General features: G+C 39.6%; 91 protein-coding genes and 1 tRNA gene (2 of these 92 running past the window's edge). 47 read left to right on the top strand and 45 right to left on the bottom strand.

Annotation, left to right across the window (positions count from 1 at the left end; all coding sequences use genetic code 11):
* Positions 1-859, bottom strand: the 5' portion of a protein-coding gene (locus tag LXL81_RS22130) for a LacI family DNA-binding transcriptional regulator (RefSeq protein ID WP_234648940.1). 164 nt of this gene lie to the left of the window's left edge; the window shows 859 of its 1023 coding nt (coding positions 1-859); its start codon is at positions 857-859; its stop codon lies off the left edge, out of view.
* A 114-nt stretch (positions 860-973) separates the two neighbouring features.
* A complete protein-coding gene (locus LXL81_RS22125) occupies positions 974-3301 on the bottom strand; it encodes a GH92 family glycosyl hydrolase (protein WP_234648939.1) in 2328 nt (775 codons plus the stop codon).
* 283 nt (positions 3302-3584) lie between these two features.
* Here LXL81_RS22125 and LXL81_RS22120 point away from each other — a divergent pair, with 283 nt between their 5' ends.
* Positions 3585-4349: a DUF1080 domain-containing protein gene (locus LXL81_RS22120; RefSeq protein ID WP_234648938.1), complete on the top strand. Its 765-nt coding sequence runs from the start codon at positions 3585-3587 to the stop codon at positions 4347-4349.
* A 75-nt stretch (positions 4350-4424) separates the two neighbouring features.
* Here the strand turns inward: LXL81_RS22120 and LXL81_RS22115 are convergent, their stop codons facing one another.
* Both LXL81_RS22115 and LXL81_RS22110 read right to left on the bottom strand, forming a co-directional pair.
* Complete coding sequence (locus LXL81_RS22115; RefSeq protein WP_234648937.1) at positions 4425-5126, bottom strand: hypothetical protein; 702 nt, start codon at positions 5124-5126, stop codon at positions 4425-4427.
* A gap of 146 nt (positions 5127-5272) precedes the next feature.
* Positions 5273-6175 (bottom strand): EamA family transporter, encoded by a 903-nt coding sequence (locus LXL81_RS22110; RefSeq protein WP_234648936.1) that lies wholly within the window; start codon positions 6173-6175, stop codon positions 5273-5275.
* A 268-nt stretch (positions 6176-6443) separates the two neighbouring features.
* On the opposite strand from LXL81_RS22110, the gene LXL81_RS22105 reads away from it, so the two are divergent.
* Positions 6444-7640, top strand: coding sequence for a L,D-transpeptidase family protein (locus LXL81_RS22105; protein WP_234648935.1), 1197 nt, complete (start codon positions 6444-6446; stop codon positions 7638-7640).
* Here the strand turns inward: LXL81_RS22105 and LXL81_RS22100 are convergent.
* A complete protein-coding gene (locus tag LXL81_RS22100; protein WP_234648934.1) occupies positions 7598-8386 on the bottom strand; it encodes a murein L,D-transpeptidase catalytic domain family protein in 789 nt (262 codons plus the stop codon). The genes LXL81_RS22105 and LXL81_RS22100 overlap by 43 nt on opposite strands.
* 430 nt (positions 8387-8816) lie before the next feature.
* Here LXL81_RS22100 and LXL81_RS22095 point away from each other — a divergent pair, with 430 nt between their 5' ends.
* From LXL81_RS22095 to LXL81_RS22080, 4 genes are all read left to right on the top strand, one after another.
* On the top strand, positions 8817-9500 hold the full coding sequence (locus LXL81_RS22095) for a response regulator transcription factor (protein ID WP_234648933.1): 684 nt from the start codon (positions 8817-8819) through the stop codon (positions 9498-9500).
* 74 nt (positions 9501-9574) lie between these two features.
* Entirely contained in the window at positions 9575-10090 is a 516-nt protein-coding gene (locus LXL81_RS22090) for a hypothetical protein (protein ID WP_234648932.1), read from the top strand.
* Positions 10091-10253: 163 nt separating this feature from the next.
* Positions 10254-11015 (top strand): 5'-nucleotidase C-terminal domain-containing protein, encoded by a 762-nt coding sequence (locus LXL81_RS22085; protein ID WP_234648931.1) that lies wholly within the window; start codon positions 10254-10256, stop codon positions 11013-11015.
* Positions 10990-11940: a bifunctional UDP-sugar hydrolase/5'-nucleotidase gene (locus LXL81_RS22080; RefSeq protein WP_234648930.1), complete on the top strand. Its 951-nt coding sequence runs from the start codon at positions 10990-10992 to the stop codon at positions 11938-11940. The genes LXL81_RS22085 and LXL81_RS22080 overlap by 26 nt, the downstream gene beginning before the upstream one ends.
* 77 nt (positions 11941-12017) lie before the next feature.
* Here LXL81_RS22080 and LXL81_RS22075 read toward each other — a convergent pair whose 3' ends face one another.
* A complete protein-coding gene (locus tag LXL81_RS22075) occupies positions 12018-12329 on the bottom strand; it encodes an EthD family reductase (RefSeq protein WP_234648929.1) in 312 nt (103 codons plus the stop codon).
* A gap of 157 nt (positions 12330-12486) precedes the next feature.
* Positions 12487-13716 carry a multidrug effflux MFS transporter gene (locus LXL81_RS22070; protein WP_234648928.1) on the bottom strand — a complete coding sequence of 410 codons (1230 nt, stop codon included), beginning with the start codon at positions 13714-13716 and terminating at the stop codon, positions 12487-12489.
* 199 nt (positions 13717-13915) lie between these two features.
* Between LXL81_RS22070 and LXL81_RS22065 the strand changes: the two genes are divergently transcribed.
* Entirely contained in the window at positions 13916-16060 is a 2145-nt protein-coding gene (locus LXL81_RS22065) for an ATP-binding protein (RefSeq protein WP_234648927.1), read from the top strand.
* Between the two features lie 81 nt (positions 16061-16141).
* On the top strand, positions 16142-18931 hold the full coding sequence (locus tag LXL81_RS22060; RefSeq protein WP_234648926.1) for a DUF5686 and carboxypeptidase regulatory-like domain-containing protein: 2790 nt from the start codon (positions 16142-16144) through the stop codon (positions 18929-18931).
* A gap of 89 nt (positions 18932-19020) precedes the next feature.
* Here the strand turns inward: LXL81_RS22060 and LXL81_RS22055 are convergent, their stop codons facing one another.
* The 3 genes from LXL81_RS22055 to hxlB all read right to left on the bottom strand — a co-directional run bounded on the left by LXL81_RS22055 (position 19021) and on the right by hxlB (position 20674).
* Positions 19021-19230, bottom strand: coding sequence for an alkylphosphonate utilization protein (locus LXL81_RS22055; RefSeq protein WP_234648925.1), 210 nt, complete (start codon positions 19228-19230; stop codon positions 19021-19023).
* Positions 19231-19404: 174 nt separating this feature from the next.
* Positions 19405-20034 carry a 3-hexulose-6-phosphate synthase gene (gene hxlA, locus LXL81_RS22050; RefSeq protein ID WP_234648924.1) on the bottom strand — a complete coding sequence of 210 codons (630 nt, stop codon included), beginning with the start codon at positions 20032-20034 and terminating at the stop codon, positions 19405-19407.
* 55 nt (positions 20035-20089) lie between these two features.
* Complete coding sequence (hxlB, locus tag LXL81_RS22045) at positions 20090-20674, bottom strand: 6-phospho-3-hexuloisomerase (protein WP_234648923.1); 585 nt, start codon at positions 20672-20674, stop codon at positions 20090-20092.
* Between the two features lie 226 nt (positions 20675-20900).
* Here hxlB and LXL81_RS22040 point away from each other — a divergent pair, with 226 nt between their 5' ends.
* Positions 20901-21761 (top strand): helix-turn-helix domain-containing protein, encoded by an 861-nt coding sequence (locus LXL81_RS22040; RefSeq protein WP_234648922.1) that lies wholly within the window; start codon positions 20901-20903, stop codon positions 21759-21761.
* A 4-nt stretch (positions 21762-21765) separates the two neighbouring features.
* On the opposite strand, the gene LXL81_RS22035 is transcribed toward LXL81_RS22040, so the two are convergent.
* From LXL81_RS22035 to LXL81_RS22025, 3 genes are all read right to left on the bottom strand, one after another.
* On the bottom strand, positions 21766-22104 hold the full coding sequence (locus LXL81_RS22035) for a DUF6984 family protein (RefSeq protein WP_234648921.1): 339 nt from the start codon (positions 22102-22104) through the stop codon (positions 21766-21768).
* Between the two features lie 14 nt (positions 22105-22118).
* A complete protein-coding gene (locus tag LXL81_RS22030) occupies positions 22119-23156 on the bottom strand; it encodes a hypothetical protein (protein ID WP_234648920.1) in 1038 nt (345 codons plus the stop codon).
* A gap of 205 nt (positions 23157-23361) precedes the next feature.
* Positions 23362-26778: a HEAT repeat domain-containing protein gene (locus tag LXL81_RS22025; protein WP_234648919.1), complete on the bottom strand. Its 3417-nt coding sequence runs from the start codon at positions 26776-26778 to the stop codon at positions 23362-23364.
* A gap of 382 nt (positions 26779-27160) precedes the next feature.
* Here LXL81_RS22025 and LXL81_RS22020 point away from each other — a divergent pair, with 382 nt between their 5' ends.
* Positions 27161-27928 (top strand): class I SAM-dependent methyltransferase, encoded by a 768-nt coding sequence (locus tag LXL81_RS22020; RefSeq protein WP_234648918.1) that lies wholly within the window; start codon positions 27161-27163, stop codon positions 27926-27928.
* Between the two features lie 3 nt (positions 27929-27931).
* On the opposite strand, the gene LXL81_RS22015 is transcribed toward LXL81_RS22020, so the two are convergent.
* The 6 genes from LXL81_RS22015 to LXL81_RS21990 form a co-directional block, all read right to left on the bottom strand.
* Positions 27932-28444, bottom strand: a complete 513-nt coding sequence (locus tag LXL81_RS22015) for a DUF6691 family protein (protein WP_234648917.1) — start codon at positions 28442-28444, stop codon at positions 27932-27934.
* 33 nt (positions 28445-28477) lie between these two features.
* Complete coding sequence (locus LXL81_RS22010) at positions 28478-29053, bottom strand: YeeE/YedE family protein (RefSeq protein WP_234648916.1); 576 nt, start codon at positions 29051-29053, stop codon at positions 28478-28480.
* Between the two features lie 33 nt (positions 29054-29086).
* Positions 29087-30469 carry a rhodanese-like domain-containing protein gene (locus LXL81_RS22005; RefSeq protein ID WP_234649002.1) on the bottom strand — a complete coding sequence of 461 codons (1383 nt, stop codon included), beginning with the start codon at positions 30467-30469 and terminating at the stop codon, positions 29087-29089.
* Between the two features lie 140 nt (positions 30470-30609).
* On the bottom strand, positions 30610-31404 hold the full coding sequence (locus LXL81_RS22000; protein ID WP_234648915.1) for a sulfite exporter TauE/SafE family protein: 795 nt from the start codon (positions 31402-31404) through the stop codon (positions 30610-30612).
* Positions 31405-31475: 71 nt separating this feature from the next.
* A complete protein-coding gene (locus LXL81_RS21995) occupies positions 31476-32126 on the bottom strand; it encodes a Crp/Fnr family transcriptional regulator (RefSeq protein ID WP_234648914.1) in 651 nt (216 codons plus the stop codon).
* 155 nt (positions 32127-32281) lie between these two features.
* Positions 32282-33667 carry an MATE family efflux transporter gene (locus tag LXL81_RS21990; RefSeq protein ID WP_234648913.1) on the bottom strand — a complete coding sequence of 462 codons (1386 nt, stop codon included), beginning with the start codon at positions 33665-33667 and terminating at the stop codon, positions 32282-32284.
* Between the two features lie 162 nt (positions 33668-33829).
* Between LXL81_RS21990 and LXL81_RS21985 the strand changes: the two genes are divergently transcribed.
* The 3 genes from LXL81_RS21985 to LXL81_RS21975 all read left to right on the top strand — a co-directional run bounded on the left by LXL81_RS21985 (position 33830) and on the right by LXL81_RS21975 (position 35413).
* Positions 33830-33985 (top strand): hypothetical protein, encoded by a 156-nt coding sequence (locus LXL81_RS21985; protein WP_234648912.1) that lies wholly within the window; start codon positions 33830-33832, stop codon positions 33983-33985.
* 26 nt (positions 33986-34011) lie between these two features.
* The gene (hflX, locus tag LXL81_RS21980) at positions 34012-35262 is read left to right on the top strand and encodes a GTPase HflX (protein WP_234648911.1); all 1251 of its coding nucleotides are present in this window, start codon (positions 34012-34014) and stop codon (positions 35260-35262) included.
* Between the two features lie 79 nt (positions 35263-35341).
* A tRNA-Arg gene (locus LXL81_RS21975) sits at positions 35342-35413 on the top strand.
* Between the two features lie 180 nt (positions 35414-35593).
* On the opposite strand, the gene LXL81_RS21970 is transcribed toward LXL81_RS21975, so the two are convergent.
* A complete protein-coding gene (locus LXL81_RS21970; RefSeq protein WP_234648910.1) occupies positions 35594-38125 on the bottom strand; it encodes a S8 family peptidase in 2532 nt (843 codons plus the stop codon).
* Complete coding sequence (locus tag LXL81_RS21965) at positions 38125-39123, bottom strand: AAA family ATPase (RefSeq protein WP_234648909.1); 999 nt, start codon at positions 39121-39123, stop codon at positions 38125-38127. The genes LXL81_RS21970 and LXL81_RS21965 overlap by 1 nt, the downstream gene beginning before the upstream one ends.
* Before the next feature lie 755 nt (positions 39124-39878).
* On the opposite strand from LXL81_RS21965, the gene LXL81_RS21960 reads away from it, so the two are divergent.
* Together LXL81_RS21960 and LXL81_RS21955 are read left to right on the top strand one after the other, a co-directional pair.
* On the top strand, positions 39879-41573 hold the full coding sequence (locus LXL81_RS21960) for a hypothetical protein (RefSeq protein ID WP_234648908.1): 1695 nt from the start codon (positions 39879-39881) through the stop codon (positions 41571-41573).
* Positions 41574-41645: 72 nt separating this feature from the next.
* Positions 41646-42359 carry a YqjF family protein gene (locus LXL81_RS21955; protein WP_234648907.1) on the top strand — a complete coding sequence of 238 codons (714 nt, stop codon included), beginning with the start codon at positions 41646-41648 and terminating at the stop codon, positions 42357-42359.
* 318 nt (positions 42360-42677) lie between these two features.
* Here the strand turns inward: LXL81_RS21955 and LXL81_RS21950 are convergent, their stop codons facing one another.
* Positions 42678-42899: a hypothetical protein gene (locus LXL81_RS21950; protein WP_234648906.1), complete on the bottom strand. Its 222-nt coding sequence runs from the start codon at positions 42897-42899 to the stop codon at positions 42678-42680.
* Positions 42900-43152: 253 nt separating this feature from the next.
* On the opposite strand from LXL81_RS21950, the gene LXL81_RS21945 reads away from it, so the two are divergent.
* The 9 genes from LXL81_RS21945 to LXL81_RS21905 all read left to right on the top strand — a co-directional run bounded on the left by LXL81_RS21945 (position 43153) and on the right by LXL81_RS21905 (position 51214).
* Complete coding sequence (locus LXL81_RS21945) at positions 43153-43356, top strand: type II toxin-antitoxin system HicB family antitoxin (protein ID WP_234648905.1); 204 nt, start codon at positions 43153-43155, stop codon at positions 43354-43356.
* On the top strand, positions 43356-43547 hold the full coding sequence (locus LXL81_RS21940; RefSeq protein ID WP_234648904.1) for a type II toxin-antitoxin system HicA family toxin: 192 nt from the start codon (positions 43356-43358) through the stop codon (positions 43545-43547). The genes LXL81_RS21945 and LXL81_RS21940 overlap by 1 nt, the downstream gene beginning before the upstream one ends.
* Before the next feature lie 120 nt (positions 43548-43667).
* Positions 43668-44234 (top strand): hypothetical protein, encoded by a 567-nt coding sequence (locus LXL81_RS21935; protein WP_234648903.1) that lies wholly within the window; start codon positions 43668-43670, stop codon positions 44232-44234.
* Positions 44235-44332: 98 nt separating this feature from the next.
* The gene (locus tag LXL81_RS21930; protein WP_234648902.1) at positions 44333-45466 is read left to right on the top strand and encodes a hypothetical protein; all 1134 of its coding nucleotides are present in this window, start codon (positions 44333-44335) and stop codon (positions 45464-45466) included.
* Positions 45467-45561: 95 nt separating this feature from the next.
* Positions 45562-46347: a 3'(2'),5'-bisphosphate nucleotidase CysQ gene (cysQ, locus tag LXL81_RS21925; RefSeq protein ID WP_234648901.1), complete on the top strand. Its 786-nt coding sequence runs from the start codon at positions 45562-45564 to the stop codon at positions 46345-46347.
* Between the two features lie 57 nt (positions 46348-46404).
* Positions 46405-47475, top strand: a complete 1071-nt coding sequence (locus tag LXL81_RS21920; protein ID WP_234648900.1) for a DUF3500 domain-containing protein — start codon at positions 46405-46407, stop codon at positions 47473-47475.
* A 29-nt stretch (positions 47476-47504) separates the two neighbouring features.
* Positions 47505-49148: an alpha-glucan family phosphorylase gene (glgP, locus tag LXL81_RS21915; protein ID WP_234648899.1), complete on the top strand. Its 1644-nt coding sequence runs from the start codon at positions 47505-47507 to the stop codon at positions 49146-49148.
* A gap of 176 nt (positions 49149-49324) precedes the next feature.
* Entirely contained in the window at positions 49325-49999 is a 675-nt protein-coding gene (locus LXL81_RS21910) for a hypothetical protein (RefSeq protein WP_234648898.1), read from the top strand.
* A 138-nt stretch (positions 50000-50137) separates the two neighbouring features.
* Positions 50138-51214 (top strand): isoaspartyl peptidase/L-asparaginase family protein, encoded by a 1077-nt coding sequence (locus LXL81_RS21905; RefSeq protein WP_234648897.1) that lies wholly within the window; start codon positions 50138-50140, stop codon positions 51212-51214.
* A 64-nt stretch (positions 51215-51278) separates the two neighbouring features.
* Here the strand turns inward: LXL81_RS21905 and LXL81_RS21900 are convergent, their stop codons facing one another.
* The 4 genes from LXL81_RS21900 to LXL81_RS21885 all read right to left on the bottom strand — a co-directional run bounded on the left by LXL81_RS21900 (position 51279) and on the right by LXL81_RS21885 (position 55268).
* Positions 51279-52220, bottom strand: coding sequence for an NAD(P)-dependent oxidoreductase (locus LXL81_RS21900; RefSeq protein WP_234648896.1), 942 nt, complete (start codon positions 52218-52220; stop codon positions 51279-51281).
* A gap of 133 nt (positions 52221-52353) precedes the next feature.
* Positions 52354-53064, bottom strand: a complete 711-nt coding sequence (locus LXL81_RS21895) for a peptidylprolyl isomerase (protein ID WP_409013940.1) — start codon at positions 53062-53064, stop codon at positions 52354-52356.
* A 2-nt stretch (positions 53065-53066) separates the two neighbouring features.
* On the bottom strand, positions 53067-53660 hold the full coding sequence (locus LXL81_RS21890; RefSeq protein ID WP_234648895.1) for a hypothetical protein: 594 nt from the start codon (positions 53658-53660) through the stop codon (positions 53067-53069).
* Positions 53661-53843: 183 nt separating this feature from the next.
* Entirely contained in the window at positions 53844-55268 is a 1425-nt protein-coding gene (locus LXL81_RS21885) for a BamA/TamA family outer membrane protein (protein WP_234648894.1), read from the bottom strand.
* 242 nt (positions 55269-55510) lie between these two features.
* Between LXL81_RS21885 and LXL81_RS21880 the strand changes: the two genes are divergently transcribed.
* The 7 genes from LXL81_RS21880 to LXL81_RS21850 all read left to right on the top strand — a co-directional run bounded on the left by LXL81_RS21880 (position 55511) and on the right by LXL81_RS21850 (position 69884).
* Positions 55511-55726 (top strand): hypothetical protein, encoded by a 216-nt coding sequence (locus tag LXL81_RS21880; protein ID WP_234648893.1) that lies wholly within the window; start codon positions 55511-55513, stop codon positions 55724-55726.
* A gap of 85 nt (positions 55727-55811) precedes the next feature.
* Positions 55812-59189, top strand: coding sequence for a SusC/RagA family TonB-linked outer membrane protein (locus LXL81_RS21875; protein WP_234648892.1), 3378 nt, complete (start codon positions 55812-55814; stop codon positions 59187-59189).
* A gap of 24 nt (positions 59190-59213) precedes the next feature.
* Positions 59214-60872: a SusD/RagB family nutrient-binding outer membrane lipoprotein gene (locus LXL81_RS21870; protein WP_234648891.1), complete on the top strand. Its 1659-nt coding sequence runs from the start codon at positions 59214-59216 to the stop codon at positions 60870-60872.
* A gap of 621 nt (positions 60873-61493) precedes the next feature.
* Entirely contained in the window at positions 61494-64862 is a 3369-nt protein-coding gene (locus LXL81_RS21865; protein ID WP_234648998.1) for a SusC/RagA family TonB-linked outer membrane protein, read from the top strand.
* A gap of 22 nt (positions 64863-64884) precedes the next feature.
* Positions 64885-66525, top strand: a complete 1641-nt coding sequence (locus tag LXL81_RS21860; protein ID WP_234648996.1) for a SusD/RagB family nutrient-binding outer membrane lipoprotein — start codon at positions 64885-64887, stop codon at positions 66523-66525.
* A 134-nt stretch (positions 66526-66659) separates the two neighbouring features.
* The gene (locus tag LXL81_RS21855; RefSeq protein WP_234648890.1) at positions 66660-68021 is read left to right on the top strand and encodes a PhoPQ-activated pathogenicity-related family protein; all 1362 of its coding nucleotides are present in this window, start codon (positions 66660-66662) and stop codon (positions 68019-68021) included.
* A gap of 84 nt (positions 68022-68105) precedes the next feature.
* Complete coding sequence (locus LXL81_RS21850; RefSeq protein WP_234648889.1) at positions 68106-69884, top strand: metallophosphoesterase family protein; 1779 nt, start codon at positions 68106-68108, stop codon at positions 69882-69884.
* 14 nt (positions 69885-69898) lie between these two features.
* Here the strand turns inward: LXL81_RS21850 and LXL81_RS21845 are convergent, their stop codons facing one another.
* From LXL81_RS21845 to LXL81_RS21815, 7 genes are all read right to left on the bottom strand, one after another.
* Positions 69899-70687 (bottom strand): hypothetical protein, encoded by a 789-nt coding sequence (locus LXL81_RS21845; protein ID WP_234648888.1) that lies wholly within the window; start codon positions 70685-70687, stop codon positions 69899-69901.
* 45 nt (positions 70688-70732) lie between these two features.
* On the bottom strand, positions 70733-71254 hold the full coding sequence (locus LXL81_RS21840) for an isoprenylcysteine carboxylmethyltransferase family protein (RefSeq protein ID WP_234648887.1): 522 nt from the start codon (positions 71252-71254) through the stop codon (positions 70733-70735).
* Between the two features lie 129 nt (positions 71255-71383).
* Complete coding sequence (locus LXL81_RS21835) at positions 71384-71773, bottom strand: type II toxin-antitoxin system VapC family toxin (protein WP_234648886.1); 390 nt, start codon at positions 71771-71773, stop codon at positions 71384-71386.
* Positions 71758-71985 carry a hypothetical protein gene (locus tag LXL81_RS21830; RefSeq protein WP_234648885.1) on the bottom strand — a complete coding sequence of 76 codons (228 nt, stop codon included), beginning with the start codon at positions 71983-71985 and terminating at the stop codon, positions 71758-71760. Before LXL81_RS21830 ends, LXL81_RS21835 begins: the two co-directional genes overlap by 16 nt.
* Positions 71986-72024: 39 nt before the next feature.
* Entirely contained in the window at positions 72025-72489 is a 465-nt protein-coding gene (locus tag LXL81_RS21825; protein ID WP_234648884.1) for a GNAT family N-acetyltransferase, read from the bottom strand.
* 10 nt (positions 72490-72499) lie between these two features.
* Positions 72500-73030 carry a GNAT family N-acetyltransferase gene (locus tag LXL81_RS21820; RefSeq protein WP_234648883.1) on the bottom strand — a complete coding sequence of 177 codons (531 nt, stop codon included), beginning with the start codon at positions 73028-73030 and terminating at the stop codon, positions 72500-72502.
* Between the two features lie 89 nt (positions 73031-73119).
* On the bottom strand, positions 73120-74406 hold the full coding sequence (locus LXL81_RS21815) for a hypothetical protein (RefSeq protein ID WP_234648882.1): 1287 nt from the start codon (positions 74404-74406) through the stop codon (positions 73120-73122).
* Positions 74407-74560: 154 nt separating this feature from the next.
* Between LXL81_RS21815 and LXL81_RS21810 the strand changes: the two genes are divergently transcribed.
* Complete coding sequence (locus tag LXL81_RS21810) at positions 74561-75778, top strand: DegT/DnrJ/EryC1/StrS aminotransferase family protein (protein ID WP_234648881.1); 1218 nt, start codon at positions 74561-74563, stop codon at positions 75776-75778.
* A gap of 3 nt (positions 75779-75781) precedes the next feature.
* Here the strand turns inward: LXL81_RS21810 and LXL81_RS21805 are convergent, their stop codons facing one another.
* From LXL81_RS21805 to LXL81_RS21795, 3 genes are read right to left on the bottom strand one after another with little or no spacing between them, the layout of a single operon-like run.
* Positions 75782-76264, bottom strand: coding sequence for a PIN domain-containing protein (locus tag LXL81_RS21805; protein WP_234648880.1), 483 nt, complete (start codon positions 76262-76264; stop codon positions 75782-75784).
* Positions 76254-77051, bottom strand: coding sequence for a hypothetical protein (locus LXL81_RS21800; protein WP_234648879.1), 798 nt, complete (start codon positions 77049-77051; stop codon positions 76254-76256). Before LXL81_RS21800 ends, LXL81_RS21805 begins: the two co-directional genes overlap by 11 nt.
* Positions 77052-77091: 40 nt before the next feature.
* Positions 77092-83058 carry an alpha-2-macroglobulin gene (locus LXL81_RS21795; RefSeq protein WP_234648878.1) on the bottom strand — a complete coding sequence of 1989 codons (5967 nt, stop codon included), beginning with the start codon at positions 83056-83058 and terminating at the stop codon, positions 77092-77094.
* A gap of 361 nt (positions 83059-83419) precedes the next feature.
* On the opposite strand from LXL81_RS21795, the gene LXL81_RS21790 reads away from it, so the two are divergent.
* The 4 genes from LXL81_RS21790 to LXL81_RS21775 all read left to right on the top strand — a co-directional run bounded on the left by LXL81_RS21790 (position 83420) and on the right by LXL81_RS21775 (position 88380).
* Entirely contained in the window at positions 83420-84487 is a 1068-nt protein-coding gene (locus LXL81_RS21790; RefSeq protein WP_234648877.1) for an efflux RND transporter periplasmic adaptor subunit, read from the top strand.
* A 52-nt stretch (positions 84488-84539) separates the two neighbouring features.
* Complete coding sequence (locus tag LXL81_RS21785; protein ID WP_234648876.1) at positions 84540-87653, top strand: efflux RND transporter permease subunit; 3114 nt, start codon at positions 84540-84542, stop codon at positions 87651-87653.
* 66 nt (positions 87654-87719) lie between these two features.
* Positions 87720-87956 carry a hypothetical protein gene (locus tag LXL81_RS21780; RefSeq protein ID WP_234648875.1) on the top strand — a complete coding sequence of 79 codons (237 nt, stop codon included), beginning with the start codon at positions 87720-87722 and terminating at the stop codon, positions 87954-87956.
* 7 nt (positions 87957-87963) lie between these two features.
* Positions 87964-88380 carry a putative toxin-antitoxin system toxin component, PIN family gene (locus LXL81_RS21775; protein ID WP_234648874.1) on the top strand — a complete coding sequence of 139 codons (417 nt, stop codon included), beginning with the start codon at positions 87964-87966 and terminating at the stop codon, positions 88378-88380.
* Here LXL81_RS21775 and LXL81_RS21770 read toward each other — a convergent pair.
* From LXL81_RS21770 to LXL81_RS21755, 4 genes are all read right to left on the bottom strand, one after another.
* Positions 88369-89487 carry an acyl-CoA desaturase gene (locus LXL81_RS21770; protein WP_234648873.1) on the bottom strand — a complete coding sequence of 373 codons (1119 nt, stop codon included), beginning with the start codon at positions 89485-89487 and terminating at the stop codon, positions 88369-88371. The genes LXL81_RS21775 and LXL81_RS21770 overlap by 12 nt on opposite strands.
* A 227-nt stretch (positions 89488-89714) precedes the next feature.
* On the bottom strand, positions 89715-90995 hold the full coding sequence (metK, locus tag LXL81_RS21765) for a methionine adenosyltransferase (RefSeq protein ID WP_234648872.1): 1281 nt from the start codon (positions 90993-90995) through the stop codon (positions 89715-89717).
* A 236-nt stretch (positions 90996-91231) separates the two neighbouring features.
* Positions 91232-92110, bottom strand: coding sequence for a lipoyl synthase (gene lipA, locus LXL81_RS21760; protein ID WP_234648871.1), 879 nt, complete (start codon positions 92108-92110; stop codon positions 91232-91234).
* 72 nt (positions 92111-92182) lie between these two features.
* Positions 92183-92947, bottom strand: a complete 765-nt coding sequence (locus LXL81_RS21755) for a hypothetical protein (RefSeq protein ID WP_234648870.1) — start codon at positions 92945-92947, stop codon at positions 92183-92185.
* A 283-nt stretch (positions 92948-93230) separates the two neighbouring features.
* On the opposite strand from LXL81_RS21755, the gene LXL81_RS21750 reads away from it, so the two are divergent.
* Positions 93231-94505 carry a 3-deoxy-D-manno-octulosonic acid transferase gene (locus tag LXL81_RS21750; protein ID WP_234648869.1) on the top strand — a complete coding sequence of 425 codons (1275 nt, stop codon included), beginning with the start codon at positions 93231-93233 and terminating at the stop codon, positions 94503-94505.
* Positions 94506-94563: 58 nt separating this feature from the next.
* Here LXL81_RS21750 and LXL81_RS21745 read toward each other — a convergent pair whose 3' ends face one another.
* Positions 94564-95787 carry an ROK family transcriptional regulator gene (locus LXL81_RS21745; RefSeq protein WP_234648868.1) on the bottom strand — a complete coding sequence of 408 codons (1224 nt, stop codon included), beginning with the start codon at positions 95785-95787 and terminating at the stop codon, positions 94564-94566.
* Between the two features lie 291 nt (positions 95788-96078).
* Here LXL81_RS21745 and rsgA point away from each other — a divergent pair, with 291 nt between their 5' ends.
* Positions 96079-97014, top strand: coding sequence for a ribosome small subunit-dependent GTPase A (gene rsgA / locus LXL81_RS21740; RefSeq protein ID WP_234648867.1), 936 nt, complete (start codon positions 96079-96081; stop codon positions 97012-97014).
* A gap of 18 nt (positions 97015-97032) precedes the next feature.
* On the top strand, positions 97033-97446 hold the full coding sequence (gene mce / locus LXL81_RS21735; protein ID WP_234648866.1) for a methylmalonyl-CoA epimerase: 414 nt from the start codon (positions 97033-97035) through the stop codon (positions 97444-97446).
* Positions 97447-97487: 41 nt separating this feature from the next.
* On the opposite strand, the gene LXL81_RS21730 is transcribed toward mce, so the two are convergent.
* From LXL81_RS21730 to LXL81_RS21715, 4 genes are all read right to left on the bottom strand, one after another.
* Positions 97488-99935: a BamA/TamA family outer membrane protein gene (locus LXL81_RS21730; RefSeq protein WP_234648865.1), complete on the bottom strand. Its 2448-nt coding sequence runs from the start codon at positions 99933-99935 to the stop codon at positions 97488-97490.
* Entirely contained in the window at positions 99925-104856 is a 4932-nt protein-coding gene (locus tag LXL81_RS21725; RefSeq protein ID WP_234648864.1) for a translocation/assembly module TamB, read from the bottom strand. Before LXL81_RS21725 ends, LXL81_RS21730 begins: the two co-directional genes overlap by 11 nt.
* A 147-nt stretch (positions 104857-105003) precedes the next feature.
* Positions 105004-105720, bottom strand: a complete 717-nt coding sequence (locus LXL81_RS21720) for a hypothetical protein (protein WP_234648863.1) — start codon at positions 105718-105720, stop codon at positions 105004-105006.
* A 337-nt stretch (positions 105721-106057) separates the two neighbouring features.
* Positions 106058-108487 (bottom strand): outer membrane beta-barrel family protein, encoded by a 2430-nt coding sequence (locus tag LXL81_RS21715; protein ID WP_234648862.1) that lies wholly within the window; start codon positions 108485-108487, stop codon positions 106058-106060.
* 240 nt (positions 108488-108727) lie between these two features.
* Here LXL81_RS21715 and LXL81_RS21710 point away from each other — a divergent pair, with 240 nt between their 5' ends.
* The 8 genes from LXL81_RS21710 to LXL81_RS21675 all read left to right on the top strand — a co-directional run.
* Positions 108728-110356, top strand: coding sequence for a beta-N-acetylhexosaminidase (locus LXL81_RS21710; RefSeq protein ID WP_234648861.1), 1629 nt, complete (start codon positions 108728-108730; stop codon positions 110354-110356).
* A gap of 87 nt (positions 110357-110443) precedes the next feature.
* Entirely contained in the window at positions 110444-110647 is a 204-nt protein-coding gene (locus tag LXL81_RS21705; protein WP_234648860.1) for a hypothetical protein, read from the top strand.
* Positions 110638-110991, top strand: coding sequence for a hypothetical protein (locus tag LXL81_RS21700; RefSeq protein ID WP_234648859.1), 354 nt, complete (start codon positions 110638-110640; stop codon positions 110989-110991). The genes LXL81_RS21705 and LXL81_RS21700 overlap by 10 nt, the downstream gene beginning before the upstream one ends.
* A gap of 134 nt (positions 110992-111125) precedes the next feature.
* Entirely contained in the window at positions 111126-111329 is a 204-nt protein-coding gene (locus LXL81_RS21695; protein WP_234648858.1) for a hypothetical protein, read from the top strand.
* Between the two features lie 30 nt (positions 111330-111359).
* Positions 111360-111560: a hypothetical protein gene (locus tag LXL81_RS21690; RefSeq protein WP_234648857.1), complete on the top strand. Its 201-nt coding sequence runs from the start codon at positions 111360-111362 to the stop codon at positions 111558-111560.
* Positions 111550-111873, top strand: a complete 324-nt coding sequence (locus LXL81_RS21685) for a type II toxin-antitoxin system RelE/ParE family toxin (RefSeq protein ID WP_234648856.1) — start codon at positions 111550-111552, stop codon at positions 111871-111873. Before LXL81_RS21690 ends, LXL81_RS21685 begins: the two co-directional genes overlap by 11 nt.
* 115 nt (positions 111874-111988) lie before the next feature.
* Positions 111989-113020, top strand: a complete 1032-nt coding sequence (locus tag LXL81_RS21680; RefSeq protein WP_234648855.1) for a quinone-dependent dihydroorotate dehydrogenase — start codon at positions 111989-111991, stop codon at positions 113018-113020.
* Between the two features lie 65 nt (positions 113021-113085).
* Positions 113086-115343, top strand: the 5' portion of a protein-coding gene (locus LXL81_RS21675) for a DNA translocase FtsK (RefSeq protein ID WP_234648854.1). 310 nt of this gene lie beyond the right edge of the window; the window shows 2258 of its 2568 coding nt (coding positions 1-2258); the start codon lies at positions 113086-113088; its stop codon lies off the right edge, out of view.

Raw genomic sequence — 115343 nt, 5'->3', positions numbered from 1 at the left:
AAAATTTAAAAAGATCCTGATCGTCAAATGAAACGACGGCAATATCATTGGGAATATTGAGTTTCAGACTTTTAATCGCCTGCAAACCCCAGACACCGATATAGTTGGTGGAGAAGAAAACTGCGTCAATTTCTTTGTTCGTACTTAAAAAAGAAGCGATCTCGTTAACATTTTGTTCTTCGCCGTTATAAAAATTTAGTTTTTTGACAAAGGTTTTAAGTCCGGCATCTTTCACAGCTTTTTCATAACCACCTTCACGGTCAGCCATTTGCATCTGATCAGATTCAATCGAAACAAAAGCAATATTTTTAAAACCATTTGTAATTAAATGGTTAATTGCCTGGCAGCTGCTATTAAGATTTTCAATCCCGACATAATTGCATTTTAATTTCGGAAGGTTTCTGTCAATCAAAACGACTGGTATATCCTCGTCAATCAATGATTGAATTTCATCTTCGATTCCCTCGGGAGGCGTGATAATAAATCCGTCAATCGACCGGTCGCGGAAAAGCCGGATCAGTTCTATGGCCTTTTCTGTTTTGTTATCTGTGCTGCAATAAATAATCCGGTAACCTTGATTATGCGCCTCTTCCTCGATCAGTCTGGCAACCTGGGCAAAAAGAAGGTTATTGGAAATATCTTCCACCATCAGGCAGATAATTTTCGATTTGCCGGTCCGTAATCCCTGTGCCATCATATTGGGTTTGAAATTCACCTCTTCGACGAACTTCAAAACCTTTTCAGTAAGTGCTTCACTGATTCTTTTTTCCTTGGCCTTACCGTTCAGAATGAAAGAAACCGTTGTAATTGATATCCCCAATTCTTTTCCTATATCCCGTATGGAAAGTTTTTTACTCATTTTTAAACGGCGGGCGTTAATTATGCAAAATAAAAATTCACCGGAAACCTCAGCTTCCAATGAATTTCTATTCCTATATTTTTATATAAAAAAACCAGAAAGCAATATACACAATCATTTCTTAACTGATTCCATCACCACTCTTTTCTTGTTTGGCCTGGCACCCATCACGAAGTTGATCTTGCCACCTTCCATAATTTCGGAATGGGTAATGTAGTTGCGGGTCAGGACTTTACCATTTAGCTCAATTTTTTGAATGTAGACATTTTTATCGCTCTGGTCTTTTACGTCAATTTCAAAAGTTTTACCGTTTTCAAGATTAAGCCTGGCATTTTGTACCGTCGGGCTGGTGAAAATATATTGATCTGAACCAGGTGCAACCGGATAAAAACCCAGTGAACTGAAAATAAACCAGGCACTCATTTGCCCGAAATCATCATTCCCACCCAAACCGTCTACCGAAGATTTGTACATCGCTTTCAAAATCATTCTGGTTTTTTCCTCTGTTTTCCAGGGTTGATCAAGCCAGTTGTACAAATACGCCACATGATGAGAAGGTTCGTTTCCGTGAACATAATTTCCAATAATGCCGTCACGGGAAATATCTTCTGTATTCTCAAAATATTTATCAGGCAAATTCATACTGAAAAGCGAATCCAGATGTGCCGTGAAACGTTTCTTTCCACCCATGAGCTCGATCATATCTGCTGGTGCCTGCGGCACATACAAGCTGTAATTCCAGGAATTTCCTTCAATAAAACCCTGGCCGTGCGTATCCAGCGGATCAAAGTTTTTTCTCCATGAGCCATCATTTAATTTAGGACGCATGAAACCAATTGAAGCATCGTAGACATTTTTGTAGTTACCAGCACGTTTGCTGAACTCTTCATAAATATCATTACGATTCAATTTTTTCGCCATTTGCGCGATACACCAGTCGTCATATGCATATTCCAAAGTTTTGGAAACCGAAGATGAATTTTTGTCATCCGGCACAAATCCTTTTTCCATATAGTAATTCAGTCCGTCGTAATAATTGTTTCTGGCAGTGGTCACGCAGGCGTCCAGTGCTTTGTTTACATCAAAATTTGCATTGCCTTTGATCACCGCATCCGCAATAACCGGCACCGAATGATAACCAATCATACACCAGTTTTCATTGGCATAGTGAGACCAGACCGGCAGCATTTTATGCACACTTTGGTTATAATGCGCCAGCATGGATTTGATCATATCCGCATTTCTGGCGGGCTGCAAAACATTGAAAAGCGGATGCAGCGTTCTGTAAGTATCCCAGAGCGAGAAACTGGTATAGTTTGTGAAACCATCGGTTTTATGAACGTTCTGGTCTATTCCTTTGTAGGAACCGTCAACATCCATGTAAGTTGTTGGCCCTAAAAATGAATGATACATGGCGGTGTAAAAATTGACCTTATCATCTTCATTGATCGCTTTGATCGCCACTTTATTGAATTCTTTGTTCCAAAGCGCTTGTCCTTCCTGTTTCACCCGGTCAAAATCCCAATGTGGAATTTCTGCTTTCATATTCGCTAACGCACCTTCGGTACTTACCGGCGAAATGGCAAATTTGATCTTGATCTTTTCGTTTTCGGCAGTCTGGAAATCAAAATACATTTTCAGGTTTTTTCCTGCTACTTCGGGGAAATTATGCGCCTGATCGAATTTGCCCCAGAAACCTTTATAGACATTTTTATCGTCAATTCTGGTGCCGTAATTTTTAAACGGCTTGCTGAAAGTCATCGCGAAATAAACGATCCTTGTTCTCGCCCAGCCATTGGTCTGACGAAATCCGGTGATCAAAGTATCATTTTCAACCCGCACAAAAGTCCAGACATTTTTATTGTCATATTGATAAAGTCCGGCCATCAGATCCAGGATCACGTGCGCCTCATCCGATTTTGGAAAGGTATACTGATGCATTCCTACACGGTTACTGGCTGTTAATTCGGCCGTGATATTATGGTCGTCAAGTTTTACTTTATAATAGGCAGGCTCTGCAATTTCGTTTTTGTGAGAAAAAGCCGAGCGGTAGCCGCTTTCCGGTTTATCTTCCGTTCCAGGATTTAATTGGAGTTTTCCCGTTGTTGGCATGATCAGGAAATCACCAAGATCCGAATGTCCGGTTCCACTGAAATGCGTATGGCTGAAACCTACAATTGTTTTGCTGTCATATTGATAACCTGCGCAAAATCTGTACACATCCGCATTATATTTTCCATTGACACCATAAGGCAAAGTATCAGTATCGGGACTGAGCTGAACCATCCCAAAAGGAACAGTGGCTCCCGGATAAGTATGGCCCATTTTGGCTGTTCCAACCAGCGGATGTGCATAAGGGACAAAGTTTTCCATTCCTTTTTGCGCAAAAGAACTTAGCGAGGTCAGAAAAAGAGCAGTTGAAAAAAGCTTTTTTAGGGTCATTTTACTATTGAAATTTATAGGAAATAAGGGCATGACCTTGAAGGTCAGCATTTAACTTACCTTAAAAGTAGATATAAATCGATTTAGCAAATACAAGAGCAATTTATATTTTTAAAATTTGTGCTAATTATACAATTTAAGACATGTAAATTTGAAATCTCTGACCGAAATTGACGTTTTAATCTGCGTAAAATCTTATTGAATAAGTTTGAAAGATAAATTTTATGAGTAAATCAGTTCTTTTTGAATCTTATAATCCCAAATAAAAATCGATTGATAATCTATGAAAAAAATTACAATGATTGTGGCTGGTATATTGACAACAGCTGCGTCGTATGCCCAATTACAGCCCTCGAAACAAACTCCTGAATCAAGCGAATTATGGACTCCTGTTCCCCGCATCGTAACACCTGGTAAAGCTCCTGCGACCGGTTATGGTTTTTCAGCGCCTTCTGATGCGATCGTTTTGTTTGATGGCAAAAATCTTGATCAATGGGTTTCAGGCAATGAAGGCGGCGGACCAGCTCCCTGGACAGTGGCCGACGGTGCTCTAACCTGCGCTCCTAAAAAAGGTGATATCGTTACCAAACAAAGTTTCTCCGATTACCAGCTTCATATCGAGTGGCGTGCTCCTGCAAAAGTGGAAGGAAACAGCCAGGGACGTGGAAACAGCGGTATTTTTATGCAGGGAATTTATGAGCTTCAGGTACTTGACAGCTACAATAACCCAACCTATGTAAACGGACAGGCGGGATCTATTTACAAACAAACAATGCCGTTGGTTAACCCGGTTGTAGGACCTGGCGAATGGCAGACTTATGATGTGGTTTACACTGCACCTCATTTCAATAAAGATGGCCAGATGGTTATTCCTCCATACATCACAGTACTTTTGAACGGTGTTTTGGTTCAAAATCATACAGCGATACAGGGAACAACGCCTTATATTGGACAACCGATGATCACGCCGCACGGACCAGGCCCGATCAAATTACAGGATCACAATAACACAACGAGCTTCCGTAATATCTGGATCAGAGAAATCTAGTATCAGAAAATACTCAATGAAAAAAGGGATGTCCGCAATGGCATCCCTTTTTCGTTTTATCAAAACTGAATTCAATCAAAGTTCACTGCAAAATTTCAGAAGCTGTTTCAACTGCTCTTCATTTTTATAATCAATATCATTTTTTTGGAGATATTGATTTAAAGCATCCTGCTGTTTTGCATAAATTTTTGCGAAAGCGGATCTTCTGGCCGGATGAAAATTGCGGTTTTTGTCAATCAGATAATAAGTGGTTTTATAAATATAGTCCGGATGCGACGCATTATTTTGCCACTGGAATTCGCCGTTCAGATTATTAATTAACAGGGAAGTAGGAATTACACCTTCGCTTGCTGTTAATTTTCTGTCAGACATATTAGAGGAAGTGCCTTTAATCGTTAGAAATCTCTTTTTGGCCAGTAAAATGTCGTCGAAGTTTCCTACAACTTCCATTTCTCCGTTTTTAAGCTGACTGTAAAAAACCTTTTCACCGATTAAGATACGATCAACAAATTCCTTATTTGTGATCAGCAGCGTATCGTGGTTTGTGGCGATATATTGCACCTCTCCGTGCAGATAGTTGTAATTGAGTTTTACGTTGGTATGCTTTCCGTTCTTGAAATAAACCTTGCCATCCTTAAATTCTTCATATTGATAAATTCCCCGGGAGGAAACGCGAATTGTTTCCTTTTTTTCCTTTGGGAAAGCCGCAGAAAGTGTTTGAGAAATCAGATCGCTGGCTGGCGCCGAAAGCAATAGCACAAAAAGCAAAGTTTTCATATATGAGGATTGTTTAGTTGCAATTCACAAATGCTGAATCAGGTACTGATCACTCGTACTTTAAGGAAAGAAAAAAATGCTGGTTTAACGTAAAGATGTGATTTGTAACTTTTTATACCCCTCTTTTGAAAAATAAATTTATTGTCTCAAAGGGCGGCATACTCCTTCTTTGGTTTGAAAATATGGTTCTTGTTGAACATCACAATGGCAACGAGAATTAATCCATAGGCTGCCAGTTGCAATGCTGTAATTTCTTCTTTGAAATAAAATACAGCAATCATAAAACCGATCAGTGGATTGATATAAAGCAAAATTCCCATTGTTGAAGAATTTACACCTTGCAGTGCATACAAATTCATGAACAGCGGAGCGATTGTAAAAACAATAGCGATGACAAGTATCAGCAAATAAAATGAAATCGCTGTTGGAATTTCTGCGCTGTATACCGGGTAAAAAGGAAGAAGGAGCAAGGACGAAAACAGGATTTGAAAAGTAAGGAGCAGGAATTTATCAAATCCGTTACTCTTCTTTTGGCTTACGAGATAGAGCGCGTAAGAAACGGCAATGATGAGACTGTATAAAAGGTCTGTAACATGGCCAATGGATAATAGCGAACAACTAAGCGCGCTTAACGCCACAGCCGCCCATTGCCAGCGATTCAGTTTTTCATGCAAAATAAAATAAGCCAGCACTGTTGTCAGAATCGGGCAGACCAGATAGGCAAGTGACCCTGCTTTGACGCTGATATGATTAATTGCATAAATAAAAAAGAACCAGTTTCCGGTTAATAATAGACCTCCCATTAAAGTGATGATCACAACTTCCCGTTTCTTTTTCTGGTTTAGTGATTTGAAAAAAGAATAATTTTCTCTTAAAACTTTCTGTCTGAAAACGAGACTGATGATCAGCATCAGAACAGCGCAAAAGAAAACTCTGTAAAAAAGAATATCCAGCGAAGCATATTCATGTAAGGCTTTTAAAGCAAAACTGAAAAATCCCCAGACCGTAAATGAAGAAAATGCAGCGATATAATATTTTGAAGATTTCATTTCAATCGATTCTTAAAGAATCACAAAATTAAAAGATGTGAGTGAGTTCCTGAATAAACCTGATTAAAGAAGTTTCGTTCCGTAATCGGGCTTGAATGAATAAATTCTTGTTTATTAATTTCCCCATATTGTCAGCGGAGAAAAGTTGAAGAAATCGTCAATTTAATTTAATGGATTATTTTTTAGTACTTTATAGATATAAGATTTCGTTCGGGATATCTAGCACGACAATTTTATTAAATAAACCAGTACTACTAACTTACCACTTATGCGAATATTTTCTGGTTTATCCCGGTCAAAATACATTTCATTTTCCATTCTGATTATTTTGGTCGCGCTGCAATCTTGTAAAAAGGATGCGGAAACAATGACACAACAAGAGCTTGTTAAAGAATTAAGCAAAGAAAAAAAGTATAATGAGCTTCTTGAATATGCAGCTGGTGCAGGTGTAAAAACCGAGAAATTTGCATTTAAAGAATCCGACGCGCCGGTTTTTGCTTTGCTTGAAGAAACTGGTTACGGTCATCAGCCATCTTTCAGGTATATCAATAAAAAAATTAAAGCCGACACAACGATCCTGAAAGAGGCTGCAATAGCTTTGATTAAAGGCGAATCGGTTAACAAGGTGATGGAGAAGATCGAACCTGAATATCCGGTTTATAAAAACCTGAAAAAACATTACACACGATTAATTGCTGAAAATAAAAAGGATAGTGCCGCAGTGGTTGCAGAATCTATCAATGCTTATCGCTGGATACACCGACAAGCCGGCGAAGCGCCTCGTCTGGTTATGGTCAATATTCGTGGTGCGTATCTTACCGGTATGGATGCTGATGGAAAGGGCGGTATTACCATGCGGACCATTGCCGGAAAGATTGACACACAAACGCCAACCATTGATACTTATGCAACAAGTATTGTGACACATCCATACTGGAATGTTCCTAAAAGTATTGCGATCAAAGAAATCTTTCCAAAAGCCGCAAAAGACGAGGAATATTTGTCGAGAAATAAAATTGAGGTTATTGACAAAAAGGGCGAAGTAATTGACCCGGCTGATATTGACTGGGAATCCATGACACCTGAGGAATTTCCATACCGCTTTCGCCAGGAAACCGGTGGCGATAATTCATTGGGATTGTTGAAAGTTGAAATAAAGAATCCGCTTGCCATTTATTTGCATGATACCAACGCCCGTTATCTGTTCAATACAGACCAGCGCTGGAGAAGTCATGGATGTGTAAGGGTTCAACGTCCTACCGAGCTTGCGAATTTTATGGCCGGAGAGCAATTGCTTGATAACGATACGCTGACGGAACAGGATACGATTTCTATTCCTCCAAAGTGGCATAAACTGAAAAAAAGAATTCCAGTTTTTCTTTTATATCTGGGTGCAGATTGTAACGAAAAAGGAGATTTGCTTTATTTTGCTGATGTATACAAAAGAGATTCTCCCAAAGTCTGACCTTTTTCTTTGATCATATTAATGCCGGATAATAAGGCAGAAGACTTGAAGTAACGTGGGTTTTGGGAGTAAATAAAAAGGCCTGCGCCGTCGTATAAAAGCTGTATAAGTTTTTTGCTGTCTGCAATAGAAACGGCAGGGCATCCCTGGCTTCTTCCCAAACGGCCTGTGTTTTTGATGAAATCCTCACTTACATAATCTGCTCCATGCATAACGATTGCGCGTTCGTAGGCGCGATCGTTAATGCCTTTTTCCATACCTTCCAAGCGAAGAGAAAGTCCGTGTTTACCCTGGTAAGTTCCCAATGTCCGGTAGAAACCAAGACTGGACTGAAAAGAGGAATTATCGTTGGAGAATTCTTTCGCATATTCCTGACCAGAATTCCGGCCATGCGCCACAAAAGTATTTAATATCAGTTTTTTCTTGATCAGGTCGATCACATAGAGTCTTTTCTTACATGACGACTGGCTGAAATCGGCAATGGCCATGATCTGTTTGCCAAGACGGATTTTATGAAATCCGTACCAGGCATATTCAAATGCAGTTTTGGAAAGACCTTGGTTTTTCAGGTCAAGGGAATCATATAAAGCAGCCCATTCCGGCTTTGTAACAGAATCAGAATTAACAGCTACGGTATCTTTCTGAATCTGGTAAGAAGAAACTAAAAGGGGATTAATTTTTTGAAAGCCAAAAGAAACGCTAAGCGCAACAAACATTACTATAACTACAACTTGTGCTTTTGTCATCTCGAATACTTAATGGTTTGATAAGATTCAATTAAGAGGACCGGGGAATACGGTATATCACAAAACGTTACAAAGAAAAAAAGCTTATCTCAAATTAAAAAATATCCTTTCAACGTGTGAGTTGGTTTAACAAAACATCTGACGGAAATGGTTCCGAAGCTGAATTTTAAGCTATTTATTTTCAATCAAAATTTGTTTGAAATTTATAAGTAACAGGATTTAAATTATATAAAAGAAGTGCCTTTAAAGGCAAGAAATTACTTTTTGCAACAATATTTCATTATTTCTCTGACTACCTAAATCTAAGTAGATAATTTAAACGTATGTACTAAATATTTCAATTGCCGCTGACCCAAATAAGAGATCAGGAATTTTATTTTCGTCATTTTAAGAGTATCCGGGCCCTGTTTTGCCCGTTGAGTGAATGTGTATGAAGAAATGGGAAGTATTGGTTGCAGACAGTCATACTATCGTAAGAGTTGGTCTGGTTCAGTTAATAAGTGAGAATTTTGATTGTGAAATGCCGCTCGCCGGAGTGAGCTCGGCCGACGAAGCTTTGTTTACAATCAGGCAGAACTTCGATATTGATCTGGTTATAATCGGAACAAGTCTGGGGCAGGTTGATGATCTTATTGTTGAAATAAGAGCTATCTCAACCAAAGTCAGGATTTTAGTTTTTGCCAAAACGCTGCATTATCCTCACGCCATGAGTTATCTGATAGCCGGAGCAAATGGTTTTCTTACTCAGAACGCATCTGTAAGAGAAATCAACGCCGCTCTTGCAAAAGTTCTTAACAACGAAAGATATTTATGTCTGGAGTTACTGGAAGCTATGGCACAGGAGACGTTCCTGAATAACGTGCACCGAAGAAAGATCTCTCCTCATAAACATAAAACAGATACGCCCAATTCATTAAATGACAAGCTTTCAAAAAGGCAAAAGGAAATCGTGGATTATCTGATCAAAGGCGAGTCAGTTTCTGCTATTGCCAGTCATTTAAAAATAAAAATTTCAACCGTTGGAACACACAAATCCATTGTTTTTGAAAAACTTGGGGTTAAAAATGTGCTTGAACTTATTGAGATGTATTATGGCGATCTGGTTGTTTCATAAGTGAAGAACTGAGTTGGTGGCATGATATTGCTATATCATTTTGTAGAATATCAAATCACTAAAAAAGAGAATACATGGAAAACGAAACTACTCCTTTCAAAAGAAAATGGGCAAAATGGAAATTTATTGCCATAGCCATTATTGCACTTGCCATTTTCGTTAAATTTTTTGTTTTAAAGGATGAGGAAGATGTAGCATTAGCGCCTATTGTAGAAATGGATCTCAGCAAAGTAGCTTTCAAAAGTGAAAAAGAAGTGGAAGCAGTTTTAGGAAAAGGTAAGCTCGACAGTTACTGGAGAGATGCGAACGCCGGTTGTGATAAATGTCCGAAGGTGATTTACAGGGATGGAAAAGTAGAAATTATTTATATCAACGAAATTGCAGATCGGATTACGATTAATAATCTTTCGGAGTATGATTTCAAAAATCACGTCATTCTTGGCCTGCTTGACTTGAATAGGGATATCAATCCAACTTTTGAAAACGACGAGGTGAAACGTTGGGATAATTATGAAAAGTACACTCAGATCGCTGCTTTCGCGAAAAAGGATAAGATCGAATATCTCTTGATAAAAAGTAAATCGAAGTAAGAGCTAGTTATTTCAGAGCGTAAAGAAGTCTTCTTTCAGCAGAGGACTTCTTTTTTATTTTGAGGAAAGGTTAACTTTATATTAATTTTTGATCAAATTTATTTGCATCGACAGAACCTGAATAATTGCTGTTACTTTTGTACTTCAATCCGATCGTTCCCTTATGCTTTCTTCAAATATTTACAGGCGAATTATGTTAGGCCTGATTTTCGGACCGGTGCTGCTTTCATCGTGTAACCGTCATTATACAGTTTCAGGGAATCAATATAAGGAATACGCCATTGATCAGTCAGCAGGCACTGATTCTTCCTTGGTCAAATATTATTTGCCATACAAAAAACAGATGGATGCGGAAATGAACCGCGTTATCGGCCGCTCGGATCAGGAATTAACAAAAACATCTGATCCTGAAACTTTGATGGGTGATTTTTTCTCTGATGCTATTTTGGCAGAAGGTTTGAAGAAAGATCCAACAATCCAGTTTACTTTATCAACCAAAGGAGGATTGAGGACCAGTTTTCCAAAAGGAAATATTTCGGTTTCAAATGTTTTTGAATTGATGCCGTTCGAAAATGAACTGGTGGTTTTGAAATTATCAGGAGCGTCCGTTCAAAAGGTTATTGATTTTATCGTAAAATCAAATGGACAACCCGTTGCCGGTATCCGGATGAATATCAGGGATAAAAAAGCAACGGATGTGATGATTGCCGGGAAACCTTTTGATATCAATCAAAGCTATAACCTGCTTACCTATGATTATCTGGCGAACGGTGCCGAAGGACTTGAATTTTTGAGCGAGGCCGCAGAAAGAAAAAATATTGACAAGAAAGTAAGAGATGCATTAATCGATCATATCAATGGTCTTACAAGTGCAGGAAAAACCATAAATACTCAATTAGATGGAAGAATTGTTGTCAACAACTAATCGCCGGGATTTTCTGAAAAGCGGTGGTGCGGCGGCTGCTCTACTGGCGTTAAGCGCTGCGCCTTTTTCAGCTTTTGCAAAAGATGAAACGGTGCAGCTTACCATTTTGCATACCAACGACGTGCACAGCCGTATCGAACCTTTTCCAATGGATGGATCCCGGAATCAGGGTATGGGAGGTGTGGCCAGACGTGGTGCTCTGATCAATAAAATACGTTCAGAGCAAAAAAATGTGCTTTTGCTTGATGCAGGCGATGTTTTTCAAGGAACTCCCTATTTCAATCTGTTTGGTGGAGAGCTTGAAATGAAGCTGATGAGCGATATGGGTTATGACGCGGCAACGATGGGAAACCATGATTTTGATAATGGTATTGATGGATTTGTAAAACAATTGCCACATGCCAACTTTCCATTTCTTGTCAGCAATTATGATTTTCAGAATACGGCATTAAAGGGCAAAACGCAGCCATATAAAATTTTCAAAAAACAAGGAATCAAAATCGGTGTTTTTGGTCTGGGAATTGAACTGGCAGGTTTGGTTGATAAAAAGAATTATGGTGATATCATTTATCAGGATCCTATTGCAAAAGCCAATGCAACAGCGGGTTTGCTAAAAAATGACCTGGATTGCGACTTGGTTATTTGTCTGTCTCATTTGGGCTATAAATACAAAGAGGAAAAAGTATCAGACCAGATTTTGGCTCAGTCAACAAGAAATATTGATCTTGTGATTGGTGGGCATACGCATACTTTCATGAAAGCTCCGGAAGATATCAAAAATCTGGATGGTAAGGTTACAACAATTAATCAGGTAGGTTTTGCCGGAATTAATCTGGGCCGTCTGGATTACTTTTTCAATAGAGGAACCGGTAAACGAATTATAACAGCCAGTGTTTGTCCTGTGCATGAAAATTCACTTGTGTAAATTGGGCGGATTGTAATAAAAAAAGAATAGCCTGGCTGTGTGAGCAACCGGGCTATTCTTTTATCTACAAAAAATTTCTATTCTACACGACTGAACTGCATGATCGGTGTTACACTTGTGAAATTAGGTATATCCGCAATAAGCGTTGGCCCTTCTGCATCCAGGCCAGACTGCAACGATTGCAGATCACTGAAATGAATTCCACAAATAAGCGCGTAGGCCGGTTCCGATCCGGGTGCGGGGCCTGAGATTCCAACTTCAACATCTACTTTCAACACACCCCACGGACCAAGTAATTCTTTGACCATTGGCGTATGAACGTCAAGGTAATAAGCCAGATTAAAATCGTCTTCGGCTGCGCGCGGGTATAAAACTGTTACTTTAAACATTGACTTGTAGTTTGAAGTGATTAAGGATTTTAAATGGGTTTTGGAAATTGATTAGTATCCGGATCAACTTCCACAAAACGTTATCAATTTAGTCCAAACTTTCGAAAGAACAGAAGATATATATGAGCTTTTTCCATTTATTATCGAAATCGGAATATCAATGCATTAATCCACTATCAGTTCCTGCTTCCACTTCAATTATTCGTGTAATCATCCGTCTTCCGATCAGAAAAACACAGAGTGCCAGGCTAGATGATATTGCCATGGCGAGCGTCATTGGAAACGTTGATGGCACTTCAAACAAACTCACAACAACCGAAATCGCCGCGCCCATCCCCATCTGGATTGCCCCCATCAGTGCAGATGCGCTCCCGGCATTTTGTGAAAAAGGAGCCAGTGAAAGAGCTGCCGCATTGGGATAAGTGAGACCGATACAACACAGGAAGAAAAACAGAAGTATAATGGTGAGCGTTAAGGTCAGGAAGCCGTTGTAGGATGCAAACAGCATGGCAAGACTTATGATGACCATACAAACCAGTGCAATATTGATCACTTGTTCACTTCTATATTTTCTTAGCAATAAGGTATTGATTTGACTTGATCCGATAAAACCTATTGATAAAAAGGCAAAAATCCAGCCATAAACTTTTTCATTGGTGTGAAATACCTCCATAAAAACCAGCGGAGATCCGGACACATATGCGAACAATCCTGCAAAAGCGATAGCACCAGTGAATGAATAAGTATAAAATTGCGGCTCACGAATTACAGAAAGAAAGTTTAGAATGATGGGTTTTGGCTTCAATGACAAACTGGTATCAGGTTTAAAACTATCAGGAAGCCATAAAACCGAAGCAATCAAAATGGCCACGCCCATGCCTGTCAAAATCAAAAATACAGCCTGCCAGCCAAAAGCTGCCGTGACATATCCGCCAACGGTTGGGGCGATCATAGGCGAAGCTCCCACGACCAAAAGTAGCAATGAAAAGACTTTCGCACTGTCCTTTACAGGGAAAAGGTCACGGACCATCGCGACTGAGGCAACTGCGGCGGCACAGCTTCCGATTGCCTGAACAAATCGCGACAAAATAAGCATATCAATCGTCGTAGACATCGCGCAGCCAATAGAAGCCAGAATGTAGACTGTCAGCCCGATGAACAATGGCTTTTTTCTTCCAAACCGATCAAGAAGCGGTCCGTAAAGTAGTTGTCCGGCAGAAATTCCTATGAAAAATCCTGATAAGGAAAGGGAAACTTTTGAGGCTGTTGTGTGCAGATCTTTTGCAATGGCAGGAAACCCGGGAAGATACATGTCAATTGAAAAAGGCCCTAATGCAGTTAAACTGCCTAAAATAAGAATAAGGTAAAAATAAGTTCTATTATTCATTTGGGGTACAAATTGGATACTGGACTGGTTTTTGATAACAGCGATAGATCAAAGTCGGTTCGTGGAATCACGAATTAGCGTTAGAAGTCCTGTTTTTCAGGCTTGTAGAATAAATTACTTAAATGAACGCTAAATGGATTTTTCTTGTAGAAGTAAAACTAACCCTTAACTTTACCCGAATTAATGATCTTGTTTGACGATGAAAAGTGACATAAGAACTGTTTCCCTCAAATCCTTTGCCTGGACAATAACCCTGATATTAATTTTAGCCTCTTTTGTATTTATCACGCTGATTACCAATTCGAAATCCGGTATCGTTCAAAATAATATCCGTGTGTTGAAAAACGGGAATGATAACTACCGTAGAATCGATACATGCATTTCTGTTTTATACGTGGCAGAAAATAACAGCCGGTTGTATGCTGTCACTTCCGACGAGAGATTTCTGGATCATTACACACTGCAAATGAAAACAGTTTCTTCAATTCTGGATGATTTTCAGGAAGAGAAAAAAAGACAATCGTTTTTTAATAATCTATATCTTCCACAACTTCTTGAAAATAAGCAGCTTAAAAATAGGGAGTTTATCCATTTGAAAAAAATGGTTGATGATCTCTTACGGTTTCGTGCCGAACAGAAACGACCTGATGTAACCGTCGCGATACCAATTACCAAGCCATACATTGTCAAAACAACCACGAAGGTTGCAAAATCTGATTCTGTTACGATTGTTCCAAGGAAGAAAAATAAGAAATTATGGAGAAGGCTGGTAGAAGCTGTTTCCAATAAAAACGGGGACAGCAGTGAAGTGAAGGTTGCTGCCTCAAAAACAACTACAACTTCCGCTGATTCCATTGCCCTGCATTCAAGAAAACCGGAAGTCATTAAATTATCGGTAAACGATAATTCCCTGGCCAAAGCGAGGCATGAGCTCAATCAGGCCGAGCTGGAATTGCTGGTGCTTAATAATAGAATTTTTTCTAATCTTCAATCCGCTTTAAAAGCATTGAAAATGGAAGAAATCAAAGATGTTGAAACTTTGAGAAATTCATTGCTGGTGCAGACATCTGATAACATGAATGAGCTCAATCAGTTGAGGTGGGGAAATGTAGCGATTGTGCTGATTTTGACACTGATGATTCTGTGGAATATTGTGAAACTATATAAAAGCGAAAAGAAAATTCTTGAATATAGTACGCTTGCTGTGGAGTCGGCCAAAAAAAAGGGAGAGTTTTTGTCACATGTGTCGCATGAAATACGTACTCCATTAAACTCAATCATTGGATTTGCGAGGCAAATTGATTTTGGAAAACCAAAAGAAGACTTGCAGATGAAAATCAATGCCATTAAAAATTCATCTGACGTATTACTTATGCTGGTGAATGAGATTCTGGATTTTTCAAAATTTGAAAGTGGAAAAATAAAACTTGTGGATCATAAGTTTTATCCGCTTGAAATGCTTGAAAACGTAACAGGCATGTTATCAGTTCTGGCTGGAAATAAGGAAATTTTATTGCATAAGCAATTTGAAATTGACTCGCGTTTAATGCTTAGCGGTGATGATTTTCGCCTCAAACAGGTTGTTATCAATCTTATTACCAACGCGATAAAATTTACACCGCAAAGTGGAGAGGTACATGTCCGTGCAAGTTTTGAAAAAACTAAGGAACAAAATGGAATGTTGAAGATCTCTGTAACCGATTCTGGCGTAGGTATTGAGGAGAAAAATTTGAAATTAATATTTGAAGACTTTACACAAATTGAATCAACTGACGAACGAAACAGACAACAGGGAACGGGTTTGGGATTGCCGATTTGTAAAAGAATTGTTGATCTGTTTGAAGGGACTATTGGTGTACAAAGCGAGCCTGGGAAAGGCTCTGTTTTTAAAATTGAAATTCCACTAGCTATGGCAGTTGAAAATATAAAGGCTGAGGAAGACAGCGGTATGACCGGTATAGGCAAACTTTTGAGAGACAAAAAGGTTTTGATGGTTGATGATATCAAAATAAATCTATTGCTGCTGGGTAGGATAATGGATAAAAATGCAATTCGTTACGACCTGGCTTCTGATGGTGAAGAGGCTTATCATCTATTCAATAATACAGATTATGATCTTATTATCACTGATGTGCAAATGCCCAAAATGGATGGATTACAATTGACCAAACTGGTCAGAAATGACCGTAATCTGTCAAAATCCGGCGTTCCTATTATAGGTTATACGGGTAATGTGGCTGACGAGGACCGTTCACATTATCTGCGGATGGGTATGAATGATCTGCTCGGAAAACCATTTACGGAAAGTGATCTTGTTGAAGTTCTTGAGAAAGTAATTTCATAATTATTTTTATATTCACGCAACTTGTTCTTTTAGTGGGGCATCTTCTCAAAAGCCGTGAAAAATTATAATTAAATTACTTCTATGCGTAATCTCTTTACTCAGGTCATTTTTTTATTCCTGTTACTATTAAATCAGGTTTATGCGCAGACCGGAAGTGGTGTAAAAGGCACTATCAAAACCCAAAAGGGCGAAGTCTTGCCTTTTGCAGCTATTGTCGTAAAAGGTACAGAGATCAGTACTATTTCAAATGAGGAAGGGAAATATCAGCTGGATTTAAAACCTGGCTATTATGAAGTGATTTTTCAATATCTGGGCTTTAAGACCGGGCAAAAATCGTTCACCATTGAAAATAAAATGGAAACATATGACCTGACCATGGAAGAACAGGCCTATAATCTGGGTGAGGTCAGGATTGGAAATAAAGGGGAAGATCCTGCGTATACGATCATGCGCAGAGCGATTGCGAAAAGCCGTTATCATTTTTTACAGGTTGAAAGTTATACGGCCAAAGCCTATTCAAAATCATCTTTTGTCATAACTGATCTGCCTTTGGAGTTTCTTTATAAGAAGGAATTGAAGGAAATTGAGAAAGAATCAAACTTCAAAAAGGGCGTTCCGATTTTAAATGAGAGTGTTTCTGAGGTTACTTTTCGCCAGCCGAATTCGTACAAGCAGCGTGTTATTGCGGCAAGAAATAGTCAGGATAATAACTTCGCCAGTGCCAATCAATATTTTCTTACAAGCTTCTATCAGCCCGAAGTTGTGAAAGCAGTTTCGCCTTTATCGCCGCGCGCTTTTGCTTATTACAAGTTTGAATACGAGGGCAGTTTTCAGGAGAATGGTGTGGAGATTAACAAAATAAAAGTTACTCCGCGGTCATACGGTGAAGGTGTTTATAGAGGAACAATTTATATTACTGAAAATCTGTGGAGTATTTACAGTCTTAATCTGCAAACGGTCAATACAGGTTTTAATATCGAAATAAAACAGGTTTATAGTCCCGTGCAAGGTGTTTGGATGCCAACCAACCAGCAGTTTCATGTGAATGGCGGGATTTATGGTATCAAAGGAAAAGGCGATCTGGTCATCTCACAAACATTTTCAAAGTTGAAAGTGAACCCTGCATTCCAGGCTGATATTGTGGTGGTGGATGGAAAAAAAGAAAAGGAGGAAGCAAAAAAAGTCGGACTTTCTAACCATGAAATAAAAACGCAAAAGCTTGAAGAAGTAGTCAGCAAACAGAAGGAATTCTCTGCGAAAAATCTGAGAAAGCTGATGAAAGAATATGAAAAACAGGATCTGAAAAAGAAAGAAGAAAAAGGTGAAGATATTGACATGAATTTTACCCGGAACGACTCAACCTCTGTGGATTCCATGGCAAACAGAAGGACTATGGCTTTCTGGGATTCTATCCGTTCAGTACCATTGACGGTTGCCGAAGTAAAAAGTTATACGCGACTTGATAGTTTGGTGATTATTAAAGAGGGAACGCAAGAGCAACGAGATAGCTTAAAAGTTTCGAAAGCAGACACCACAAAAAGGAAAGGCGGTGGAGGTTCTGGTGGTTCCATTGGGGATATTTTTACAGGTCATACATTTCGTTTTGGTAAGAAAAGTCCTTGGCGGCTTGAATACGTCAGTCCGCTTTATGGCTTGCAGGTCAATACTGTTGAAGGTTGGGTAATCAACGGCGGCGGCTTGAAATTGAGATACCATAAAGGTGCGCAGCCCAAAAAGAATTCGGATGAAATCAATATATCTACCAATGGTATTAAAAGAAATACAGTCCGTGACCAGGGCACATGGACGTTCAGCGGACTGACACGTTATTCGTTTTCCCGTCAAAAGCTGTTTGCTACGGGTGGTGTGGATTATGCCTGGAAACGTAATATGCTCAATTTTTCGGGAGGGAGAACTGTATCACAATTTAATCCCGAAAACCCGATGAGCCCTATTTTAAATAGCTTGACGACGCTTTTTCTGGAAAGGAATTTTATCAAAATTTATGAAAAGAATTTTGTTCGTCTTGACTTTTCAACAAATCAGAAAAACGAACATTTTGAGTTAAAAGCGAATGTGGAATATGCCGATCGTCAGCCACTTTCGAACCGGGAAAACACAAATCCATATTGTTTGATCGACTGGAAGAAACGTTCTTTTACGTCAAATGATCCTTTCAATTCTGAATTGGAAAATCAGTCTGAAACATCCAATGTTAACATGCAGCCACATCAGGCTCTGACTCTTGGTTTATCGGCGTATTACAAACCCTGGCAGAAATATAAAATCCGAAAAGGAAAGACAACTTTTTATAACGATGATTCTCCGAAACTTTCTGTCACATACCGCAAAGGAATTAAAAATGCATTTGGCAGCGACGTCGATTTTGATTTCATGCAGATTGGTATTTCACATGGATTTGACATCGGTATTCGGAGCAAACTCAGCTATAAAGTTGCCGCGGGTACGTTTATAAATAGAGATTCTGTACCGTTTCCTGACTTCCAGCACTTTGACGGAAACCAGTTTTTTTTCCAGTACGGCGATCCGATAGGTACTTTCCGGATGCTTGATTACTATCGGTATAGTACTTCAAAACAATTTGTGGAAGCCCACGCGTTGGCAGAATTACGCAAATTTTTACTTACTCAAATTACCTGGTTCCGGGTGTTGGGAATCAAAGAAAATTTCTTCGCACATTATCTGGCAACGCCGGATTCAAACAATTATGGAGAATTGGGTTATGCTTTGGACGTGGGCATACGTTTTCCTTTCCGTGTTGAAGTCGCCAATAGCTTCGAAGGATTTAAGTATAAACATACGGTTTTCAGGATTGGGACGACTATGAATTTTTCTTTGGGGAAGAAGTAGAAAAATGATGTAAATCTTACTTTTTGGGAATGAATTCCTGAAAAGAGTTAACTTTTTAGGAATTCATTCCCAAAAAGTTAACTTTCTTGTTACATTTTCTGCACAAACATAGTTTTCAAAACCATAACAGTTCTTTCCACTTTACCTTCAATTTCTTCTGCGTCGTCAGTCAGACGAATATTTTTTACAACAGTTCCTCTTTTTAAAGTCGTCGATGAACCTTTAACTTTTAAATCTTTAATCAGCTTTACCGAATCGCCTTCTGTCAGCAGCGTTCCGTTACCATCTTTAACTTCCATGAATAATTTTTTACTTTCTGATGATGTTCAATTTGGCGCAAAGGTAGATAAAAGGGTTTATATGGATGGATTTAGGATAATCCGGATAATGAAAACTGACGAAAATCATAAATCCTGAAATGCAAAAAAAGCTGCTTCCGCAATGGAAACAGCTTTTTGTAAGAACAGGAAATCCTAAGCGTCCAATGCTTCACGAAGTTCTTTTGCAGCAGCAGCCGGGTCAGCCGCGCCATAAATAGCAGCACCTGCAACAGCAACTTTTACACCAGAAGCTTTCACTGCGGTAATGTTGCTCAACTTAACACCGCCAGCAATCGAAACTGGTACACCAGCGCGGGAAGCCTCGTCAATCAAAACCTGGATTGAATATCCCGGCTGTGCCTGTTCGTCCAAACCAGCGTGTAATTCAACAAATTCAGCACCCAAAGCGATAACTTCCTGCGCACGTTTCACACGGTCCAAAACTCCGATTGTATCCACTACAACACCTTTTCCGTGTTTTTTTGCAGATTTTACCGCACCGATAATTGTTGCGTCGCCTGTTGCTCCAAGAATTGTAATCAAGTCTGCACCTGCACCAAAAGCCATATCTGCTTCGAGTTCACCTGCATCAGCTGTTTTGAAATCAGCAAAAACCAATTTGTCCGGAAATGCTTTTTTCATTGCTGTAATTACAGCCAAACCTTCACTTTTGATTAAAGGCGTACCCAATTCAATGATATCGATATAAGGAGCAACTTTTGTTGCCAGTGCAATTGCGTCTTCTGTTGTCAATAAGTCTATTGCGACTTGTAATTTTACCATGATTGTACTGTTTATTTAATTATAAATTATTGGTATTCAATTGTTAAATGAAATTCTATTCAAGATTGGCGTGACGTTTCCAAAGCTCTTCTGCCGGCGTCCCATCCAGTTTCCATAAAGTCTGGATTAAAGCATCGGTAAGAAGTAAAACAGATTGTTCAAATAAACTTCCGGCATATTGTTTAGAAATACTGCCGCCGTGATCTTGTTTTTGGGCAGCCGGAAGAATAGTGATATGGCTGGATAATTTAGCCAAAGGTGAATCCAAAGTGGTTGAAATTGTAACCACCTTTGCGTTAACAGAAACTGCTTTTTCAGCTGCTTTCACAATACTGCTGGTTGTTCCGGAACCCGAACCTGCAATAAGCAAATCGTTTTTTCTTATCGCTGGTGTTGTCGTTTCACCGACTACAAAAACCGTAAAACCCAAATGCATTAACCGCATCGCAGCTGCCTTCAAAGCCAACCCCGTCCTTCCAGCACCAACGATAAAAATCCGATCAGCATCTTGAATAAAAGGAACCATTTCTGCAACCTGATCAAAATCGATCTGACCTGCCAGCTTCTGATTTTCTTCGAGAATCATCGTCAGATTCGCCTGGATATCAGCCGCTAAATCAATATTTATTGTTGAACTCATTATCTCACTAAATATTTATTGAAATCTTGTTCATCAAGAAAATCCCGTAAATCAAGATCACAAAGGTACTTGGAGGTTACAGTGACGACGTTATACAATCAGCGCGATATGTTGGACTATTTGCTAACGAATAATTAATCGATTGCAGAATTTGCTAATTTTGGTGCCTAATTCGGAATATGGATTTAAAAGCTAAGAATTTACAAGATTGCAGTATTGATAAAAAATGGAAGAAACGAAGCTTAGTGTTGAGTTAAACAAAACGCTGATTTATATAAGAGATCTGGACAATTGTCCGCCGAGTTATCTTAATGATCCAAGCAGGAAGGAATTTTTTGAGATCGTCTGGCTAAAAAATGAAAATGCCCTGCACACCGTGAAAGGAGATGAGTTATTGAAGGGCGACTGGATATATCTGATACCGCCATACCGCGTCCATCAGCTAAATAAAGCAGGGAAGAAGGGCATTTTGTTATCCTTCAAAAGAGATATTCTGGATGATGATGTGAAGGAGTTTCTGCTGGATGTTTTTAAGATTTTCAATATTCAGGGAGAATTTTCATGTCTGCAAATCAGTGAAGAAACGGCTGGACAATTAGGGAAGGTATATCAGTTACTGGAAGAAGAATACCAGCGGGAAAACAACAGTCTGGTGATTATTAAAGCATTACTGAAAGTGTTTTTGCTGCAATTGGTTCGTATCAAAGAACATAATTTTACGGTGCAGGATATAAACGAAAAACGCGTTTACGAGTTTATGGTTTTGCTTGAAATGAATTATCAGCAGGTAAGGAACACAGATTTTTATGCAGGAAAATTAGGAATAAGTTCGAAACGATTGAATCAGATCTTGAAAGAAAAACTGGATAAAACGGGCATGCAATTAATCCACGACAGAATTATTCTGGAAGCAAAACGCCAGATTATCCATAGCGAGAATACGATTAAGGAAATCTCTTATGACCTGGGATTTACCGACCGACCGTATTTCAGTCGTTTTTTCAAACAACATACCGGATTATCGCCTGAGCAATTTCAGAATGAAGCAAAGGCACATATTGTAGCCAAGTTCAATACCTTATTCTGAGAGGCTAGACATTGCCTCTCAGAATAATTTTATCCGGTGTCGGATATTCTAAAAGCTTTGTGAAATCAACTTTCCAGAAATCAAGATCCAGTAAATGTCCTTTATCATCTTTGGTTAAAGTTATTACCACCGGCGTTTCATCCGAATCAACATATTCAACCTGGATCAGATCACCGGCATAAGCGGAAACATCACCACCCAGACTGATACTGCCCATTTTCCCGTCTTCATATTCGTCGACATACTCATCGACAGGAAATTCTTCAGGATTAAGATTTAATTGATTTAGCAAAAAATCGATCAGATCTTTCTCGTTCTGCCGGATTATTCTTTTTTCTCTCATTTGTAAATACAATATCAGGCTAATTTTTTATCCTTATTACGCCATTCTTCCGCCTTTTTCCCGACAAACCAGAATGAAACCGCAAGTATAGCAAAGAAAATTCCTTTGTTGGTCCTGTCCCAGAAATATTCAAAGTAACGGGTATAAATATTGAGGAGGAAAAATATCAGACAGGTATCACGCAAAACATCATTTTTTGTCTGAAATGCATAAGCGGTCAGCGCAGCTAAAACAATTGTATAACCAACCGCCCAGTACCAGAGTGTTCCCTGGCGAATGACTGTCCAGCGGCTCAGATCATCATAATTGCCAAAAATCGATAGTGTCCAGGCAGCCAATAAAAACAGAAAAAGACCAATGGAATAGGTAACGGGAGTAAAGGATTTAAGTAAACTTATTTTATCAACAATCCATGAAAGTGACCAAATGAAAAGTCCGAAAATGGTCATGTTTAAGGGGTAGTTCATCCCGGCAAAACGCCAGTTCCCACCTGTCCAAAAGTATGTTTGCGCGCCCCACCAGCCTGCCAATGTCAAAAGCATCACCGTCCACAAAAGCTGTGAGTTAAGATAAGCCGCAGAGATAAAATAAGCAACAGCTGCAATTAATAACGGCCTGGCATAATTGCCCTCGAAATAGGCGAAACTGCGCGTCCAGTATGCAATAGCAATAGCCACGCTGAGAATAATTGTGATGGTATAGGTTTCGTTACTCGCTTTTGCAGTTGGAAATTTCAGTTTCCTTCTTTTTGCCAAAATGACGAACATAATGGCAACAAGAGAAAATCCGATCCCTACAACGGTTTCTGAAAATCCCCATTTGTTACGCAACAATTCTATCCACTTCTCGTCAATCACCAAGGCACCGAAAGCCAGCAATCCACAAGAAACCGCTGAGATAAAGGCATACCAGGTAATTGTATCCACGTTGGAATTTCGAAGCTCATAGCTGTTGCGTAAGTCCTCAGCAAGCTCTGGCGATATCTTACTTGTTTCCTGCCAAAAATTAATTGCATTGTTAAGAACTGCTGCTTCTTTCTTTTCTAATTCCATTTAGTTTTATGATGAGTTTGCTTTAAGGTGAAATTCCTGTTCCAGGTAGCGTTTCAAATATACCTTTTTTAATTTTTGATTATCAATATCATGCCTATTTGGGAAATTTGGTTTATAACAAAAAGGATGTATTTGTAAATAAAAAGAGAAGCCAGGTTTTTTTAGAAACTTGACTTCTCTTTTTATTTACAAATATTTTAATTATCTATTTCAATCCAGACAAAAACTCAACCACATCCCTGATTTCTCTTTTGGACATAATTGAACCCATTGGAGGCATACTGGAAGGAACATTATCCCGTTTTGCAATTCTTGCAACCGGGATTTTCAATGGCTCAGCTTCGGAAGTTTTTAGTACAAGCTCATGCGCGTTTTCCTCAGTCAGAATTCCCGCTGCCGTTTGTCCATCTTTTAAGGTTAAAACCACCATTCCAAATCCGGGCGATAATCTTGCACTCGGTTCAATGAGTGCTTGCAGGATTTGTTCTCTTGACAAGGTTGAACCAATTTTAGATAAGGATGGTCCAACAGCACCGCCTTGTCCACCAATGGAGTGGCATCGTGTACATTCTCCCTGCGAACTGGTCATGAAATATCTGCGTCCCAGCATGGCATTTCCTCCATAAAGCGATTCCTGATAGTCAGCAACTGTTGCTCCTGTTGAACGCATTGGTGCCATTTTAGCAATCAGTGCACTCGATTTTGTAGAATCAACCGCTTCACTCAGATCCAGCGCCAAAGTCTTAGGTAACTCTTTTGATGCCATTTTACTGATCAAACCATCAAAAATAGTTTCGGTCTTGGCCACGGGTAATCCACCCAAAACGCGTAACATTTGCTGCTGCTCTTTGATACTACCTTTTTCAAATATTGTTTTAGAAATATCAGAAAGAGCTTCTTTTGACATATTGACACTGCCTACCAACGCCAAAGCCGAAGTACGCACATCAGCATCAGGATCTGTCATGCCTTTTTTCATCACCGTTTCCATATCTGCATATTTCAGGTCATGCAAAGCAGTCAGCATAGCCGCTCTTACTTTTGGATCTTTACTGTCATCAAGAATTTTGGCAAGTGTTGTATTGTTATCAGATATTCCCAGTTCGCTTACCATTTGCGATGTTGCGATGAGGATAGCAGCATCATCTTCTTGCAGCAAAGTGCTGATTTGAGGTTTTATTTTTGTCTTAACAATTTCAGGATTTCTGGTAATCACCCCACGGTAACGACCATCGACACGATCCAGAACTGATGGATTTGCCCAGCTTCCCAAAGTTGCCAGTGCCTCGGCTCTCAATTCATTACTTACGTCTTTTCTTTTTGCAAAAGCAATCAGATTATCCAGTTGCTCGTCACCCCCTACACGTAATGATGCATTGATGGCGCGGCGCAACAAAGGCTCGGAAGTAAATCTTTTCTCTTTCAAAATGGCTGCCAAAGCAGGTAAAGCCGGTTCGATAGACAAATCGTCGTTGATCGCGCGAGCGGCTTCCGTTACGATATATTCATCTTTGTCTTGTAAAAATAAACTTACTTTGTCGCTGCTTAACCGGCGTAAAACCAATACTGCGGCAGTACGAAGGGATTTGTCAGAATTATTAGCAAGCGCAACCATCGGTTCAATTTCACCAATGCGGGAAAGTGCCAAAACGGCTGCGTGTCTTAAATAAAGATCTTCATCTTTATTCGCTTTGATCATATCAAGCAAGGGAGTTACAGCTTGTTTTTCCTTGATACGGCCTAATGCCTGAGCGCTAAAAAACTTGACACGAGAATTTTTATCTGTTAGCAAAGGAATTAAAAGCGGGCCTGCTTCTGCAATTTTTGCATCACCCAGAATTTTTGCAGCCTGCGCAACGATCTCCGAATCCGAATCTTTCAATAAAGTAAACAAGGTATTGGCGTACGCTTTATCCTGTCTGGACAATTGTCCAACGCCCCAGATTCCGTGAATTCTGGCCAACTGGCTTCCGGTTGCAGTGATTGCTTTGTTTAATTCCACAGCACCTTTTGCGCCACGCGAAGCCAGTTCAAACTGCGATTTTAAACGGATACGCATATCCTGATTGGATAGCAAAGTATACAACATCGACTCAGGCTGTTTTGTATAATCCAGCTGCATCAAACGTTTTGTTTCAAGTCGCAATGCTTTCAGATCATTTTTGCTATCTGTTACATCAAGTCGCCAGACGCGTCCGTAGTTTTTTGTATCCCAACCATTAATCCAGTCGGCCACATACAAAGCGCCATCCGGACCGAAACGAATACCAGTTGGCAGAATTCCGTTCAGAATATTTTTTTCTCCATCCAATACAAATGAGGCACCTTTTGGTTTCAATCCAAACGACCAGATTGGCGAACGTGCGGGATTACCGACAAACTCAACCAGGAAAAACTTGTTTTTCCATTCTGATCCCAAAGCTGTTCCCGGATTATACTGCATTCCCGTTGGGCCATTATGGAAATTCTGGATAGGAGGGATGATGTATGCCGCCTGACCTTCCCAATGCGGAACATATAACTTCTCGTCCATCCAGACTTTATAGCTGTTGTTTTTCGGATCAGTATATTTTCCATACTGCCAGTTTGAACGCCAGCCAGCATCAGAACCTTCAACTACGTGTACCAAACGCTCGCTTTCGCCCGGATGATCACCATCATTGTCAGAGCTTATCAGGTTACCATATTCATCAAAAACGAATTCGTGCGTATTTCTCAAACCACCCGCAAAGATTTCGAAATCAGTTCCATCCGGATTTGATCTTGCGATAATTCCTTCATTCGGACGTTTGAAATTTTCACCTTCCTTGGTTGTAATGTTCGCACCGATATCACCAATATTCCAGTAAATTTTACCATCAGGCCCTTCAATCGGATTGGACATACCGTGACCGCCGAATCCAATGTGCACGCCATATCCATGACTGATCGAAGTTTTCTGATCCAGAATTCCGTCGCCGTTGGTATCCTTTAATCTCCATACATCGGGAGCAATCGCAACGAAAGTGTCCTGCGCGCGAACGAGCAAACCACCCGCAACGTCAGAAACTTCTTCAAAGAAATCACTCAGAATCCGCATGGAAACGTCGGCGATTCCGTCGTTGTCAGTATCTTCCAATCGCCATACTTCATCTTTTTCAACGGTAAGATCTTTCCAGTCGTGGGAGCCGTCACCGTTAAGATCTTTCAGCCATTCGTTTTCTTTGCTTTTTTTAGGATCAAACGTACTACGTAAAAACGCCCGGCGGTCTTCAACAGATTGCAGCGCGATGGAAGATGTCATCCAGTTACGGTGACCACGGATATCAAATTCAGAGTTTTTTTGTCGGTTTGTTCTGTTCAGATAAACCCTTCCTTTATCATCAATGGATATCGCTACCGGATCCGGAGCCAGGGAATCTGATGCCCAAAGGTCAAGTTTTAATCCATCAGCCAGTTTTATCACTGTATTATCACGGATCTCCTTGGCTCTGGCTTTTCCGGTGGCAGCATCTTCCCTGATCACCATTGCTTTGCTGGAAATCTTGGTGGTGGATGGAGCCATTTTCATGCAGGATACCACCACAACGGCGGTCATTGCAAGAATCGGAAGTGGTTTTCGTAAAAAGTTTTTAGGGGTCATCAGGTTTAATTACTGTTTGGTATGGAATAAGGTCTTAGCCATGAAAGACTAAATGTATGTCGAAAAAGAATTAAGAGGAAGAAAACTGCTTTTTTTACTGCTTATTTAAACGCAGAGTTAGCAGAGTTTTTCGCAGAGTACGGTGAGTTTTGTTTTTTAAACGCGGAGGTATTGGGAGTTTTACACAGCGATCCGGGAGTTTTCTTAGTTAAATTGATAAAAACAAAAACTCCCCAAACTCAGCGTGAAACTCCCCAAACTCTGCGTTTAAAATAAATACCTATTGACGCAGAGTACGGTGAGTTTTTTTGACTAATAAATAAAACTCCCTGAACTCAGCGTTTAACTCCCCAAACTCTGCGTTTAAAAATTGACTATTTTTGTGGGAATTAAATTATTTAGCACATTGGCCTGGTATCATACATATTTTGAAGGTTTGCCGCAGAAGGCGTGGAAGTTAAATCAGGACGAAGAATATACTGAATTTGAAGTTGATTTTTTGCGGGATACGCTTGATCTGAAAGAAGGAAATAAAGTGCTGGATGTGATGGCCGGTTATGGTCGTCATGCTTTGCCGCTGGCGGATCAGGGAATGGAACTTACCTGTGTTGATTTGTCAAAAGAATATTGTGAAGAACTGGGAAAGATCGCTGCTCAGGAAAATCTTTCCGTGGAAGTGATTTGTGAAGATATCCTGGCGGTTTCTTTTGAGGCCGGATCTTTTGATGCTGCTTACTGTTTTGGAAATAGTTTCAGCTTTTTTCCTCGTGTGGATATGCAGCAATTTCTTCAAAAGATTTCTGATCTTTTGATTCCGGGAGGTCAGTTTGCCATCCACACTGAAAATCTGGCTGAGAGTATTTTTCCAAATTATCAGATTAGAAACTGGATGCCTGTTGATGGCGATATCGTTTATCTTGCTCAGAACGAATATTTTCCCGAGGAAGGTTACATTGAATCGGAGCAGACTTTTATTTCAGGTACTGAAAAAGTAACACATACCGTTCGCCAGCATATTTATACTTTGGCAGAACTTGTTTTTATGTACCAAACTGCCGGGCTAAAAGTTGTTGGCGCATTCGGAAATCTGGAAGCAGATCCTTTTATGTTAGGGGACGAACAACTTTATCTGATTGCAAGGAAATTGTAATGCTTAATGCGGGAGTCTGGAACGTAATAATCCATAGGTCCAGGTTCCTGCAATTGCGCTTAATAAGGTTATTATTACCACCAGAAAACCACTTCCGATCTGTGCAAATAATGGTCCCGGGCAAGCGCCTGTGACTGCCCAGCCAAGGCCGAACAAAAATCCTCCGTAGATCTGGCCTTTATTAAATTGTTTAGGTGGAACGCTGACTGTTTCTCCACTTATGGTTTTGATATTAAATCGTTTAATGATTTGCATAGAAATCAATCCAACAATAACCGCTGATCCAATTACTCCATACATATGAAAGGAATCTAACCTGAACATTTCCTGAATCCTGAACCAGGAAACGATTTCAGCTTTGACAAAAACGATACCGAAAAATACACCGACGATCAGGTATTTTAAATTACTGATAAAATTTTCTGTTTTTGATTGCTGATTGGTGCCGTCAAAACTGTCAATGTCTTGGTCCGGAAGATCAATTTCGGTGGTGGAATTACTTTTAATCGTTGTCATATCTTCAAATTTTGATACCCGTTTGAAATTAACTTAGTTGACTAAATTTAGCAGCCAGGGCAATAAAACCCAGGTTGAAAAGAAACCGCCAACCATAAAAAATATCGTAGCGACCAGCGACGGCCATTGTAAATTGGCAAGTCCCATGATGGCGTGTCCGGAAGTGCAGCCACCTGCATACCGAGTCCCAAAACCAACCAGAAATCCTCCTAAAACGAAAAAGATCAATCCTTTTAAAGATAAAATATTTTCAACAGAGAAGATATCAGCGGGCATTAATCCCGAAAAATCGGTAATACCCAATGCGGTTAAACTGGCTTTTGTGGATTCTGCAACAATTAAAGAATCCGGGTTTGTCAACAGATAAGTAGCAACAAAACCTCCCAAGGTAATCCCCGCTACGAAAAATAAATTCCAGGCTTCCTTTTTCCAGTCGTATTTAAAAAAAGAAATATTGGCTGGAATTACTGCTGCGCAGATATGGCGTAACGAAGAGGAAATTCCAAAGGATTTATTTCCCAGTAAAAGTAAAATCGGAACGGTAAAACCTATAAGCGGGCCCGCGATGTACCAGGGCCAGGGTTTGCGGATGAGTTCGAAGATTTCCATCTGGATTTTGTTTAAAATTCAATATTATCAAAACTAATTCATAGCGACTTCCGTCTTCTGAATCGCTCCAAAACCACCTTCAATATTTACCACATCATCAAAGCCTCTTGATTTTAGAATTGACGCAGCGATCATCGAGCGGTAACCTCCGGCACAATGGACGTAAAGCGTTTCGTTTTTTGATAAGGCGGTCATACCTTCATTGATTGTATCCAAAGGGATGTTTTCAGCACCTTCAACATGCCCGGCTTCAAACTCATCCGGTTTTCTGACATCAACAATTTTTATAGCTCCTTCGTTATATCGTTCAGCAAATTTCTGCGCTGGCAGAGAAGTTACTGTATCAATTTCCTTTCCTGATTTTTTCCAGACATTAAATCCACCATTCAGGTAACCGATGGCATAATCATAACCAACTCTTGCCAGACGTGTCACCACTTCTTCTTCGCGTCCGGGATCTGTTACCAGCAAAATATTTTGTTTCAGATCCGGAATCAGCGCACCAACCCAGGGCGCAAATCCGCCATCGATGCCGATGTTGATAGAATTTGGAATAAAACCTTTGGCAAAATCATCTGCCTTGCGGGTATCCAAAATTAAAGCACTGGTTTGATTAGCTTTTGTTTCAAACGCATCCGGTGATAATGCATGGTCACCTCGTTCCAACACATCATCTATACTTTCATAACCGTCACGGTTCATTTTCACATTTTCAGGGAAATATTGCGGCGGGTCGGTCAGCCCGGTTGTCACTTCTTTGATAAATTCCTCCTTCGTCATATCCGCACGAAGCGCATAGTTGAATCTTTTTTGGTTGCCCAAAGAATCACTGGTTTCCTTGCTCATACTTTTTCCACAAGCCGAACCAGCTCCATGCGCCGGATAAACGGTTATGTCATCAGGCAAGGTCATGATTTTGGTACGCAGACTATCAAACAAAATTCCAGCCAGATCGTCCTGGGTAACTTCTCCGTTTTGTGCAAGATCCGGTCGGCCCACATCACCGATGAAAAGCGTATCTCCACTAAAAAGAGCAATTTCTTTTCCGTTTTGATCCGATAATAAATAACAGGCAGATTCCATTGTATGGCCTGGCGTGTGAAGCACTTTTATTGAAATATCACCCAATTTGAAAACTTCACCATCTGCTGCGATATGCGCTTTGAAACCTGTATTTGCCTTTGGCCCGTATACAATTTCCGCGCCTGTTTTTTCAGCCAGATCAATATGTCCGGAAACAAAATCAGCATGGAAGTGCGTCTCAAAAACGTATTTAATCTTCACATTTGATTTTTCTGCTTTTTCAATGTAAGGTGCTACCTCACGCAAAGGGTCAATCACGGCGGCTTCACCATTGGAAGAAATAAAATAAGCTCCCTGGGCCAGACAGCCGGTATATATTTGTTCGATCTTCATCATAATCTTTTATTTTTTACAGAAACCCTGAATTGTTTCTGTCGGTTTGTATAAACCAATACTCAAAATTCGAATAAAAGTTGATAGCAGTTGGTGATATTAGTCACATTCAATTTAATTTTTTTCGGAAGTTTACCACCTCAAAAGGCTAACTCTCTCAGGATAATATAAATTCCTATACAAAGCACAAACCAGCCAAAGGTGTTTTTTAGTGCCACAGCTGAGAACTTGACCGAGAAGTAGTTGCCTGCAAAAAAGCCTGAAACTGACAATGCTGTAATTTTTAATAGCAAATGCCAGTCCGGATTGGCAGCGGGCAATCCCGCGAAAAAACCGATCATCGATTGAACACCAATAATGAGCAGGGAAGTACCTATGGCTTTTTTCATGGGTACTTTATTGAGAATGGTTAACAAAGGAATAATCAAAAAACCGCCTCCTGCACCAGAAATTCCTGAGATTGTGCCCACGGAAATTGCCTCAGCGAAAATTAATCCCAAACGTTTCTTCGGTTCAATCTTTAAGTTTTTCTCAACTTTTTCCTTTCTCGTGATCATAAACAAAGAAGCGGTGATCATCACCATTGCAAAAAACAACATGATCATCAACCTTCTTAAAATGATGACGGAGTCAAACAGAATGATTTCTTCGGGAATGGCCGGCAAAATTACTTTTCTGGCAAATATTACTGCCAGGGCAGAAGGAATACCAAAAAGTAAAGCCATCCTGAAATCAATCGATTTTTCCCTGTAAAGAGGAATGACGCCTATCAGGCTTGTGATGCCAACGATAAATAAGGAATATTCAGTCGCATTGAGCGGACTGATAGAAAATAGATAAACCAATATAGGTACGGTCAAAATTGATCCGCCTCCTCCGATTAATCCTAATGATAAGCCTGCCAGAACAGATGCCAGATAGCCAATAATCTCCATTTTTTACTACAATATTTTTGACAAATCTCGGCAGAGAAAACAGGTAAGTCTGTGACAATTGTCACCCCGGCTCAACAATTTAGCCATTCAATGTAATTTCTGTTGAGGTTTACTTTTTTGTCAATTTCCATTTTCTTCAATAACCTGGAAATTACTTCGCGTGAAGAATTTAAATCCTGGGCAATTTCCTGATGGGTGATACTTAATTGGTTATTTCCTTTTTGTTTGACCTGATTTTCAAGATAAAATTCAAGACGTTGGTCCATGCTTTTGAATATCACATGGTCGAGCATGAGCAGTAGTTCATCAAACCGGTCGCGGTAATTTTCCAGGACAAAATAATACCAGCTTTTATAATTTTTCATCAGTTCGTCGATGGCAGGAACAGGTATCAAAATCGCTACCGTATCTTCCACGGCTTTTCCTAAAACCTGGCTGGTTTCCTGTTTTGCCGCGCAAATGATGGATAAAGCGCAAGCCTGCCCAGGATTTAAATGATAGATGAAAACTTCCTCGCCATCGTCACCTTCGCGGTAAAGTTTGATAAGACCGGCTGCGATCAGTACGGTATGTTTGAAATATTGTCCCTGTCGCATGATCAATTCTCCTGCCCGAAAATGTTTCAAAATGGCAACTTCTTCTATTTTTTCTTTTAAACCCGCTTCGAAAAAAGGGAAATGCGTTTCAATATATTGATGAATTTTTGGAGAGTCAGTGGACATAAGGATTGTAATTTTAACTTCGGCAGTCGCTATCGGCTTTCAGCTTATCAGGATTCTGATGTTTGAAAACCAGTTCAGCTATTCAACTGAATGATTATCAACTTTGTTCAATTTCATGATCTGAAAGCCGAAAGCCGAAAGCCGATTGCCGATAGCTACACCTTTACTGTTTTCCATTTTCCCAGTCTAAACCTCCATATTCCCAGCAATGCCAGAATTGATTCTGCTACGGGTACTGAAATAAAGACTCCAATGGGCCCAAGTGCGAAGAAAATTGCCAGAACATAAGCCAATGGAATTTCAAGTAGCCAGAAACAGATCAGGTTTAAAACAGTAGGTGTTTTGGTATCACCGGCCCCATTCAGCGACTGGATGATCACCATACTGTATGCGTAAAAACCATAACCAAGACACAAAACCCGCAAAGCGAGTTTTCCGGTATGGATCACTTCGATATTCGGACTGAACCAGCCGATGATGTTTTCGGCTCCCACAAACATTAAAATGGAAAGTCCGAGCAGGAAAAACAAATTGTAGGATGCACATTTCCATACCGAGATTTCTGCGCGTTCCGGTTTTCCGGCACCCAGGTTTTGTCCAACCAAAGTAGCTGCTGCATTTGCCAAACCCCATGCAGGAAGGAGCGTAAACATGATCACGCGAATCGCAATGGTATAACCCGCTACAACATCGCTGCCAAATTCTGCCAGAATTCTTGTGAGAAAAATCCAGCTTGCGGAGGAAACTAAAAACTGTCCGGTGCCGCCGGCAGCAACTTTTACCATACTTACGATCGTCTCTTTGTGCGGTTTCAAATCTGCCCAGACAAATGCCAAAGCTTTATTCACACGTGTTAATGAATATAATTGATAACCCACACCAATCGAACGGCCCAAAGCCGTGGCGATTGCCGCGCCTGTTACACCGAAAGCGGGAATAAATCCAAAGCCAAAAATCAGCGTCGGCCCCAGGATCATGTTTAAGACATTTGCGATGATCAAGGAGCGCATCGCTGTCGCAGCCGCGCCGGCACCACGTAATGCGCCGCTTAATGAGTATAATAAAATTACAACAGGTGCACTGAGAAACTGTATTTGCGCGAAAATCGTCCCGGTTTCAATCACTTTCGGATCTGCACCCATAATGCTTAATACATCACCGGCAAACAAAAAACCTGCAAGGGCGATGGGCAGAGAAATGGCAAGTGAAATTAAGATCACCTGCCCGATTGCAACACGCGCCTGCGGCATGTTCCCTTCGCCTATACGTCGGGCGATGGTGGCGGTTGCGGCGGTACTTAATCCAATGGCTACCGAATAAACGAGTGTGATAACCGATTCGGTAAGTCCTACGGTTGCAACCGCTTCAATACTGACTTTGGAGACAAAAAATATATCGACAACAGCAAAAAGGGATTCCATGACCATTTCCATGATCATAGGGACAGAAAGAAGAAAAATTGCCCGGTTGATGCTGCCATCAGTAAAACTTTCTTCGGAGCCGCTCAGGGCCTGACGAAGCAGTTGTAGCCACTTTTTCATTTGAGAAGAGAAATTCAGATTAATGATAAGATACCTGCGTTTCAGAGACGCAGCTGAACAATCCTGTGAGAAGGACCAAAAAATGCAGTGTGGTTACAATGAACCGAAGACGACGATCAACATAGGCTTAAAGCGATTTTTACAAAGATACAAAACTGTTTTTTGAATATTCAAATAAAAAACTGGAATACTATTGGTGGAAGTCGTAACTTCATGCCGTTTGAACCTGAACTTTTGGCGTTTAAAATCCGTTCTCAATTTACCGTTTCTGTTAAAAAAGGGATGCTTTTGCCACTGGGACAGCTCAGGAAAGTGTGAAAGCCTGAACAAAAAATGTATCCTGAATGATTGATAAAAGTAAGTTATTTTCTACTGCCGTTGCGCAGGAAACAGCTGTGCTGGTAGCTGTAAGTACACAAAAACAAACCACCGCAAAAACCAAAGAATACCTGGAAGAGCTGGATTTTCTGGCTGCTACTTTGGGTGTCAAAACGCTCCATAAGTTCACCCAGAATCTGGAAAGAGCTGATATAAAGACTTATGTAGGAAAAGGAAAACTGGAAGAAATAAATACTTTCATCACAGCGAACCCTGTGGATATGGTTATTTTCGATGATGACCTGTCGCCTTCACAAGTGCGTAACCTTGAAGTTGTTTTTAAAGATATAAAAGTACTGGACAGAAGTCTTCTGATCCTGGATATTTTTGCGATGCGTGCCAAAACAGCACAATCGAAATTGCAGGTAGAACTTGCACAGTACCAATATATGTATCCTCGGTTGACAAGACTGTGGACCCATTTGAGTCGCCAGTCCGGGGCGGGCGTTGGTATGCGCGGTCCGGGGGAAACGGAACTTGAAACGGATAGACGTATTGTAAAAGACAGAATTGCGTTTTTGCAGGAAAAACTTGAAAAGGTGGACCGTCAAAGTATGACAAGGCGCAAGGAACGTGACCGTCTGGTGCGTGTTGCGATCGTGGGGTATACCAACGTTGGGAAATCAACACTGATGCAGGCACTTTCTAAATCTGATATTTTTGCTGAAAACAAACTTTTCGCCACCGTGGATTCTACGGTCCGGAAAGTGAATATGGAAAATATTCCATTCCTGTTGACCGATACGGTTGGGTTTATCAGGAAATTGCCAACAACACTGATCGAGTCTTTTAAATCTACGCTGGACGAAGTTCGTGAAGCTGATATTCTGGTGCACGTTGTTGATATTTCCCATGAATCTTATGAAGAACATCTGGAAGTTGTAAACAATACTTTGGTGGAAATCGGAGCGGCGGACAAGCAGACGATCCTTGTTTTCAACAAAATTGATTTATACCAGCCAGCTCCAAAAGCAGAAGAATGGGATGATGAAGGAAATACAGTTCCCGAAGAAGCATCCACAGAAAGCGTTTTGGATCAGTTGAAAAAAAGCTATCTGGCGCACAAGGCAGATCAGGTTGTATTTATTTCTGCGGCTAAAAAAGAAAATATGGAAGAGCTGCGCAATACGTTATTTGCTGCGGTAAAATCCAAACACTTCGCGATTTATCCAAACTGGCTAGATTTAGGATATTCTGCTGTGCAATCAGAAGAATAATCACTTGTAATTGAATCGGAATTTTTCCACTTTTGCACCCCGATTGGTATTCATAGGAATATGGATACCAATTTGTTTTGACTGCGTAGTTCAACGGATAGAATAGGAGTTTCCTAAACTCTAGATATGGGTTCGATTCCCGTCGCGGTCACTTTAAGCCGCCTCAATTTTTTGGGGCGGCTTTTTTGTTTTTTGGGGTAAATATTCTTGTCGTTACAAAATATGACTGGATCGGGAGTATTATTTTGATATTCTATCTTTGTCTCAAGAATAGATTCAAATGGGTCTGTGAGGGCACAGACCAAGGAATAGAATGCTATGTAAATCGCAATTAATCCTGTATTTGAACTTCAAACCTGCTTTCGGGCTGTATCGTAACTCGGTTTGCAATTTCAAATGTTTCGTAAATCGGCAACTGGGATCCAATAACTTCAAAACTGACTACAATTGAGTATGGAATAATGTCTTTTAATCCTTTTTGCCAGCCATTATGCCCAACAACCGCTATACAAAATTCCTTTGGTAATTTATTTGATGGAATCATGCACCAATCTTTCTGAGTGGTATTATCCTGCCTCTTTATATCCCGTATTTGACCTCTATTAGACCGGTCGTAGATGGTCCATGGTATATTATCTGTCCCACCACCATTCGGCTTTGGATCACTAAACATTTTTAAAACTCTTTTTGAAAAAACCTCATAGTTCTCATTAAATGTAGAGATTTCCCAGCCTAACCATGAAGAAAGGTAAGATTTAAGATATTTTCTTGTACGTCTAATTTTAGAGGTATATGACAAAGTGATTTCTACCAGTATTTCGCTGTCTAAACCAGGGCGGTTAATTTCTTTTGGAACATTTATTACATAGACATCTGCGGATTTGGGAGAAACTTTGCCTTCACTTAAAAATGTTATTCGTGACTCAGAATTTTCTGAAGCTCTATTTAAAGACGGAATTCCATATCCAAGCATTTGCATGTCTATTACAGAAGGATCTCTCCATTTTTCCTCAGGAAGTCTTGCAGATTGGACAATTAATGCCTTATAAGAAATTGGTGAAAGCAAGGGGAATTTTTTATTTAGCCAACCAGCAATGTGTGTTACTTTGGGGGCTGAAAAAGAAGTTCCAACAGAGTGCTTACTAATAGCAGAATTTGAATTTAGAGTAGAGCAAATTAATTCAGGAGAAATTGACTGTTCGTTTGATAATAATTTACTGCCTAATTTTTCTACTGCAAAGTCTCCTCCGTACTCTACAACATCTGGCTTAATCATATCCCAAATTCCTAGACCTGAACGTGAAAAGGATGATGGATCGTTAAGCTTTCCGAATGATTGTTTATCATCATCTTCATAATTGTTATGACAAACTGAACCTACTGTCAATGAAAAAGAGGAAATAGATGGATTGGCAACCTTACTACTTACTTGTGTCAAGAAATTAGGATATTCATGCCCATTATCGATATATTCTCGAATGCCTGGTGAACCTGCTTTAGATGAAGAACGAGCAATATTACCAGCTGCAATTATAAAAAGCTTCTCCTTCTCATGTGTTAGTTTATCGATGGTGGCCGCCCAGGCCGGCATATGCGTACCAGAGAATGCATTTTCTTGGGCAATTGAGAGGTTGAATATTTTACATTCGTCAAATTGCTGTACTACATTGATCATTAAATTAGCTGGATCAACTCCATCAGGAATTAAATTTTGATCATTAAGCACACGAGCATTTACTAACCAAAAAGGTAGTTGGTGATTACCAGATTTTGGAATATTATTTGCATACAGGATCGCACCCGCAACTTTGGTTCCATGCCCACCTGAGCTTACTTTATCAGCAACGTCAGTGTCATTAGGTACAAAAGATAATGATAAACCGGATAATATTGCTGGATTTAATAATTTGTGATTTTCTTGAATTCCGCTATCGATTACGCAAATTTTCGGAGCGTTAAGGTCTGGTGCAGCTAGTTGAGTGGTGATTTCTAAAACCTCTCCATCATCACCAAAAAAGTCATTTTGTGAGCTATTAAGCCCTAATTCAAATAGATACGGGTAATTCAATGTTAAATCTTTCAATCCAAGCCCATTGATTTTGAAAGATATATAGAAGCTATCATTAAAATCGATGTACGCACTAATGTCTGTTGCTCCATAATTTCCTAAAAGAACATCAAATTGATCTTGCCTTTCAAACGCTTTGTCGTCACGTTGCTCTCTTATTAAACGATCAGCTTGATGCCATTTTTCTATCTTCACTGAATATTGTTCATCGGTCAGATCCTTTTTATCCGGGTAAGCTGGCGCAGAGAGGTAACATGCAATTCCTGCATACACAAAAAACATGTCACGATCACCAAGACGATCCCAGTTCGCACTTAATTCAGGAGTTAGTATATTCTGGATTCGCCATGTGACACCGTCATTTATACTCCATAACTTGGCAGCAGTATCTTTATACCTTCCTTGAGAAGCGATGAAAGCAGCAATTTTTTCTGATAGAGATGAGAAATCATCGGTAGATACACCAATTACATAGCCGTTTTGTTCTTCTGAGAGAAGTTCAATTCCCCAATGTTTAAGTGATTCAATCGGAAATGATTCTGTATCAATTTGAAGAAAGACAGGTATTTTATCTTCAAATGGCAATTCAGGCAATCCCTTATTTTCTCTTTCTGTTCGTTGCGTAACCCATCTTTTTCGTAGACTAGAAATGCTTGTCGTCAGTGAGACAGCATGTGCAGGCCTATTTACTAAATTTTGTAAAGTAAGAGCTCCTTTTTTATTTGAGCCACCCGATGGAAATTTATATTCTCCAAAAATTTTTCGTGATAGAGGAAGGTGAGGGAAATCTGACATTAGGATTTGTAATAAAGTTGGTTTTCACTTAGAGATTGTAAGATGTTGTCTTCATTAACTATGCCTTTTCCTTGGATAACAGATATTTTCGCAGCGTCAATGGCAATTTTTACAATGAGCGCCGCAGAAAAACCTAACATCTTGTTAGAGAGATCTTTCCATGCTAAATTTGGTTGGGTGTCTATAGCGGAAAGAGTAGATTTAAGTATTCTTAAAATCTCTTCTTTCCCTGGTTTGGTAATTTCAATGATATCGTCAAACCTTCTAAATAGTGCTTTATCGATGCTTCCTTCTAAATTGGTTGTTGCAACGATAATACCAGGCCCTTCATAGTCTTCCAGTACATTTAGCAATATATTGACAATTCTATGCATTTCTCCTACATCGTGTTTGCTATCCCTAGATTTTGCTATAAAATCAAACTCATCTAGTAATAAGACACATGGGAAATTTTTAATGGCCTCAAATAATTTTTTTAGATTAGATGCAGACTCTCCGAGGTAAGAAGATATAATTGCCTCAAACCGTACTTTTAAAAACGGTAATCCAATGTTCCAGGCTATTCGTTCTGCGCTCATGCTTTTCCCACATCCTGGCCCACCATGAAATAAGATTCTTCTCCTTGGTTTAAGTCCATATAATGCAAGACGCTCTCTCGCAACAAATTCCTTTTCTATTCTTTGTATCTTTAATTCAATTTCAGCTGGTAGAACCATTTCATGTCGCAAATTTTCCCGGCTGATGGCCGTTGCCAAGGGAATATTGTTACGGTTCTCTTTGGGAATGTTTAGGTCTGATCCAAAAATATTTTGCATCTCTCCTTTATAAGACTGATGCGTATTGATATTTGACTCCAGAATAGATGATAATCGATCTGCTAGCCTTGTATGCCCTTTTTTTCGTTCATCATCTATGATAAACTCAGCAACCTGGACAATATCATCTTTCTTTTCTCCCTCAATTGAGCGAAAAAGCCGTATCATGAGATCTTGATTCATAAATAAACAAAGTAGTTGCCCTTAATACTATGTTAAGATGCAAATTTGAGATGGTAATACATAATATACAGTAAATTATCTATGGATTGATGTATAGATATGCATTAGATAGTGTAGCAAATCGCAGAAAACGATTACTTTCTTGTTTTTTGAAAGGTATTTATATCATTTCATTTATAATTACTAATGTTAACAAATGTATAACAGTTTAATGATCTCTCATAAATTTGATACCATTTTGCTACCCTATTTTAATTGTTTTTTTAAGCTGCTGATTTTCAGAGATAACCATATTCCCGTCGCCATCACAAAGGCCAGCCTTTTAGCCTGCCTTCTGTGACGGCAATAAAATTACAATCCACACCATCCATGTCACTTAATCTTTTTATATAGCAATAACAGAGACCTTATAGAAAAAGAATGCGGATAGTGGATGTAAAATCAATTCTGTACAATTGAACCCTAAGCGCAGTTTTTGTCGAAAAATTTTTAAGACATATTAAAAAAATAATGTACCCACTATACGGAAGTCCATGTTAAATCTTAGTTTTGTATCAGGCTAATTGATTGGATACGGACTTTTTTAGCTATGAAAATATCCGATCGCAAATGTTAGAAAAGGGCGAGAAGTTGGCAACGTATCAAGAGAGAAGCAGAGATAGCGTTGCAATTTGCCAGGCCTTTCATTTGAGATAAATTTATGATCAATGGCTTGTCCTGCTAAGCCCTTTGACCAATATACTCAGCTTAAAAGAATGTCAAATTTCTCAACATTGCTATCTAAATATTATTCGTTTTTTAAGGTCATTGTCTGGATTGCGATTGGAAATGTGATTGCCTTATTTGGGTATTTTGTATATATTTTCGCTTACAATTTTCCCTTTTATGACGACTATGATAACCTGATCCTTTTTCTGTCAGAATACATCAAATCTGACGGAATATCAAGGAAAATAATGCTCCTTTTTGAACAGAATTTCGAGCACCGGGTAATATTTGCAAAGGTTTTGACATTGCTTTATTACAAAATAACCGGTGAAATTGACATAAAAGGGCTGATCATGCTGGGTGATCTCAGTTTAATTGGCGTTTTCATATTCTTTGTCTTATTAAAAAGAGATAAAAAATTATCCCTGCTTTCGCTTTTTGCCATCGCCTGTGTGCTTTTTCAGTTACAGCACTACGAAGATTCGATCTCGTGGGCGACTTGTAGCTTGCAGCACGCTCCTTGTATTTTCTTTTCTTTATGGAGTTTTTACCTGGCTATTTTTCGTAAAAAGTTTCCGTTAAGCGCCATACTTGCAGTTCTTGCTTTATTTACCAGCGCAAATGGTATGATGACGATTCTGATCTGGCTCATCATCTTTTATTCATCCGCCAAACTTTCCCTGAGCCGTATTGGTTTGTCACTGGCAGTTATCTCGATCACGTTGATCCATTTGATGACTTTGAAAATGTACTCAGGGTCTGTACTTGGAAATTTCACAAGCAATTTTTTTCCTAAATGTATTCTTCTGATTTCATTTGCCGGTCAACTGGCCGACTCCAAAGTGGTTGGACATGAGGCTCCTTGCATTATACTTGGAACTTTGTTTTTGTTTCCTTTTGTAATTGCTGCGATAAAACTGGCCTTGGGAAAAGGAAAGGATATCAGTCAGTTACAGTGGTTTTGTCTGGCTGGGCTTACTTCAGTGCTGTTTGTTGGATTTTTGATAACCTTTGCCCGCGGTACCGAACCAGATCATTTCGGTTTTAAACTGGATCGTTACAAAATATACTCTGCATTTTTTGGCGTCTTCGCAATAGGATTTTACGATCAATATTGGAATCATTTATTTTTGGGAAAACTTGTCAGGCTTTCCCTCGCATCCATAGCATTTGTCTTTTGCCTGAGTTCTTACTACCTGTACGCTGATAAAACGGAAAATTACAGGAATGACATCATGACCAATCAAATTAATTATGCATGGAATAAAAGCACCTACTTTCCGATTGTTTTTAGAAATAATTTATCCGCATCTGATTTCGATTTTTGCCTGAGGACTTTTTTCTTCCCCAAACCTGATCCTGTTGAAAAATCTGTAAAAAGCATTGAGTGGGAGAAAGTTACAAAATTGATAAATGTTTCTAAGTCGGATGATAATAAGGTTCTTAAACTGAAAAATACTGATTTAAAGATGGATACGGGCAGCGGCATTTCCAGGCTGTTTGTCGTAGCAACGGCGACTGACCAAGAGCAGCCAAAATATATATTTCCCGTAAACAATACCTATAAACGTTCATTCAGGCATTTTTATACATCGTTTCGAAAAATACCTATGGATGGTTTTGATGTTACCATTTTTAAGGAAAAAATAGAAAACGCTGATTATAAGCTGCATCTCGTTTATTTTGTGAACAACAAAATTGTCGATGTTTATAATATTGGGTCCATGCACGTGTCGAGATAAATTTATTGAAGATAGAGCTGGCCTTGTCACTACACATTGTAGAAGGGGCATAGTTATTGAGCATGCTTAATCATGACCAACTTTTTGAAAGCAAAATGGGAAAATCTGATCATGGCTAATTATGCTGTGCCACCAGAAATATTAGCACCGTATATTCCCAAAGGTGTGGAACTGGATTTTTATGAAGGCAAAACCTATGTTAGTCTCGTTGGTTTTCTTTTCAAAGACACCAGGATTTTCAATGTTCCAATCCCATTTTACGGGACTTTTGAAGAAGTCAATCTCCGCTTTTACGTAATCAGGAAAACAGAAAATGGTGAAAAAAGAGGTGTTGTTTTTATCAATGAAACGGTACCAAGTAAGATAGTCGCAGCGGTTGCCAATTATTTATATAAGGAACACTATGTCTCCATTCCGACACACCATGACTGGAAGACTGATGGTAAAACCAAACAAATAAAATTTGACTGGAAAATCGCCGGCAACTGGAATTCAATCTATGCAGAAGCTAAGGAAGCGGGTATACCCATGTCTACCGGCAGTATAGAAGAATTCATTTTTGAACATTATTACGGTTATACCAAAGTCGATGAGGAGACCACGGAAGAATACAATATTCAACATGCTCGTTGGAACGTCAACGAAGTGATTAATTATGAGATCAACTGTAATTTTGCTGCGATGTATGGAGATGAGTTTGACTTTTTAAAAGACAGAAAACCTGATTCTGTTATGCTGGCGGAAGGATCTTCCGTTGCAGTGAAATGGAAAAGAACCCGGATTTGATCTGAGGTGGATTGATGCATAAAATCCTGGAATTTATTCCATAGGAAATCGATTATTATCGCAGGCAAAGTGCCGTGAAGCACTACCGATTTAGAAATCAATAACTCTTAAAAACACTCACTCAATTTACAAGCATTTCCGGATCAATACACTCCATTAGCTTATTTCCTGAAATTTCCCTGGAATGAATCTCCGCGTCAACCGGTCCTTTGAAGTCCAGAACCGCCAATCTATTTTCACTTCGATAAATAAAAGAAACAGCGAGACGGGGATTTCCGAGATTAAAGGTTTTGGCTCCATTATCCGGATATTCCGCTATTAGCTTTTCCAGAATTCCTCATTTGCAAATTCCAGGCACTTTAATATAAACTGGTCATATTCTCCATCCCAATTTAAATAAAGGAGATATGGGTACTTATCCCTGATTTTAAAATAAAAGTTAAAACGGCGGCGTTGGGCAAAAACGCCTGAGAGTACCAGCTCGGATGATTCCGGGAAGTATAGCTTTATTTCATCGCGCAAATAATCTATCGCATTCATACTGTTGAGTTCTTCTTTGTTCTGTTATTTGTTAATTATAACAAATGTATTCATGAAATTTTAGTTTTTGGTGAAATTATTGTTATTAAATACAGAAGGTGCATAATGAGAGAATTTGACTATGGGATTTAGTTTATCAACTCTCCCCAAAGTTATAGTTGAAGAAAAATCGGTAGATCCACTTAAGTTGTCACAAGGCAATTAAAGACGTTTAGTGTTTTTTTACTATATTAGTGTAATCAAAATTTCGAAAATGAAATTAACAGTCTTGATCATTCAGGGAGCTGAAAGTTTGGTAGGCTCAATTAAGGAAATTCCTTCCGTTATTACCCAAGGGAATACGAGAGAAGAAGTAATGGAGAATATTCAGGATGCCCTTGAGTTATATTTGGAAGATATGCGCTCAGAGGAAGACTTTGGGGATGTCGTTTCCAAAGAAGAATTGGTTTTTGCCTGATGTCTGTAAAAAGAAGTAAATTCATCAAACATTTAGAGCAACATTCTTGCTATCTCCACAGAAACGGTGGTAAACATGATATTTTCAGGAATGAGCTGACTGGTAAGAAAACGACAGTTCCCAGACATGCGCAATTAGATTTATTTTTATGTGAAGCAATCTGCAAACAACTCGAAATTGATAAGTTATAATAAGTCTTCCACAATAGTCAGGTCCGTCTTACCTCAAATCTGAACCCCAAAACCCCAAATTTACGTTAAATACCCACGCAGCCTAAACCATCTGCGGGCACTATTCAACGACTAAAAAATATGAACGAGATTGAGCCGTATTATAATTGGGAGAAACATTATGTTGCCAGCCGGGATCGTCGGTCGCCGTTTTATGGCAGAACTTACAATCTTGATTATTACGAAAATGCAATTTATGGTTATTACATTCATCCGCTCTGGGATGAGATTGGTTCTGAAACGCTTTATGTCAAAATTCTTTTTGCAGATTATAACAAACATTTCGCCATCATTGAGCTGATGGGTGAGTGGAATGACACGCTGCACAATGATATTATGTATCTCAAACGCCAGGTTGTTGACCCGCTGATTGATGAAGGTATCAACCAGTTTATCCTGATGGGCGAAAATGTAATGAATTTTCATGGCGGCGAAGATGATTATTATGCTGAGTGGTTTGATGATATCGAAGACGGGTGGATTGCAGCTGTAAACTTCCGGGAACATGTGGAGGAAGAATGGAAACGTTGCCGGCTGGATTACTACCTGAATTTTGGCGGTACGTTACAGATGGAGAACTGGCGCACTATGCAGCCGGATTTCTTTTATGAAATTGTTAAAAAATTGATCATTAGAAGGTTATCATAGTAAAAAGGTTTGCGTTTGTTTGCAACGTTCGGAACTCCTTTGTAGCTTACGCATTCAACCTTTTCTAACTTATTCCATCCAAACCAACACCCACAGTTATGGCAGCTAATGAAGAACCAACCCCGTCCGAAGGATCATTGGATAAAAAAATTGAAGATATCAAGGCAAAGTCTACCGAATTGAAAGATGAAACTGCAAAGGGTGTTGAGGAGATTGGAGAAGATGTGAAAGATGCAGCAGCATTGAAAGTTGAAGAGACAAAAGAAACCGCCGAAGAAAAGATAGCCGAAGTAAAGAGTGACACAGCAGATGTGAAGGCGGAAGCCGAAGTAAAAGCTGAGGAATATAAGGCAATTGCAGCGGATAAAGTTGAAGATGTAAAAAGTGAAGCATCTGAACTTGCTGCAAAAGCAGAAAACAAAACCGAAGAATTGAAAGTGGCCGCGCAAGAAAAAGTTGAGGAAGTGAAAACAGATGCAGCTGAACTTAAAGCAGAGGCAGCAGAAAAAATAGATGAATTGAAAGCTGATGCTTCGGATAAGGTAGACAATGCAAAAGAAGTCGTTGCCGAAGTTAAAGAAGATGTTTCAGCATCAGCGGAGGCATACAAAGAAGTTGCGGAAGAAAAGATAGAAGAAGTAAAAGCGGAATTTGAAGATGCGAAAATTGAAGCTTCAGACAAAGCCGAAGAATTAACAGCAGAAGCAGGAGAAAAAGTTGAAGCTGTACAGGAAAAGGCTGTTGAGGTGAAAGATGAGGTTGTTGAAAAAGCAGCCGAGGTGAAAGAAGAAGCGGCTGAAAAAGTCGAAGAAGTGAAAGCCGGGTTTTCTTCAAAAGTTGAGCAGCTTCAAAACGAAGTAGAACTGAATATTGCCGCCGGAAAAGTAAAAGCTGAAGGGGTTATTTCTGAACTTCAGGGCAGAGCAGGCACTTTGAAAGAAGATGCAGCTGAAAAGTTTGCTGATTTGAAAGATGAGGCGGCTGAGAAGTTCGCTGATCTGAAAGAAGATGCTACCGAAAGATTTGAAGATGCAAAAGTTATTGCCTCTGAGAAATTTGAAGATGCAAAAGAAATTGCCGCTGAAAAATTAGCGGAAGCGCAGGAAAAAGCAACAGAGCTGAAAGCGAAAGCAGAAGTAGAAATAGAAGAACTGAAAGTTGCAGCTTCTGAAAAATATGAGGAAACTAAAACGAAGGCCAAAGGTTTCTGGGCCAGATTGTTTGGCAAATAAGAAATAATCTGATTTCAATGATGCCTGTCTGAATTCTTTTCGGACAGGCATTTTTATTATATTACTGATTCAAATTTTACGAAACACGATACACTATGACACCAGATATAGATCAGTTGCTGAAAATTGCCAGGGACGCCGGAAAGGTGGTTTTGGATATTTATTATGATGCCGAAAAATCGGAAGAGGTGGAATTTAAAGCCGATGATTCACCGCTGACATTAGCCGATAAAGCTTCCAATGACCTTATCGTGGCGAAACTAAAATCTTTAACACCGGATATCCCGGTCATGTCAGAAGAGGAAATTCATGTTTCCTATGATGAACGTAAAAACTGGGAATATTTTTGGTGTGTTGATCCGTTAGACGGAACAAAGGAATTTATTAACCGCAACGGAGAATTCACGATCAACATCGCGTTGGTTCGCAATAGAATACCTGTTTTAGGAGTTATTTACATTCCTGTGTCGGACACAATTTATTATGCAACTCAGGAAACAGGAGGTTGGAAAATTGATTCCGAGGGAAATAAAACGGCTTTAAAAGTTGATAAAAACAGTACAGACTGGATTTCAGTTGGCAGTCGCTCACATGCGGCGCCGGAAGAAACAGAAGTTTTGGCAAGATATCCGGTTGTAAAAAAGATTGCTATCGGAAGCTCTCTGAAATTTTGTCTGCTCGCCGAAGGTTTGGCGCATATCTATTTTCGTCAGAATCCGACGATGGAATGGGATACCGCAGCGGGACAAGCAATTTTGACTTTAAGCGGCGGACAAATGACAACGCTAAACGGAGAGCCCTTTTTATACAATAAGGTTTCGCTGGTGAATGGAAGTTTTATCTGCGGTGCGCAATATGTTACATTGCACAAAGGAGAATAAAAGGAGTATAATCAGCAGTCATGTTTTCTTTTGTTTGAACTACAAAACTCGGAAACCATGGAATTTTACAGATCTTATTACAGGCTCGTTCGTCTCATTTTTCTATTGATTTTATCTTGTAATCAGACTTTTGCAGATTCAAAAGATAAGGTACTTTCAGAGAAAATGATGGTTGCGGTTAATGATTTTGTGAAATCGCTCGATCAGAAACAAGTAAAGGAAGCATGTACTTTTTTCGCAGATTCCATTCGTTTTGACTGGCATTACGTTCCAAGAACGCGGAAAGGCCTCACGCTGAAAAATATGAGTGAAACACAGCGGAAGAAAGCTTTTGAAATGGTGAAACTGGTCATGAGTGCCAATGGTTATCAAAAAACGCTTGATATCGTTGATCTGGAAAATGTCCTGCGCGTGGTTGAAAAGCGAGGTTCTGACGATACCTACCGCGATCCTGAAAATTATTCTTTCATGGTTTTTGGCTCGCCGGATCTTCAAAAGCCATGGGGCTGGCGGACGGAAGGCCATCACGTTTCACTGCAATTTACTTTGGTAGATGGTGTCATTACGTTTACGCCCGGTTTTATGGGCTCAAATCCGGGTAAAGTTTTGGCTGATGTTCCGCAAAAAGGAAAACGTATTTTAAAGGATGAACAGGATATCGCTTTTCAGCTGCTTCATTCATTTTCTGATATTCAGCGGCAAAAAGTGATTTTATCTGAAAAAGCTCCCTGGGAGATTTTGTCTTCAAATAACAGAAGCAGTATGGTTGTTATGAAGCCGGAAGGTATCACAATGAAGGATATGACAGCTGCGCAAAAAACGTTATTTCAGGAGCTTATCGCCGTTTATCTGAATCGGTATCACGTGACTTTGAAAGATCAACAAATGGTTAAATTGACAAAATCGGGGCTTGATGGCATACATTTTGCTTGGATGGGTAACGTGGAGCCGGAAATAAAAGAAGGAGCGGGGTATTATTATCGGATTCAGGGGCCAACAATCCTCATCGAATTTGACAATACACAAAACAACGCAAACCATATCCACACCGTCGTTCGGGATCTTACCAACGATTTCGGCGAGGATTTACTTCGTTTGCATTACCAGAAAATGCACCCGAAGCCTTAGAAAATTTCATTCATTTAAAACAAAGTTCAATGAATCAGCCATTTTCTGTACCCTTTCAACATCCGTTCACACCGGATAAAAATTATACAAAATCAGTCGCTTATTTTTCAATGGAATTCGCTCTCGACCAGGCTTTAAAGACCTATTCGGGGGGATTGGGATTTCTGGCGGGCTCTCATATGAAAAGCGTATATGGCTTACGTCAGAACCTGACTGGCGTGGGAATGCTTTGGAAATATGGATATTATGACCAGGGGCGTAAGCGTGATAATAGTATGGAACCTCAGTTTCATGAGAAAATATATCATTTCCTGACAGATACCGGTATCAATTTCCAAATCCCGATTTTAGGGAAACAAGTTTGGGTAAGGGCATATTATCTTTCTCCGGAAGTTTTCAAATCCGCTCCCATGTTTTTTCTAACCACCGATGTGGATGGAAATGATGAACAAGCACGGTCGATTTCGTATTCACTGTATGATGCAGACGTAACGATGAAAGTTGCGCAATGTATGGTTTTGGGAATTGGTGGAGCTAAACTGCTGGATGAATTAAAATATCAGCCCGATATTTATCATTTTAACGAGGCCCACGCCATTTCTGCGGCTTTTTACTTATATCAAAAATATAAAAAGCTGCCCGAATTAAAGAAAAGGATGGTATTTACAACCCATACGCCGGAAGAAGCTGGAAATGAAAAACATGATATTAATTTTCTTGAAAATCTGGGTTTCTTTTCGGGTTTGAAAATGGATGTGGTCCGGAAAATTACCGGTATCAAGGATAACACTTTTAATCATTCACTGGCCGCTTTACGATTAAGTAAAAAGGCAAATGGGGTTTCCAGATTACATGGAGAAGTATCCCGTCAAATGTGGAAAAGCTATCCGGGAATTTGTGAAATAACGCATATTACCAACGCTCAGAATAATGCTTACTGGGTAGACGAGACGCTGGAAAAAGCAAGGATTGGAAAAGATTCTGAAGCGATCTCAATCCGTAAAAAAGAACTTAAAAGTATTCTTTTCAAAACAGTTGCTGATCAATGCGGTAAGATTTTTGATCCAAATGTGCTGACAATTGTCTGGGCCCGCAGGTTTGCTGCTTATAAACGTCCGGATATTCTGACCTGGGATGTTGAGCGGTTTAAAAAATTACTGGACAATAAGGATATGCCAATCCAGATCATTTGGGCAGGAAAGCCGTATCCAAAGGATGAAGGAGCAATCAATACATTCAATCATCTGTTCTATCTGAGTCACTATTTTGACAACATGGCTGTGTTGACTGGTTATGAACTATCACTTTCAAAGTTATTAAAAGACGGCTCTGACGTCTGGTTAAATACGCCGGTTGTTACCCGTGAAGCATCCGGAACCAGCGGTATGACGGCCGCTATGAATGCCTCTATAAATTTGTCAACTTATGATGGCTGGATCTGTGAATTTGCCAAAGACGGAGAAAATTCATTCATCGTGCCGGTGGCCGAAGGTGATGATATCAACAAAACGGATTGTGACAATTTCTTCGATCTGATTGAAAATAAAGTGCTTCCAACCTATTACAATGATCGAAAAGAATGGGAGCGGATAACATTAAACAGTATGAATGATGTGAATGAGCCATTTAATTCTGATCGGATGGCCAGGGAATATTATGAGAAGCTGTATTAAGATTAAGGTTTCTCGTTATATTTCACGCAAAAGAAGGGAAGAAAAAGGGCAAAGGAGCAAAGTTTAATCTTTGCGATCCTTGCCCTTTTTGATTTAATCAAATATGGAATAAATTATAATTAATTATAGATATTATGTAAGTTTAGATTTATTGTACAGGCCTGAATGTTTGTCTAATGAAAGAATACTATTTTGAATATACAGATCAAAAATTCCTCACCGTATTGGTTGGTATGTCCTTAATAATCATGGTTGGAATTATCATTTTTGCGGGTTCATTTGTTCCACCTTCGGTTTCGATTTTGTTTATTTTCATGTCCATTGCATCTCCCTTTTTGGTGTTTTTTCTCAATATAAGAAAAATTAACAGACAGGTTACGGCATATCTTGATGACAATTCCGTCGTGTTAGATTTTGAAGATCACTCAGAATCTATCGAATTTAGTAAGTTAAAATCGTATCAGATTGATGAATTCAGCAGCGTAACGCTCCGGTTAAACTTTTATAACAATCACAAAATTCAACTAACAGCCAGCAGTGGATACAGTGATACTTCAAGTATGAAGTTATTTTGTCAGGATCTTGAACAAAAAATTATCCGGAGTAATAAGAATCATTTTTCACAGGTTAAAAGAATCGGTTCTATTTTTGAGAAAGGATGGATGCTCTGGATATTAATTTCAGGAACGGCAATTTTTGCAGGAATACTGATTAGTCATTTTTCAGAAGATAAATTATTTACCCTATCTTTTTATTCTTCTATTGCCGGTATGGTTGGAATTTGGCTTTCTTATTTCCGTGCAAAGCAAAAAGGCCGTTTATATGCACTCAGGATAAATGATGATTTATAAATTTTAAGGTTTCACGCGAAGCAGGGAAGAAAAGGGCAAAGAACGCAGAGTTTAATCTTTGCGTCCTTTGCCTTTCTTTTTGCTTTGCGTGAAAAATAGCTTAATTTGAGAAAGACAAATCCAAACCAATCCACTTCTATGAAATTCATATTTTCAACCTTTCTCTTTTATTTCCTGATTCAAACTTCTTCCGCCCAGGATTATTCTGACAAAATCACCCTTGTTATTCATGGCGGAGCCGGAACAATAACCCGTGCCAACATGACGCCTGAAAAAGAAAAAGCATACCGGGAAGTGTTGAATACAGCTTTACAAAAAGGTTATGCCGTTTTGAAACAAGGCGGAACCAGTGAACAAGCTGTTGAAGCCACCATTATGGTGATGGAAGATTCTCCGCTATTTAATGCCGGGAAAGGTGCTGTTTTTACAAACGAAGGTAAGAATGAAATGGATGCGGCGATTATGGATGGTAAGACTTTGAAAGCCGGTGCCATTGCAGGTGTTACAACCATTAAAAATCCTATTCGTGGCGCAATAGCTGTCATGGAAAAATCTCCGCACGTTTTAATGGCCGGAAAAGGTGCCGATCTGTTTGCTAAAGAACAAGGTTTGGAAATCGTCGATCCTTCATATTTCTACACAGAAGCTCGGTATAAAGCCTTATTAAAAGCAAAAGAAGAAGAAAAGGTAGAGCTTGATCATACCGAGAACACAAAGAAAGAAATCCTGAAAAAACCAAAAACCGGTTTTGTAAAGGATGAAGATCTGATATTTACAGAAGGTAAAAAATACGGAACGGTTGGCTGTGTGGCTCTCGATAAATTTGGAAATTTAACAGCCGGAACGTCAACCGGCGGAATGACCAACAAAAGATACGGACGGATCGGTGACGCTCCGATCATTGGCGCAGGTACTTATGCCAACAATAACACCTGTGCAGTTTCAGCAACCGGGCATGGTGAATTTTTCATCCGTTCTGTCGTAGCTTATGACATTTCTGCTTTGATGGAATACAAAGGTTTGTCTGTAAAAGATGCAGCTGATGAAGTTGTAATGAAAAAACTTGTTGAACGCGGGGGAGAAGGCGGGTTGATTGCGCTGGATAGAAACGGAAATATTGCCATGCCGTTCAACAGTGAAGGCATGTACCGCGGATATATTAAGGCTGATGGAAAAAGTGAAGTGATGATTTATAAAGATGAAGTGAAGAAATAATCAAGAGTCCGCCCCGGTTTTAAACGGGGCGGTTACGGTTTTTAAAGACAATACAAAATTCACCTTACCCAATCTGACTTGCCAACATCGCAATTCCATCAACAAAACTATGTGGCTTATAACCTAAAACCGATTCAGATTTTGTCAGATCAAATCCTGTTCTTGGCGGACGGCGCGCAGGTTGGGAAAAGCCTGAACTATCTGTCTGGGAAATTAAAGATTTATCCAGTTTGAAATAATCGGCAGCAATAACTGCCATTTCATAAGGCGTATAAAGTTCTTTGCCGGAAATATTAAAAACACCTTCTGCTTTTTGATCAGCAATTAAATAACAACCCGTCGCCAGATCTTCTGCTAAGGTTGGCGTGCGGAACTGGTCAGTAACCACTTTGATATTTTTACCCTCTTCAAGTGATTTTTTCACCCAGAGAATAATATTGCTCCGGCTCATATCGTGCGCAATACCATATACCAGTACCGTCCGTGCAATAGCCCATTTGATATCAGATTGGATGACTGCTTTCTCGGCGGCATATTTACTCCAGCCGTAAAAACTGATGGGATTCGGTTCTGCATCTTCGGTATATGGTCCGGCAGTTCCGTCAAAGATGAAATCCGTGGAAACATGCACAAGAAATACATCATGTCTTCTGCAGGATGACACCAGATATTCCACTGCATTCACGTTCTGTTTCCAGCAAGCATCTTTTTCTGCCTCACACTGATCTACATTGGTCATAGCTGCTGTGTGAATAATTACGTCAGGTTTTGTCAGCGCAATAACGGCTTCAACCTGTGCCGGATCCGTTATGTCCATGGCATGGTAAGCATAACCATCATGAAAAGGTAAACGATTTTCACCTCTGGCAGTCGCAACGGTTTCTATGGAAGAATCTTTTATTAATAATTCAATCAGTTTCTGACCCAGAAGTCCGTTCGAGCCGGTGATCAGAAAACGTTTTTTTGTTGATGTCGAAGTTGAAATGTCTTGTGTACTAGCCGTCATGTCTGAATTATAAATGCTTTTCCGGAACAATATAGAACTAAAATATCAAAAAAATAAAGCTGCTGACCGTCGAGGAAAGCAGCTTTAAGGCTGAATGATTTAACTTTTGATAGTTTTTATTTGGGTATAACTTTCAGCTTTCAAATGTATAACCATATTTTCTGGTTATCTTTTTCTTCTTCATTTTTTTAACAGAAACCTTCATACTGATATCTTTATCGGGCCGGTCACGTTCATCTTTTGGCTGATTACTAATCTTATCCACAACATCCAGTCCATCAATTACTTGTCCGAAAACGGTATAAGCACCATCCAGATGCGGAGTTCCTCCTTCGGTCTCGTAAACTTTTCTTTGCGCATCAGTCAATTTTCTTGCTGCACGGGCTGCCTGTTTGTCAATATCCGTTTTGCTCCATTTTCTTCCTTCAACAATATAAAACTGACATCCGCTCGATTCTTTTTTAGGATTATTGTCTCTTGCAGCGGCTAAAGCTCCTTTGCGGTGAAAAAGTTTTGGACTGATCTCCGCCGGGATCTTGTATCCGTTATCACCTTTACCCAATACGGCATCAGGTTTTGCATTTCGCGAATTTGGGTCACCACCCTGGATCATGAAATCCTTAATGACCCGGTGAAAAAGCAGATCGTTATAAAATTTGTCTTTGGAAAGTTTGACAAAATTCTCCTTGTGTTTTGGTGTTTCATCAAACAAAATGACCCGCATTTTGCCGTAATCGGTTGTGATCGTAATGAGGTAATCCTTTTTTGATTTTTTTTGTGCAAACGTATTAAGAGCCGACAGGCATAAAACTGTCAGTAAAACAAAGCGATTAATTTTCATCATAATTATTTAACGGCGAGTACATTTTTATCTGGTGTGAACTGGAATTTGAGTCCATAATCTTTTCCTTCCGATACATCTTCCATGCTCACGTGCGTAGAATTTTTGGTCCAGGTTACTGTCTTGCCGTTTTCTTTTGGAGCCTGATATGTCTCAGTGAAATAGCTTTTTCCTGCATTCCACAATTGTTTCGTAGCATCCGGACTGTTCAGATAAACGTCAACGGTAATTTTGTTAACCTTTTTGTCGGCAGTTAAAAAATACTGGACATCGATGGTTTCAAGTTTTTCTGTTTCAAAAGTATAGCCCACATGATCTGCTACGTCTTCAAACATCTCAAAATTCTCAGTTGCTTTTACTTTTGATAAAGGATCTCCAAAAACAATGCCACGAAATGTGCCGGCAGGGGAGTCTCCAATCACTTTTTCGAGCAGGGCAGATTGGTCGCTGTTCAGTTCTTCATGGGCCGGAGGGGCCGCTACGGCAGAATCTTTTACCTCAGCGTCTTTTTCCTCACTGGTTTTTGTTTTGCAATTTTGTAATGTAAGTGCAAGAAGCACAACCGCCAAAAGGGTTCTAAGTAGTGTAAAGTGTTTCATTTTTTGCTTAAAGAATATATACCGCAAATCTAACCATTATCAATTTCTTTTTTTTAACGTCGTTTTAATTATCCGCAAAATATATTTTGATAATTTCTAAAAAACCCGAATTTTTAGACGAAAAGATAAAAAGGGTGCCGTTATTCAGGATAACAGGGCTGGGGAATGTTTTCCAGTTTTGTGTCAAAATTCTCTGCCTATGCTAAAAAAGAAACGGCGGTCTCCTTTTGCGTTGAAGGTCTGGTTGAAGCGCGCGACAATATTATAAAACGTAACAACGTCCACACCAAGTCCGCCGCCATAAATGCCTTTATTGCCCAGGGAGGTATTACTAAACTGCGGATAATAATTTTTGACATATCCCGCATCCGCAAAGGAATTGATATAAACAGCCAGCGGCAGCGTATTAAACTGACGGATCGGAACCCAGGGGAAATGTTTTTGTACTGAAAATAATTTGTATTTCAGTTCATTTTTTATCAGCGCATAATTCTGTCCGTCTACCACATACAATTCATATCCACGCACCAGATCATTACGGTAACCCAATCCGACAGTTTGCAGATATGGTTGTTTTTTAGGAACAGAAAACCGTCCGCGAACTCCGGAATTGGCAAACCATTTTCCACCTAAGTGAAAATATTGTCTGAAGGAACCATATACATAGGCCTGATTAATTTCATCAGAAGGTAAAAGTCCGATTTTGGAAAACTGGATTCCGCCAACTCTTCCGCGCAGAGCGTACTGATAATTGTCCCGTTTGTCATAACTATATGAATACGTCAGCTGGAAATAGGTTTGCCGCGTTCTGCCTTTCAGGAAATAATTTGGATTTAAAGCCGCTATCGTGTCCGTGATTGAGGTTCCGCTCCAACGCAGATCCAGGGAATGGAACGTGTAATATTTATTTCTGCGGGTTAAGGTTACGAAGGTGTAAAAGCGTTTTTTATTGATGTCTTCGCTGTTGTAATAATCCAGTTTATCCCGCCATGTCCGGAATGCCATGGTTTTATTTATCGAGTAAGAAGCACCGACCGTGATCCCGGTTTTTTGGGCCTTGTCAAGATAGGGCAGGGAATAGGAAACTTCAAATTTTGGAATAAAACCAAACTCGGCAACCAGACGCAGCTTATCTGCACGGCCTGTTACGTTTCCATAACTCATATAAATACCATAAATCGTCCGGCTGAAATCCCGGTTCCGGTCATACCACCATTCATTAAAATTCCGGTCGGCGAGCTGGAAAACGGGTGTTGCAATGAAATACCAGCGTTCCTTCACTACAATGCGGATATCGGTCCGCACAGAATCTTCATTCGGTTTTAAAAGCAGTTCCGCAACTACAAAAAGATTGGTATTGATCACCTTGCGCCGGTCAATTTCCAGCGTTTCAGCCAATCGGTTTTGAGGGATGGTGTCACCGGATTTAATTGCCATTTCCCGCAAAATAATACGGTCCATCGTGCGGTGATTTCCTTCAACAGTAATATTTCCAATAATGACCGGCGGGGTTTCTGCTGCCGGAAGAACCTGGGCATAGTCCGGTCCGGCGAAAAGAAGGAATAAGAGTAAGTAGTAAAAATTTTGATAACGTATTGCTTCCTTCATTCTGCTCTGCCCGTGTTCAGTTTGAAACGACTTTTTGATTATAACTCTGTTGTTTGCTTTCTCAAAATTACGCTTAAATCGGTTGGGATGTTGATATCGGATCAAATAAACTGAATTGGCAGTTAAAATCACGGGCTATTCTCACTGTTAACGGAAAGTTAACTTTCAAAAAAAACAAGTTATAATGATAGTCTCTTCCAACAGGCTCAGAGTATCATACAACAACTAACCAGCTAATAAAAATGACACATTCCCGGGCTGAAAATTTGATCAACAAACTGATCGCTAACAAGATTTCAGGGGAAGAGCTGGGTGAATTGCTGGAAGGTTTAAAAAATGAAGACGAACAGCAAAAGTACTCCGATGCTCTTGAAATTTATTTTGACCGGCTCCTGAAAGAAAATGAAGGAAACCAGAAAATTAAAGATCAGGAGAAAACAAACCCGAGAAAGTTGTAATGAAATCAGTTAAAAATGAATGCTATTAAAAAACGCTATTAACCCTTTTTATGCTTGTCTTTGTCCAATTATTATTCTAAATGTTATGAATTCAAACTCTATTTCTCAGCGTGTGCTCAGACGATTATTTCTCCTGGTCCTGATGGCCGGAGTTGGTATTTCGGCGGCCAGCGCACAAAATGTAGTAACAGGTAAAGTTACGTCCAAGGACGACGGCGCTATCATGCCGGGGGTAAATATTATCCTGAAAGGCACACAAACAGGAACGACAACAACAGCAAACGGTACATATTCGATTGAGGTGACCGGTGCAAATCCCGTTCTGGTTTTTTCTTTTGTAGGATATAATCAGGAAGATGTTCCTGTGAATGGCCGGAGTGTGATTGATTTTACAATAACACCAAGTGCTGAAAATTTGAAGGAAGTGGTAGTAACGGCACTTGGAATCAGCCGTGAAAAAAAATCGCTTGCTTATTCAGTGGCAGAAGTTAAAAACGAAGATCTTGTAAAAGCATCCAACCCAAGTTTGATGAAATCTTTGGATGGAAAAGTAAGCGGTGTGAATTTTACGAATTTGAGCAGTGACCCGACTTCATCGGTGCTTGTCAATATTCGTGGAACGAGTACGATGCCAACAACAAGTTCAGGCGGAACCAACGTATCGCTTAACTCACAACCTTTATATGTGATTGACGGGATCCAGGTGGGTACGCAAACCACGACCAATAAAGATGGTGTGGATTTTGGTAATATTCTTTCACAATTAAATCCGAATGATATTGCTTCGGTAACCATTTTGAAAGGCGGTAGCGCAGGTGCTTTATATGGAGCAGAAGGTGGAAATGGCGTTGTCATGATCACAACAAAATCAGGAAGAGGTGGAAGAAAAGGGCTTGGTGTATCTTACTCAACTTCTTTTTCTCAGGAAAAAGCGTACCAGTTTATTCAGGAACAAACCGAATTTGGCCAGGGTGAAAGAGCAAATGAGTGGCAATATGACAACACAGATACCTGGGGACCGAAACTTGACGGATCATTTACAGCAGATTACTGGGATGTGAAAAACAAGAAATGGGCGAACGGCCCGATGACTTCCTCAAAAGAGAACAGAGTGCAGGCTTATCTTCAGACGGGACATACATGGAACAACAGTGTAGCCGTTACCGGTAATTCTGATAAAGGTGCTTTCCGTCTTGGTATTTCAAATATGACTAATGTTGGGGTTATGCCAAACACGAAAACAGAGCAAAAATCCTTCACGCTGAATACTGATTACAATCTTACCAAAAAATTAAGAGTATCGGTAAGTTCAAGTTACATCCATACTTACTCTCCAAACAAACAAAATACGACGGGTTCCAATAGTGTTTTGAACAATTTGCTTTTCAATTTACCGACAAATTTACAGCCATTGTCAGATATGAAAGATTACTGGCTGACGGGTTTTGAAGGTGTTAAGCAAAACGGATCGATCATGAAGGATAATGGTGTGGACGTTGCCAACGATAACCCATGGTTTACGACTTACCAAAAACTTCACCGTTTTACCCGTGACAATTTTTTTGGTAAAATCCAGCTGAACTGGCAGCTTTCGGATGATTTTTCTCTTTTGGCAAGAACTGGGATGGAAAATGTGAAGGAAGGTTATGAAATGAGACAATCCTGGGGCGCGAAAGGTGATGCTTTTGGAGCTTATGTTACTGGAAATAACAGCAGCATTGAAGCCAACTCAGATGTAATTCTTACGTACAATAAAAACTTAGGCAGACTTTCAGTGAATGCTTCGGTTGGTGGAAATTATCGTTTCAACAATTCAAACGCTTCTGAAATAACCGGTGGTGATTTGAATTCACCGGGGTTATTCGCAGTATCAAACATAAAAGCCGGAACATTAACCACGATCGCTGATGCCAACTGGCCTTTCAGAACAACAAAATCCCAAAGCTTATATGCAATGGCAACAGTAGGCTGGGATGATAAATTCTTCCTGGATGTAACAGGCCGTAACGACTGGAAAGGGATTTTACCAGAAGAAAAAATCCATTATTTCTATCCGTCGGCATCTTTGAGCTGGGTAGCGTCTGAATCTTTCCATTTTCCGGAAGTATTTACTTTGGTAAAACCTCGTATTAACATTGCTGATGTAGGTAATGGACTGGTAAAACAAAGATCTGTTGATACTTATACCTATGACGCAAGTCCATGGGGATCGGCCAATACGGTAAGTCTTACAAGTTCACTGGTTGATCCGAATATCAAAGCACAGCATTCGATTACCAAAGAAGCCGGGCTTGATTTGTGGTTGTTCAAGGGCCGGGTGAAATTTGACGGAACGTATTTTATCAAAACGCAAAAAGATCAGATTGGTAATATTTCACTGGTACCGGGAACGGGATATAAAGGTTTGTTAACCAACATTGGTGATGTAACCAACAAAGGATTTGAATTTGGATTGAATATTACGCCAATCAAAACGAAGGACTTCTCCTGGGATATTTCTACAAGTTTTACGCATTACAAAGCGAAGATCACGAAGTTATCTGACCAGTTTGCGCCAAACGGTTATGTATTTACTAACTATGATGGAAAAACGATGGTGAAGATCGCCAAAGGTGAAGAAATCGGAAGTATCTACGAACAAAATCCGATTTTACGTGTAAAAGAAGGTCAGTACAAAGGCATGATGCTGCTGGATTCTGATCAGGGAAAGGTTCAGTTGTCTTCTGATGAAAGAGATCGTGGAAGACTTGGTAACTTCAATCCGGATTTTATTCTTGGTATCAACACAACATTGAAATACAAACAATTCAGTCTTGGTATCGTAGGAAGTTTGAGAAAAGGCGGAAAATATGTTTCTGTAAACCAGCAGTATCTTGAATCGAACGGAAGAGCGGAATCTACACTAAGTTCTGGTCCTGATAATCCGTACTGGATGGGTGGCCGTGATGCCGCACATGGAGGACTTCCCTGGCCGGCGGTTGGATCAAGCACTTACGCAGCGATCAACAACAACAATGATTCAAAGCGTTCGACTGCTGTTCAGGATGCGGTTTATGTAAAAGGTGTATTTGTAAATCCGGACCACACAGGATCGGATGCAGTAACGGATGCTGATTATATTGTGAACGGGGCAGATAAGAACAATACTTTCTATGATTTCCCTTACAACGGTTATGGTGATATCATCTGGGATTTTGCTTCGACAAGAACTTACAGTGCTACAAACTTCAAGTTGAGAGAATTGTCTTTCGCATATTCTGTACCTGGTACGATGACGAAAAAGTATTTTCTTAACAATCTGATGTTGTCAGTTTATGGAAGAAACCTTTTCCAGTGGAATCAGTCGGGCCGTCACGAAGATCCTGAATCTGCATTCTCAGGAGTGGGTACAAGTCAGGGTATTTTAAGAGCAACTTTGCCAAGTATCCGCTCTTACGGATTCAAGGTGTCGGTTGATTTTTAATTAATAACGTTCATTCAAAGCATTATGAAATCTATATTAAAAATATTTTTAGTTACCACATTGATAGGATTTACTTCCTGTAGTGAGGACGAGTTGCGAACTGCCGATACTTTGCAGCAAAAAGACGCCATTGAATCGGTGAATGATCCTTATCTGCTGGCTTCTATTATCAAAAAAACCACGCTGTTTTATCAGAAAAGGAGTTTTGATAACAGAAAGCTTCCTGCTGCGGTTCAACACATGGAAAGTAATTACCAGAGTGGTGATAACTTCTATGATGGTTTCAGGTTGGCCACAACGGATATGTATGATGCCATGGAAATCCTGAAAATGATCGACGGATCGATCACGCTTGCACAAACCCGCGGTTCAAAAACGCATCAGGGTATTTTTAAGGTTTTCCGGGTAATGCTTTTTTCTTTCATGACTGATTTTTACGGCGACGTTTATTACTCAGAGGCACTGAAAGCGAGAGAAGGTATTTTATATCCAAAATATGACAAGGAGCAGGATATTTACAACGGATTACTGGCAGAACTTGATGAAGCCTCAGCATTGATTTCCGGTGGTACAGAAGAAATATCAACGCCTTATGACCTGATGTTTGCAGGTGATAAAGTGAAATGGCAGAAATTCGCAAATTCGGTAAAACTCAGACTCCTGATGCGTGCATCCGGTAAAATCACGGATGTTGGAGCAAAAATCGCAGCTATTTCAGGAAACGTTTTGTCAGAAGCAACTGAAAATGCATCCATTGGATACATCGGCACCGTAGGTGATGCCGGTGATACACCCGGTAATGCCTGGACAGGCGGAACTGTTAACTGGGGTTCTGTTGATGAATTTAACAAAAGAAGACCTTGTAAAACGTTGGTTGACAAACTTGCTGACCTAAGTGATCCGCGCGCAGCTATCTGGTTTGCACCGGTGGAAAGACCGTGGACGAGCGACAAAAGTCTGGACGGTGTTACCTTTGCTACAACGGATCCAAATGGTTATACCTATTCTTCAACCTGGGAATATATTGACAGAAAAAAACCGGAAATTGCTGAATATGCTACAAAAGATATTCTGATCGACTCCAATAAAGTTTATGTCGGTTTTATCGCAGGTATGCAGGCTGACTGGAAAAACGGTAACGGACATTATAACACCGCTGCCGGTGGTGTTGTGGGTAACTTCAAAGTTTCCAAATTTTCTACATTGTTCAGACAGAATGCACATCCTTTGCTAAAAGCGCAGATTATGAATAGTGATGAAGTTCAGTTTTTACTGGCTGAGGCTGCTGCAAAAGGGCTCATTACCGGAAGTGCAGATACATATTACCGCAAAGGAATAACCAATTCATTGCTTCGCTGGGGAGTGCCTCAGGCATCTGTTACCAAATATCTGGCTCAGTCAAATATCGCTTTGCCAACGGATAAAGCTGGTCAGCTTGCGAAAATTGCTGATCAAAAATGGATCAGTCTGTTTCTGGTTTCTACGGAAGCTTACCTTGATCTGCGCCGGACCAAATTGCCCAATATTTTCAGTAATGGCAGATTAGGCACTTATACATTCCCGCTTCGCTTCCGCTATCCGGGTAATGAACTTGGACAAAACAGAGATGCTTATGATCTGGGGGTATCCACTTTGTCGCCAGCCGTGGATGATCAATTCTCGAAAATTTGGCTGTTGCAATAAATTAGGGACATTTATTGTCAGGGGTTGTCAGGAAATGGTCATTTAATTGTCAAGAATTGTTTCGAAAGTGGCTGATGTTGATTAGAATATATTGAAAAATTAGATTATTATCCGGAAATGTGCTGAATTGTTTTCAACCATTTCCGGATTTTTTTTGACCTTTTCAACCGGTAGCTCAATTCATTATTTTTTAATATTCGGGTAGTAGTCCATCCCCGACCTTCCGAAGTATTACAAATGTTTCTTTCCTGCTGATTTCTGACGGGCTGATCATTCGTACTGGGATTATTATTTCTTTCAAATTAGTATGCATACATAACAAATTCTTAACACAGGAAAATTGGATAATCCAAACGGGTTGATCCGGCACCATATGCCAGGAATTTCACTTCAAATTTTATCAGTATACAATTTCAATTCTTAAACATTAGTCTATGGAAAAATCCCTCTAACACATGAATGAGTACCAGAATCAAAAATTAATAATCAGTTACCCTAACACTATGCTATTTAATTAAATCATCGAAAATTATGAGATCAAATTCTATCAATTTTCATCAGCGGGTTTTCAAATATCTGCTGATATTCTTAGGGCTCAGTCTCCCGTTTAGCCAGATGTCAATGGCAGGAGTTTTTTCGGGAAGTTTGAACAGGAATACGGAAAAAAAGGCGGACAGAACCATCACCGGAAAAGTATCCGGGCAGGATGGTGTAAGTATTCCAGGTGTCAATGTCGTATTAAAAGGTACACAGCGAGGAACCAGTACAAACGCAGCCGGACAATATTCAATTGACGTGACGGGTGATAATCCTGTTCTGGTTTTTTCATTTGTTGGTTTTCTGTTACAGGAAGTCCCGGTAAATAACCGCAGCATTGTAGATGTAACGTTGATATCCAATGCTGAAAATTTAAATGAAGTGACAGTAACTGCCCTGGGTATCAAACGCGAGGATAAATCGCTTGGATACTCAGTCGGAAAAGTGGACGGGAAGGAATTTAACCGGGTCTCACAGGAAAACGTTCTGAACGCAATGGCCGGAAAAGTGGCTGGTGTGGCCATCAGTTCTACCGGGGCAACGGGTTCTTCGGTGAGTATGGTTATCCGCGGAGCAAAATCTTTAAGTAATGATAACCAGCCACTATTTGTGGTCGATGGAGTTCCAATTGCTAATAGTTTGAACAATGTCAGCGAAGTGGGAACGGATAACAAAGTGGATTATGGTAATGCATTATCAAGCATTAACCCTGACGATATTGAAAATGTATCGATCCTGAAAGGCCCAAGTGCAGCAGCATTATATGGTTCAAGAGCGGGAAATGGTGTTGTTTTGATTACAACAAAAAGTGGTTCGAAAGTCAAAAAAATGACGGTAACCGTTTCTTCTAACACGGTTTTTGATAAACCCTATAAATATCTGAAATGGCAGACACAATTCGGTTCCGGCCAGTTTTCAGCCATCCCAACTTCAATCACAAACAATCCTTATAGCAATCCGTTTAAAAAACTGGTGGACGAAAGTATCACAGCAACTTATGGAGCGGCGTTGGACAAAGGATATGAAGAAGTGCAATGGAACAGCCCGATCGGAGCTGATGGAAAACAGATTGCGATGCCGCTGGTTTCACATAAAAATAATGTCAAAAATTTTGTACAAACGGGTATTACAACAACAAACGGTGTATCCATTTCTAACAGTACGGATCTGGTAACTTATCGTTTATCGTACGCCAATATGACAAACCGCGGTATCATTCCAAATTCCGATCTTTTCAGAAATTCATTAAACCTGAACACATCAGTAAAGGTTAACCAGAAAGTGAGAATAAGCAGCAATCTGGATTTTAGTCGTAACAATTCAAATAATCGTCCGGCCGGAAACAGAGGGACAAATCCACTGCAATGGGCATACGGTGTTTCTCCACATACGGATATCCGTGATTTGAAAGATTACTGGTTGCCAGGGCAGGAAGGTTTGCAGCAGCGCTCTCAGTATAAAGGCGTTTTTAACAATCCTTATTTCCTTGCAAATGAAGTGAACAACAGCTTTGTGCGTGACCGCGTTTTTGGCAATATAAAAGCAGAGTGGCAGATTACACCTGAACTGAGCATTTTCGGCCGTTATTCACTTGATACTTATCAGGAAAAAAGAGAAACCAAAATTGCCAACAGTTATACCGCTGAGCCAAACGGTGCCTACGGTTTGATCAATCTGGCGACTTTTGAAAGCAATACAGATTTCCTCGCCACCTACCATAAAACTTTGAAAAGCTTCGCCTTTTCGGTATCAGCGGGCGCAAATGACAGAAATCAGAATGGCTCAAATGTGAGTAATTCTTCTACCAATGGTACAGGGCTGATCGTTCCGGGTGTTTTCACAATTCAGAATATTTTGCCTGCTAACCTTACTTACGCCAGTAGTTCTTACAAAAGATCGGTTTACAGTGCTTATGCACTTGCCAATCTGAGTTACAAGGAAATGGTTTATCTTGATATCACAGCCAGAAATGACTGGACAAGCACCCTGCCGGCAGCCAACAGATCTTATTTTTACCCTTCGGCATCTTTGAGTCTTTTAGTCAACGAAATGATTCCGATGACCGAAAAAATAAACATGCTGAAAATCAGAGGAGGTGTCGCTCAGGTTGGTAATGATGCAAATCCATATTCTTTGCTAAGTACGTTAAGCAATGCCGGAACCTGGAATGGTGTTCCCAGACTTACTGTTTCCAATAATCTTTTCAACTTAAATCTGAAACCGGAAATTTCTACATCCTATGAAGTGGGAGCTGACCTGACCATGTTCGAGCACCGGTTGCGTTTTGGTGCTACTTACTATATGGCAGAAAATAAAAACCAGATTTTGAGCACAAAACTTCCTCCATCCTCCGGTTACACCACAAAAAGTATCAATGCCGGACTTTTGGAAAGCAGAGGTATAGAATTGACTTTGGGAGGAACGCCGCTTAATAAAAACGGCTGGCGTCTGGATGTAAATACAAACCTGAGCAGAAACCGTACTACCATTAAAAGATTGTCTGATGATTTGCCATACTTTACACTTTGGACAGATGCAAAAGGTGGCGCCTGGACTTATGTTGGAGAACAAGTCGGTGATATTTACGATGCACAGGTTGTTACGGTAACGGACAAAACTTCTCCTTATTATGGTTATCCGATTCTGGATAAAACAGGTAAGTGGCAGTCTGTGGATGCGATTAATACAAAAAATAAGATCGGAAATTTCAATCCAAAGTTCACACTTGGCGGCCAGGTTTCACTTGCGTATAAGGGTTTCAGTTTAAACATGACGTTCGACTGGCGCAATGGTGGAAATTTTGTTTCTCAAACCTATCGTTACGGGGAAGAGGATGGTCATTCACAACTTTTTTATGACAAGCTGATCAATCCAAACGGTTTGAGCGGTGATGCGTTGAGAGATCATCTGGTAGCAAATCAGGAAAAACAAATCAAAATTAATGGGAACGTATTCCCACTCGTAGGAGGCCCAACGCCGGATTATGGAAGTTTCCCGGTTAATTACAGCGGAATCCCGCTTCCTCATGGTGGTGTTTTTGTGCCGGGTGTTATTGCCACAGGTTATGATGCAGCCGGAAATCCAACAGGATATAAAGAAAATCTGGGCGGAAGCGGAACACAATATCTCCCATTGGCGGGTGCTACAACCTGGTCATTTACCCGTCCGTTTACTTATGACGCTTCTTTTGTAAAGCTGAGAGAAATATCGTTCGGATATGATCTGCCTCAGAATTTTGCAAAAAAGATTGGTATGCAAAGTGCTAATTTCTCGGTTTACAGCAGAAATATTATTCTTTGGACAAAAGCCAAAATTAACATCGATCCTGAAACAGCTTTCCAGGTTGAATCCGGTACGCAAGGTTCAGGAAGCCAGTTTAAGCAGGGAATTGAAAGATACAATGTTACACCCTGGGTCATTCCTGTTGGATTTAAGCTTGGTTTAACTTTTTAAAAACGGTTCAAATTGATTCATGATGAAGACTACGTATATTAAATCAATCGTACTGATGGTGTCAGTATTTCTTGCTTCTTCCTGTAAAGATCTGACGGAAGTGAACAAGAACCCAAACGGTGTGGATCCGACCTCGGCTAATCCAAATCTTGTGCTTTCTACGGTGCTAACTGAAACCGGAAAGCAATTTGTCAGCCTGAATTATGACCAGATAATCGGTGGTGTCATGCAGCATACACAGAAAGACGGATGGAGCGGCGAGCATAACGATTACGACTGGGGACAGACCAATTCATGGAGCGGCTGGTATGCCATTCTTACCAATAACCAGTATGTTTATGACCGTGCTGTTGAATTAAATTACACGCTGCAACAAGGTGTCGCGCTGGTCATGAAATCAATGATTTTCGGTTTGATCACGGATCTTTGGGGAAATGCGCCTTACTCCGCTGCATTGAAAGCATCTGAGGGAGGTTCGGCCAATACCTTTCCGGCCTTCGACAGTCAGGAAGATATTTATACCGGAATATTGGCAGATCTGGACAAAGCGAATACGCTTTTGTCAAAAACCAAAGCAGAATATAACAGTACAATTGCAACTCCGGATGTATATTATGCCGGCGATCCGGCCAAATGGAGGAAACTTGCCAATTCTCTGGCGCTGAGATATTACATGCGCATTTCTGACAAAAAACCTGAAGTTGCCAAAGCAGGAATTGAGAAAATTGTGGGCAATGCAACACAATATCCAATCATGAATGTTGCAGGAGATGACGCTACCATGGGTTTTGCAGGAAACAGCAGTGCCGATTCCTGGCCAGCCAATACAAGAGACGATGCGAGCGAAAGTAATTACAGAAGAATAAAAATGTGTAATACTTTGGTAAAAGCGATGCTCGGCGTAAATGATCCGCGACTTGGAGTATGGGCCAATAAGGTGCAGATTCCACTCGTGGTTGATCCAGCCCTTGCTGCAAATACGGATGTTATTAAAAATGGAAAACGTTATTTATCACCGGATAAAGTGAAAGGCATTCCAATTGATACCAATCAGAATTATGTCGGTCTGCCTGTGTCACTTTTGTCGGGAGCAAGTTATAATATGAGTCCGACAGCTGCACAAGGTGCTGACAATCCGCATGTTTCCTGGCTGAATACGATGTACAAAGCACCAAAAGGTGATTTGTTAAAAGCAAGATTAATGTCAGCTGCCGAAGTTCATTTTATTCTGGCTGAGGCAGCGCAAAAGGGTTGGGCAGCAGGTGACGCAGAAACACATTACAAAGCGGCCATTCAGGCTTCGTTCACAGCTTGGGGACTGGCAAGTTCTTATGCAGCTTATGTCGCTCAGCCCAATGTGGCTTATAACAAAACCCAAAAACAGATCATCGAGCAAAAATGGATTGCAAGCTGGACGGCCGCAAGTGAAGCCTGGTTTGATTACAAGAGAACGGGTTATCCTGTACTTCAAACCGGTCCGCAGGGAAAAAGAACAGTACTTCCGGTTAGATTCTATTATATGCTTGACGAAAGAAATCTGAATAAGGCAAATGCTGATGACGCGATCAATAAGCTGGAATCAACTACTTATTCTGCGGCAGATGGCAAAAACAGTGCGTGGTCTAAACCGTGGGTAATTCAGGGTGCAGGCAAACCCTGGTAGAAATAATTACAAAGGAATAGTACGATATGGTTTTAATCTGAGTATATCCTTTGGCGAATAGAATTGAGGGCAGTGGCGGACTGCCCTCATTAGTGTTTCAATAAAAATAATTCAATAAACAAAACCTCTGCACAATGAAAAAGAATAGATTTGAACTAGCCGTGAAAATACTTTTTATCCAATTGATTTTTAGCTGCGCTGTATTTGCACAAAAACCGGTCACACCCGAAACTGCGTTGCAAAGTTATCTTGACAATGGTGATAAATCGTTAAAATGGGAATTGAAAGATACTTATACACAGAACGATGTTACTTTTTACAGCATACTTTTAACGTCTCAAAAGTGGCGTGAATTTACCTGGACGCATCAAATGACGGTCATGGTGCCAAAGAACAATAAATTTGACGGCGCATTATTATTTATTACCGGTGGATCAAACAAAGACGACCTTCCAAATTGGAGTAATAAAAAGGATGATGATCTGCTGGTATCACTGGGTGGTGTTGCAAAAGCAAATAATGCAATTGTAACTTTATTAAAACAAACACCAAACCAGCCGTTTTTCGGAGATCTGACGGAGGATGCGTTGATTTCTTACACGCTGCACAATTTCAAAAAGGATAAGGATTATAGCTGGCCTTTACTTTTTCCAATGGTGAAAAGTGCCGTGCGTGCAATGGATGTAATTCAGGAATTTTCAAAACAAAAGCTGAATCATGAGGTGAACCGGTTTGTGGTTTCGGGAGCGTCTAAACGTGGCTGGACAACCTGGCTTACCGGCGCAAATGATAAACGCGTTGCAGCCATTGCGCCAATGGTTATTGACATTTTAAATATGCCTGTGAGCCTTGATTATCAGATCAAGTCCTGGGGAGATTATAGCATCCAGATTGAGGATTATGTAAAACTTGGTATTCCGCAAAACAGTAAAACACCGGATGGAGCAGCCATCACAACCATGATCGATCCGTATTCCTATCGTGCCAAACTGACCATGCCGAAACTGATCATCATGGGCACAAATGATGAATATTGGGTGGTGGATAATATCAAAAATTATCTGAAAGATATTCCTGGAAATAACATGCTGCACTATGTACCGAATGTCGGTCACAATCTTGGTGGCGGAAAACAAGCCATGGAAGCTTTAAGCGCATTTTTTGGAAATACGATGACAAGAAGCCCATATCCGGTTTGTGAATGGAAAGAAACTGCGGATAAAAAAGGGGTGAACCTTGCTGTAAAAGCCTCGGCCGATCCGTTGGTTGATGTAATTCTGTGGTCAGCAGATTCAAAAGACCAGGATATCCGGGATGATAAATGGACGAGTAAAAGTCTGGGTATCAAAAATAAATCGAAAATTAATGTGAATCAGGCATTTCCCGCAAGTGGCTTCCGTGCCTTTTATGTTGATTTAAAATATAAGGATTCTCACGGCGGTACCTACACAGAAAGCACGCGGGTTTTCCTCACAAATGACAAAGCAGTGTTGTAAATTTTGCAAGTGATATTGGAGTAACAGCATCGCTTAACCGTTGCTGTTACTTTTTTGATAATAAAACTAAACCTGGGTTTCGTTATGAAATTTCCTCCTGTTCTTAAAAATCTTCTTTTTCTTACTTTCTCTTTTTTGTCATGCAAAAATGAAAAAGTTAATAATTCAGGTTCCGTAAAAATGGTGATGGATGAAGTTGTTACCAGACTTTACAAAAATCTGAAACCCGCCCAGCTGGACACGATTTCGGAAAAATACATCATGACTTTTCTGACAAAGGACGAGCTTCATACGCTTGCAACAAAGTTCTGGAATTTTGAAGTAAACGTTCCGGTAACCGTTTCATTGATGAGAGATTCTGCTCAGAAAGTCATTCCGTTCTGGATTGAGGAAAGTGGATTTAAGAAAACAGGAATGATTGTGAAAAATGAGAATTATACATACGAAGTCTGGCAGAAAAACTTTGATCCTGGAAAAATTGAATTGGGCATTAATGGTTTTGATAAAAACCGACCAGTCTATTTTATAAGTGTAGGTCCGCAGAAAAAGGATGACGAATTAAAGATTACCAATGTAATACCTTCAGAGTTTCCGTTGATGACCATGAAAAAAGGAGCCTTTACTTATCATGACTGGGATGGGTTAATTTTAACCGAAGTGCCTGAGTCTTTGGTGGGTCAACAACTTTTTACAACCGTTCGCGGAAGAGCGAGGGAAGCGCATCTTGTAGGAGCATTCAGGAAAACGTTATTTCCATCTTCTACAAATCCTGACCAGATTATGCTGACATGGAGTGATGACCCTAAAACATCTGTGAATATTCAATGGAGAACCAATATGGAAGTCAAAAATGGAGCCGTAAAATATTGGAAAAATAACTCAGCTGACACTTTAATCTCTACCGCGTCCGAATTCAAAATGGAGGACAGATTGCTGCAAAATGACCGTTATGTGAACCGTTTTACAGCGAAACTCAGAGGCTTGAAACCGGGAACAGAATATCAATACATCGTCGGTTCAAAAACTGAAAAATGGTCGGTTCCGGCAAATTTTAATACTGAAACTGCGACAAATGATGGCTTTTCATTTATCTGGTTTGGCGATACGCACAAGTCGCCCATCTGGGGAGATATGGCTCAGAAGGCTTTAAAAGCTCATCCGGAAATTTCCTTTTTTGATATCGCAGGAGATCTTGTCAGCACAGGTTTGAATCGTGATGAATGGGACGAATTATGGCAGTATTCAGGAGGCGTTTTTCAAAGCAAACCGTTAATGCCCGTTCCTGGTAATCACGATAGCCAGGATGGATTAGGCGCTGGTATGTATCAGGAAATGTTCAGCTTACCTGAAAACGGTCCGAAAGGTTTGCCAAAAGAAATGACTTATGCCTTTAATTATCAGGATGCTTTGTTTTTGATGATCGATGCCACGCTTTCTGTGCCGGATCAAAGTGCCTGGGTTGAAGAAAAACTGAAATCTTCAAAATCGAAATGGAAGTTCGTTTTCTTCCATTTTCCACCATATAATTTTGTTGAACCCTATGACGAAATCCGAAAAGAGTGGGGGACATTATTTGATAAATATCATGTGGATATGGTCATGAACGGCCACATGCATTACTATCTCAGAACAAAACCGATGAATGACGGGAAGGAAATGAAAACCCCGGCAGAAGGAACCATTTACACCATGTCAATCAGTATTCCCGGCAAACAGGAAGAATGGCTGGCGGAAGATTACGCGGTTGTAAGGTATAAGGACGGACCGCTTTATCAGCATATTTCAATGAAGGGAAATACGCTGATTTACAAATGTTTTGATCCGGCCGGAAATGTTAAAGATGAATTTAAGATTGTGAAATAGATATGTTTTCCGGACTATTTTATTCCATATCGCTGATAGTCTGAAAAATGAATTACAATTTTCTTATTGTTGCTGAAATACGGGTAGTAAAGTTGATACTGACCGTTTTCGGACGAAAACTTTATGTCTTTGCTGCCTTCGTCAAAAACCTTGTAAAGATATTCCCGTTCGTCTTTGGTCGTCGCCTGAATGTAGGTCATTCTGGATGGGGGCAATGTATCATTGACCATTTGGAAAGTTCTAAAACCTAATAAAACTCTTGAATTATCAACTGAATCGGGAACGATGACCGTTATAACTGGAAAATTTTTGTCGGTTTTTGATAACAGATCCAGTATGTGCCCGGTTTCAGTAATCCATTTTTTATCAAATGAATAGTTAACCAAAATATCAGCTTTTTTTGAGTTATCGTTAATAATCGACTGTGCAGATTGTATCAAGAGCTTTTCCTTATTTTCAGAAGTTAAATAATCCCCCAGAAACAATAGTCCCAGAACGATTGGAAAGCTGAGTATTAAAATCCAGCGAAGTTTTTGTGATACTGTGCTTGCAGGATTGACATCATCAAGATTATGTTTTTCGGCAATTCTTGTAAGGTTGAACATTACGTTGGTGATCAACGCTCCAAACATTAAAGCCAGAATCCCGACAATACTGGTGAAGAATGTTTCAGTTATTTTCTCCCGAAAGAGTTTTAGTCCAAAAACCTGATAAGAAATAAAAATAAAGACCCAGTAAATCAGAAGTGTAATAGCAATGGTACCAATGATATTACTAAGTCTAACCAGTTTTTTAGGATTCATAATGTGCTGATTTATGGCTAAATAGAAAGCGCAGATATGTAAGTGTTAATAAATAAAAGGAATAATCCCCTTTGTGTTTTTCTTATAATCAAGATACTCATCCCCAAACTGGCCGATCAATATTTTCTCTTCAATTTTGATACGGAAAATAAAAACCGCCATTACGGCTATCACAATTAAAATCAATCCTGGCCAGCTGTTAATGGAAAGCCCGAAGCCGATAAAAGAAAGAAGAGAAGCGAAGTAGGACGGATGACGGAGATATTTATAAACTCCGTCTTTTTTTAATTTATGATCTTCCCGGATGGTTACGTCTACTGTAAAAAACTTGCCCAGCGATAAAACAGCCGCGATTCTCAAAACAATTCCCAGGAGAATAATTCCTAAACCGATATAACGAATCATTTGATCAGGATAGATAGGGAAATAGTAATTAATGGAAATATAAACAGCCAGAAAGATCGCTGCAATCACAGTAACCCAAATAATGAGCAATGAATTTTTATCCGCATTTTGTTTGTCTGTACTTTTTGAACGTAGTAGCCGGTTCAATAATGTTTCAGACAAAAACCATATAAGGTAAATTACAGTAAAAACCGGGCTCATATAAATCAGGTCGGGTAAGTATTGGGAGCTTGCTTTTGATACCTAATTTATGGTAAAGAATTGAGATTGGAGTTAATGTTTTACTAAAAATTATTCAATGATTATTAATTCATCAATCCTTTCAAAATGTTTTTTGTTTAAAGTTGCAAAGGGCAGATTATTGCGGATAGCAGTGGCTGCGATGAATAAATCCGCAATGTCGATCTGCTTTCTCTTCTGTTTGAGAGTTTGATTAATTTCCACAGCCGTTTTTACTACGGCCTGATCAAATGGCAAAACTTGAATTTTTTGTAACAAGTTATTCCAATAATCGAGCTGATTTGTAGTAGCGCCAGAATAAATCTCATATTCAGTTATTGCAGAAATCTTAAATGAATATCCTTGCCTTAATAATGCAAGAAGTTTTGAATTGTTTTTATCCGTTTTTCGAAAAAGGTCAATTAAAATGGACGTGTCAACAAGAACTATTTTTTCCGCCATTGATTAATAGCTTTTCTTGTTTTTTCAATACGATTCAGCTGACCTTCGTCAAAGGTAGGAGCGGATAGTATTAAAGATTCCAGGTCAGAAGAATCTTTAAAATTAATATTGTCCTTTTCTACTTCTTCTTTCAACTTCGTCCATTGATTTTCAGGAAGCCTTTTGGCTATTTTTACCAGTTGTTCGAAGCCTATATCTACCTGTATTTGCATAAAGTAAAGTTAGAAAGTTTTTATCCAACAACAAATTTTTTAGTGATTGGAAACCGAAGGTAATGTATTAGCACTTAACCATTTCTCAACAGTCATCTCAAATCGTATTTGGCTTGTTCCGTATTTTCCGGTTTCAGTCCAGCCACATTTCCGGTAAAATTGATCAGCCCTCGTTCCGGGCGATGTACTGAGCCAGACAGGGTCTGTTTTTTTAGAAAAATACCAGTCGAGCATGGTTTTGTGAAGCTGTCTCCCGATGCCTTGCTTTTCAAACTCGGGTATCAAAAAAAGGGCCCAGATATTGTTATCCTGTAAATCAGCAATGGCAAACCCGACGATTTGATTATCAATTTCACGAACCCAACCTTTGCCTCTTACCGTTAAATATTCCACGCAATCCTGATCTGTAACAAGGCTGGCATCAGACAAAACATTTTCTTTCACAGCAAGCCTGACGATCTGGATCTGGGGAATGTCAGCCGTTTTTGCTTCTCTGAAAATCATTGTTTACTTGTTAATTGATAAGGGACAGTTTCATCATCACATCCGTTTGTATGTCCGAGCCAAGTACAAAACTGTGTTTATCAAACGCTACAAATCCATTTTTTTCATAAAACTTAATAGCCTTCTCATTTTTCTCCCAAACGCCAAGCCATATGTATTTCAAGCCATGATTTCTGGCAATTTTCAGTGCTTCTGTAAACAGAAATTGTCCGGCTTTTTGGCCCTGAAATTCTTTCAAAACGTAAATTCTTTCTATTTCCAGCGCTTCACTATCCTTTAATTCCGTTTGTGCATTTCCGAAATTGAGTTTGAGATAACCAATTGGTGAATTGTTCAGTTTTGCAAAATAAAAAGCTGAGCCGGGATTGGCAATTTCTTCAAGAAGTTTCATATCCGTAAAACCGGTTTGCAGGTAATGCTGTATATCTTCTTCACTATTGAACGGAGCAAAAGTTTCCAGAAAAGTTTGTTTGCCCAGTTTTTGTAATTCTTCCAGATCGGAAGGGGTAATCTTAACCAACTCAATTTTGATAATTTCCATTGTTATCTGATATTTCATTATGTTTCCAATCAGGAATGTACATAATCGAAATATTTGTTCAAATAATCAAGCTTAGGGTATTGAAAGTTTCATTCAAACCGGTTATGTGCGCCAATTAATTCTCCATGGGAACTGATTGCAACTACTACGATCACGGCAAGAAAGGCTAAAATAAAAATTAAATTGATTGCCCAGCGTGTGAAATTCAGTCCTCTGTTGGTAAAGCCAGGCTGAAATTTTCTGATGAAAAATCCGATTACCAGTATATTGATAATGTATAGATATTGCTCAATTCTGTACAGGCTCATGAACGCGCAGGTAATCAGAATGCTGTAAATGGTATATAATCCGAGATGTGCAAGAAAAAAACGGATGGCATCCTGATGATCAATTGCAATTGAGTTTTCATTGTTGTTGAAATAAAAATGATAAAACCAGTAGCCGGAAGTCAGTAATATCAATAGCAACGCTATCCATTGAACGAATTGGGTAATTCCTGCGGCATCTGCTACTGGATCAAAACTTTGAATTGTTTCCACAAGCCGTTTAGTTTCAAAAGATTGGTCCCAGACGAAAAATGGAATTATTAGTGTTAAAATTAAAAGTGGAGCAATGAGTTTATTCCGGTTGGTTTTCATTTCTGAAACCGGCCATTCAGAAGTGAAGGTGCCGTAAGCCATACCCAGTCCTCCAAAGAAACCGATTGAATATTCCATCACATTCCAGAAGTTGAATTTGATCTTTGAAACATGACCCATAACCTGTAAAAAGTTTCCAAAAGCAAATCCAAAACCAGCTCCAAATCCTGCAAAAACAGCAACCCGAATGGCAGCATATTGTTTCTGACGAATCATATACCAAAACATGGCAATGGCCATTCCCAGGCAAGTTGCCCAGTACTCGCCGCGTGGAGGTGTCATGAGCCATCCAAATTCTTCGATTAGCAGATAGTAAAAAATGATTCCGCCGATCGTCATCTCAACGATAAGGTTATACCATTTCACGGGCTTTTCCTTGCTGTCGCCAAGCGCAATGCCGAACAGGCCACCTCCCAGTAAACCAAATAACCCGCCAATAATAAAAAGCATGACCAGACCATAATAGGCATTGCCAAATTCTGTACTTCTTCCATATCCGACCACCAGTCCGTAACTTGCTATTCCGCCAATGCCCCAGCCAGCCGCAGATGCGAGTGTCAGCTGAAAGATCTTTGCATACCAATCTTGTCTTTTAGCCAGCAGGACTATACTCAAAGCACCAAAACTTCCTGCCCAGGCCGCACCTTGCTCATGTCCAAACTGGCCGCGAATAGCCCAGGCAGTGGCTAAGGAAATGGCAGCAATAACGATGGCTGGAAAGAGCTTTTGACTTTTCACGAGTAAAATGACGGTTTTAGTATTATAGAAATATTACTGTACAATGTTAAAAACAGGCTATATTTTGATTGCTGATTTGGGGTGGATAGTCTTAAATCCATTTTTCCAAGTATGTGATAGAGAGCTATAATTTTGAATTAAAACCAAGTCGGGAATGAGCCAGCTATTAGCAATTGATGGGGGAGAAAAATCTGTTAAACGTAACTTTCCCTGGCCAATTTTTGACGAACAGGAAGTTCAGGCTGTATCAGAAATTATAGCCAGTGGAAAGTGGGGGAATCCGGATTGTGGCGACGAGGTTGAAAAATTTGAGAAGGAATTTGCTGCTTTTTCCGGAAGCAAGTATGCTGTGAGCTGTGTGAACGGCTCCGTGTCGCTTCGGCTGGCTTTAATTGCATGTGGCGTTAAACCGGGCGATGAAGTGATCGTGCCACCCTATACGTTTATTGCAACAGCATCAACTGTGATTGAATGTAACTGCGTTCCGGTTTTTGTAGATATCCATCCTGACACGTATAATCTTGATCATACCAAAATTGAAGCGGCAATAACTTCACGCACCAGGGCAATAATTCCTGTCCACTTTGGCGGATTGGCCTGCGATATGGATGCGATTTTGGACATAGCTAAAAGACATAATTTACGTGTAATTGAGGATGCTGCCCATGCACACGGAGCAGAATACAAAGGAAAAAAACTTGGCTCCATTGGCGATGCGGGAAGTTTCAGTTTTCAATCATCCAAAAACCTGACGGCTGGTGAAGGAGGAATTGTGGTCACAGATGATGATGATTTATATGCGATGGTGAATTCTTTAAGAAATGTTGGGCGTGTCGAAGGCGGACAGTGGTATGATCATTACAATCCTGGATGTAATTACCGGATCACGCAAATGCAAGCCGTTTTACTTTCTCATCAGTTAAAAAGATTACAAACTCAAACAGAAAAAAGGAATGAAAACGGGCTGTATCTGAATCAATTACTAAAAAATATTGAAGGAATATTACCCTTGACGAGAAGTGATGAAATCACGATGCACTGTTATCATATTTACATATTCAAATATGATGCATCAAAATTTGGCAACACTCCCAAAGACAAATTTGTAGAAATGCTTGCTGCCGAGGGCGTCCCCTGTTTCAAAGGTTATCTACATCCATTATACAAACAACCGCTTTTTCAGAATAAGAATTTTATGTGTTATGCGATTCCTGAAACCGTTGATTACCGTGCAGTAATCTGTCCGGTTGCTGAGGCTGCATGTAATACGAATGCTGTCTGGATTTTACAGAATGGCATGTTAGGTGAGAGGGAAGATATGGATGGTTTTTTGAATGCGGTTTTGAAGATTCAGAGGGCTGTGGCGGAATAAGTTTTATAAATTAAGTATACCAAATTGGATATCAAAAGGTGAACTTAAATTTATGAATTCGAATTTAGGATCTGATTCTTTTCTAAGAAGATTATAAATTTTAAAACTTTCGGTATCCGATGAAAGATAGTATTGCACACTTTTTTCAGTATCTGCTTGTGCAAAAAGTTTTGTGTCATTCGGGATAATACTTCTTTGATTTAAATCAAGCCTATTCTTATTTTCAAAAATTGTCTTCGAGAATTCACCTGTTCGTAAGGCATGATCCAGATTGAAAGGAACAATTTGTAAATTTCGTAGTGGAAGATCAATAATTTTCCCACGGACGCAGTATTCAGCAATTGCTATCGTACTTATCAAAAGGGGAAAACCATTTTCCGTAAAATATTTGAAATATCCTCCGGCATTTCTATGCAGAGGATCGTTTTTATCCAAAAGACGAATGAAAAAACTGGTATCACAAAAAACACTTTCCCTAATCTTCATAGCTACCTCTGATTTCTCTTAACCAGGAATCTTTGTCAGAAACCTGTGCCCAATTATTTGACGCTTTATCGATAAGATTATTCAGATATTGTTCATCGTATCTGGGATGATAATCTACCATTTCAACAAATTTTAGGCTGGAAGTATCGATTTCTCCTGTTTCCGAATGCTGTTTTCCCGTCGCTCTCACGCCAAAACTTTTATAAAGAAGATTGTCGTCATAATTTTCTAAAAAACTTATCGGAGTTTGTATTCGGATCGTACCTAAATCCTCCGTTGAGACATGAATATTTGCTTTTTCTTTTCCTCCCGCATTGGTCACTTTCCCATAAAAATAAAACTCGGCATCTGCCCAAACTGCCTCAGTTCTATAATACTGAGTATTGCGATCTATTTTAACCGAATTAGATTTTTCAACCGATGTTTTAATGGTAAACGCATAGTCCCGCCTTGCAGCTATATTTTGTATATTTTCAAATGCCGTTGCTGTTGAAATGTCCAGAAAATCAATATTTTGGATATGATTAATCTGACCAACGACTGCATTAAAACCAATAATATACTGAATGGACGTCTTAAAAATGTGTTTTACAGATCCTTCTTCAATTTTATAGCTGATTATTGGCCTGTCTTTTTTTTCGCCAGGGTATAGTAAGTTCTCAACATTTTCGAGAATAGAAATAATCTCGCGAATGTCGTAATTATCTGGTGAGAGGTTAAGATTTCCCTTTGACCCTGTAATTCTTATTTCTATATATCCGATTTTGTCCACAAGTAAAGATAACAATTTGCTTTCATGATTTAACTATTGATTGATATCTGGTTAATCACCGCCCAACCTCAACCCTCACCCCATCACTATGCCCTGAAAATTCCGGCGCATACATACACTCAATATTTGTAATTCCATTGGCGAAATCTCCGTCGTGTGTCACAAAAAGCGGATACTCAAAAACATAGGTTCCTTTTTTTAAATGGTCAAAAAAGAAATCGGTGCTGGCGTCTTTTGTGCTTTGATAATAGCCTAATCCACCTTGCCATTTATATCCGCTTAACACATTGACAGGTTCAAAAGCGGCCGCCCGCAGATCTTTCATATGAACATATTCCATATCACGGTCGGCGCGAAGTTCTATTCGAACATTTATTTTATCTCCAACATGCAGTTTGTCGCCTTCCTTTATTAAAGTAAGTACCGGGCCTTTATACGTGTTTTTTTCTATGAAAAGCTTTTTGGATAATTTCAATGAAGTTTCAGAGAAAGATACTTTATCAATATTTTCAAAATACTGCCAGTAAACCGCACCCCAGCCGGGAAGATCAGATGATGAATTTGTGTTTACCTCCACTTTTACATTACCCATTTCAGGCTTTACTTTTACTCCTTCAATAATCGTTTTAAAATATCCTGTTCCGGCTTCCTGTTTCTGCTCAGATGATTTTAAAGTCATATCTCCCAAACGCATCGTAACCACAAACTCCTGGCTCAGAATATCGGATCCTTGCATCAGCAGTGCGTAACAGGCTTCGGCAGTTGCTTTGGTACTTTCCCAATTGTTGGTTTGTTTATTTTTTAACAACCAGGTTTTCAGGTTATTTACAGTTTCAGTATCGCTGGTTATTTCCTGGAAGGCCTCAATTAGTAATGCCTGTCTTTCGATGGGTGCTTCGTACCACCACCAGCCAGGCTGATTATTTTTCCAATACATTCCTATTTCTTCATTCGTGATCGCAGTTTCTTTCAATGATTTTAAAATGGCTTTCGGAATTTCTTTTTCGTTTGTTCTGTAAAGTGCCAGAGCTGTCAGTCCCTGGATATATTTTGATTGTGTCATCCAGGAAAGTTTTGCCTGTTCACGGAAATAATTCCAGGCTTTCTGAGATGTTTTTGGTATTTCAATTTCAGGAAAAAAGCTGCGCATATACAAGTACTGGATGGTGCTTGCACTAGCTGAAACTTTGTTTAAATCAGTTTTTTCTTTGACTAAAAGATCGTAATCCTCTTTCATTTTTTGGTCGAGAAACCGGATGCTTTTTTGTATCACGATATCCAGTTTTGCATCCTTATTTTTCTCATTTCTATTTATTTTTCTCAAATGACCTATCCCGGATAAAATATACTGCGTCATATACCGGTCATCCGGTCCGCCTTTAAACCAGCTGAACGCGCCATTGGTATTTTGCATTTGTTCAAGTTTTGCAAAATTGGAATTCAGCTCGTTGCTGATCTTGTTCAGGTCAAATAACAAAGCAATATTTTTCTTTTGCCGGCTTTCTGTTTTCGCAGCCAATACCCAGGGCGTTTCTTCTAATAAAATGGATTTCAATTCCTGGTTTTTTTGCAAATTACTGAGTAAGGCGGTTGTGTCAGCGTTTCGCCAGGGTTCAAAAACTTTGGAAATGCGTGGCGATGAACTGATAATATTTGCTGCCAGGGCGTTGGCATAATACCTGTTCCAAATCTGTTCGGCACAATCAAAACGACTTTCCGCCAGATAAGGTACGGCCTGAACAGCATACCAGGCAGGATTGGTTGTAAATTCAGAGATTAGAGATTGGTTCGTAATTGTCCTGGAATTTCCTGAATTGATCAGTTTTTCAAATTTAAAATCCTTCATTCCATTTCCCCGGATAGATAATGGAAGTGTTTCCGTAACCAAAATCCTGTTACCAAGCACTGGCAAAAAGTGTTCTTCACCATCCGAATAAGAACCGGATTTTGCTGTAATCCGCCAGGTTAATGTTTTGGTGAAATTTTCAGGTACTTCAATCGGGAATTGCACTGTCTTACTTTCTTTGCCTTTTAAACGAAATGATTGTGTGAACAAAGTATTCTTGAAAACATCGTCTAATAATGTGTTCGTTTCAGTATCAAACAATTGAAAAATAACCGTTCCGTTGAGTTCCTTATCTGTGAGATTTACAACTTTTGAACTAAATGAAATTTTATCGCCTTCGCGCAAAAAACGTGGTGCATTTGATTGGACCATCAGCTCCTTCTGAGTAACGATTTCTTTCGAGCTGTATCCCAAAGCTAGTGCTTTTGTATGAGCCAGTGCCTGAAATTTCCAGCGGGTTAAAGCGTCAGGCATTGTGAATGAAAATTCAATTTCACTTTTATCGTTGGTCAGTAAATCCGGAAAGAAGAAGGCGGTTTCGTTGAAATTTTTACGGGTATAATTAATTCCATCTTTCTTAATAACCGCTTTATCACGTATTGGTTCTTTTTCTGATTTACCTTCGTCTTGTTTTGGCATACCACGCTCGTATGCCAGACCTGCGATATTCAGCTTTGGTTTAACTATTTCCACGGAAGCGTATTCCATTAAACTTACATCTTCCAACACCTCCATCCGCACAGGTTTTCTAAGAGTGCTTCCTCCTTTATAAAAATGTTCCCAACTAAAAGCATCGTATATTTTGTCCAAAACTTTGTTATTCATAAAATAATCAAATGACTTTATGCGGGCTTCTCCCCGCGAGAAATTTTCAGAAGCATTCCATTCTTCCTGATCATAAATCAACTGCCATAACTCTGGCTTAGTCCATTGATGAGGATAAAAATTATCTAATGAAGCGTCATACATAGATGCGACCATTTCTGATGCAACTTTTTCTTTTTTATTGCCCGTGATTTTGACTTTCCATTTTTCCTTACTTCCCGGTAACGTTTTGTCCCGGAATGTGAGAAACTCAATTTGGAGGTCTTTATTAGTCCAGGGTATCTCAACAACTTCATTGTGTGTAAAGATCCTATTATGTTTTACAAATAAATAATCAACGCTATATCCCCCGCGATCAGCTTCTGTCGCCTGGAATTCAAATGTTTTCTTTTCGTTATTTATGGAAAAAAGGGAAAATGGTTTTGCGTCTTTTTCTTTCCGGGTTGAGCTGCTAATTACAAAAACCTGGCTGGCCGATGAACCGATTTTAAAAAATGTCTTTTCTCCGGGTTCAATAGGTAAACTTTCTTTGGTTACGAGATATTCCGGTCGGTTAGTTTTCTCACTTCCTGGATCGGTCAATTCAATATATTTTATGTCTTTTATTTCTTCACCCGACTTGATTGCGGTGATTTCTACTTTGTAAAAACCGGCATTAAATTTGGTTTCGGAAATATCAAATCCTTTATTGAGGGTTAGTCTTTTTGTTTTCTCGAAAACGACATGTTGTTCAGGCCAACTCTCAAAATCTAACTCATTATCATATTCATCATTAGGGAAAAGAGTAATAAATTCGGTTTTGGACATCACAAAAAGATCCGGCCGATTCCATAATCGTTCTCGAATAAGTCTGTTTTCCGGAGTAAGACGTATGATTTTTACTTTTACATCGGATTCCGTAAGTTTTCCATTCATATTCTCCGTTCGTATAGCAAGATTTTTGAAACTGTCCATCCGGATTATGTCGGCAATCTCCGTTTTTAGGATAACGGCGTGATAGCCCATTGAAACCGTTGTTTCTTCACTTCTGGTTTCACCGGTGATATCGGTAACTTCCGTATGGATGGTGTAATGAAAAATTGGTTCCGTATTTTTATTAACTTTTGAATCAGGAATTGCCTGAAAGACAATATGGAATTTTCCGGATTGTTCCGTGCTAATTTCGCCGTGTGCGATTTCAACGGGCATAATTGGAAAGAATGCGCGTGTATTTAATCTCGTATTTCTTACTACATGATACGAAACTTTCGCCCCTTCAATAGCATTCCCAGCATAAGCAATCGCCGTTCCAGTAATCCTAATAGAATCTTTTAATTTGTATGTAGTTTGTAGTGAATCATAAGATACTGAAAATCGCGGCCTTTTGTATTCCTCCACATGAAATGTAATACTGCTGATTTCGTTAATATAAAGCGTAAACTCTCCGTTTAAAGCATTTTTAGGCAATTGAAATTTACCAGAAAAACTTCCATAGTCGTTCACGTGAGCTACATTTTTGTCAACTTTCTCTCCATTTGTGTTTTTTAATATAACCGGAATCTCAACATTGGTATCCAGTGAAGAAAGAGGAGATTCTCCTTTGGTGGCAATTCCTTTGTAGTAAACTATTTGTCCGGGTCTATAAATGCTGCGATCAGTGAAAAGATATGATTGTCTCAATATTGTAGTTTCTCTTTCCGGAGATATATAATAAGTAGTGTATGCATCGCTTTGCATAGAAAATTTATCCTTTTCATGCGTAATTTCAAACAATTCTTCCGTAGTAACTTTTGGATGCTTAATCTGTTTTCTTTTCACATATCCATTGTTATCTGTTACAAATATCTCACAGCTTAATTTTGTGTATCCTGAGACAGAGCGATCACTACGGGTTTGCCAAATATTGACTTTTGCTTTGGACAAAGGTTGGCCTGTATCACGATTTAGAACAAAAAGATCTTCTCCTCTTTGCACATAACTAATATTGGATACGTGTAGCAGGCTTGCCCCCACCAGGGCTTTGGGATTTTTAAAATTGGGGTTGTCAGAAGCAAGAATAAAATATTCTCCAATCGGCAGTGCATCGACTTTAATTTCAAGGTTGTACTCCTTATAATCCTTTGTGTCGGGTAGGGGTTGTTCCCATGAACGTATTGGTAAAGAACCAATAAACATATTGAGATTTTTCGAAGTTAGTCCGTCATTTATCCGGATCTTCATTTCCTCGGTCGCGCGGATTATCCGAAGATAGAGTCTGGTTATATTTTGATACTCTACCAACATTCGAAAAGGCTTACCAGGAATATTTACCGTTTCCGTCATAAATTGCAGACTTTTCTGTTTGATGGTTTGCAGTAAATTATAAGCATTAATTCCTCCCTCTGTTTCGGGATTTAGCTTGATGATCTTTTCACAAATTTCTACGGCTTTAACTTTTTCAAAGCGCTTCGTAGTGTCCTGATTTGCTTCATATTCGTTATCTTTTTCATAATGCCAAAAAGCAGTCAAATACCAGGCTTGTGCCGCGGCGGGCATATTTTTGTATTGATCCGCCACGTGATTAACCGACATGAAATACAATTCGTCACTATCCGGATGTACGGATTTTTGCTTAACGAATACCAAACGCTGTAAATCTACGTCGATCAGTGCGTCAGCGGTTTTGTCATTAATATGGAAGGCAATTAACTTTTGATACAATTTTAAGGCGTAAAATTCCAGCGAAGTGGTATCCCTTGTTTCAAATTTCCGATGAATAAAATCCGCTGCCGGATCATAGGCGGAAGCACTGTTTATCTCAAAAGAATAAGCCGGCTTTTTAATATCTCTTTCGTCTGTTGAAAAATATACCAAAGCTTCCTGAGCCAATAAATCGTATAAGGTCGGTCGTAATTTGCGGACGTTTCCTTTTACCAGAATTGCATCATAACTGTCCAGGGAAGTTTGTTTTAATAATTTTTCCTGACTTATGGAACGCAGATATAAGGTTGAAATTTTGTCATGAAAGTCTTCGGTTGTCCAGGTACTGATATCTTCTTTTTTGAATTCTTTGGTTGTCTTTCGGTCGTAAAGCTGCCAGCGTATTTGCTGATAATAAAGAAAATATTTTTTTGCAAGCAAACTCGTCAAAATTGATTTTGCCGGTTCTTTATTGGTATTGATTTCTTTTTCAAGTTCCTGAATTGAAATAACTTCTACGTCTTCACGATTCTCACTTTGTAAATCAATCATGTAAACGACTGCCTTGATAACCTGGGCATCCTGTTTTTCTTTTTTTGCAAGCTGATATATTTTTTTCACTTCTGTCAAAGCGGACTGCGACAATCCCTTTTCAGCATATTTCGTCACATTTTTCCATTTCGATTCGTACATTTTATTCAGATTTTGACTTCTAACAGTTTTATTGAAAAAACATAAAAGAATGATAAAACTGAACAGGAGAGGGGAGGCTGATAATTTCATAATTTGTGTGATGAATTAGGTAATTTTCTTTTCAACGCTTCAATTAAAATTCGGCTATACGGTGAAATGTAATGAAAAGTAAAGTCAGTTTTAACAGTATTTATTCGAACAAAATCTTTTTTAATAAATAACGGTCACATAGATTAATCCGTTATAAAGTAAAAAAGTAAGCCTTTGCCCCTTTGTACAATATGAAGTATCTTTATTTGAATGATTTGAAGAAATATAATTTTAGTATATACAAATTGAACAGAATTTAGTTTTATCCTCTATGCGTACAGTAATTTTAATCGGTGCAATTATTATCATCCTTATTCTTGGGAAAATTTATGTTTTTCCAAAATCGGAAAGTGAGAAATCCGGGGTTGCCGGAGGTAGTGAAAAAGAAGGCAAATCCGCAGGATCAGGGGCAATTCCGGTTAATGTATATGTGGTTGGCATGGAAACAATCGATAATCAAATATTTGCTTCGGGTACGGTATTGCCAAATGAAGAGGTTAATCTGATGGCAGAAATTTCGGGCCGTCTTGTCAAATTGAATATTCAGGAGGGGTCGTATGTCACAAAAGGACAGTTAATTGCCAAAATAAATGACCGCGAACTTAAAGCGCAATTACAAAAAGTTGAGTTCAATCAGGATCTTGCACGTAAAATTGAGCTTCGTCAGCAAAAACTTTTAAAAGTTGAAGCCATTAATCTGGAAGAATATGACATTACTTCCAACAACATCAGAGTGTTGGATGCAGACAAAGAAGTCATTGAATCACAGCTCGAAAAAACAGAAATTCGTGCACCTTTCAACGGCAGAATTGGATTGAAAAATATCAGCGAAGGCGCATATATGGCTCCGGGTACGTCCATCGTTACCATCATACAAAGCAATCCGATCAAGATTGATTTTACAGTACCTGAAAAATATACTTCCAATATTCATGTAGGAAGTGCCATCACATTTAATCTGGATGGCGACGCGGCGAATTATTCGGCAAAAGTGGTTGCGCTGGAACCAAAAGTGGATGAAAGTCTTCGGACACTGCGAATCCGTGCTATTGCTCAAAATCCATCCGGGAAGTTTGTGCCGGGGATGTTTGTCAAAGTAAAAGCAGCACTGGCAGCCAACAACAAAGCGGTAATGATTCCTACGGAAGCCATTGTGCCGGTTTTGAAAGGTAAAAAAGTTTTTGTTGTGAAAAATGGAAAAGCAACAGAAGCGATGGTTACAACTGGATTAAGGACAGAAAAGAAAATCCAGGTTCTGGATGGTTTGCAGCAGGGTGATTCTCTGATCACTTCGGGGATAATGGCCATCAAACCTAATTCTCTGGTGAAGGTAAATTGATTTTAGCATTTGAAGACTTACTGCGGTTATAGCCGCGCTTAATATATTTTCTATGAGTATTTCAACGCTTTCGATCAAGCGGCCGGTTTTAGCCATTGTGATGAATCTTCTCATCATTTTGTTTGGCTTTTTGGGCTATACCTTTCTGGGGATGAGGGAATTTCCTTCCATCGACCCGCCGGTTGTTTCTATCAGGACAAGTTACACCGGGGCTAATGCGGATATCATCGAATCCCAGATTACCGAACCGCTGGAAAAACAGCTGAATAGTATTGAAGGTATAAAATCGATAAATTCCACCAGCAGCCAGGGAACAAGCCAGATCACTGTCGAGTTTGACATCGGTGTGGATATGGAGCGCGCCGCAAATGATGTCCGGGATAAGGTGGGTTCAGCGTCACGAAGTTTGCCTCTGGATATAGATGGGCCGCCGGTTGTAGCAAAAGCCGATGCAAATTCCGAACCGATTATTGTTCTCACATTTAAAAGTAATACGCGCTCACATCTGGAAGTTAGTGATTATGCTGAAAATGTAATTGCCCAGCGTCTTCAGACGATTGAGGGCGTGAGTGAAATCCGCATATTTGGTCAGAAAAAATATGCTATGCGGATATGGATGGATCCTGTGAAAATGGCATCATTAGGCGTAACCACGCAGGATGTGAAATCTGCACTGGATAAGGAAAACATAGAATTGCCAAGCGGAAAACTGGCCGGTGATAATACAGAATTAACGGTAAAAACGGTTGGTCGTTTTAAAACAGAAGATGATTTTAACGAGATGATCGTTAAAAATACAACCACACAAACGATACATTTAAAAGATATTGGTTACGCACAGCTTGGTCCCGAAAACGAGGAGACCATATTGCGACTGGACAATGTTCCGATGATCGGTCTGGCGATTTCTCCGATGCCAGGTGCAAACTATATTAATATTTCAGAAGAAGTAAATAAGCGGCTGATTGATATCAAGAGGGAGCTTCCAAAAGATTATGAACTGGGGACGCTGATCGACAATACCATATTTGTGGAGCGATCAATTGAAGAGGTTGGCGAAACTTTGGCCATAGCAATTGTTCTTGTAGTGATCATCATTTACCTGTTTTTCCGCGACTGGCTTATCGCATTCCGGCCATTGATCGACATTCCGGTTTCATTGATCGGTACTTTTTTCGTGATGTACATCATGGGCTTTTCGATCAATGTATTGACATTATTAGCAATTGTTTTGGCAACCGGTTTGGTTGTGGATGACGGAATTGTTGTCACGGAAAATATTTTTAAGAAAATTGAAGAGGGGATGCCTCCCATTGAGGCGGCGATTAAAGGTTCCAATGAAATTATTTTTGCGGTACTTTCTACCTCAATTACGCTTGCAGCGGTATTTCTTCCAGTAATTTTCATGCAAGGGTTTGTCGGGAAACTTTTCCGGGAGTTCGGGATCGTGATTTCGGCAGCGGTACTTATTTCTGCTTTTGTATCGCTGACACTGACACCGATGCTTAATGCTTATCTGGTTCGTAAGACGCATAAGAAAAGTTGGTTCTATGAAAAAACAGAGCCTTTCTTTGAAAGTCTGACAAATAATTATGGGCAGGCTTTGAATTCATTTTTAAAAGTAAGATGGGTAGCGATCCCATTGATTTGTTTGACTTTGGGGATGATCTGGTTTTTTGGAAAAGATCTTAAATCTGAGCTGGCACCATTAGATGACCGTAACTGGTTCCGTTTACAAGTAACAGCACCGGAAGGTTCTTCCTTTGAATTTACCGATAATTATGTTCAAAATATCGGTCAGATGCTGATGGATTCGATGCCTGGCAGAAAAGGTTTGATGCTGATTACTTCACCGGGAAATTCCGGTTTGGGAGCAGCCAATACAGGTAGTGGGAGGATTGCGCTTACCGATAGAATGGAGCGAAAGGAAACGCAGCAGGAAATAGCAGATTATATTACAAAACAATTAAAACGTTACCCTGACGCCAAATCATTCATCGTTCAGCAGCAAACCATTGCCGTAGATTCAAAAGGCGGCCTTCCTGTTCAGTATGTAATACAGGCTCCGGATTTTGAAAAATTGCGTGAATATCTTCCCAAATTTATGGAGGAAGCATCTAACGATCCGACTTTTGCTATCACGGATGTCAACCTCAAATTCAGTAAGCCTGAATTGCAGATCATGATTGACAGAGAAAAGGCGAAGTCGCTCGGGATTTCGGTTCAGGATGTAGCGCAGACGATGCAATTTGCTTTTGCGGGACAGCGTTTTGGTTATTTTACAATGAATGGGCGTCAGTATCAGGTAATTGGTCAATACGACAGAGTTAACCGGGATGAACCTCTGGATTTGAAAAGCATGTTTGTGCGGAGTAGTAATGGCAGTCTGATTCAGCTTGATAACATTGTAAAAACGGTAGAGGAAAGCAGCCCGCCGCAACTTTTCCATTTTAACCGTTATATGAGTGCAACTGTTCAGGCTTCTCTTGCGCCGGGAAAAACTATTGGCGACGGTATTGCTGCAATGGATAGGATTCGTGATAAGTTGAAAGACGAGGCGATTCAAACTTCTCTGAGTGGCTCTTCAAGGGATTATGCGGAAAGTTCTTCTAACACGATGTTCTCTTTTTTCCTCGCCCTGGTATTGATTTACTTTATTCTGGCAGCACAGTTTGAAAGTTTTGTCGATCCCTTTATTATCATGATCACAGTGCCATTGGCGATCGGCGGAGCAGTTTTCTCACTCTGGTATTTCAATCAAACCCTAAATATTTTCAGCCAGATCGGTATGATCATGCTGATTGGATTGGTAACTAAAAATGGTATTTTAATTGTTGAATTTGCAAATCAGTTGAGAGAAACCGGACTTGGAATTAAGGAAGCGGCTTTGGAAGCAGCAACGCTTCGCTTCCGTCCTATTTTAATGACAAGTTTAGCAACTATCCTTGGAGCCTTACCGATCGCTATGGCATTGGGATCCGCAGGTAGAAGCCGTATGTCGATGGGAATTGTGATTATGGGTGGTTTGCTTTTCTCCCTTGTTCTGACACTTTACGTTATTCCTGCGATGTATACTTTCCTTTCAAGAGAAAAGAATTTTGATAAAATGAAGATGATAGAAAAAATTGCCAGGGAAAGTGAAATTGATGAGCAGGCACATGTGTAGATGACTACAAGCCATCACTAAGTTTGCGTACTATTGAAATAGCATTGGATATTTATTAACTTTGAAATGAACATTAAAGAAGCAGATATGTCATCAGCTCTTAAAACTCCTTTCACAAATATTCAGCAAGAGCTTTTACAGCTGTATACAAGAGAAGTTAGTGAGGAGGATTTAAAAAATATAAAGGAACTAATTGGAAAATATTTTGCGCAAAGGCTGACAAATCTGGCTGATGATGCGTGGGATAATAATGGTTGGACTCAACAAGACATGGAAGACATTCTTAACGATCCAAACCAATAGCATACTTATGAATATAGTTTTAGATACTAACGTTCTGTTAGTATCCTTATCAAGTCGCTCTGCTTATCACTTGATTTATTTAGCTCTTCAGGAAAAGGCATACGATTTATACCTTACTAATGAAATTCTGGCCGAATATGAAGAGCAGATTGGTTTAAGGTTAGGTTTAAATCGGACTGATTTACAACTTATTGAATTGCTGAATCTTTCAAATGTTCATAAAATCATTCCTTATTATTATTGGCAACTTATTGATGCAGATAAAGATGACAACAAATTTGCAGATTGTGCTGTAAGCTGTAACGCAGATTATTTGGTCACAAATGACCGTCATTATGATGTTCTTGCTACTATTGAATTTCCAGAGATAACGGTAATTAAAGCAGCAGATTTTTTAAAGATTCTCAAAGACCTAATTGCGTAATACTATACCAATTTCAAACCCGGAAGTCCTCGTTCCCATCTGTCTCAGCATTCTGACGTGCGACCCAAGTGCATTGATGAAATCAGATTTCGCATTATAATCCAGGCCAAATTCCTTGGCAGTTTCCTTAACAATTGGTGAAAGCGCGTGGTAATGTATATGTGAAATAGACGGAAATAAATGATGCTCGATCTGATAATCCAGTCCTCCAATATACCAGGAAAGAAACCTGTTTTTACCAGCAAAGTTTGAAGTCGTTTGTAATTGATGAACTGCCCAGGCATTTTCAATACTGCCCGCATTATCGGGAATCGGCTGATCGGTTCCCTCAACCACATGTGCCATTTGAAAAACAGTGCTCAAAATAAGTCCTGCGGTACAATGCATCGCCATAAATCCGATGGCCCATTCACCAAAAGTGATGGAAGTAAATGCCAGTGGAAGCACACAAATGAAAAGGACATAAGCCAGTTTGCTTACGATCAAACGAATCAATTCTTTTCTTGGATAAGGTTTTGTCATCCCTGATTTTGACATTTCATTAAATAAAGATATCTCTTTGAAATCTTTCCACAGAAATGAAATCGTCATCAGACTATAAAGGAAAAAAGCATAAATATGCTGGAAGCGATGTATGTATTTTTGTTTTTCCTGATAAGATAATCGTAACAGAAACTTGCCAGTAATGTCTTCGTCAACCTCGTGAATGTTGGTATAGGTATGGTGAAGACGATTATGCTGAACTTCCCAGTTGTAGGCATTGCCACCCAGCAGATAAATGGAACCACCAAAGATCTTGTTTAGAATATTGGATTCTGCCAGGGAGCCATGAATTGCATCATGCATCACAGACATGCCCACGCCAGCTATACCCACACCCATAATAACAGATAAACCCAACATCGCCAGGTCATTGAAAGAACCTGAAAGTATTAATATATAGGGAATGATATAAAGGCTCAACATGAACAAAGCCTTGTAAATTATTTTATTACCGCCTGTTTTGGATAGCTCGTTTTCAGAAAAATAAAGATCAACTCTTTGTCTTAGCGTGGGGAAAAAAGTGGATTTTTCCTTATTAACAAATTTGATTTTCTGATGCTGCATAAAATTTTAATAGTTGATACCAAAGAGAAAAAATATTTTATCCGGCTCCGTAACAACGAATGGAAGGTATGATTATTGGCCAAAAATACGTAATTAATCAATATTCAAAAGAATTGTTCTAAATAATTCAAATAATTAATAATGAAGTAACATGGCGCAAAAAAAATTGAAAACAAAAAAGGCCGACAATGCTGCCGACCTTTTTTGTTTTCAAAAATAACTTTTTCTTAAAGAGCGAATGCCTCTTTGATTTTATCTACGAAGTCAAGTTTTTCCCATGTAAATAGTTCGACCTCAACTTCTTTTTCTTCACCATTTGCACTTTTGAAAGTCTTCTTAACAACTTCGTTTTTACGTCCCATATGACCATAAGCAGCAGTTTCTGAATAAATCGGGTTGCGAAGTTTCAGACGTTGCTCAATTGCATATGGACGCAAGTCAAAGATCTTTTCAATTTTCGAAGCAATTTCACCATCATGACCCGCAACTTTTGAAGTTCCGTAAGTATTGATATACAAACCACAAGGCTGTGCAACACCAATCGCGTAAGAAACCTGAACAAGTACTTCATCACAAAGTCCTGCAGCAACCATATTTTTTGCAATATGACGTGTTGCATATGCAGCTGAACGGTCAACTTTGGAAGGATCTTTTCCAGAGAAAGCACCACCACCATGAGCACCTTTTCCACCGTAGGTATCTACTATGATTTTACGGCCGGTAAGACCAGTATCACCATGCGGACCGCCAATTACAAATTTCCCTGTCGGATTGATATGGAAAGTTATGTGGTCAGTGAATAAGTTTTGTAATGAATCAGTCAATTTCGCTTTAACGCGGGGTATTACAATATTGATGATATCTTCCTTGATTTTCGCAAGCATTGTAGCTTCTTCGTCAAAGTCGTCGTGTTGTGTTGAAACAACAATAGTATCAATTCGCAACGGAACGTTTTCGTCACTGTATTCTATCGTTACCTGCGATTTGGCATCAGGACGAAGATATGGAATCAGTTCAGGCTCATTATTGCGGATATATGACATTTCCTGAAGAATCTTATGTGCAAGATCCAAAGCAAGCGGCATGTAGTTGTCAGTTTCGCGTGTTGCATAACCGAACATCATTCCCTGGTCGCCGGCTCCCTGCGCGTTCGCCTTTTCTTCAAAAGATTCCGTTGCAACAGCACGATCTATACCTTGGTTGATATCAGCACTCTGATCATGGATCGCAGATAAAATCCCGCATGAATTTGCTTCAAACATGTACTCACTTTTGGTATATCCAATCCTGCGGATTACTTCACGAGTGATTTTTTGTACGTCAAGATAAGTGTTCGTTTTTACTTCTCCCGCCAAAACTACTTGTCCTGTTGTAACCAAAGTTTCACAAGCAACTTTACTGTTTGTATCCCAGGCTAAAAAATTATCAATCAGTGCATCTGAAATCTGGTCAGCTACTTTATCGGGATGTCCTTCAGATACGGACTCCGAGGTAAATAGATATGGCATAGTAGGTACTAGGTTTTATGTACTTCTTAAATTATTATGATAATAACCGTACTTCAAATTAAGCAACAAAATTGAATTTTTTTAAGACATTAACCAAATATTAAGCATGGAAAAATCGATAAGTTGCCCATAATAGATAAATTTTAAGAATATAGTTTTGAAACGTTATTAAATAATGAAGCCTGACTTCGCACCAGGCAGAATCAGGCTTCTTTATTTATATTTTATTTCAAAAATCAGATCGGAACATTAACATGACGTTCTGCATGGTAGCTGGAACGAACCAATGGGCCCGATTCAACATATTTTAATCCTCTTCTTAATCCTTCTTCTCTGTAATTGTCAAACATTGCAGGCGTGATCCATTCTATTACTTCATGATGCATTTTCGTAGGCTGTAAATACTGGCCCAGAGTCAAAATGTCCAGTCCATGCGCAACCAGATCATCCATCGCCTTGTAAACTTCATCCTGCGTTTCACCCAATCCAAGCATAATACCGGATTTTGTGCGCTGACCAAATTCCTTTGTTCTTTTGATTTGTTCAAGACTGCGTTGGTATTTTGCCTGTGGCCTAACCGAACGATACAAACGTTCAACCGTTTCCATATTGTGAGAAACAACTTCCTGACCAGCTTCAATCATATGGATCAGTGCATCCCAGTTATTTTTAACATCAGGAATCAATGTTTCAATAGTCGTTTCTGGCGTATTTTCTTTAACCTGACGAACCGTCTGATACCAGATTTCAGCACCGCGATCTTTCAATTCGTCCCGGTTTACGGAAGTAAGAACGGCATGTTTTACACCCATTAATTTTATCGCTTCCGCCACACGGCGTGGTTCATCGGCATCATATTCATTCGGACGTCCGGTTGCTACGGCGCAAAAACTGCAACTACGCGTACAAACGTTTCCCAAAATCATAAAAGTAGCAGTACCTGCTCCCCAGCACTCACCCATATTCGGGCAGCTTCCGCTCTCACAAATTGTATGTAACTTATAATTGTCAACCAACTGGCGAACCTTGCGAAATTCTGGTCCTGCCGGAAGTTTTACTCTTAGCCAATCCGGACGTTTTTTGCGCTCGGAAGGAATTACTGGAAGTTCAATCATGATTTCTAATCAAAGTCAAAAACCATCAGCAGTTGTCAGCGGCTGATGCAAACATTATATAAATTTAGCGACTTATTTCTTGCTGCCAAAATAGAGTGTGATGAAACCCGAAGTGTAGACGCTTTTATTGTCAGCATAACCCATAATCTCAATCTTGCGGGTAAAGCCTTCTGCTAAAAATCCAATTTCAACACCTGTTACATTTTCTCTGAACGCACTAAGTTCAAAACTCAACGCCGCTTTTACGTGTAGGCCTGGTACAACTTTGCTTTGTCCGAAACCTGAGAAAAAACTACCTACGCCAACAAAATTTTCATATGGATCTACCGGCGATGAAGGATCTATTTTTACAGGCACAGTCTGCACCCGGCCTCCGGAGACCTGTTTTTGGATCATATATGGCTTTTCAAAACCAATGGAAGGTCCTGCCGCAAGAATGGCACTGATCGAAATACCCTCATCATCATGGCGGTTGAAAAGTGCAAGTTCACGGCCATATTCAGGTCTTAATACAAACAGATAATTTTCCTTTCCAAAAGTGAAACGTGCACCGGTATTAAAACTTTGTGCTTGTTCTTTCGGGTGTTTCACATTTACGAGTTCTACGGCCAGATACCTGTACTGGTTTTTCCCGAAAAGGGTAGAAGACATCAGATTTGATTTTCTGAAAACCGCACCGCCCAGTATTCCTGAATTGGTGTTTGTTGTTACACCAAAAGAAGTGAAGGATTTATACACTTCTTCGGATTCCTCACTCTTGGTTTTGCGCTGGGCAAATATATCCGTGGAAAAAGTAACCAGAATACAGATCGAAAGTAAAATTTTTACACGAATCATATTTACGCGAATATATCTCTTGATGATATTATTTAATGTGCGAATGGAAAGTGAAATTACAAAATATAAGTATATCCACCTGTATCCGGATTTCACATTAACGGTTTTTTGTACATTTATGTTCTTTAAACGAAAAAAGAATAAAAATCGGCTGTTTTGACGGCTATTTATTTAAGGATTTTTCGTTTCAGAATTGTAAGTTAAGATAGCAAAATTTCATGATAAATCATGTTATTGATATCGTATAAAGGAGTAAATTTTCATTTCAGCTATCCCGCTTATTTTGTCAGAATTTATATATCAACTGGCGATGAACGCCTTTTCCGGAGCCATGAAAATGGCAGCATTATTCAGTCCGAAAGTTAAACTTGGTGTTGAGGGTCGTGAAGGATTGATTGAAAAGCTGAAAGCTGTTTTGCCGGAATTAATTGGCAACCGTCCGGTTGTGTGGTTCCATGCAGCTTCTCTGGGAGAATTTGAACAGGGAAGGCCGGTGATGGAAGAATTTCGTAAAGAATTCCCTGATTATTTTATCCTGCTCACATTTTTTTCTCCTTCCGGATATGAGGTCAGAAAAAATTATTCCGGTGCTGACTATGTGTGTTATATGCCGCTGGATACGGCCAGGAATGCGAGAGATTTTATGGAAATTATCAAACCGGAAATTGTATTTTTTATTAAATATGAATTCTGGTATAATCATCTTGTCGCTTTAAAAAATAACGATTGTCACATACTGTCATTTTCAACCATTTTCCGGCCTGATCAGGTTTTCTTTAAATCCTACGGTAGTTTTTACAGAAAAATGCTGGGTTATTTTGATCATTTATTTGTTCAAAATGAAGAGTCATTGAAATTGATGCAGCAGATTAATATTACAAACTCTTCCCTGGCAGGAGATACGCGTTTTGATCGTGTAAGGAGTATTGCACTAAGTGTGAGGCAATTGCCTGAAATAGAGTCATTTTTACAAAATTCTTCATGTCTGGTTGCTGGTTCGGTTTGGGAGGCTGATATGACAGTATTAATTCCGGCTTTGAATCAGATTGCACTACCACTGAAAGCGATCATCGCACCACATGAAATTGAAAAACATCAAATGGAAAGCTGGCAAAAATCGCTGGGCAAAAAGTCGATGCTTTATTCAGAATACAAAAAGTTATATGATAATTCTGCTGAAATTGAGCCGTTTGACTATTTGATTATTGACAATATCGGAATGCTTTCATCTTTATACCGATACAGCGATATAGCGTACATTGGCGGTTCTTTCGCAACAGGATTACATAACATTCTGGAAGCGGCGACGTTTGGCGTTCCTATTCTTTTTGGAAATAAAAAGTATCAGAAATTTCAGGAAGCTCAGGATTTGATTCAAGAGGGAAGTGCAAAAGCTGTTGCCGATACAAATGAAATTAAACAATACCTTACCGAATGGTTAAGTGAGCCTTCCAGGCGTAAAAACCTTGGGGGAATCAGCGAGAAATACGTTGCATCAAGGACAGGAGCCACTGCGCTTGTTATGGAAAAAGTAAGAAATATTTTATTGAAAAAATAAATAAGGGCGTCAAAATACGAATCCGATTCTGTCTTTTGACGCCCCTATACTATAATTTTCAGGAGAATTCTTTTACAATTAAGTGCTCAAATAAGTGGGCTTGTGTGCCCAGTAATCTTGCTTTTGGGCCAAGTTTGGAGATATGCAGCGATAAAGTGTTCTTAAAGTCTGATAAACAATATTTATTAATTGCCTGCTCGATTGGATTAGAAATAAACGGCCCCGCCTCTGCCAGCAATCCACCGACAATAATTACTTCGGGATTAAATAAATGAACGGCCGTTGCCAATCCTTTTCCTAACTCAGTTCCAACTGTACTTAACAAATCAATTGAAAATTCATCACCGGCATGAACAGCTTCAATGATGTGGCTCGTGTCCAGAAGGTCCAGATTATCCTCTACTATTTGTGACAAAATTGTGGCGCGGCCATTTTTTATACCTTCTTTCGCCTGACGTATCAATGCAAGTGCAGATGTTATGGTATCAAGACAACCAATTTTTCCACAATGACAAAGTAGTCCGTCAGGTTTAACCTGAATATGGCCTAATTCTCCGGCAAAGCCGGAAGCGCCATTAAAGACTTCACCATTCAACAAAATTCCAAGACCAACACCCCAGTCAATATTGATTGTTAAAACCTGTGACTTATTAATTGCATATCCAAAACGGTGTTCACCGATAGTCGTCGCCTTTGTATCATTAAAAAGACAAACCGGCAGATTAAAGTGCTTCTTTAAATAGGAAACCAATGGAACTCCGGGAGGCGTCAGATTTAAGTAAGTAAGGTTAACACCCTGCGTTGAATTTATCAAACCAGGCATGGAAACGCCGATTCCCCATAATTTTGAATAAGGGATATCGTGGAATTTTAAAAATGTATCAGTTTCCTTAAAAAGTTCTTCCAGGAAAGTCGAAGAATCATCCAGTTTTATATCCACCTTGCGCTTCACAATAATCTGGTTGTGAAGATCGAAAATTACAAGATGTGTATCATGGCGATTGATGTCCATGATCAGGTTTAAATATTTTTTGCTGTTCAGTCCATACAAAACAGGCGGGCGTCCGGCTCTTGCAGGGCCGGTTCCGGTTTCGGTAATCCACCCTTCGCGCATCAGTTCATTAACAATACCGGTGGCGGAAGGTATACTGGCGTGAAACAAACGGGCCATTTTATTTATGGAAGTATCACCAGATTGGTACAATTCCAGCAAGAGGTTACTTCGGAGGCGGTTTTTTCTTATATCAATAACGGAGCTTGGCTCTTCAACAGCGGAATTCATAGCATATTTTGAATTGTGGTAGTAAGGTTCAAAGACGATTACCAGCCAATAATGGTAAAGTCGCGGGACTAATATATAAAAAAATATATCAAAACCCCGAATTTTATTAAAATAACTTAATATATCATTCGGGATATATTTTGATACTATACCATTATTGTAGAGGAAAGACAAAGGGAGTGGAAAAACTACTTGATTAAATTCGCTGCTTTTGTAATTATTTATTCTTTGCGTCAAACAAGCCTGAAAGTTCTGCTATATTCGTTATTGCATTCATATTAAATAGTTGGAATGGAGTTTGAAAAAGGATTGGTGATTCGCTCAACAGGATCGTGGTATGAAGTCAGGGACGATCGGGACGGACATATCTGGCAGTGCCGCTTGAAGGGAAAATTTAAAACGATGGGATTGAAAGTTACAAATCCCATTGCAGTAGGTGATTTTGTGCGTTTTGAAATTGAAGATGAGAATGAAAACTCAGGTATAATATATGAAATTCTCCCACGCGTTAATTATGTCGTTCGTGCATCGGTACATAAAACCGCGCACGCACATTTAATTGCTGCAAATGTGGATCAGGCGATTTTGATCGCCACACTGGTTTTTCCAAGAACGTCGCTTGGATTTATGGACAGATTTCTCGTAGCAATCGAATCGTTCAGGATTCCGGGTGTTATCATTTTTAACAAACAGGATTTGTTAAACGATGAAATCAAGGAATTTCAGACAGAACTTATGGATTTGTATACCAGTCTGGGTTATACCTGCCTGGCTACAACGGCTGTAACCGGCGAAGGTCTGGAAGATTTTAGTCAGCTGTTGCGTGGAAAAGTTTCACTTTTATCCGGCCATTCCGGTGTTGGAAAATCAACACTGGTCAATACCATTGCACCAACACTGGATATAAAAACGCAGGAAGTTTCGACTTTTGCAAACAAAGGTGTTCACACAACTACTTTTGCAGAAATGTTTGAATTAGAGCCCGGGACATTTATTATAGATTCACCGGGTATTAAAGAACTTGGGCTGGCCGATATGAAACCCGAGGAAATCAGCCATTATTTTCCTGAAATGCGTACCCGACTGAACGAATGCCGGTTTAATAATTGTCAGCATATCAATGAACCAGGTTGCGCAATTAAAGATGCAGTGAGTGGTGGAGAAATTGCATTCAGCCGTTATGAAAGTTATTTAAGTATGGTTGGAGGTGGAGATAACCGCCGTTAAAATGTAATTTCTGAAAGCATGAAGAACGTTGAACATATCGGAATTGCTGTCAGAGATCTTGAAGCTGCTGAAAAGTTGTTTGGTGTTTTATTCAATACGTTGCCTTACAAAAGGGAGACAGTAGCATCAGAATTTGTTGAAACATCTTTTTTTCAGATTAATCAAACAAAAATAGAATTGCTGGAAGCTACAAATGCTGACAGCGCGATTGCTAAATTCATAGAGAAGAAAGGTGAAGGATTTCACCATATTGCTTTTGAAGTAGAGGATATTATAGAAGAAATGGATCGGCTGAAATCAGAAGGTTTTATTTTGTTAAATGAAAAACCAAAAAAAGGAGCGGATAATAAACTGGTCTGTTTTCTTCATCCAAAAGGAACGAATGGAGTTTTGATCGAGCTCTGCCAGGAAATCAAAAAGCCGGATCTTTAAAGAATCCGGCTTTTGATTTATGAAATAGGATAGGACTTAGATTAGAATGGAAGCCCAACGGCTATATTCAGTACTAAATTCTCCTTCCGCCAGGTTCTGCTTCCAAAATTAATCTCGTTAAATACCCATGGATTCTTATACTTAACCGGCGCACTTGGATCCAAGGGAGCATTCGGATCCGAATCGACAGGTGTTATGGTATACCATGGTTTTCTAAATGGTGTTGCCAAATCCAGACGGAAAACGAGGAAGGAGAAATCCAGCCGAAGACCAATCCCGCCACCAACGGCCACCTGATTGAGGAAATTCTTTTTAAATACAGATTCTGAGCCATAACCTTCTGAAGCATCGCCCCGGTATGACCACACATTACCGGCATCGACAAATACTGCTCCTCCAATGATATCCGTAAATTTCATCCTGACTTCCGAGTTAGCTTCTAATCTGATATCACCAAAAGACTGATATCCGAAAAGCCGCACCGAAGTGGTATCCTGATTATAGGCTCCCGGGCCCACTGCTCTGGCTCTGAAAGCGCGCAAACCTGTACTTCCACCTGCAAAATATTGTTTGAACTGCGGCATTTGCATCGTTCTGGAATTGCCAAATGGAATACCTACACCGGCCAGAAACCTGTTTGCCCATTTAATTCTTGAATTGATAGTCCGGTAGTAACGTATATCTCCATCAAGTTTTACAAATTGCAAAATCGGTATACCGAATATTTCTTTTGGAATAATACTATCCACTGAATTTTTCTTACCCAATAAACTTAATAAGTTTCCACCATAGTCAATACCGCCAATCATCACAAATTGGTTCTTGCTGAAAGGTTTAGGGGTAGGACGATAAGAAACTGAATAATTAGAGCCCATGATGAAATACTTGGTTTCAAAAAGATCCCTGTAACGTCTCTTTTCCAATGGGGTTACTAACTGACTGAAAAGAATATCAAGATATTTCTCCGGATTAATATTTCTAGGTTCAACAAAGTTGAGTGCTATGGGAGTCAATGTATGTTCCAGCCGGGAATTTTTACTCCATACAAAAGAGTAATCAAAACGAATGGATCTTGTTGTGTAAAAATCACGCTGGATTCTGTTCTCATAAGTTAAAGCCATAATAGTCTTAGGTAACACCTGACTTCTTTCCGGACGTATTTTAACAAATGGAATTACAAATCTTGGAAAAGACAAACTTGCTACCGCTCCGTAACGTATGTATTCATTTCCAACTTTACCGGGATTTTCAACCCGATTTCCGCCTAACTGAACGTCAAAACCGAAATAAGGACTTAATGTGAAGATTTCTCCTCCGCGAAGGAAATTTCTGTTTTTTAGATTGACCGTTAATTGCGAACCTCCCAGGTTATTTGATTTTGTACTGGCACTTAGTACCGTTTGAAGAGACTTTTTCTTCAAAGGCGCTAGATTATAGTACACATTCAGCATTGCTGAATCTGATCGTGGTACTAACTCAAAGCTGTTCTTAACGAACTTGAAATTCTGAAAGTTAACCAGTCTCTGTACTGAAAGATCCTGTTGCGTATTCGTGTATAAGTTCCCTTTACGAAAAGCGATTGCATCGTAGAAAATCCGTCTTTTATAAAGTTTCCCAGGATCATTAATATTGATTCCTCTTCTTAAAGGACCTTTATTTATTGCGCTATCAGCACTTTTATCCTGATTTGTCCCAGTGTTTACATATATCTGATTGATATAATATTGCTTCAAAGCCGTTTGTGCAGTTTCCTTTTTTACCTCCAGGTAAAGGTTTACCTGCTGTGGTCCCATCGTCGAATCCTGACGACCAATGGTGGAATCCACGCGGACAATCAGATAATCCGGGTTGAAATAATAATATCCTTTTCTTTTTAAAAGCTGTTCGATTCGGGAACGCTCAGAAGTTATTACATCAAGCCTTATTGGATCACCTTTTCTCAAATACGAATCTTTTTTAGTAGCTACCAGATCCTTGTTGAACTGCGCACTATCAGGTACTACAAAATTGACCTGGTTTATAAAATAACGCGGCATCACATAAGCTTCGTAATGGGCAGTAGCCGTTCTTTTTTTTATTTTATATTCAAGTTTACCGGCAGCAGACGATTTATAATAGCCTTCGTTGTCCATAAAGCCAACCATATTTTTGGCATTGATATCGACAATTCTTTGGTTTGCATACACAGGTGGCTGACCCAATTTTTTGCGAAACCAGCTACGCAAACCACCTTCATCCTTTGGCTGGCCAATCCAGTAATAAAACCATACTTTCCAGGGAAATCCAAAAATAGTTTTATTTGGTGGTGGCTTCACAATTGCTTCCAGACTTGTAGCCAGATCTGCTACTTTCGGTTTGCTAAGCGTATCCGGCGTTATTTTTACAGTATTCCCAACATACAGGCTTTGGCCAGCCGGGACGTACTTTCTTACCGAGCAGCTTCCCAGTAAAATACATATCACAAAGATGGCTAAAGTATTAATTCTCATTTTTTTGCTTTTGAAAAATTTCACGGAACAAATCGTAATCCGCTGTTATAATAAAACTTACACCCGTTTCAACAATGAAGCCTTCGAGAATTGACTGATATTGGTTTTTTCGATATCCGCGGAAAAGATATCTTCCGTCCTTGCTAAGTGAATAGTCCAATGCAATGTTGTCAAATACTTCGGATGAGCTTGGTGTCTGTGACTTACTTTCCAGCTCAAAGTTTTTTCCAACAGAGATTTTCAGTCTGTCGCCCAGGAATGCCTTGCTTAAACCAACGTTCAAATCAGTTCTGGCCCCCGCAACCTGGTCGGTTGAGGAATTTACATTTAAATCCAGATTAACACCTTTAACAAGGTCACCTGCAAGGTTATTAAGCTGATCACTCAAAAGCTGACTCACACTTTGTCTGGCAATCTGTTCTGCGCTTGACCCTATATTAAAGCCGGAAGAAGTTTGATCTGTAATAAATTTATTGGTGATCAAAAGGGCAAATGCCTGTTTGTTCATTTCAGACGGATTGTTCTGCATATCATTCCAAAATGTCTGGTTTGTAATGTCAGTTTTAACATTTTCCGAAACTTCTGCGCCAGGCTCAACATTGAAAGTAATGTTAGGAGAAGAAAGATTTCCGGTAATGATAATCTGAACTTCAATCGGAATTTTACGGTCGCCTTTATAGTTATTGTCAATCGATCCAGGATCAACCATAACCGGATAAACAGCCGTGATGTTCAGGTCTGCTTTCATCGGGTCACCTGTCCAGATCAGGCTGCTTCCCTTACGGATCTCAAAATTTCTTTTAAGGATCTGAAGTGTCAGATCATACGAACCTTGCGTCAGGTCGTACGCTCCGATTAAATAAAGCTGACCGTTCGGTGCAATACCCGTATTCAGTTTTGCATTTCCTTTTAGTTTGATATTGTCACCATTGAGTTCATCAATAACAACCGTGAATTGGGACTTGTCATCAACGTCTATATCCAGTGAAATTTGTGATGCAAAGTCAACAATGATCTGTTTGGCTGCTTCAAGAGAGTCTGCTTTCGATACCTGGGCCAACTGGCTCATATCCACAAATTCAATAACTCCTTTACTGGCATCGCCGGTTTCAGTAGCGCTGTTTGACATCACCACCGTAACATTACTTTCCGGGTCAAGTTTCACATTTCCATCTACAATAGAGCTGCTACCTTTCCCTTTCACTGTCAGATTTGCATCCACGATGGCTTTTCCATAGAAAAGGTCGTTTTCTTTTTGTGTTGAACTTAAAACGGTAAAGTTTTTCGCGTCAATTTTGAGGTTATACTTAACATCAGGTATCGTGGCGATATTTACATTACCATTTACTTTAAGTTGTTGTTTAAGTGAATCGGCAACAATGAAATTGTTAAAATTGATATCCTGACCGTTAAAATTGATTTTCTGATTGGTTAAAGAATAACGCGCGCCAAGTTGGGTAACGTTAAAAGCAACATCGTCAAAATTAATTGACCCGTTCAATTGCGGACTATCTGTTGATCCTGTAATTTTTGTTTGTCCGGAAAGATTTCCGGTAGCCCGTTTCAATTGTCCAAAACTGAAAGCTTCTACCGTTTCTGCCCCGAATTTTTTAAGATCCAAAGTAAAGTTCAAAGGATTTTCATCTTTCAAACGATAGGCACCATAAAGTCTCATGTCGTTTTTATCGCTTGTTAATGACATCCCAACTCTGATTCTGTCTTCTGTTTCATTGGTTGAACGAATGGCCAGATTCCCAACCGGGATTTTCATTAAAGCCAGATTGTTGATCGACAATTGCCCTGTGTAAACCGGAGAAACCATATAGTTACTTAATCTGATTTTTCCGCTAAGTGTACCTGTGGCCATTGTTGAATCCCTTGTAGCAAGTGCCACAAACTGGCCGATTGAAATGCTGTCTGCTGTAATGTCCAACGGGCTATTTGGCGCGTTTGTTGAAGAATTGATGGTTAGTGATTGATAATCATTTCGGATTACAAAGTTTTTGACCAAAACACTATCCGGTGCATATTGGACATAACCTTCACTATCCGTCGCCCATTTCTTGTAATCAATTAATAATCCTTTCCGTAAACGTAACTGATAACGGTTATCAACCAGGGCAAGGTCTCCATTAATTCCATGACGATCCGTATTGGCCGAATCTTTAACCATAAAATTAAACTTAACGTCGTTCTTCGCTATATCGGTTTTCAAAGACGCATTCTGCATTCTGAAACTACCCGTTTGCACACTGCCGAGATAGGCATTCATCACAGCTTTTTCTTTCACACTGCTCATATTCACCAAAACCTTTTCCGTGTGAATGCTGTCATATTCAACCAGAGGAATGCTGAGGTTAGCGATGATTGTCGAATCTTGCTGATTATTTAGTTCCGCATGCAGAACAACCGGTTTAAGTTCTGTTAATTGCGGAGCAAATATTTTGAAAAGCGGATGATCCATTACAGCTGCGTCGAGCGTGAAATCTGTCGGTTTTGTAACAGGTTTGTAAGTCAGGCCGGGCACTGCAAAGTGTTTGCTTGTTTCGGTTAAAATCGCATCTGCAATTTCAGTATAAACAAATTTCCCTTCCAGTTTTGCATTCAAAAACGGCGATTTGATTGTAGCTCTTTTATTGCCAGCGGTATCTGCCAGCTGAACCGTCATATCAGAAATACTAACCGGTCTTTTGTGATGGGTCAGCAATAAATTATTAACAGAAACAGTACCTATTGGATTTTCAGGATTTGTGGAAGGCATATCGATTTTGATATTCCCCTTCACTTGCAAAGAATCATTGTAAAGATGCAGTGCGGTCAAATCCATATGGTCAATTTGCGCTTCACCCTTCACACTTGGAAATTCCTTCGAAAGATCGGCTTGTCCTTTTAAGGCAATACCAATATTTTCATCCTTCATGTTAGCTTCTACATTAGCCAATCCATGATCCACATCCCCTTTAAGTGTCAGGTTATTGTATACATAGCCTTGTATATCAGCACTTTGAATTGTCCCATTCAAACGCGCTTTCATTCTTGAAGGCGTATAGCCAATTCCTGCCAGTTGTGTGGACAGCGTTAATTTACCTAATTGCTCCGGTGGTTGTTTCAACATTTTACCCATATCAAAATCGGTAAAACTCAACATTCCGTCGTATTTCGCCTTAATGCTGTCTGTAATATCCTGAAGGTTTCCGGTGAAAGTACCGTTACCAAACGAAGTATTAATATTGGTCGAAAGCGTAAGGTTAGACATTGAACCGTTCACTTTTCCTGTAATTTTAATCGTTTCTGGCAGCTCAATACTCGAAGGCACTGCGCTGTCCGGAAGCATTTTCATCAGGTCTGCTTTTGTAGAAGACAACTCATTGATTGTCATGTCAGCCGACAATTTATCAGCATCAGGTAAACCACGAATTCTTCCATCCAAACTCAGTACAGTACCATCAAGCATACTGAAACGTGCTTTCGAAATCAGCATATCATCCACCGAGCCAGTAACAAGTCCTGATCCTTTTACAACACCATTTGGTTCTTTGTCAAATGGTGGTGTCTTTGAAAGATCCGGAGCGAGTAATAATATATCTGAAAAAGCAAGATGTGTTTCTGTCAGATTCAAACGGATTTTGACGTCGTTCAAATTTTTGGTCAGGTCATCAATGTTATTGTATCGCAATGTCAATTCATCGCGAAGGAGTGAATTAGGTGTCTGAAAATAAAGTTTGCGCAGATATGTCTGTTTGGCGCCATAGCCAAAATCCGTTCTCAGCGCCAGCACCTTAAATCCGCTCTTATCTTCAAATGAGCTTTTTGCTAATTTTCCGGTTATGTTATCGGTTGAAAAAAGAAAATCTTTTAAATCAACATTTAATTTTTTTACATCCAAATGCGCGTAATCGAGGCCTTTTGCGATCGGTTTTGAATTGAAGTCATCATAACGCAAACCGGTGTTGACAACCTTAATATCTTTTACAATTGCAAACCAGCCAGGTGTGGTAGTGGTATCAGCCTGAGTCGCTGGCGGACTGGTTTTCGATGTGGCTTTTTTCGCAAACTCCGCATAGGCCGTCATGTTTTCAATCAATACACTTTCAACATTTACACGCTGGCTGCCCATGTAAATGCTGTTGATTTTTCCTTTAAGTGTGCCAACGGTTATTCCATTGTTAAGGCCGGAAGTTTCGTCCGTAAATACCCAGTTAAACTTAGAAATATCAATATCTCCAAGTTTCAAATCAAGTGAATCCGCCGGATTGGTTGGTGTAACCAAAGTATCGATCACTAACGCTTTATACATCCGAAGTTTTGCTCCGCTGTTATAAAGTGCAATTTTGGTCGGATGGTATTGCGAAAGTGTCGGATTAAATTTATCAAACGAAACATATGCAGAATCAATATTAGCATCTGCATCAGTTCCAATGACTGCATCTTTGTATGAAAGTCTTACTTGTTTCAGTAATATTTTATCCAAACGCATTTCCATTGGTTTGGTCGTAGTGTCTACCGGAGCGGCAGGATCCGTGCTTGCGAATGCATCGACAATAAATTGAAAATTGAAAACGGTATCCGGCAAAGTCCTGTGAATGTTGGCAACTGCGCCTTCCAGCTCAATTTGATTGATCCCGACATTACCTTTTATAAGCGAATACATGTCCATATCGACACGCAGCATTTTTCCGGAAACCAAAGTGTCGCCTTTTTGATCAGCAAAATAAACACCTTCCAGTACTATCCAATCCGGAATATCGAATCGTATTTTTTCTACGTTAAGTTTGGTTTTAAGTTTTTTGCGCAAATAATCATTTGCCTGTGTAGTCAGAAAGTTTTGACCGGCAGGAGTTTGTATACCCCATATTAACACACCAATCAGGATTAAAACTGTCAGTAATATTATCGCCAATACTTTTAGTGCTTTCTTCATTCTTTAAAGTTATTCCATCCATTTCATAGTAGCAGGATGGGTGAAGTTTTCTTAATATGACCGGTTTTACAACCGAGTGAGTAGCATACCTGCCGGATAATTCAGGCTCATACACTACTCACCAAATAGATTTAATTTACCAGCTAACTAACGCTTAAATAAATCAGGACTTACTGCGTCGTTGATTGAAATCGAAGACGTCACTTGCAAAGGTTTTTTGTCAACACTGTTTACCTGTACAAGTTTAGCAGGATACAACAGCCCGGATGCAGATTTTGTATAATTTGAAAAATCAGTAACCGTTTCCACACCTCCGATGTTTTCTCTCTGACGTGTAAGCAAACCAGTTTTTGCATCAAAATACAAATTGTATTTCACTCCCTTTCCCTGCAGCTCAACCTGGTTTGTGGCAACTCCGTTTATAGTTTCTGTACCAACGGTAGAGGCAATAAAACCTCGATTTTGATAATCAATAAAAGGAGCCAGGTTGTCATACATCTCATATTTCATGGCATCTTTCTCTGCCTGGCTCAGGTCTTTTACATCAGTCTTGTTTCCAAGAGGCACTTTAACCCAGGCGTCAGCACCTTTCATTGTGTAAACGAAAGCACGGTTCATAATGGTTTTAGACTTATAAACCGAATTGTCCGGGATGGAGACTGCTATACTCGATGTGTATGGTGTCGAGGAAGCCGAGGTATAGCTGCGTTTGAGACTGTAAGTTTTTATATTTTGCCAAAGTGATTTTCCGCCAGTCGCTTTGTAATAATTATCAAAAATGGTATCAGCAGGAATTCTTGTTTGTGCAAAAACCGATACAGAAGCTAAAAGTATAGCGAGCGAAATACCGATGAATCTTTTCATGTGAATGGGTTGTGTTAAGTTAAAAATATGGTACGTATGATATCAGTATAAGTAACCCAGATCCTGAAAAATAACAGGCTTGGTATGTTATATATACTGATAAAAGTAAAAATACCATATTTATTGCTGCAAGTGGCAAAAACCGTTCCAGTACCTGGCTACTTTAATTTTGAACGGACCGGGGATATATGTTTAGTCAGATTTTCTACTTTTAGATGAATAAATGCAATGCGAATTATAAATCATGACCTCGGAAAGAACAGGAAAAAAATAATAAAGGGAAGAGAGCATCTCATCTGCTTCTTCCCTTATTATTAGTTACTTATGATTTTGCCGCTCAGGATTCGTCTCCGCTCATGGATATTTTTCCGAAACGGTATTGAAACGTCAGGTTAACCAAACGGTTTGTTTGCTGCCACAACGAATTTTGAAGATAGGTATCTGTTGCAAGCTGACTTTTGTAAGCGCGGGAAAGAAAAATGTCCTGTATATTGAAAGAAAGTGTTGCTTTTTTTTCCAGCAGATCTTTCCTTAGTCCCATATTTGCTACAAAAACACCCTGGCGGGTTCCTTGTGCAATCGCTCTCGGACCTTCATAATTTATATAAGCTGACGCTTTGAAATCAAGAGGTAATGTTACAAAAGCATTCAGGTTTCCTGAATAACTCCACGTTCTGTTATCAATGTTTGCGAGTGCAGAAACGACCTCACTTCTGAAAAATCTTCCGCTTCCGTTGATTTTTAATATATCACCAAACTTTTGTGAAAAGTCGGTTTCAAAACCATAATTAAGTTCTTTTCCAATGTTGTCGTACTGAGTCAGTGAAATTCCTTCGGTATTGATAGTCCTTAGACGCGTAATGGCGTTATTGGAATAATCCATAAAAAGTGAAGGGCCCCATCCGCCATTTTCTTCATAGTTGGAATAAGCCATTTCAGCTTTGTGCGTAAATTCCGGGCGAAGGTTCGGGTTTCCTGTCTGAATGTTTTTTGGATCTGAAACGTCAGTATATGGATTTAGCCAATCGGCCTCCGGACGCTGCACGCGACGGCTGTAATTTAATTTGATAAGGGAATTGTCATCCAGTTTTCTGCTGATGGCCAGTGATGGAGATAAGGTCAGGAAGTTGACAGAAAAATCTCTTCCGGCACTGATCTGATCAATTTCCTGATCAGAATCTGTCAGTCTTAAACCTGCGCGCAAACCCCAGAGATCTGTTTTTTGAGAAAAATTCAAATAACCGGTATAAACCGAATTTTTATACCCGAATATGTTGCTGATCGAATTGTCAAATTCGAAATTTCCGGATTCAGCGTTCAGCAGATAAAATGCATTGGTGTTGTCATTTGTATTGAATCGTGTACGGAAACCTACTTCCAGGGTTGCTTTATCGGTTACAGGCAAAGTATAATCAGTATTCAGAAACAGCGATTTGCTCCTGCCGGTCCGCATATTTTGCTGGTATTTTGATAGGCTATCCACATCATCAACCTGATCATACATCGAATTATTTCCGGATTTTCCCTCAGAATAATTGGCAGTGAAAGTCAGCAGTTCGTCCTTTTTGTTAAACTTCCGGCGATAGTCAAAGCTGGTACTTAAATTATTTCCGTTGCCTTTACTTTGATTAATTCTGTCAAAATGATCCAGTATCTGACCAGTTAAAAGTGCCGAATTATTTACCAGATCACTTTTCGTATTACTTTGATCACGGGAGTAATTGACACTTAGCTCAACGCTGTTTTTATCGTTGATGTCATAATTGGCACCGAGGCGGCCAAAAAGATTTTTATTTTTATTATTTCCTGTTCCGCGCTGCTCCAGCCGTGAAGGTTCGTCGCCAAGGAAGTTATCACGATTCAATCTGCGTTTCCAAAACATGTTACGGTTTTGGCCATTGATGGATGCATTCAAACCCAGCTTTCCGGCACGGTAACTTACATTTCCGGATGCATTATTATTGTTTTTCAAACCAAGACTGGTCCGTGCCCCGCCATTCAATCCTCTGATTTTATTCTTTTTGGTGATAATATCAATCACTCCCGACGCTCCATCCCCTTCATATTTTGCCGAAGGTGTTGTAGAAACATCAATGCGCTCGATCAATTCTGCCGGGAAAGATTGTAAAACCGTGGGAAGATCGCTGCCATAAAGTGTTGAAGGTTTTCCATCAATCAAAACAATCACATTCCCCTTTCCACGAACCTGAGGATTCCCGTTTTCATCCAAAGAAACGGATGGTAATTTTGTTAAAAGATCACTTGCATTATTACTGCTCGCAAGCATATCCTTTCCGATTGTAATCATCTTTTTATCAATATCCTCAACAATCATCGCCTTCTCGCCCCGGATCACAACTTCATTTAGTTTTTGCGAAGATGTGATGATAGCAAGCGTCCCAAGATCGGTAATATTGGCTTCGGTGGCAACGCTTATATTGGGGACAAAAAGCGTTTCATAACCCATGTTCGTTATCCGTAAGATATAGTTTCCGGGTTTGACATCGGCAATTGTAAAAACACCATTTTCATCCGTGATGGCACCGCCCGTAACAGTAGAATCTTTTGCAAGTAAAACAGCAATAGTAGCGAAGCTGACCACTGCATTTTTTGGAGCTTCAACCACCTTGCCGATCAGCTTGCCACCAATGGGAATGCGTGTGGAAAAATGCGTTTTTGCGTAGGTTTTTAGTGGAATATTGGTGACAACCAGTGCTGTAAGGATAATGGCGGGAAGTCTTCGGGTAAAGAATGAGTTTTTAAACATTATTATTTTTTAAAGTTATCAGGGGTAGGAATTATTAGGAATCTAAATATCTAAAAGGTATTAACTACTTGAAATATACTCATTAAACTATACTAAAAGCAAAAATATTCAACGGTAATTTTTTGTTTTTAATTGTACAAAATTATAAAAAAAGTAAGATCGTTAGTATTTTAATTGGCTGTTGAATTAATTTGCATAGTTTTTAAATTATTTTAATAAAGTATTCTAAATCATTACCTGATGAAACGTTTTCTCTTTACATTACTCAGTTGCCTAGGGTTCTGTACAACCTGGGCTCAGCCTAATATCATTCCAAAACCAACCCAGATGCTGGTGGCAAAAGGTGAGTGGACTTTGGAAGCCAAGTCTAAAATTGGAGCACCGGCAGATGCAAAATGGACGAAAGTTGCAGAAATGCTTGCCGGACAAATAAACAAAGCCAGTGGATATGCTGTGAAAACAGTGAAAGGAAAAGGTGATATTTCATTGGTTCTTTCTTCAGATGCAAGTTTGGGGGAAGAGGGATACCGCTTGTTGTCTACACCAAAAGGAGTAACGATTCAGGCGCAAACTGCGAAAGGAGCTTTTTACGGAATTCAGTCTTTGTTGCAGCTTTTGCCGGTTGAAATTTTCAGTCCGAAAGTTGTCAGTAATGTTAAATGGGTCGTTCCTTATGTTACGATCAAAGATATGCCGCGTTATGCTTATCGTGGGTTGATGCTCGATGTTGGCCGCCATTTTATGCCTGCTGAATTTGTCAAAAAGTATATTGATCTGATCGCTTTGCACAAACAAAACCAGTTTCACTGGCATTTGACAGACGATCAGGGATGGAGAATCGAGATCAAAAAATATCCTGAACTGACAACGATCGGTTCGAAGCGTAAGGAAACAATGAAAGGCCATTATAGTGACCAGAAGTATGACGGAACACCTTATGGCGGTTTTTATACCCAGGCAGAAATAAGGGAAGTGCTGAAATATGCCGAGGATCGTTTCGTAAATGTAATTCCTGAAATTGAACTGCCGGGCCATGCGCTGGCCGCTTTGTCAGCTTATCCGAAACTGGGAAATAATCCTGACAAAATTTATGAAGTTGGAACAAAATGGGGTGTTTATGATGACGTTTTCATGCCGCGTGAAGAAACATTTAAATTCCTGGAAGATGTTTTGACCGAGGTTATTGATCTTTTCCCAGGTAAATATATCCACATTGGGGGTGACGAGTGTCCAAAAACGCAGTGGAAAGAAAGTCGTTTTGCGCAGGATCTGATCAAAAAGGAGAACCTGAAAGACGAGCATGGTTTACAAAGTTATGTGATCAAACGTATTGATAAATTTGTGACTTCAAAAGGTCGCAGCATTATCGGTTGGGATGAAATTCTGGAAGGTGGACTTTCGCCTAATGCTACGGTAATGAGCTGGAGGGGCACTGAAGGCGGAATCGCAGCGGCGAAGGAAAATCATGATGTAATTATGACACCAAATAATTTTGTTTATCTGGATCACTACCAGGCGGAAGCAAAATCGCAACCTATCGCAATCGGAGGTTTTACGGATCTTGCTGAATCATATTCATACGATCCGACCCCAAAAGAATTGACAGCTGAGCAGGCAAAACATATTCTGGGCGTTCAGGGAAATGTGTGGACAGAATACATGACCACATCTGATTATGTGGAATATATGGTTTTCCCTCGTGGAATTGCCATCGCTGAAACCGGCTGGACACCGGCTGATAAAAAAGATTTTGCAGATTTCAGCAAACGGCTGGAAGTACACAAAAAACGACTGGATTATTTAGGCGTTAACTATTTTGGTGCTCCGATCAATGATAAATTCAAATACAACTGGTCTGCTAAAAAGTAAGGTTTGACGGTTTTATATTGAAAAGGTATCCTGCTTGTCGGGATGCCTTTTTTGTTATATTTACGTAATCAATTAGTTGGAGTTAGTATGGAAAAGAAGAAACGGATTAAAGTTTTTAAAACTTTTGAAGAGCTTGAAGATGATCAATTTCAGATCAATATTGAGATGTCTCTTCAGGAACGATTCGATGCTTTCCTTAAAATGAGAATATTCCATGAGCAAATTTTTCCCTCAGAAAAAACAGCAGCAACTAAAAAGCGCATCATAATTTCAAAACCTGAATGGATTTAGAAGATAATGAATTTTTGAAATTTGTTAAAGCAGCTTATGAAAATGACCTGGAGTATTTGCTAATTGGAGGGTTAGCACTTGCTATGCATGGCATTCATCGCTATACCAGCGATGCCGATTTCTGGATTAAACCAACAGACGATAATAAAGAAAAACTTATCCATACTTTGGTTTCTCTTGGATATGAAGAGGAGGAAATTCATGGGATAAAAGATTTGGATTTCACTCAGGCTCAAATTGTCCGTTTAGAGGGACCTATAGATATTTTAACATCTGTTCACCTTAGAATGGAGTTTAATGAATGTCGGCAGAGCAAGAGAATTTATTTCTGCAACTGGATTTAAAATTTATTTTTTTCATATTAATGATTTAAGGGAAAGTAAAATCCTGGCGAGACGGCCAAAAGATTTGAATGATATTTTGATGATTGATGACCTTCTAAAAAGATTATCTGGAAATACTGATCTCTAAACTGATTATGGAACAGAATAAGCGGATTATATTTTTCAAGGACAAAAATGATCCATATCTCGAATCATTGCGAGAAGGGAAAAAGGATACTCCCGAAGAGCGCTACATTAAATTTTTCGAGAATAGGAGAAAGTTTAATGAATTCATGGGGATCAGGAAAGATCCGAATGCAAAAAAGACAATTGAGATAAAGAAGGCAGATTGGTTTTAAATATTATTTTCTTATTAAATATTAAAGGATATGAATGTACAATTCGTTTCAAATTCCAAGGGTAAAATTACCGCGGTGCAATTACCATTAAAAGATTGGAAAGAGGTTGAAAAAAAACTGGAAGCTTTTAATTTGGCGGAAAGTATAAAAGCTGGTTATAGAGAAATGGAGCAAATCGAGAACGGAGAAATTGAGGCAAAAACACTAGAACAGTTTTTAAATGAGCTTTAAAATAATTCCCACTCCCAATTTTCAAAAGGAGTTTAAAAAACTTAGTAAAAAATATCCTTCAATTATTTCCGATATCAAAGAGTTGTCCAATTCTTTAAGCGAAAATCCCACACAAGGATCAGAAATTTTCAAAAACTGCTACAAAGTAAGAATTGCAATCAAAAGTAAAGGAAAAGGCAAAAGTGGTGGAGGTAGATTAATTACCTATGTTAAAATAGTAGATAAGAACATTTACTTGTTGACGATATATGATAAATCTGATAAAGAAACAGTTTCAGACACTGATCTAAAACAATTATTAAAGGATATATAATTAAAGTAATTTTTGTACGACTGTAATTTGAATGACACTACCTAGCTGTAAGTAATACAAAAATAAAAAACCCACACCCTTCCTCCCTTCCCCCCAAACATTCTATTTTTGCAGAATGTATAAATATATCCTTTTACCGATCTTCTTCCGGTTCGATGCCGAGCGTATTCATTACTTCGTTTGTGAAATGCTGCAAATCGCCTTTAAAATTCCGGGTGTTCCTGCTTTGCTGAGAAGTATGTATACTTTTGAACATCCGGATCTGGTGCAGGAAGTGGCTGGTTTGCGTTTTCGTAACCCGATCGGCCTTGCAGCAGGTTTTGATAAAAACGCAGAAATGGTTGATCAGCTTGAAGCTTTGGGTTTTGGATTTATTGAAATTGGAACCGTTACGCCGCGCCCTCAGCCGGGAAATGACAAACCAAGACTGTTTCGTGTGAAGGAAGATGAAGGACTTATTAACCGGATGGGTTTCAATAATAAAGGCGCAGCTGTTGCCGCGGCGAAATTGCGTTACCGTAAATCCAAAATCCTGGTTGGCGGGAATATTGGTAAAAATAAAGATACCCCAAATGAGCAGGCGCTCAGTGATTACATCATTTGTTTCAACGAATTGTTTGACGTGGTTGATTATTTCGTTGTCAATGTAAGCTCACCCAATACACCCGGATTGCGTGATTTACAGGAAAAAGGGCCCTTGACAGAAATCCTTCGTGAGCTTCAAATCCGAAACAATCAAAGACCAAATCCCAAACCGATATTTTTAAAAATTGCTCCGGATTTGACTTTCAGTCAGTTGGATGATATTATTGATATTGTAAAAGAAACCGGAATTGCCGGCGTTATTGCTACAAATACTACGATTAGCCGTGCAGATTTAAAAACAACAAAAGATACGCTGGATAACATCGGTGCCGGTGGACTGAGCGGACAGCCACTGAAATACCGGGCTACCGAGGTAATTCATTATCTTTGCGAAAGATCGGGAAATACGTTTCCGGTTATCGGAGTAGGCGGTATCGCTTCTCCGGCAGATGCACTGGAAAAACGCAATGCCGGCGCAAGTCTGTTACAAATTTACACCAGCTTCATTTATGAAGGTCCGGGTGTGGTCAAGAAAATTTGTAAGGCCATGGTAGCAAAATAATAGCCTGCCAGATTGAAAAAATAGAAAGCACTTCATACATTCATAAAAAATAAGCACCGGGATAAATGTCTGTAAATAAGCTGAGAGGAAATACACAACGAACGAGGACAGAAGAGGAAGGTGTGAGGCCCCGTTTCAGATTATCTCTGGATTGGGATAGTATATTTTCCAGCCCGAAAAGTACTCTGGCCTGGGGGATTTTTTTCCTTTTGTCAGGAATCATTTTAGAAGTTTCATTTATATCCTACATCATTACCGGTTTAGCCGATCAAAGTATAGTTGATACTTTGGGGCAGGAATCTATTCGTGATGCTGGCCGGCAAACGCGTAATTTTTTAGGCGTACTGGGTGCTACATTTTCACATATTTTTGTTTACCGCTGGTTTGGTGTCGGCGCATTATTGCTTCCTTTTGTCCCAATCCTGGCGGGTTGGAAAATTGCTTTCGGGAAAGAATTGCTGCCGCTTACGCGTGCTACACAGGAAGTTATTTTTTATACACTTTGGGTAAGTGTTTTAATGGGTTACATTGTTCTGATGAGCAATACTGAAAACACGATGAGTTTTGCTTCCGGCGGCTTTGGCTACATGATCAATGTCTGGCTTTTCGACTGGCTCAAATGGGGAAGTATCATTCCTATTTTATTTGCTCTTTTTGTATTTGCGGTATATTTCTATGACGCCAAAACATTGGTCGAAAACTGGCAGCGCAGGCCTGAAAGGGAATTGTCAGTTGTGGAGGAAACCGAAGTGCCTAATCAATATTCTGCTGATGATTTGCCGGATATTGAAGTAGAAGTTCAAAAGGAGCCTGTAAAAGAACCTGAGTATGTTTCCGTAGTAAATGATACCTACGACGACGATGTCATCATTCCTCCTTTGGTAACAGAACCTGAAATCGAGGAAAAACATAATGGTATTCATGTGCTGGAAGTTTTAAATAAGGAAGACTTTGTAAAACCGGCAGCGATCATTAGTCCTGTAATGGCACCGGCTGTCACAGCAGCAGATCTTGAACTGGAACTGGAAGTTTCTGATGAAACACTTTTGCCAAAAGAGGTTCGTGAAGTTATTGATGATGAAGATGTGAATGCTTCGATTCTTCGGGAATTCGGACAATATGACCCGATGCTGGATTTACCTTCTTACCAATTCCCAACGTATAACTTGCTGAGTGATGTTATTGATAATCAGCATGAAAAGGTTACACAGGAAGAATTGGAAAGCAACAAAACCAAGATTGTGGAAACACTTGGAAGTTACGGTATCAATATATCAAAAATCAAAGCGACGATTGGGCCAACGGTTACACTTTATGAAATCATTCCGGAAGCTGGTGTAAGGATTTCCAAAATTAAAAATCTGGAAGGTGATATCGCATTAAGTTTGGCTGCATTGGGAATACGTATTATTGCCCCTATGCCCGGCCGTGGAACGATTGGTATTGAGGTGCCGAACAAAAACCGGGAAACTGTTTTTATCCGTTCCGTTTTGATGAACGAAAAGTTTCAGAAGTCAACTTATGACTTGCCGATCGTTTTAGGGAAAACTATTTCAAATGATATCCATATTGCGGATCTTGCCAAAATGCCTCACTTACTTATGGCCGGAGCAACGGGACAAGGAAAGTCTGTGGGTTTGAATGTGATCCTGGCTTCTTTGATCTATAAAAAACACCCGGCAGAATTAAAGTTTGTACTGGTCGATCCGAAAAAGGTGGAATTAACGCTTTTCAACAAATTGGAAAGGCACTTTCTGGCAAAACTTCCTAATGCGGATGAAGCGATTATCACCGATACTAAAAAGGTAATTTTCACGCTGAATTCCTTATGTATTGAAATGGATTCGCGTTACGATCTTTTGAAGGAAGCATCGGTAAGAAATCTGAAAGAATACAATACCAAATTTGCGCAGAGAAGATTAAGTCCTGAAAAAGGCCACAAATTCCTGCCTTATATCGTTTTGGTGATTGATGAGCTTGCGGATTTAATGATGACGGCCGGAAAAGAGGTTGAAACACCGATTGCCCGTTTGGCCCAGCTTGCCCGTGCCGTGGGAATTCACCTGGTAGTTGCCACGCAGCGACCTTCGGTAAAGGTTATAACCGGTTTGATCAAAGCCAACTTCCCGGCACGTTTATCTTTCCGGGTAACATCCAGCATCGATTCAAGAACTATTCTTGACATGGGCGGTGCTGAACAATTGGTTGGACAAGGAGATATGCTACTGGCAATTAATTCAGAAGTGATCCGTTTGCAATGTCCTTTTATTGATACAAGAGAAATTGAGGATGTCTGCGAATTTATTGGCGGGCAACGGGGATA

The organism is Dyadobacter sp. CY356, assembly GCF_021440195.1.
Taxonomy (GTDB): Bacteria; Bacteroidota; Bacteroidia; order Cytophagales; family Spirosomataceae; genus Dyadobacter.
Note: the sequence above shows the minus strand (reverse complement) of the source record. Positions and strands in the feature narration are given on the sequence as shown.

What these genes read in the sequence shown, in the direction of transcription:
- LXL81_RS22125 (WP_234648939.1), bottom strand. Translation starts at nt 3,301, where the DNA reads ATGACCCTAAAAAAGCTTTTTTCAACTGCTCTTTTTCTGACCTCGCTA.
- LXL81_RS22120 (WP_234648938.1), top strand. Translation starts at nt 3,585, where the DNA reads ATGAAAAAAATTACAATGATTGTGGCTGGTATATTGACAACAGCTGCG.
- LXL81_RS22115 (WP_234648937.1), bottom strand. Translation starts at nt 5,126, where the DNA reads ATGAAAACTTTGCTTTTTGTGCTATTGCTTTCGGCGCCAGCCAGCGAT.
- LXL81_RS22110 (WP_234648936.1), bottom strand. Translation starts at nt 6,175, where the DNA reads ATGAAATCTTCAAAATATTATATCGCTGCATTTTCTTCATTTACGGTC.
- LXL81_RS22105 (WP_234648935.1), top strand. Translation starts at nt 6,444, where the DNA reads ATGCGAATATTTTCTGGTTTATCCCGGTCAAAATACATTTCATTTTCC.
- LXL81_RS22100 (WP_234648934.1), bottom strand. Translation starts at nt 8,386, where the DNA reads ATGACAAAAGCACAAGTTGTAGTTATAGTAATGTTTGTTGCGCTTAGC.
- LXL81_RS22095 (WP_234648933.1), top strand. Translation starts at nt 8,817, where the DNA reads ATGAAGAAATGGGAAGTATTGGTTGCAGACAGTCATACTATCGTAAGA.
- LXL81_RS22090 (WP_234648932.1), top strand. Translation starts at nt 9,575, where the DNA reads ATGGAAAACGAAACTACTCCTTTCAAAAGAAAATGGGCAAAATGGAAA.
- LXL81_RS22085 (WP_234648931.1), top strand. Translation starts at nt 10,254, where the DNA reads ATGCTTTCTTCAAATATTTACAGGCGAATTATGTTAGGCCTGATTTTC.
- LXL81_RS22080 (WP_234648930.1), top strand. Translation starts at nt 10,990, where the DNA reads ATGGAAGAATTGTTGTCAACAACTAATCGCCGGGATTTTCTGAAAAGC.
- LXL81_RS22075 (WP_234648929.1), bottom strand. Translation starts at nt 12,329, where the DNA reads ATGTTTAAAGTAACAGTTTTATACCCGCGCGCAGCCGAAGACGATTTT.
- LXL81_RS22070 (WP_234648928.1), bottom strand. Translation starts at nt 13,716, where the DNA reads ATGAATAATAGAACTTATTTTTACCTTATTCTTATTTTAGGCAGTTTA.
- LXL81_RS22065 (WP_234648927.1), top strand. Translation starts at nt 13,916, where the DNA reads ATGAAAAGTGACATAAGAACTGTTTCCCTCAAATCCTTTGCCTGGACA.
- LXL81_RS22060 (WP_234648926.1), top strand. Translation starts at nt 16,142, where the DNA reads ATGCGTAATCTCTTTACTCAGGTCATTTTTTTATTCCTGTTACTATTA.
- LXL81_RS22055 (WP_234648925.1), bottom strand. Translation starts at nt 19,230, where the DNA reads ATGGAAGTTAAAGATGGTAACGGAACGCTGCTGACAGAAGGCGATTCG.
- hxlA (WP_234648924.1), bottom strand. Translation starts at nt 20,034, where the DNA reads ATGGTAAAATTACAAGTCGCAATAGACTTATTGACAACAGAAGACGCA.
- hxlB (WP_234648923.1), bottom strand. Translation starts at nt 20,674, where the DNA reads ATGAGTTCAACAATAAATATTGATTTAGCGGCTGATATCCAGGCGAAT.
- LXL81_RS22040 (WP_234648922.1), top strand. Translation starts at nt 20,901, where the DNA reads ATGGAAGAAACGAAGCTTAGTGTTGAGTTAAACAAAACGCTGATTTAT.
- LXL81_RS22035 (WP_234648921.1), bottom strand. Translation starts at nt 22,104, where the DNA reads ATGAGAGAAAAAAGAATAATCCGGCAGAACGAGAAAGATCTGATCGAT.
- LXL81_RS22030 (WP_234648920.1), bottom strand. Translation starts at nt 23,156, where the DNA reads ATGGAATTAGAAAAGAAAGAAGCAGCAGTTCTTAACAATGCAATTAAT.
- LXL81_RS22025 (WP_234648919.1), bottom strand. Translation starts at nt 26,778, where the DNA reads ATGACCCCTAAAAACTTTTTACGAAAACCACTTCCGATTCTTGCAATG.
- LXL81_RS22015 (WP_234648917.1), bottom strand. Translation starts at nt 28,444, where the DNA reads ATGACAACGATTAAAAGTAATTCCACCACCGAAATTGATCTTCCGGAC.
- LXL81_RS22010 (WP_234648916.1), bottom strand. Translation starts at nt 29,053, where the DNA reads ATGGAAATCTTCGAACTCATCCGCAAACCCTGGCCCTGGTACATCGCG.
- LXL81_RS22005 (WP_234649002.1), bottom strand. Translation starts at nt 30,469, where the DNA reads ATGAAGATCGAACAAATATATACCGGCTGTCTGGCCCAGGGAGCTTAT.
- LXL81_RS22000 (WP_234648915.1), bottom strand. Translation starts at nt 31,404, where the DNA reads ATGGAGATTATTGGCTATCTGGCATCTGTTCTGGCAGGCTTATCATTA.
- LXL81_RS21995 (WP_234648914.1), bottom strand. Translation starts at nt 32,126, where the DNA reads ATGTCCACTGACTCTCCAAAAATTCATCAATATATTGAAACGCATTTC.
- LXL81_RS21990 (WP_234648913.1), bottom strand. Translation starts at nt 33,667, where the DNA reads ATGAAAAAGTGGCTACAACTGCTTCGTCAGGCCCTGAGCGGCTCCGAA.
- hflX (WP_234648911.1), top strand. Translation starts at nt 34,012, where the DNA reads ATGATTGATAAAAGTAAGTTATTTTCTACTGCCGTTGCGCAGGAAACA.
- LXL81_RS21970 (WP_234648910.1), bottom strand. Translation starts at nt 38,125, where the DNA reads ATGTCAGATTTCCCTCACCTTCCTCTATCACGAAAAATTTTTGGAGAA.
- LXL81_RS21965 (WP_234648909.1), bottom strand. Translation starts at nt 39,123, where the DNA reads ATGAATCAAGATCTCATGATACGGCTTTTTCGCTCAATTGAGGGAGAA.
- LXL81_RS21960 (WP_234648908.1), top strand. Translation starts at nt 39,879, where the DNA reads ATGTCAAATTTCTCAACATTGCTATCTAAATATTATTCGTTTTTTAAG.
- LXL81_RS21955 (WP_234648907.1), top strand. Translation starts at nt 41,646, where the DNA reads ATGACCAACTTTTTGAAAGCAAAATGGGAAAATCTGATCATGGCTAAT.
- LXL81_RS21950 (WP_234648906.1), bottom strand. Translation starts at nt 42,899, where the DNA reads ATGAATGCGATAGATTATTTGCGCGATGAAATAAAGCTATACTTCCCG.
- LXL81_RS21945 (WP_234648905.1), top strand. Translation starts at nt 43,153, where the DNA reads ATGAAATTAACAGTCTTGATCATTCAGGGAGCTGAAAGTTTGGTAGGC.
- LXL81_RS21940 (WP_234648904.1), top strand. Translation starts at nt 43,356, where the DNA reads ATGTCTGTAAAAAGAAGTAAATTCATCAAACATTTAGAGCAACATTCT.
- LXL81_RS21935 (WP_234648903.1), top strand. Translation starts at nt 43,668, where the DNA reads ATGAACGAGATTGAGCCGTATTATAATTGGGAGAAACATTATGTTGCC.
- LXL81_RS21930 (WP_234648902.1), top strand. Translation starts at nt 44,333, where the DNA reads ATGGCAGCTAATGAAGAACCAACCCCGTCCGAAGGATCATTGGATAAA.
- cysQ (WP_234648901.1), top strand. Translation starts at nt 45,562, where the DNA reads ATGACACCAGATATAGATCAGTTGCTGAAAATTGCCAGGGACGCCGGA.
- LXL81_RS21920 (WP_234648900.1), top strand. Translation starts at nt 46,405, where the DNA reads ATGGAATTTTACAGATCTTATTACAGGCTCGTTCGTCTCATTTTTCTA.
- glgP (WP_234648899.1), top strand. Translation starts at nt 47,505, where the DNA reads ATGAATCAGCCATTTTCTGTACCCTTTCAACATCCGTTCACACCGGAT.
- LXL81_RS21910 (WP_234648898.1), top strand. Translation starts at nt 49,325, where the DNA reads ATGAAAGAATACTATTTTGAATATACAGATCAAAAATTCCTCACCGTA.
- LXL81_RS21905 (WP_234648897.1), top strand. Translation starts at nt 50,138, where the DNA reads ATGAAATTCATATTTTCAACCTTTCTCTTTTATTTCCTGATTCAAACT.
- LXL81_RS21900 (WP_234648896.1), bottom strand. Translation starts at nt 52,220, where the DNA reads ATGACGGCTAGTACACAAGACATTTCAACTTCGACATCAACAAAAAAA.
- LXL81_RS21895 (WP_409013940.1), bottom strand. Translation starts at nt 53,064, where the DNA reads ATGATGAAAATTAATCGCTTTGTTTTACTGACAGTTTTATGCCTGTCG.
- LXL81_RS21890 (WP_234648895.1), bottom strand. Translation starts at nt 53,660, where the DNA reads ATGAAACACTTTACACTACTTAGAACCCTTTTGGCGGTTGTGCTTCTT.
- LXL81_RS21885 (WP_234648894.1), bottom strand. Translation starts at nt 55,268, where the DNA reads ATGAAGGAAGCAATACGTTATCAAAATTTTTACTACTTACTCTTATTC.
- LXL81_RS21880 (WP_234648893.1), top strand. Translation starts at nt 55,511, where the DNA reads ATGACACATTCCCGGGCTGAAAATTTGATCAACAAACTGATCGCTAAC.
- LXL81_RS21875 (WP_234648892.1), top strand. Translation starts at nt 55,812, where the DNA reads ATGAATTCAAACTCTATTTCTCAGCGTGTGCTCAGACGATTATTTCTC.
- LXL81_RS21870 (WP_234648891.1), top strand. Translation starts at nt 59,214, where the DNA reads ATGAAATCTATATTAAAAATATTTTTAGTTACCACATTGATAGGATTT.
- LXL81_RS21865 (WP_234648998.1), top strand. Translation starts at nt 61,494, where the DNA reads ATGGCAGGAGTTTTTTCGGGAAGTTTGAACAGGAATACGGAAAAAAAG.
- LXL81_RS21860 (WP_234648996.1), top strand. Translation starts at nt 64,885, where the DNA reads ATGAAGACTACGTATATTAAATCAATCGTACTGATGGTGTCAGTATTT.
- LXL81_RS21855 (WP_234648890.1), top strand. Translation starts at nt 66,660, where the DNA reads ATGAAAAAGAATAGATTTGAACTAGCCGTGAAAATACTTTTTATCCAA.
- LXL81_RS21850 (WP_234648889.1), top strand. Translation starts at nt 68,106, where the DNA reads ATGAAATTTCCTCCTGTTCTTAAAAATCTTCTTTTTCTTACTTTCTCT.
- LXL81_RS21845 (WP_234648888.1), bottom strand. Translation starts at nt 70,687, where the DNA reads ATGAATCCTAAAAAACTGGTTAGACTTAGTAATATCATTGGTACCATT.
- LXL81_RS21835 (WP_234648886.1), bottom strand. Translation starts at nt 71,773, where the DNA reads ATGGCGGAAAAAATAGTTCTTGTTGACACGTCCATTTTAATTGACCTT.
- LXL81_RS21830 (WP_234648885.1), bottom strand. Translation starts at nt 71,985, where the DNA reads ATGCAAATACAGGTAGATATAGGCTTCGAACAACTGGTAAAAATAGCC.
- LXL81_RS21825 (WP_234648884.1), bottom strand. Translation starts at nt 72,489, where the DNA reads ATGATTTTCAGAGAAGCAAAAACGGCTGACATTCCCCAGATCCAGATC.
- LXL81_RS21820 (WP_234648883.1), bottom strand. Translation starts at nt 73,030, where the DNA reads ATGGAAATTATCAAAATTGAGTTGGTTAAGATTACCCCTTCCGATCTG.
- LXL81_RS21810 (WP_234648881.1), top strand. Translation starts at nt 74,561, where the DNA reads ATGAGCCAGCTATTAGCAATTGATGGGGGAGAAAAATCTGTTAAACGT.
- LXL81_RS21805 (WP_234648880.1), bottom strand. Translation starts at nt 76,264, where the DNA reads ATGAAGATTAGGGAAAGTGTTTTTTGTGATACCAGTTTTTTCATTCGT.
- LXL81_RS21795 (WP_234648878.1), bottom strand. Translation starts at nt 83,058, where the DNA reads ATGTACGAATCGAAATGGAAAAATGTGACGAAATATGCTGAAAAGGGA.
- LXL81_RS21790 (WP_234648877.1), top strand. Translation starts at nt 83,420, where the DNA reads ATGCGTACAGTAATTTTAATCGGTGCAATTATTATCATCCTTATTCTT.
- LXL81_RS21785 (WP_234648876.1), top strand. Translation starts at nt 84,540, where the DNA reads ATGAGTATTTCAACGCTTTCGATCAAGCGGCCGGTTTTAGCCATTGTG.
- LXL81_RS21780 (WP_234648875.1), top strand. Translation starts at nt 87,720, where the DNA reads ATGAACATTAAAGAAGCAGATATGTCATCAGCTCTTAAAACTCCTTTC.
- LXL81_RS21775 (WP_234648874.1), top strand. Translation starts at nt 87,964, where the DNA reads ATGAATATAGTTTTAGATACTAACGTTCTGTTAGTATCCTTATCAAGT.
- LXL81_RS21770 (WP_234648873.1), bottom strand. Translation starts at nt 89,487, where the DNA reads ATGCAGCATCAGAAAATCAAATTTGTTAATAAGGAAAAATCCACTTTT.
- metK (WP_234648872.1), bottom strand. Translation starts at nt 90,995, where the DNA reads ATGCCATATCTATTTACCTCGGAGTCCGTATCTGAAGGACATCCCGAT.
- lipA (WP_234648871.1), bottom strand. Translation starts at nt 92,110, where the DNA reads ATGATTGAACTTCCAGTAATTCCTTCCGAGCGCAAAAAACGTCCGGAT.
- LXL81_RS21755 (WP_234648870.1), bottom strand. Translation starts at nt 92,947, where the DNA reads ATGATTCGTGTAAAAATTTTACTTTCGATCTGTATTCTGGTTACTTTT.
- LXL81_RS21745 (WP_234648868.1), bottom strand. Translation starts at nt 95,787, where the DNA reads ATGAATTCCGCTGTTGAAGAGCCAAGCTCCGTTATTGATATAAGAAAA.
- rsgA (WP_234648867.1), top strand. Translation starts at nt 96,079, where the DNA reads ATGGAGTTTGAAAAAGGATTGGTGATTCGCTCAACAGGATCGTGGTAT.
- mce (WP_234648866.1), top strand. Translation starts at nt 97,033, where the DNA reads ATGAAGAACGTTGAACATATCGGAATTGCTGTCAGAGATCTTGAAGCT.
- LXL81_RS21730 (WP_234648865.1), bottom strand. Translation starts at nt 99,935, where the DNA reads ATGAGAATTAATACTTTAGCCATCTTTGTGATATGTATTTTACTGGGA.
- LXL81_RS21725 (WP_234648864.1), bottom strand. Translation starts at nt 104,856, where the DNA reads ATGAAGAAAGCACTAAAAGTATTGGCGATAATATTACTGACAGTTTTA.
- LXL81_RS21720 (WP_234648863.1), bottom strand. Translation starts at nt 105,720, where the DNA reads ATGAAAAGATTCATCGGTATTTCGCTCGCTATACTTTTAGCTTCTGTA.
- LXL81_RS21715 (WP_234648862.1), bottom strand. Translation starts at nt 108,487, where the DNA reads ATGTTTAAAAACTCATTCTTTACCCGAAGACTTCCCGCCATTATCCTT.
- LXL81_RS21710 (WP_234648861.1), top strand. Translation starts at nt 108,728, where the DNA reads ATGAAACGTTTTCTCTTTACATTACTCAGTTGCCTAGGGTTCTGTACA.
- LXL81_RS21705 (WP_234648860.1), top strand. Translation starts at nt 110,444, where the DNA reads ATGGAAAAGAAGAAACGGATTAAAGTTTTTAAAACTTTTGAAGAGCTT.
- LXL81_RS21700 (WP_234648859.1), top strand. Translation starts at nt 110,638, where the DNA reads ATGGATTTAGAAGATAATGAATTTTTGAAATTTGTTAAAGCAGCTTAT.
- LXL81_RS21695 (WP_234648858.1), top strand. Translation starts at nt 111,126, where the DNA reads ATGGAACAGAATAAGCGGATTATATTTTTCAAGGACAAAAATGATCCA.
- LXL81_RS21690 (WP_234648857.1), top strand. Translation starts at nt 111,360, where the DNA reads ATGAATGTACAATTCGTTTCAAATTCCAAGGGTAAAATTACCGCGGTG.
- LXL81_RS21685 (WP_234648856.1), top strand. Translation starts at nt 111,550, where the DNA reads ATGAGCTTTAAAATAATTCCCACTCCCAATTTTCAAAAGGAGTTTAAA.
- LXL81_RS21680 (WP_234648855.1), top strand. Translation starts at nt 111,989, where the DNA reads ATGTATAAATATATCCTTTTACCGATCTTCTTCCGGTTCGATGCCGAG.